This window comes from Plantibacter flavus (assembly GCF_002024505.1).
In the GTDB taxonomy this organism is placed as follows: domain Bacteria; phylum Actinomycetota; class Actinomycetes; order Actinomycetales; family Microbacteriaceae; genus Plantibacter; species Plantibacter flavus_A.
Map to the genome: position 1 here is coordinate 3,355,811 of NZ_CP019402.1, position 114,364 is coordinate 3,470,174.

The 114,364-nt window shown below is 70.0% G+C and carries 102 protein-coding genes and 1 pseudogene (2 of these 103 cut by a window edge); 36 read left to right on the forward strand and 67 right to left on the reverse strand.

Features of this window, described 5'->3' with window-relative positions:
• Positions 1-1,216, forward strand: the 3' portion of a protein-coding gene (locus tag BWO91_RS15390) for an HSP90 family protein (RefSeq protein ID WP_079003199.1). It extends 674 nt beyond the left edge of the window; the window shows 1,216 of its 1,890 coding nt (coding positions 675-1,890); its start codon lies off the left edge, out of view; the stop codon is at positions 1,214-1,216.
• The gene (locus BWO91_RS15395) at positions 1,213-4,095 is read left to right on the forward strand and encodes a hypothetical protein (protein ID WP_079003200.1); all 2,883 of its coding nucleotides are present in this window, start codon (positions 1,213-1,215) and stop codon (positions 4,093-4,095) included. Before BWO91_RS15390 ends, BWO91_RS15395 begins: the two co-directional genes overlap by 4 nt.
• Before the next feature lie 55 nt (positions 4,096-4,150).
• On the opposite strand, the gene BWO91_RS15400 is transcribed toward BWO91_RS15395, so the two are convergent.
• Positions 4,151-5,131 carry a cyclase family protein gene (locus BWO91_RS15400; protein WP_079003201.1) on the reverse strand — a complete coding sequence of 327 codons (981 nt, stop codon included), beginning with the start codon at positions 5,129-5,131 and terminating at the stop codon, positions 4,151-4,153.
• Between the two features lie 225 nt (positions 5,132-5,356).
• Here BWO91_RS15400 and BWO91_RS15405 point away from each other — a divergent pair, with 225 nt between their 5' ends.
• The 5 genes from BWO91_RS15405 (at position 5,357) to BWO91_RS15425 (ending at position 10,967) form a co-directional block, all read left to right on the forward strand.
• On the forward strand, positions 5,357-6,709 hold the full coding sequence (locus BWO91_RS15405) for an extracellular solute-binding protein (protein ID WP_079003202.1): 1,353 nt from the start codon (positions 5,357-5,359) through the stop codon (positions 6,707-6,709).
• Entirely contained in the window at positions 6,706-7,617 is a 912-nt protein-coding gene (locus BWO91_RS15410; RefSeq protein WP_079003203.1) for a carbohydrate ABC transporter permease, read from the forward strand. Before BWO91_RS15405 ends, BWO91_RS15410 begins: the two co-directional genes overlap by 4 nt.
• Complete coding sequence (locus tag BWO91_RS15415; RefSeq protein ID WP_079003204.1) at positions 7,614-8,492, forward strand: carbohydrate ABC transporter permease; 879 nt, start codon at positions 7,614-7,616, stop codon at positions 8,490-8,492. Before BWO91_RS15410 ends, BWO91_RS15415 begins: the two co-directional genes overlap by 4 nt.
• A complete protein-coding gene (locus tag BWO91_RS15420; protein WP_240555540.1) occupies positions 8,489-9,805 on the forward strand; it encodes an alpha-L-fucosidase in 1,317 nt (438 codons plus the stop codon). The genes BWO91_RS15415 and BWO91_RS15420 overlap by 4 nt, the downstream gene beginning before the upstream one ends.
• Positions 9,806-9,872: 67 nt before the next feature.
• Positions 9,873-10,967: a hypothetical protein gene (locus BWO91_RS15425; RefSeq protein WP_079003206.1), complete on the forward strand. Its 1,095-nt coding sequence runs from the start codon at positions 9,873-9,875 to the stop codon at positions 10,965-10,967.
• 20 nt (positions 10,968-10,987) lie between these two features.
• Here BWO91_RS15425 and BWO91_RS15430 read toward each other — a convergent pair whose 3' ends face one another.
• The 10 genes from BWO91_RS15430 to BWO91_RS15470 form a co-directional block, all read right to left on the reverse strand.
• A complete protein-coding gene (locus tag BWO91_RS15430; RefSeq protein WP_064294992.1) occupies positions 10,988-11,308 on the reverse strand; it encodes a hypothetical protein in 321 nt (106 codons plus the stop codon).
• 150 nt (positions 11,309-11,458) lie between these two features.
• The gene (gene araA / locus BWO91_RS15435; RefSeq protein WP_056014267.1) at positions 11,459-12,976 is read right to left on the reverse strand and encodes an L-arabinose isomerase; all 1,518 of its coding nucleotides are present in this window, start codon (positions 12,974-12,976) and stop codon (positions 11,459-11,461) included.
• 127 nt (positions 12,977-13,103) lie between these two features.
• Entirely contained in the window at positions 13,104-13,811 is a 708-nt protein-coding gene (locus tag BWO91_RS15440) for an L-ribulose-5-phosphate 4-epimerase (RefSeq protein ID WP_071258853.1), read from the reverse strand.
• The gene (gene araB, locus BWO91_RS15445) at positions 13,808-15,505 is read right to left on the reverse strand and encodes a ribulokinase (protein WP_430929551.1); all 1,698 of its coding nucleotides are present in this window, start codon (positions 15,503-15,505) and stop codon (positions 13,808-13,810) included. The genes BWO91_RS15440 and araB overlap by 4 nt, the downstream gene beginning before the upstream one ends.
• Before the next feature lie 426 nt (positions 15,506-15,931).
• A complete protein-coding gene (locus tag BWO91_RS15450; protein WP_079003209.1) occupies positions 15,932-17,470 on the reverse strand; it encodes a hypothetical protein in 1,539 nt (512 codons plus the stop codon).
• Positions 17,471-17,511: 41 nt separating this feature from the next.
• Entirely contained in the window at positions 17,512-18,765 is a 1,254-nt protein-coding gene (mmsB, locus tag BWO91_RS15455) for a multiple monosaccharide ABC transporter permease (protein ID WP_064294995.1), read from the reverse strand.
• A 32-nt stretch (positions 18,766-18,797) separates the two neighbouring features.
• Positions 18,798-20,306 (reverse strand): multiple monosaccharide ABC transporter ATP-binding protein, encoded by a 1,509-nt coding sequence (mmsA, locus tag BWO91_RS15460; protein WP_064295024.1) that lies wholly within the window; start codon positions 20,304-20,306, stop codon positions 18,798-18,800.
• Positions 20,307-20,443: 137 nt separating this feature from the next.
• A complete protein-coding gene (chvE, locus tag BWO91_RS15465; RefSeq protein ID WP_079003210.1) occupies positions 20,444-21,556 on the reverse strand; it encodes a multiple monosaccharide ABC transporter substrate-binding protein in 1,113 nt (370 codons plus the stop codon).
• Positions 21,557-21,663: 107 nt separating this feature from the next.
• Positions 21,664-21,804 (reverse strand): hypothetical protein, encoded by a 141-nt coding sequence (locus tag BWO91_RS19770; RefSeq protein ID WP_153303513.1) that lies wholly within the window; start codon positions 21,802-21,804, stop codon positions 21,664-21,666.
• 265 nt (positions 21,805-22,069) lie between these two features.
• Positions 22,070-23,089, reverse strand: coding sequence for a serine hydrolase domain-containing protein (locus BWO91_RS15470; protein WP_079003211.1), 1,020 nt, complete (start codon positions 23,087-23,089; stop codon positions 22,070-22,072).
• A gap of 137 nt (positions 23,090-23,226) precedes the next feature.
• Here BWO91_RS15470 and BWO91_RS15475 point away from each other — a divergent pair, with 137 nt between their 5' ends.
• The gene (locus tag BWO91_RS15475; RefSeq protein ID WP_064294998.1) at positions 23,227-24,246 is read left to right on the forward strand and encodes a LacI family DNA-binding transcriptional regulator; all 1,020 of its coding nucleotides are present in this window, start codon (positions 23,227-23,229) and stop codon (positions 24,244-24,246) included.
• Between the two features lie 227 nt (positions 24,247-24,473).
• Here the strand turns inward: BWO91_RS15475 and BWO91_RS15480 are convergent, their stop codons facing one another.
• Positions 24,474-25,670, reverse strand: a complete 1,197-nt coding sequence (locus BWO91_RS15480; protein ID WP_240555541.1) for an ROK family protein — start codon at positions 25,668-25,670, stop codon at positions 24,474-24,476.
• Between the two features lie 90 nt (positions 25,671-25,760).
• Here BWO91_RS15480 and BWO91_RS15485 point away from each other — a divergent pair, with 90 nt between their 5' ends.
• Positions 25,761-26,234 carry a GNAT family N-acetyltransferase gene (locus tag BWO91_RS15485; protein WP_079003213.1) on the forward strand — a complete coding sequence of 158 codons (474 nt, stop codon included), beginning with the start codon at positions 25,761-25,763 and terminating at the stop codon, positions 26,232-26,234.
• 80 nt (positions 26,235-26,314) lie between these two features.
• On the opposite strand, the gene BWO91_RS15490 is transcribed toward BWO91_RS15485, so the two are convergent.
• Entirely contained in the window at positions 26,315-26,926 is a 612-nt protein-coding gene (locus BWO91_RS15490) for a hypothetical protein (RefSeq protein ID WP_064295001.1), read from the reverse strand.
• A gap of 132 nt (positions 26,927-27,058) precedes the next feature.
• Between BWO91_RS15490 and BWO91_RS15495 the strand changes: the two genes are divergently transcribed.
• Positions 27,059-27,562, forward strand: coding sequence for a metallophosphoesterase family protein (locus BWO91_RS15495; protein ID WP_079003214.1), 504 nt, complete (start codon positions 27,059-27,061; stop codon positions 27,560-27,562).
• A gap of 6 nt (positions 27,563-27,568) precedes the next feature.
• On the opposite strand, the gene BWO91_RS15500 is transcribed toward BWO91_RS15495, so the two are convergent.
• The 8 genes from BWO91_RS15500 to BWO91_RS15535 form a co-directional block, all read right to left on the reverse strand.
• Positions 27,569-28,216 (reverse strand): hypothetical protein, encoded by a 648-nt coding sequence (locus tag BWO91_RS15500; protein ID WP_079003215.1) that lies wholly within the window; start codon positions 28,214-28,216, stop codon positions 27,569-27,571.
• 143 nt (positions 28,217-28,359) lie between these two features.
• Positions 28,360-29,493 (reverse strand): Gfo/Idh/MocA family protein, encoded by a 1,134-nt coding sequence (locus BWO91_RS15505; protein WP_240555542.1) that lies wholly within the window; start codon positions 29,491-29,493, stop codon positions 28,360-28,362.
• Positions 29,478-30,173, reverse strand: a complete 696-nt coding sequence (locus BWO91_RS15510; RefSeq protein ID WP_079003216.1) for a ThuA domain-containing protein — start codon at positions 30,171-30,173, stop codon at positions 29,478-29,480. The genes BWO91_RS15505 and BWO91_RS15510 overlap by 16 nt, the downstream gene beginning before the upstream one ends.
• Before the next feature lie 49 nt (positions 30,174-30,222).
• Positions 30,223-31,176, reverse strand: a complete 954-nt coding sequence (locus BWO91_RS15515) for a carbohydrate ABC transporter permease (RefSeq protein WP_079003217.1) — start codon at positions 31,174-31,176, stop codon at positions 30,223-30,225.
• A complete protein-coding gene (locus tag BWO91_RS15520; RefSeq protein ID WP_071258845.1) occupies positions 31,176-32,102 on the reverse strand; it encodes a carbohydrate ABC transporter permease in 927 nt (308 codons plus the stop codon). The genes BWO91_RS15515 and BWO91_RS15520 overlap by 1 nt, the downstream gene beginning before the upstream one ends.
• A gap of 7 nt (positions 32,103-32,109) precedes the next feature.
• A complete protein-coding gene (locus tag BWO91_RS15525; RefSeq protein ID WP_071258843.1) occupies positions 32,110-33,420 on the reverse strand; it encodes an extracellular solute-binding protein in 1,311 nt (436 codons plus the stop codon).
• Positions 33,421-33,470: 50 nt separating this feature from the next.
• Complete coding sequence (locus BWO91_RS15530; RefSeq protein WP_153303514.1) at positions 33,471-34,661, reverse strand: Gfo/Idh/MocA family protein; 1,191 nt, start codon at positions 34,659-34,661, stop codon at positions 33,471-33,473.
• 227 nt (positions 34,662-34,888) lie between these two features.
• Positions 34,889-35,935: a LacI family DNA-binding transcriptional regulator gene (locus BWO91_RS15535; RefSeq protein WP_205847538.1), complete on the reverse strand. Its 1,047-nt coding sequence runs from the start codon at positions 35,933-35,935 to the stop codon at positions 34,889-34,891.
• A 187-nt stretch (positions 35,936-36,122) separates the two neighbouring features.
• Between BWO91_RS15535 and xylA the strand changes: the two genes are divergently transcribed.
• The 3 genes and pseudogenes from xylA to BWO91_RS15550 all read left to right on the forward strand — a co-directional run bounded on the left by xylA (position 36,123) and on the right by BWO91_RS15550 (position 40,047).
• On the forward strand, positions 36,123-37,313 hold the full coding sequence (gene xylA / locus BWO91_RS15540; RefSeq protein WP_064295008.1) for a xylose isomerase: 1,191 nt from the start codon (positions 36,123-36,125) through the stop codon (positions 37,311-37,313).
• 130 nt (positions 37,314-37,443) lie between these two features.
• Positions 37,444-38,871: a xylulokinase gene (xylB, locus tag BWO91_RS15545; RefSeq protein WP_079003220.1), complete on the forward strand. Its 1,428-nt coding sequence runs from the start codon at positions 37,444-37,446 to the stop codon at positions 38,869-38,871.
• A gap of 133 nt (positions 38,872-39,004) precedes the next feature.
• Positions 39,005-40,047, forward strand: a pseudogene (locus tag BWO91_RS15550) (NADPH:quinone reductase).
• A gap of 25 nt (positions 40,048-40,072) precedes the next feature.
• Here the strand turns inward: BWO91_RS15550 and BWO91_RS15555 are convergent.
• Genes BWO91_RS15555 through BWO91_RS15570 form a run of 4 tightly spaced genes read right to left on the reverse strand, consistent with a single transcriptional unit; the run spans position 40,073 to position 45,426 of the window.
• Positions 40,073-41,185, reverse strand: coding sequence for a glycerate kinase (locus BWO91_RS15555; protein ID WP_079003221.1), 1,113 nt, complete (start codon positions 41,183-41,185; stop codon positions 40,073-40,075).
• Positions 41,186-41,189: 4 nt separating this feature from the next.
• Positions 41,190-42,242 carry a M24 family metallopeptidase gene (locus BWO91_RS15560; protein WP_079003222.1) on the reverse strand — a complete coding sequence of 351 codons (1,053 nt, stop codon included), beginning with the start codon at positions 42,240-42,242 and terminating at the stop codon, positions 41,190-41,192.
• Complete coding sequence (locus BWO91_RS15565) at positions 42,239-43,399, reverse strand: Gfo/Idh/MocA family protein (protein ID WP_079003223.1); 1,161 nt, start codon at positions 43,397-43,399, stop codon at positions 42,239-42,241. Before BWO91_RS15565 ends, BWO91_RS15560 begins: the two co-directional genes overlap by 4 nt.
• Positions 43,396-45,426 carry a DUF6807 family protein gene (locus tag BWO91_RS15570; protein WP_079003224.1) on the reverse strand — a complete coding sequence of 677 codons (2,031 nt, stop codon included), beginning with the start codon at positions 45,424-45,426 and terminating at the stop codon, positions 43,396-43,398. Before BWO91_RS15570 ends, BWO91_RS15565 begins: the two co-directional genes overlap by 4 nt.
• A gap of 126 nt (positions 45,427-45,552) precedes the next feature.
• On the opposite strand from BWO91_RS15570, the gene BWO91_RS15575 reads away from it, so the two are divergent.
• The 4 genes from BWO91_RS15575 (at position 45,553) to BWO91_RS15590 (ending at position 50,300) form a co-directional block, all read left to right on the forward strand.
• Positions 45,553-46,521, forward strand: coding sequence for an NAD-dependent epimerase/dehydratase family protein (locus BWO91_RS15575; protein ID WP_079003225.1), 969 nt, complete (start codon positions 45,553-45,555; stop codon positions 46,519-46,521).
• A 14-nt stretch (positions 46,522-46,535) separates the two neighbouring features.
• On the forward strand, positions 46,536-47,477 hold the full coding sequence (locus tag BWO91_RS15580; RefSeq protein WP_079003226.1) for a 5-dehydro-4-deoxyglucarate dehydratase: 942 nt from the start codon (positions 46,536-46,538) through the stop codon (positions 47,475-47,477).
• A gap of 2 nt (positions 47,478-47,479) precedes the next feature.
• Positions 47,480-48,574 carry a mandelate racemase/muconate lactonizing enzyme family protein gene (locus BWO91_RS15585; protein WP_079003227.1) on the forward strand — a complete coding sequence of 365 codons (1,095 nt, stop codon included), beginning with the start codon at positions 47,480-47,482 and terminating at the stop codon, positions 48,572-48,574.
• 73 nt (positions 48,575-48,647) lie between these two features.
• On the forward strand, positions 48,648-50,300 hold the full coding sequence (locus BWO91_RS15590; protein ID WP_079003228.1) for an aldehyde dehydrogenase (NADP(+)): 1,653 nt from the start codon (positions 48,648-48,650) through the stop codon (positions 50,298-50,300).
• Between the two features lie 504 nt (positions 50,301-50,804).
• On the opposite strand, the gene BWO91_RS15595 is transcribed toward BWO91_RS15590, so the two are convergent.
• From BWO91_RS15595 to BWO91_RS15620, 6 genes are all read right to left on the reverse strand, one after another.
• Positions 50,805-52,226: a dienelactone hydrolase family protein gene (locus BWO91_RS15595; protein ID WP_079003229.1), complete on the reverse strand. Its 1,422-nt coding sequence runs from the start codon at positions 52,224-52,226 to the stop codon at positions 50,805-50,807.
• Entirely contained in the window at positions 52,223-53,584 is a 1,362-nt protein-coding gene (locus BWO91_RS15600) for a Gfo/Idh/MocA family protein (protein WP_079003230.1), read from the reverse strand. The genes BWO91_RS15595 and BWO91_RS15600 overlap by 4 nt, the downstream gene beginning before the upstream one ends.
• A complete protein-coding gene (locus tag BWO91_RS15605) occupies positions 53,581-54,591 on the reverse strand; it encodes a PmoA family protein (protein ID WP_079003231.1) in 1,011 nt (336 codons plus the stop codon). Before BWO91_RS15605 ends, BWO91_RS15600 begins: the two co-directional genes overlap by 4 nt.
• Positions 54,592-54,685: 94 nt before the next feature.
• The gene (locus BWO91_RS15610) at positions 54,686-55,999 is read right to left on the reverse strand and encodes an ABC transporter substrate-binding protein (protein WP_079003232.1); all 1,314 of its coding nucleotides are present in this window, start codon (positions 55,997-55,999) and stop codon (positions 54,686-54,688) included.
• A 117-nt stretch (positions 56,000-56,116) separates the two neighbouring features.
• Positions 56,117-57,043 carry a carbohydrate ABC transporter permease gene (locus BWO91_RS15615; RefSeq protein ID WP_079003233.1) on the reverse strand — a complete coding sequence of 309 codons (927 nt, stop codon included), beginning with the start codon at positions 57,041-57,043 and terminating at the stop codon, positions 56,117-56,119.
• Positions 57,036-57,992 carry a carbohydrate ABC transporter permease gene (locus BWO91_RS15620; protein WP_064295713.1) on the reverse strand — a complete coding sequence of 319 codons (957 nt, stop codon included), beginning with the start codon at positions 57,990-57,992 and terminating at the stop codon, positions 57,036-57,038. Before BWO91_RS15620 ends, BWO91_RS15615 begins: the two co-directional genes overlap by 8 nt.
• A gap of 358 nt (positions 57,993-58,350) precedes the next feature.
• Between BWO91_RS15620 and BWO91_RS15625 the strand changes: the two genes are divergently transcribed.
• The 4 genes from BWO91_RS15625 to BWO91_RS15640 are packed head-to-tail and all read left to right on the forward strand — an operon-like array spanning position 58,351 to position 62,769.
• Positions 58,351-59,520 (forward strand): Gfo/Idh/MocA family protein, encoded by a 1,170-nt coding sequence (locus BWO91_RS15625; RefSeq protein WP_079004014.1) that lies wholly within the window; start codon positions 58,351-58,353, stop codon positions 59,518-59,520.
• Entirely contained in the window at positions 59,517-60,704 is a 1,188-nt protein-coding gene (locus BWO91_RS15630; RefSeq protein WP_071258808.1) for a dihydrodipicolinate synthase family protein, read from the forward strand. The genes BWO91_RS15625 and BWO91_RS15630 overlap by 4 nt, the downstream gene beginning before the upstream one ends.
• On the forward strand, positions 60,701-61,660 hold the full coding sequence (locus BWO91_RS15635; RefSeq protein ID WP_079003234.1) for a sugar phosphate isomerase/epimerase family protein: 960 nt from the start codon (positions 60,701-60,703) through the stop codon (positions 61,658-61,660). The genes BWO91_RS15630 and BWO91_RS15635 overlap by 4 nt, the downstream gene beginning before the upstream one ends.
• Positions 61,661-61,719: 59 nt before the next feature.
• Positions 61,720-62,769, forward strand: a complete 1,050-nt coding sequence (locus tag BWO91_RS15640) for a LacI family DNA-binding transcriptional regulator (protein WP_079003235.1) — start codon at positions 61,720-61,722, stop codon at positions 62,767-62,769.
• 299 nt (positions 62,770-63,068) lie between these two features.
• Here BWO91_RS15640 and BWO91_RS15645 read toward each other — a convergent pair whose 3' ends face one another.
• The 6 genes from BWO91_RS15645 to BWO91_RS15670 all read right to left on the reverse strand — a co-directional run bounded on the left by BWO91_RS15645 (position 63,069) and on the right by BWO91_RS15670 (position 69,665).
• Complete coding sequence (locus BWO91_RS15645) at positions 63,069-63,956, reverse strand: DarT ssDNA thymidine ADP-ribosyltransferase family protein (protein ID WP_079003236.1); 888 nt, start codon at positions 63,954-63,956, stop codon at positions 63,069-63,071.
• Between the two features lie 116 nt (positions 63,957-64,072).
• On the reverse strand, positions 64,073-64,639 hold the full coding sequence (locus BWO91_RS15650) for a DUF1648 domain-containing protein (protein ID WP_167620515.1): 567 nt from the start codon (positions 64,637-64,639) through the stop codon (positions 64,073-64,075).
• Positions 64,640-64,819: 180 nt separating this feature from the next.
• Positions 64,820-66,325 (reverse strand): MFS transporter, encoded by a 1,506-nt coding sequence (locus tag BWO91_RS15655; RefSeq protein WP_240555543.1) that lies wholly within the window; start codon positions 66,323-66,325, stop codon positions 64,820-64,822.
• A 161-nt stretch (positions 66,326-66,486) separates the two neighbouring features.
• Positions 66,487-67,665 carry a cystathionine gamma-synthase gene (locus BWO91_RS15660; protein WP_079003238.1) on the reverse strand — a complete coding sequence of 393 codons (1,179 nt, stop codon included), beginning with the start codon at positions 67,663-67,665 and terminating at the stop codon, positions 66,487-66,489.
• A 132-nt stretch (positions 67,666-67,797) separates the two neighbouring features.
• Complete coding sequence (locus BWO91_RS15665) at positions 67,798-69,162, reverse strand: cystathionine beta-synthase (protein WP_064295706.1); 1,365 nt, start codon at positions 69,160-69,162, stop codon at positions 67,798-67,800.
• A gap of 194 nt (positions 69,163-69,356) precedes the next feature.
• Positions 69,357-69,665 (reverse strand): hypothetical protein, encoded by a 309-nt coding sequence (locus BWO91_RS15670; RefSeq protein ID WP_153303515.1) that lies wholly within the window; start codon positions 69,663-69,665, stop codon positions 69,357-69,359.
• Positions 69,666-69,835: 170 nt separating this feature from the next.
• Between BWO91_RS15670 and BWO91_RS15675 the strand changes: the two genes are divergently transcribed.
• Positions 69,836-70,513, forward strand: coding sequence for a metal-dependent transcriptional regulator (locus BWO91_RS15675; RefSeq protein WP_079003240.1), 678 nt, complete (start codon positions 69,836-69,838; stop codon positions 70,511-70,513).
• A gap of 81 nt (positions 70,514-70,594) precedes the next feature.
• Here the strand turns inward: BWO91_RS15675 and BWO91_RS15680 are convergent, their stop codons facing one another.
• On the reverse strand, positions 70,595-71,839 hold the full coding sequence (locus BWO91_RS15680) for an Nramp family divalent metal transporter (protein WP_079003241.1): 1,245 nt from the start codon (positions 71,837-71,839) through the stop codon (positions 70,595-70,597).
• A gap of 174 nt (positions 71,840-72,013) precedes the next feature.
• On the opposite strand from BWO91_RS15680, the gene BWO91_RS15685 reads away from it, so the two are divergent.
• The 3 genes from BWO91_RS15685 to BWO91_RS15695 all read left to right on the forward strand — a co-directional run bounded on the left by BWO91_RS15685 (position 72,014) and on the right by BWO91_RS15695 (position 73,837).
• Positions 72,014-72,718 carry a DUF3105 domain-containing protein gene (locus BWO91_RS15685; RefSeq protein WP_071258792.1) on the forward strand — a complete coding sequence of 235 codons (705 nt, stop codon included), beginning with the start codon at positions 72,014-72,016 and terminating at the stop codon, positions 72,716-72,718.
• Positions 72,719-72,722: 4 nt separating this feature from the next.
• A complete protein-coding gene (locus BWO91_RS15690) occupies positions 72,723-73,511 on the forward strand; it encodes a DUF305 domain-containing protein (protein ID WP_205847539.1) in 789 nt (262 codons plus the stop codon).
• A 116-nt stretch (positions 73,512-73,627) separates the two neighbouring features.
• Positions 73,628-73,837: an antitoxin gene (locus BWO91_RS15695; protein ID WP_064295701.1), complete on the forward strand. Its 210-nt coding sequence runs from the start codon at positions 73,628-73,630 to the stop codon at positions 73,835-73,837.
• A 101-nt stretch (positions 73,838-73,938) separates the two neighbouring features.
• On the opposite strand, the gene BWO91_RS15700 is transcribed toward BWO91_RS15695, so the two are convergent.
• The 6 genes from BWO91_RS15700 to BWO91_RS15725 form a co-directional block, all read right to left on the reverse strand.
• Positions 73,939-74,448, reverse strand: coding sequence for a hypothetical protein (locus BWO91_RS15700; protein ID WP_071258790.1), 510 nt, complete (start codon positions 74,446-74,448; stop codon positions 73,939-73,941).
• 158 nt (positions 74,449-74,606) lie between these two features.
• On the reverse strand, positions 74,607-75,398 hold the full coding sequence (locus BWO91_RS15705; RefSeq protein ID WP_079003243.1) for an aquaporin: 792 nt from the start codon (positions 75,396-75,398) through the stop codon (positions 74,607-74,609).
• Positions 75,399-75,519: 121 nt separating this feature from the next.
• Entirely contained in the window at positions 75,520-76,134 is a 615-nt protein-coding gene (locus tag BWO91_RS15710) for a GntR family transcriptional regulator (RefSeq protein ID WP_167620516.1), read from the reverse strand.
• A gap of 86 nt (positions 76,135-76,220) precedes the next feature.
• Entirely contained in the window at positions 76,221-77,642 is a 1,422-nt protein-coding gene (locus BWO91_RS15715) for a mechanosensitive ion channel domain-containing protein (RefSeq protein ID WP_079003245.1), read from the reverse strand.
• A complete protein-coding gene (locus BWO91_RS15720; protein ID WP_079004016.1) occupies positions 77,639-79,705 on the reverse strand; it encodes an adenylate/guanylate cyclase domain-containing protein in 2,067 nt (688 codons plus the stop codon). Before BWO91_RS15720 ends, BWO91_RS15715 begins: the two co-directional genes overlap by 4 nt.
• A gap of 381 nt (positions 79,706-80,086) precedes the next feature.
• Positions 80,087-81,976 carry an ABC transporter ATP-binding protein gene (locus BWO91_RS15725; RefSeq protein WP_071259300.1) on the reverse strand — a complete coding sequence of 630 codons (1,890 nt, stop codon included), beginning with the start codon at positions 81,974-81,976 and terminating at the stop codon, positions 80,087-80,089.
• 496 nt (positions 81,977-82,472) lie between these two features.
• Here BWO91_RS15725 and BWO91_RS15730 point away from each other — a divergent pair, with 496 nt between their 5' ends.
• Positions 82,473-83,096 (forward strand): endonuclease domain-containing protein, encoded by a 624-nt coding sequence (locus tag BWO91_RS15730; protein WP_167620517.1) that lies wholly within the window; start codon positions 82,473-82,475, stop codon positions 83,094-83,096.
• Between the two features lie 343 nt (positions 83,097-83,439).
• Here the strand turns inward: BWO91_RS15730 and BWO91_RS15735 are convergent, their stop codons facing one another.
• The 3 genes from BWO91_RS15735 to BWO91_RS15745 form a co-directional block, all read right to left on the reverse strand.
• Positions 83,440-84,414 (reverse strand): carbohydrate ABC transporter permease, encoded by a 975-nt coding sequence (locus BWO91_RS15735; RefSeq protein ID WP_064294528.1) that lies wholly within the window; start codon positions 84,412-84,414, stop codon positions 83,440-83,442.
• Entirely contained in the window at positions 84,411-85,544 is a 1,134-nt protein-coding gene (locus BWO91_RS15740; protein ID WP_064294529.1) for a carbohydrate ABC transporter permease, read from the reverse strand. Before BWO91_RS15740 ends, BWO91_RS15735 begins: the two co-directional genes overlap by 4 nt.
• A gap of 130 nt (positions 85,545-85,674) precedes the next feature.
• On the reverse strand, positions 85,675-86,988 hold the full coding sequence (locus BWO91_RS15745) for an ABC transporter substrate-binding protein (protein WP_064294530.1): 1,314 nt from the start codon (positions 86,986-86,988) through the stop codon (positions 85,675-85,677).
• A gap of 298 nt (positions 86,989-87,286) precedes the next feature.
• Here BWO91_RS15745 and BWO91_RS15750 point away from each other — a divergent pair, with 298 nt between their 5' ends.
• A complete protein-coding gene (locus tag BWO91_RS15750) occupies positions 87,287-88,336 on the forward strand; it encodes a LacI family DNA-binding transcriptional regulator (RefSeq protein WP_071258778.1) in 1,050 nt (349 codons plus the stop codon).
• Between the two features lie 113 nt (positions 88,337-88,449).
• Here the strand turns inward: BWO91_RS15750 and BWO91_RS15755 are convergent, their stop codons facing one another.
• From BWO91_RS15755 to rplJ, 5 genes are all read right to left on the reverse strand, one after another.
• Positions 88,450-89,748 carry an MFS transporter gene (locus BWO91_RS15755; protein WP_079003247.1) on the reverse strand — a complete coding sequence of 433 codons (1,299 nt, stop codon included), beginning with the start codon at positions 89,746-89,748 and terminating at the stop codon, positions 88,450-88,452.
• The gene (locus BWO91_RS15760) at positions 89,745-90,206 is read right to left on the reverse strand and encodes a MarR family winged helix-turn-helix transcriptional regulator (RefSeq protein WP_064294532.1); all 462 of its coding nucleotides are present in this window, start codon (positions 90,204-90,206) and stop codon (positions 89,745-89,747) included. Before BWO91_RS15760 ends, BWO91_RS15755 begins: the two co-directional genes overlap by 4 nt.
• Positions 90,207-90,342: 136 nt before the next feature.
• Complete coding sequence (locus tag BWO91_RS19775) at positions 90,343-90,486, reverse strand: hypothetical protein (protein WP_153303516.1); 144 nt, start codon at positions 90,484-90,486, stop codon at positions 90,343-90,345.
• A 328-nt stretch (positions 90,487-90,814) separates the two neighbouring features.
• Positions 90,815-91,201, reverse strand: a complete 387-nt coding sequence (rplL, locus tag BWO91_RS15765; protein ID WP_064294533.1) for a 50S ribosomal protein L7/L12 — start codon at positions 91,199-91,201, stop codon at positions 90,815-90,817.
• A 78-nt stretch (positions 91,202-91,279) separates the two neighbouring features.
• Entirely contained in the window at positions 91,280-91,798 is a 519-nt protein-coding gene (gene rplJ / locus BWO91_RS15770; RefSeq protein ID WP_064294534.1) for a 50S ribosomal protein L10, read from the reverse strand.
• Positions 91,799-92,118: 320 nt separating this feature from the next.
• Here rplJ and BWO91_RS15775 point away from each other — a divergent pair, with 320 nt between their 5' ends.
• Positions 92,119-93,276 carry an AAA family ATPase gene (locus tag BWO91_RS15775; RefSeq protein ID WP_079003248.1) on the forward strand — a complete coding sequence of 386 codons (1,158 nt, stop codon included), beginning with the start codon at positions 92,119-92,121 and terminating at the stop codon, positions 93,274-93,276.
• Between the two features lie 24 nt (positions 93,277-93,300).
• Here the strand turns inward: BWO91_RS15775 and BWO91_RS15780 are convergent, their stop codons facing one another.
• From BWO91_RS15780 to BWO91_RS15795, 4 genes are all read right to left on the reverse strand, one after another.
• Entirely contained in the window at positions 93,301-93,711 is a 411-nt protein-coding gene (locus tag BWO91_RS15780; RefSeq protein ID WP_079003249.1) for a DUF5684 domain-containing protein, read from the reverse strand.
• Between the two features lie 101 nt (positions 93,712-93,812).
• Entirely contained in the window at positions 93,813-94,433 is a 621-nt protein-coding gene (locus tag BWO91_RS15785; protein WP_079003250.1) for a phosphoribosylanthranilate isomerase, read from the reverse strand.
• Between the two features lie 27 nt (positions 94,434-94,460).
• A complete protein-coding gene (locus tag BWO91_RS15790) occupies positions 94,461-96,056 on the reverse strand; it encodes a sensor histidine kinase (protein WP_240555545.1) in 1,596 nt (531 codons plus the stop codon).
• Positions 96,053-96,811, reverse strand: a complete 759-nt coding sequence (locus BWO91_RS15795) for a response regulator transcription factor (protein WP_079003251.1) — start codon at positions 96,809-96,811, stop codon at positions 96,053-96,055. The genes BWO91_RS15790 and BWO91_RS15795 overlap by 4 nt, the downstream gene beginning before the upstream one ends.
• A 235-nt stretch (positions 96,812-97,046) precedes the next feature.
• On the opposite strand from BWO91_RS15795, the gene BWO91_RS15800 reads away from it, so the two are divergent.
• From BWO91_RS15800 to BWO91_RS15815, 4 genes are all read left to right on the forward strand, one after another.
• On the forward strand, positions 97,047-98,570 hold the full coding sequence (locus tag BWO91_RS15800; RefSeq protein WP_071258766.1) for an ABC transporter permease: 1,524 nt from the start codon (positions 97,047-97,049) through the stop codon (positions 98,568-98,570).
• 90 nt (positions 98,571-98,660) lie between these two features.
• Positions 98,661-99,341: an ABC transporter ATP-binding protein gene (locus BWO91_RS15805; RefSeq protein ID WP_064294539.1), complete on the forward strand. Its 681-nt coding sequence runs from the start codon at positions 98,661-98,663 to the stop codon at positions 99,339-99,341.
• Between the two features lie 256 nt (positions 99,342-99,597).
• A complete protein-coding gene (locus BWO91_RS15810; RefSeq protein WP_079003252.1) occupies positions 99,598-101,355 on the forward strand; it encodes an MDR family MFS transporter in 1,758 nt (585 codons plus the stop codon).
• A gap of 17 nt (positions 101,356-101,372) precedes the next feature.
• Positions 101,373-101,864 carry a MarR family winged helix-turn-helix transcriptional regulator gene (locus BWO91_RS15815; RefSeq protein WP_158596512.1) on the forward strand — a complete coding sequence of 164 codons (492 nt, stop codon included), beginning with the start codon at positions 101,373-101,375 and terminating at the stop codon, positions 101,862-101,864.
• A 75-nt stretch (positions 101,865-101,939) separates the two neighbouring features.
• Here the strand turns inward: BWO91_RS15815 and BWO91_RS15820 are convergent, their stop codons facing one another.
• Complete coding sequence (locus BWO91_RS15820; protein WP_064294541.1) at positions 101,940-102,779, reverse strand: NAD-dependent epimerase/dehydratase family protein; 840 nt, start codon at positions 102,777-102,779, stop codon at positions 101,940-101,942.
• A 108-nt stretch (positions 102,780-102,887) separates the two neighbouring features.
• Between BWO91_RS15820 and BWO91_RS15825 the strand changes: the two genes are divergently transcribed.
• Positions 102,888-103,148, forward strand: coding sequence for a hypothetical protein (locus BWO91_RS15825; RefSeq protein WP_064294542.1), 261 nt, complete (start codon positions 102,888-102,890; stop codon positions 103,146-103,148).
• 46 nt (positions 103,149-103,194) lie between these two features.
• On the opposite strand, the gene BWO91_RS15830 is transcribed toward BWO91_RS15825, so the two are convergent.
• From BWO91_RS15830 to BWO91_RS15845, 4 genes are read right to left on the reverse strand one after another with little or no spacing between them, the layout of a single operon-like run.
• Positions 103,195-104,229, reverse strand: coding sequence for a sugar phosphate isomerase/epimerase family protein (locus BWO91_RS15830; RefSeq protein ID WP_064294543.1), 1,035 nt, complete (start codon positions 104,227-104,229; stop codon positions 103,195-103,197).
• Entirely contained in the window at positions 104,226-105,344 is a 1,119-nt protein-coding gene (locus tag BWO91_RS15835; protein ID WP_079004019.1) for a Gfo/Idh/MocA family protein, read from the reverse strand. Before BWO91_RS15835 ends, BWO91_RS15830 begins: the two co-directional genes overlap by 4 nt.
• On the reverse strand, positions 105,341-106,450 hold the full coding sequence (locus tag BWO91_RS15840; RefSeq protein ID WP_071258759.1) for a Gfo/Idh/MocA family protein: 1,110 nt from the start codon (positions 106,448-106,450) through the stop codon (positions 105,341-105,343). Before BWO91_RS15840 ends, BWO91_RS15835 begins: the two co-directional genes overlap by 4 nt.
• A complete protein-coding gene (locus tag BWO91_RS15845; protein WP_064294545.1) occupies positions 106,447-107,193 on the reverse strand; it encodes a sugar phosphate isomerase/epimerase family protein in 747 nt (248 codons plus the stop codon). Before BWO91_RS15845 ends, BWO91_RS15840 begins: the two co-directional genes overlap by 4 nt.
• A 154-nt stretch (positions 107,194-107,347) precedes the next feature.
• On the opposite strand from BWO91_RS15845, the gene BWO91_RS15850 reads away from it, so the two are divergent.
• Complete coding sequence (locus tag BWO91_RS15850) at positions 107,348-108,010, forward strand: YqaJ viral recombinase family protein (RefSeq protein ID WP_079003253.1); 663 nt, start codon at positions 107,348-107,350, stop codon at positions 108,008-108,010.
• A gap of 42 nt (positions 108,011-108,052) precedes the next feature.
• Positions 108,053-109,279, forward strand: coding sequence for an ROK family transcriptional regulator (locus BWO91_RS15855; protein WP_071258753.1), 1,227 nt, complete (start codon positions 108,053-108,055; stop codon positions 109,277-109,279).
• Here BWO91_RS15855 and BWO91_RS15860 read toward each other — a convergent pair.
• Entirely contained in the window at positions 109,246-110,019 is a 774-nt protein-coding gene (locus BWO91_RS15860; protein WP_167620518.1) for a DUF998 domain-containing protein, read from the reverse strand. The two genes, BWO91_RS15855 and BWO91_RS15860, sit on opposite strands and share 34 nt — an antisense overlap.
• Positions 110,016-110,645, reverse strand: a complete 630-nt coding sequence (locus BWO91_RS19960; RefSeq protein ID WP_064294549.1) for a Pr6Pr family membrane protein — start codon at positions 110,643-110,645, stop codon at positions 110,016-110,018. Before BWO91_RS19960 ends, BWO91_RS15860 begins: the two co-directional genes overlap by 4 nt.
• Before the next feature lie 301 nt (positions 110,646-110,946).
• Here BWO91_RS19960 and BWO91_RS15865 point away from each other — a divergent pair, with 301 nt between their 5' ends.
• On the forward strand, positions 110,947-111,903 hold the full coding sequence (locus BWO91_RS15865) for an NADP-dependent oxidoreductase (RefSeq protein ID WP_139205323.1): 957 nt from the start codon (positions 110,947-110,949) through the stop codon (positions 111,901-111,903).
• Positions 111,904-112,040: 137 nt separating this feature from the next.
• Here BWO91_RS15865 and BWO91_RS15870 read toward each other — a convergent pair whose 3' ends face one another.
• From BWO91_RS15870 to nusG, 4 genes are all read right to left on the reverse strand, one after another.
• Positions 112,041-112,598 carry a GNAT family N-acetyltransferase gene (locus tag BWO91_RS15870; RefSeq protein WP_079003255.1) on the reverse strand — a complete coding sequence of 186 codons (558 nt, stop codon included), beginning with the start codon at positions 112,596-112,598 and terminating at the stop codon, positions 112,041-112,043.
• A gap of 79 nt (positions 112,599-112,677) precedes the next feature.
• Positions 112,678-113,367, reverse strand: coding sequence for a 50S ribosomal protein L1 (gene rplA, locus BWO91_RS15875; RefSeq protein WP_064294552.1), 690 nt, complete (start codon positions 113,365-113,367; stop codon positions 112,678-112,680).
• Between the two features lie 114 nt (positions 113,368-113,481).
• Positions 113,482-113,913 carry a 50S ribosomal protein L11 gene (gene rplK / locus BWO91_RS15880; protein ID WP_056014074.1) on the reverse strand — a complete coding sequence of 144 codons (432 nt, stop codon included), beginning with the start codon at positions 113,911-113,913 and terminating at the stop codon, positions 113,482-113,484.
• A 93-nt stretch (positions 113,914-114,006) separates the two neighbouring features.
• Positions 114,007-114,364, reverse strand: partial view of a transcription termination/antitermination protein NusG gene (gene nusG / locus BWO91_RS15885; protein WP_064294553.1) — the end only. It continues 599 nt past the right edge of the window; the window shows 358 of its 957 coding nt (coding positions 600-957); its start codon lies off the right edge, out of view — the gene reads right to left on this strand; it ends in the stop codon at positions 114,007-114,009.

Sequence of the window (114,364 nt, forward strand, 5' to 3'; positions counted from 1 at the left end):
CAACGTCGACCCGGTGTTCCGGACGGCTGAGGCGACGACCCGCGAGGCGCTCCTGGCGTTCGGGGAGGACCTCCTCGGGACGCGCCCGTTCGACGCCGTCGAGATCGTGGTGCCCGGCACCGGCACCCGGGGCACCGCCTTCGTCCTCCCCTCACCGCCTCCGCCGGGCGCCCGGCAGGCGAGCCGCGTCTACCTCGGCGGCATGCTGCTGAGCGAACAGATCGACGACCTGCTGCCCGAGTGGGCGTTCTTCGTCCGCTGCATCGTCGACACGACGGGGCTCCGCCCGACGGCTTCGCGCGAGCAGCTCGTGCAGGACGACGCGTTGGAGTTCACCCGCGAGGCCATCGGAGCAACCCTGCGACGGTGGATCCTCGACCTCGCCCGTCAACGGCCGCACCGACTCCAGGAGTTCATCGGCGTCCACCAGCTCGGCATCAAGGCGATCGCCGCGCACGACGACGACCTCGCGAGCGCCGTGGTCCGGTGGCTCCCGATCGAGACCTCCGCCGGCACGACGACCATCGACGAACATCTGTCGCAGACGGGCGTCATCCGGTACACGGCATCCCGCGACGAGTTCCGTCAGATCGCCGCGGTCGTCGATCCGGCGTCACCGATCGTCAACGGCGGGTACGTGTACGACCAGGAGATCCTGGAGCGGCTGCCCCACCTGATCGACGGCGTTCGGGTCGAGCGGGTGACGGTGGCCGACGAGCTCGACAACCTCGAGCCGCCCCACCTGGACGACCTCGCCGCGACGACGGCACTCGAGGACCGCGCCAGTCGTGTGCTCGCCGAGGTGGAGTGCCGGGTCTCGGTCCGCCGGTACCGGCCGGACGACCTCGCCGCGCTGTACGTCGCCGACCCGTCCGTGCTCCGACGGCTCGAGCGGCACCGGGCCGCCTCGGTCGCGCCGGGTATCTGGTCGCAGGTCGTCGGGGCCGTCGACTCCTTCCTCGCCGACGCCGGCCCGGGAGGTGCTGAGGCCGACACCGCCGCCCGGCTCTGCCTCAACTGGAACGCGGCGCTCGTCCGCCACTTGGCGACCCTCGACGACGACCTCGTGTTCGAGCGCAGCATCCAACTGCTCTACGTACAGGCGCTCCTCGCCGGGCACCGCCCCCTCGAAGCACGCGACCGCCGCATGCTCGACGCAGCCATGACCGACCTGATCGGCCTCAGTGTCGGTCTCGACGACAAGGAACTCCGATGACCGACACCACCGCCACCCCCGTGAACGACATCGATCCCGACGCGAGCGTCCAGGACCTCCTCGAGGAGGCCGACACCCTGCCGTGTGGTCCCGCCGAGCGAGCCCTGCTCGACGAGGCGCTCCGGCGAGCCGAGGCCGCCGGCGACGAGGAGGCCGCGTACGCGACCCGCATGCGGTTGACCCAGTCGGCGCACATGACGGGCGACACCGACGCCATGTTCAGCTCCTTCGGCTGGTGCGTCGGCAAGCACGACGCAGACCCGGAGCGCTTCCCGATCACGGTCGACGGCTGCGACCTGCTGTTCCAGTACAAGTGGATGGCCGGCCGGCTGTCGACGAACCCGACCTTCTCGCTCGCGCAGATCGAGGCCATGCACGAGGACATGCGCGCGCGGTACGCGGCAGCGGGCGCCACGATGAGCGGCGTGGTGCAGTCGCAGTTCCACATCGCGACGGTGACCGGTCGCCTCGACGAGGCCGCCGCGTTCCTGGAACGCCGCTCGACCATCGAGGACGACCGGTACAGCCACTGCGAAGCGTGCGTGCGCAATGAGGACGCCTGGTTCTACCAGCTCCGCGGGCACGACGACGACGCGATCCGGATCTACGACGAGATGTTCGAGAACCGCATGAGCTGTGGCGAGGAACCGGAGACGAGCGAGGCACAGGCGCTCCTCCCCTACCTCCGCGCCGGCCGGTTCGACGACGCCAAGGCGGCGCACCAGCGCAGCTACCGGGTCGCCCGTTCCAACGCCGACGGATTCGGCATCATCGCCGACCACCTCGTGTTCTGCGCCGTCACGGGCAACGAGGCGCGCGGCCTGGCGATGCTCGAACGCCACCTGCCGACCCTCGTCAACGATCCCATCAACCTGTCCGGGCACGCCGACGGGCTCATCGCAGTCGGCGTCCTGCTGGATGCCGTCGCCCGAGCCGGTCACGGTGATCTGCCCGTCCGCGGTGCCGACGCCCCGGACCTCGCCCGGTACCTCGGCACCGAGTCGACCGACGCCGCCGACTGGACCGTCACCGCGGTCGCGGCGCGCGCCTGGGCGGCCGCCGAGCACCTGACCCGTGCCTTCGACGAACGCAACGGCAACGGCTTCCGTACCGAGCGACTCGAGGCCGCGCGGGCACTCGCGACCGAACACTGGGACGTCCCGCTGTCGGTCGAGGGGTTCGCAGCCCCGGTCGCCGAACCGGAACCGGCGACCACGGCCGCCGAGTGGCGTGAACGGACCTCCGCACTCCTGCAGAGCGCCGACCCACGCGGTGCGATCGTCGCCGCCGAGCAGGGCCTCGCGCTCCTCGCGGACGACGCGGATCCCGACGAGAACCTCCGCGCCGGGCTCCTGGGCGCGATCGCGCAGGCAGCGGTCATCGAGGGTGACGACGACCGCGCTGCGACGGCCTGGGCCGACCGCGGTGCGGCGCTCCGCGCGGCCGGACGCATCGCGGTCGCCGACGTCGAGGCCCGCTTCGGCGTGGCCCTCCTTGGCACGGCGACCGAGGACCGGCTCACCCTTCTGCTCGCCGAGCTCGACGACGCGCGTCTCGTCCCCGTCGACGCGGACCGGCTCATCCACACGCTCGTCGTCACCGCACGCCATGCGTTCGAGCTGGCGGGAGCGCAGACCGAGCAGGAGTCCGCGGAACGGTTCATGGGGATCGCCGACCGGCTCGCGGGTGAGGCCGTGCTCGCCGCCGCGGTCGACGACCCGGGCGAGGCAGGCCCACCGGCCCGCCTCCTGCACGCGCACCTCTTCGCCGTGACCGGCCGGATCGAGGAGGCGGCAGAGCTCCTCGACCCGCTCCTCGAGCCCGGGCAGCGGGCGTCGGTCCGCCTCCCGGCCTTGACGCTCCGCACCCGGATGCTCGGCGGGGCAGGGGCCTTCGTCGAGGGGGTCGCGCTCGCCGACGAGCTCGTCGCGCTCCAGACCCTCCTCGGCAACCGGCTCGGCATCATCCAGGCGTGCACCCTCTCCGCGGCCCTCCTGAGCGACGCCGACCGCGATCGCGAGGCCGCGGCTCGCATGCAGCTCGCGATCACCCACGCGAAGCGGGCGGAGTACGCCGACCTCGACTCGCTGACGCTCCAACTCGCGCGGTACCTCCAGTTCGCGGGCGATGCCGCCACGGCGCTCGAGCACTACGACGAGGTCTACCAAGCGAAGCGTGAGCACGCCGCGCCGGGTGAGCTCGCGGACCTGCTCGCCAACATGGGTGAGGCCGCGCGCATGATCGGTGAACACGGCATGGCGTACGGCGTGTGGCGCGCCGCGATCGACGACGCCGCGTCCGTCGGGAACGACCAAGTGGTCATCCGCACCGGCTTCGGGTTGAGCACGCTCCTCATCCAGTTCGAGGACGACGACGCGATCGAGGTCATCGACCAGGCACTCGCCGCCGCTCGGCGCCTGGGCGACCCGCAGCTCCTCATCCAGGCGCTCCAGCGCGCGGCGAGCGCACGGGCGGCCTTCAGCGACGACACCGGGCTGCCGCTCTACTCGGAGGCTCGTGACATCGCCTCGGCGCACGAGGCGGCGTGGCTCGTGGCCGACATCACCGATTCGGAGGCCCGCTCGCTCGGAGCGCTCGGACGCGCCGACGAAGCGACGGCGACGGCTCGGCTCGCCGCCGCGGGGTTCGTGGCCGCCGGTGACGAGAACGGGGCGGCGGTGGCCGAGGTGTTCGCGGCGAGGTCCCGGGTCGCCGTCGACGACCACGCCGGTGCCGTCGACCTGTTCCGTTCGGCTCGCGGACGCCTCCCTGCAGGCTCGCCCGACTGGACGACGGTCACGGCCGAGCTCGCGGACGCGTACGAGCGATTGGAGCAGCACACCGATGCGGCACTGCTCCGGGCCGAGATCGAGGAGTGATCGGGACCGTCCTCAGCGCGCCGACGGCACCGCGAGGACGGTCTTCGGACCGCGCCTAGGGCAGTCGCGCGAAGGCGCGGACGGGGAAGGTCGCGAAGTCCTCGACGAGCGGTGGCGTCGCGGTGAAGGCGGCGCCGCTCGCGGGGAGCTGCTCGAGCCCGGTGAGGTGCTCGACCACCTGGATCCCGGCTTCGAGGAGCAGCGAGTGGGCGGGGCGCGCGCCACCGGATCCCGGCTCGGTGTCGTCGATGTTGATGGAGTCGATGCCGACCAGCACCACGCCCTGCTCGACGAGGTACCGCACCCCGTCCTCGGCGAGGTAGGGAGCGTCCTTCGTGTAGGCCTCGGTCGCGAAGTGGCGGTCCCACCCGGTGTGCAGGAGGACGGCGGTCCCGCGCAGCTCGCGGTCGAGGAAGACGTTCGCACCGATGCCGCGTTCCGTTGAGTCCTGGAGGTGGAACACCTCGGCCGGGAGGTCGACGAGCTGCTCGAGCGTCAGGCTCGCGAGGTCGTCGCCGCCGGCGTAGCGGTGGTACGGGCTGTCGAGGTAGGTGCCGGTGTTGCCGACCATCTCGATGATGTCCATCGCGAACTCGGTGCCCTCGGCGTACTTCGGGCGAGAGTCCTCTCGGGTGAGGAACGGACGGATCACGGGCTCCGGCAACCCCGGGTAGGTGCGGAGGCCGGCACGGATCGGGTGGCTGAGTTCGACGAGCGCGCCCTCCGGACGGGGGCGCACGGCGTTCGCATGCGCTGCGCTGTCCGGGACCTCGAGCCCGGCCGCCGCAGCCGCCGCCAGGATCCCGCGGGAGCCCTTGTGCTGCTCGCGCACGATCTCCAGCTTGGTGATGCGGATCTCGCCGACCATCGCGAGACCGAGGTGCGTGACGAGCAGCCGACCGACCTCCTGCTGCTGCGCCTTCCCCTTCGCCTGCGCGATGGCGGGCGGCAGGTCGAGGCGGAAGTCCTCGACGGCGAGACCGCCGCCGTTCAGGAAGCTGACGGTGGCATCGAGGACGGCGCGTTGTTCGGTCATGCCCTCATTCTGACGGGTGCCGCGAACCCTGCCGAGGGATTCCCGGCCATGGGCCACCGATATCCGGCCACGACCGTGCGGTTCCGTCGACTGGACGGCTGAGTGCACTCCACAAGCAGCCCTCATGAGGCTTTTGTACACAGGGCTTGCATATCACATATCTCATGCCTATCCTCGATATGCAAGGACGGCTGACGAACCCGTCCGCGGACGAGGAGAGCCCCCATGAAGCACCAACGAACCCTGTCGATCGCCGCTGCAGCCGCCACGCTGGTCGCGCTCTCCGCGTGCACGGGCGACGCCGGGGGCGAGCGTGTCGGTCGCTGCACGATCGCCGACGAATTCGCCGCTGGCACGCCGGTCGACGCGACGCCGTCCGGCGAGATCACCTTCCAGACCACCGCGCTGAAGGCCTCGTTCTCCGAGTACTTCACCGAGCTCATCGAGGACTTCGAGGCCGCCTACCCCGGCACGACCGTCATCTGGGAGGACGACCCTGGCGACGGCAGCTTCGCCACTCGGCTCGTCGCGGACGCGCAGGCGTGCTCGCTGGCGGACGTCGTGAACATGCCGCTCGCCACTGCCGGCGGGCTCCGCGAACAGGGCTTCCTCGCCGACCTCGACGCCGCGTCACCGGGCATCGGCGCCGACTTCATCCCGAGCCTGTGGGACAGCCTGGTCCTCCCCGGTGACGACCACCACTACGTACTCCCCTGGTACTGGGGCCTCATCGGCCTCCAGACGTACAACACCGAGCTCATGCAGCGCGCCGGGCTCGACCCGGAGCAGCCGCCGACCACCTTCGAGGAACTCTTCGACGCGGCCGATCAGGTCGCCGAACGGTCGAACGGCGAGTTCAGTGCCTTCTCCGCGAGTCTCGGTCTGCGACTCCCGCTCGAGTGGCAGCTGCAGGAGGCCGAGGTCATCGCCGACGACGGTTCGGCGTTCGTCTTCGCCGACGATCCGGCCGTGCAGGAGTGGACCGAGCGCATGACGCGACTCGCGCTGGCCGGCGGCATCCCGAAGGACTCGATCGCGTCCGACGACGAGCCCACCGCCCTGTTCACCCAGGGCGCGACCGTCTGGGGCTCACCGAACGCCTCGTCGCTCCGGTACGTGCAGGAGGGCAACCCGGGCGTGTACGAGCACGTGGGCGTCTCGTCCCTCCTCGACCGCCGCGGCACGGCGATCGCCGAGGTGCAGACCATCGGTGTCCCGAGCACGAGCACCAACCCGGCCACCGCCATCGCGTTCGCGCGGTTCCTCCTCGCCGCCGAGCAGCAGAACCGCTTCATCAGCGACCCGCGCATCCAGAACTTTCCGAGCACCACCGAGTCGCTTGGCATCCCGAAGCTCACGGACATCACCGGCACCGCACCCATCGACGAGGCGAACCGTCTCGCCGTCGAGCTCGCCGACGAAGCGGAGATCGTCACCATCGTGCAGTGGAGCGACGCGGTCGCGAACGCGGTCAACGCCGAGCTCCAGCTGGCGCTCACCGGGAAGAAGGCGCCGCGTGAGGCGCTCCAGGCCGCCCAGGACGCGGCCAACCGGGTCATCGGAGCCGATGCTCGATGACGACCGCGATCCACCTCAACGGGGCGGCGCGCTACCGACCGCCCTGGGTGCCGCTGCTGTGGTGCGCACCCGCGCTGCTCATGATCACCATCTGGAGCGTCGGGCCCTTCGTCGGGACCATCGCGCTGTCGTTCACCGACACCTCCCCGCTCGGCATGGGTGGAGCCTTCGTCGGCCTCGACAACTACCGCTCGATCCTGCAGGATCCCGCGTTCTGGTCCGCGACCGGCAACAGCGTGCTGTACGCGGTCATCGCCGTCCCGTTGCTGGTCGTCCTCCCGTTGCTGCTCGCGCAGCTCGTCCACACCCGGCTCCCCGGGATGGGGTTCTTCCGCTCCGCCTACGCGGCTCCGATCGTGGCGTCCGTCGTCGCGGTCGGGCTGGTCTGGCAGAACCTCCTCGGTGAACAGGGGCCCGTGAACACGGTGCTCCAACGGGTCGGTCTCATCCAGCAGGCGGTGCCGTTCCTCTCCGAGGGGTCGCTCATCCTGCTCAGCGCCATCGCCCTCACGGTGTGGCGTGGGCTCGGGTGGTATCTGATCTTCTACCTGGCGGCGCTCTCCAACATCCCCCGTGAGCTGTACGAGGCGGCGGAACTCGACGGCGCCGGCCCGACACGACGGTTCCTCACCATCTCGGTGCCGGGCACCCGCCTCACGATGCTCCTCGTCGGGCTCCTCGCCGGCATCGGGTCGCTCCGCGTGTTCAGCGAGGTCTACCTGCTCGGCGGCGCCACCGGTGGCCCGGGAGGCGAAGCGCGGACACTCCCGTTCTTCATCCGCGACGCAGCGCTCGACCCGCTCACCGGCAACGCGGGCTACGGCGCGGCCGTGAGCGTGGCGCTCTTCACGCTCACCGCCGTGTTCGCCGTGCTGGCTCAGCGCTTCGGCGGGGAGCGGGACGCATGATCGCGCACATCGGGCAGCCACCCGCGCGACCACTCCTGCGGCGTCGGCGTCGGCGCTGGTCGAGGACGACACCGGTGCGGTACGCGCTCCTGCTCCTCGTGCTGCTCATCTCCGTCGGCCCGCTGCTGTGGCAGTTCCTGTCGTCGCTCAAGGGCTCAGGCGAAGCACTCTTCGGGCGCGACACCACCCTGTTCCCCCAGTCGCCGACGCTCGACGCCTACGTCACGATCTTCCGGCAGATCCCCATGGACGCCTACCTGACAAACAGCGCGATCGTCTGCGCGCTCACCATCGCCTCCCAGGTGGTGCTGCCGACCGCAGCCGGCTACATGCTCTCCCGACGCGGCTGGCGCGGGCGGCGGGTCACCTTCACCGTGCTGATCGTGTCGATGGTCGTGCCCTTCGAGTCGATCATGGTGTCGCTCTTCCTCCTGACCCAGGAGCTCGGCCTGCTCGACACCCTCGTCGGCGCATGGCTCCCCGGTGCTGTCTCCGCGATGAACGTCCTCATCATGCGGGCCGCGTTCACGGCGGTGCCCGACGAGATCGAGGACGCCGCCTTCCTCGACGGAGCCTCGGAGTGGCAGCGGTTCACCGCCCTCTTCCTGCCGTCGTCCATCGGCGCGATGCTCGTCGTCGTCGTCAACTCCTTCATCACCGCCTGGGACGACTTCCTCTGGCCGCTCCTCGTCCTGCGGAGCGAGTCGTCGTTCACCGTCTCGCTCGGACTCGCACGACTCTCGGCGTCGTCGTTCGGGTTCGACCCCAGGGTCGTGATGGCCGGATCCATCATCGCCGTCGTCCCGGTCCTCGTGGTGTTCATCGTGCTGCAACGATGGTTCCACCGAGGCGTCGCAGCAGGAGGAGTCAAGTGAGTCAACAGTCGCACCACCGCCAGCACCGTCCCGTCCCGACCGAGGGCCAGTTGCGCTGGCAACAGGACGGCTTCGGCGTGTTCTTCCACTTCGGCGTCAACACCTTCGCCGGCAAGGAGTGGAGCGACGGCACCCTGCCCGCCTCGAGCTTCGATCCGAGCGACCTCGATGTACGGCAGTGGGTGCGCGTGGCGGCCTCGATCGGCGCCCGATACGTCATCCTCACCGCGAAGCATCACGACGGGTTCTGCCTCTGGCCCACCTCGACGACCGACTACAGCGTCGCATCCTCTCCGTGGCGGGACGGCCACGGCGACATCGTGGCCGAGCTTGCAGCGGCCTGTCGCGAGGCGGGCCTCGGACTGGGGCTGTACCTCTCGCCGTGGGATCGCCACGCTCCCGAGTACGCCGACGAGGCGCGCTACGCCGAGGTGTACGCCCGGCAGCTCACCGAACTGTGCACGAACTACGGCGAGCTCGTCGAGCTGTGGTTCGACGGCGCCGGGTCCGAGGGGTACACCTACGACTGGCCCGGCATCACCGCCATCATCGAACGACTCCAGCCGCAGGCGATGGTGTTCAACATAGGCGCCCCGACGATCCGCTGGGTGGGTAACGAGAACGGTCTCGCCGAAGACCCGGTGCGGTACGTCGTCGACCACACCGACTTCAGCAACTACACGGTCGTCACCAGCCGGTTCGAGGAGGCCCTCTACCTGCCGCCCGAGTGCGACGTCTCGATCCGTCGCGGCTGGTTCTGGCACCCGGACGACGAGCCGAAGTCGGTCGAGCATCTGCTCGCGATCTTCTACCGGTCCGTCGGACTCGGAGCGAACCTGCTCCTCAATCTCCCACCAGACACTCGCGGGCTCCTCCCCGACGCCGATGTGGAACGCGTGACCGCCTGGGCCGCGGAGCGCGACCGACGCTTCGCACAGCCGATCCCGGGAACGCTGACCACCGACGGGTCGACGGTCACCGTCACGTTCGCGGAGCAGGTCACCATCGATCACCTCCGGCTACACGAGGACCTCGCAGCCGGACAGCTCGTCGACCGCCACGAGGTCCGGACAGCGGACGGCCGCACGCTCGTCGGAGCCGGTTCCGTCGGCGTCTCGAGGGTGCACGTGTTCGAACCGGTCACCACCGACCGGCTGACGATCGAGCTCGTCCCCGACGTCACCGACGAGGCGGGCCACCCCGAGGAAACGCCGAACCCGACGCTTCTGGCGGTCACCGCGTTCCACACTGGCACGAGCACCGTCCCCGAGCTGCCGGCCGGATACGAGGCCCCGACGGACGCCCCCGACTGAGCTGGCCGCGCCTGATTGGACCGCGCCTGATCGGGCCGCGCCTCGACGCGGAACTAGGCTGGAGGGCGTGCAGGCGCTTCCCGAACCACTCGACACGAGTGCGCTCACCCGGCCGCTTCCCCGCCGCGAGGTTCGAGAGCAGTGGCGAGCCTTCGTCGCCGAACAGCCCGACGCCCTCGACCGCATCGGGCGGGCGCGCCGGATCACGACCACGATCGGCACGGTGGGCGGACTGCTGAGCATCCCGCTCTTCACGCTGATCGGCGTCCTGGCGCTCGCACAACACGGCGCGGATGCTGCACGACTCGCCTTCGGATTGGGAACGCTCGCGCTGGCCATGGTCACCGTCGCCGTGATCCTCGTCCGGACGACGGTCAGGGTCTGGTCACGCAGGACCATGCGACGCACGCACCTCCGTCTCGTCGCCTTCGCCGAGGCGAACGGATTCGGCTACCTGGTCGGCCCCGTTGCGGCGCCGCGCGACATGCCCTGGCGGAACCGCGGTGCACTGAACCTTCACCGCGTCCTCCGAAGCCGCCAACCGCGCGGCATCGAGATCACGAATTACGAGATCACCGGAAACCGGAAGAACCTCGCGGCCCCCTTCGGCGGCTACTGCGCGCTCCGGATACCGATCGCCCTGCCACACCTGGTGCTCCGCGCGCAGGACGGCCGACGCCGCGGCATGAGCGCCGCGAGCGCCCCGGTGGGCACTCAGCGACTGGAGCTCGAGGGCGATTTCGACCGACACTTCCACCTCTACTGCCCGATCGGCTACGAGGCGGACGCGCTCTACCTGTTCACGCCCGACGTGATGGCGCGCCTCCTCGACCACGTGCGCGGCTTCGACGTCGAGATCGTCGACGACTGGCTCCTCCTCGTGACCACCGACGACCTCGTCACGACGAAGGTCGACGATTGGCAGGACATCGCCGCTGCTGTCGACGCCGTGGACGACCGTGTCGAGCGCTGGGCCCGGTGGCGCGAGACCCGGGGCGACCGACGGAGCACCGAGACGGTCGCACCGGCGCCCGACGCGATGGTCGGCCGCGTCAGCACTCGCGGCCGACGCCTCAAGCTCCGTATGAGTACCGACGACATCCTCATGTGGAGCGCGCTGGCGCTCTTCGCTGTCGGCGCCGTCGTCGGGCTCCTCCCCTAGCCCGTCCGGACGGGTACGGGTCAGTCGCCGTACTCGTCGAGGAAGGTGTCCGACTCCGCATCGAGCGCACATCCCTCGGCGGCGGCCTCGGCCGGGGTACGGTCGCCGGCGTCGACGATGCTGCTCGCCCGCTCCGCGATGCACCGTTCCATCGCCCGCTCGGCGGCCGCCGGGTCGGCGGCGGTGAACCCGCCCGTCGCTGCGACGATCGCGAGGACCGCTCCGACACCGGCGACGAGGACGGTCCCACCGATCGCGAGCTTCCATCCGAGCCTCGTCGGCTCGGCCGTCCTCTGGTCGCCCGGTTCGTGCTGCTCCGGCCGCGTGAACACATCCGTCATCGGTCGACCCCCGTCGTTCAGTGCGCCACCCCCGGCGCGTCGCCCCAGGCTAGCAAGCGCCGTCGTCGCACCGCACGATCGACGACAGCACGACGCGAGACGGCCTCCCGCTGGTGGGCAGGAGGCCGTCTCGGTCGGATCGTCCCGAGGCTAGAACCCCTGGGCCAGGCGGTAGTACGCGTTGTTCCAACGGACCTCGCGCTGGAAGTCGCGCGTGGTGGTCGACTCGTCGATCACGAGGAGCTCGGTCTTGGCGATCTCCGCGAAGTCGGCGAAGACCTCGACCCCGACGGCGGTCGACATGACGGTGTGGTGCGCGGCGCCGGCGGTGAGCCAGGCAGCGGCCGAGGTCGCGAAGTCCGGAGCCGGCTTCCACACGGCGCGCCCGACGGGCAGCTTCGGCAGGGCCTCGATGGGCTGGACGACCTCGACGACGTTCGCCGTCAGCCGGAAGCGGTCGCGCATGTCGCTCATCGCGACGACCACGGCGGGGCCGGAGTCGGCTGTGAAGACCAGACGCACCGGGTCCTCCTTGCCGCCGATGCCGAGCGGGTGCACCTCGAGGGTGGCACGAGCCGAGGAGAGCGTCGGGCTGACCTCGAGCATGTGCGCCCCGAGGATGAGCTCGTTGCCGGGCTCCATGTGGTACGTGTAGTCCTCCATGAGCGAGGCGCCACCGGGGAGGCCGGCGCCCATGACGGACGCGGCACGCACGAGGACGGCCGTCTTCCAGTCGCCCTCCGCGCCGAAGCCGTAGCCGTCGGCCATGAGGCGCTGGACGGCGAGGCCCGGCAACTGACGCAGCTCGCCGAGGTCCTCGAAGCTCGTCGTGAACGCGGCGAAGTCGCCGGCCTCGAGGAAGGAGCGCAGGCCCAGCTCGATCGCGGCGCCGTAGCGGAGCGACTCGTGCCGCTCGCCACCCTTCCGCAACTCGGGGACGACGTCGTACAGCTCCTCGTACTCGGCGACGAGCGCGTCGATGTCGGCGTCCGTCGACGCGTGCACGGCCTCGGCGAGCTCGTTGACGCTCCAGGTGTTGACCTGCACCCCGAAGCGCAGCTCGGCCTCGGTCTTGTCGCCCTCGGTGACGGCGACGTACCGCATGTTGTCGCCGAAGCGTGCGAGCTTGAGCTCGTGCGTGGCCGCCCAACCGGCGGCGGCGCGCTGCCAGGTGCCGACCTCACGCTGGACGCGCGGGTCGGAGACGTGGCCGACGACCGTCTTGCGGGCGACGCCGAGACGCGTCTGGATGTACCCGAACTCGCGGTCGCCGTGTGCCGCCTGGTTGAGGTTCATGAAGTCGAAGTCGATCTCCGACCACGGCAGCTCGACGTTCGCCTGCGTGTGGAGGTGCAGCAGCGGCTTCTGCAGCGCGTCGAGGCCGGCGATCCACATCTTGGCCGGGCTGAAGGTGTGCATCCAGGTGACGAGACCGATGACGCTGTCGTCGGCGTTCGCGTCGAGCATGGCGCGACGGATCGACTCGGAGTCCTTGAGGACGGGCTTCCACTCGATCCGCACGGGGACGTCGGCGGCGGCGCCGAGCTCGGCGGCGATGGCCTGGGACTGCTCGGCGACCTGACGGAGGGTCTCCTCGCCGTACAGGTTCTGGCTGCCGGTGAGGAACCAGACGGTGTAGTGGTCGAGCGTGGTGGTGGGCTTCGGCATGGGTGGGTCTGCTTTCTGAGTGGGTGGGCCCTTCGACAAGCTCAGGGACCGGAGTTCGGTGCGGCGGTCCCTGCCCTTCGACAGGCTCAGGGACCGGGAACGGCGCGGGGGCCGGAGATCGTTCTGATTAGAGCGCGCCCTGCGGCGCCTGGCCGTAGACGTTCTGGTATCGGTCGAACAGGGCGTCGATCGCCTCGGTCGGCATGGGCTTCGGCTCGCCGAGCTGACGCGAGATGTGCACGGTGCGGGCGACGTCCTCGACCATGACCGCGGCCTTCACGGCGTCGCGGGCGTCCTTCCCGATCGTGAACGGCCCGTGGTTCTGCATGAGTACGGCGCGCGACCGGTGACCGGTCAGCGTCTCGACGATGCCGCGTCCGATCGAGTCGTCGCCGATGATCGAGAACGGACCGATCGGGACCTCTCCGCCGAACTCGTCGGCCATCGCCGTGATGACGCACGGGATGGGCTCGGCGCGTGCCGCCCAGGCCACCGCGTAGGTGGAGTGGGTGTGGACGACGCCGCCGACCTCGGGCATATGCCGGTAGACGTATGCGTGCGCCGCGGTGTCGCTCGACGGCGACCGCTCAGCGCCGGGCGTGCCCGGGATGACGTTGCCGTCGAGGTCGCAGAGGATCATGTTCTCGGGTGCGAGGTCGTCGTAGTCGACGCCGGAGGGCTTGATCACGAAGAGGTCGGCTCCCGGCACCCGCCCGGAGACGTTGCCGCCGGTCCAGATGACGAGCCCGTACCGGACGAGCTCGCCGTGCAGCTTGGCGACGTCGGACCGGACGCGCGCGATCGCGACCTCGATCTCGGGCGAGTAGGTGTTCACGCGGTGGCTCCTTCGAGGGCGGTGGTCTCGGTGTCGGTCGACAGGCCGTCGACGCCGCCACCGAGGGCGGCGCGGCGGATGCGCTTCAGGCGCTTCATGACGTCGTTGGCGCCGCGACCGAAGTAGTCGTGCAGCGTCGCGTACTCCGCGTAGAGCAGGTCGTACGCGTCGGCCGCCGCCTCGTTCGGCGTGTAGACGGCGCGGTTCACCTTGCCCATCGCGGCGCTGGCCGCGGGGACGTCCGGGTAGGCTCCGGCGGCGACGGCGGCGTGGATGGCCGAGCCGAGCGCGGGCCCCTGGTCGCTCGCGGTGATCGAGATCGGCAGGCGGAGGATGTCGGAGTAGGTCTGCATGAGGAAGGGGTTCCGCTGCAGACCGCCGGCGACGATGAACTCGGTGACGGGGACGCCCGAGGCGTTGAACGTCTCGACGATCTTCCTGGTGCCGAAGGCCGTCGCCTCGAACAATGCGCGGTACACCTCCTCGGTGCGGGTGGTGAGCGTCAGGCCGAGGACGGTGCCGGAGAGCTCGTGGTCGACGAGGACCGAGCGGTTGCCGGAGTGCCAGTCGAGGGCGACGAGGCCGTGCGCGCCGACCGGCTGGTCCTGGATGAGGGAGGTGAGGTGTTCGTGGATGCTGACGCCGCGCGCCGCAGCCTCCTCGGTGTATCGGGCGGGGACCTGGTTCGCGACGTACCAGGCGAAGATGTCGCCGACGCCGGACTGTCCGGCCTCGTAGCCGTAGAGGCCGGCGATGATGCCGCCGTCGACGACGCCGCACATGCCCGGGACCTCGCGGAGGACGTCGCCGTTCATGACGTGGCAGGTGGAGGTGCCCATGATCGCGACCATCTGGCCGGGCGAGACGGCCTGCGCCGCGGGTGCCGCGACGTGCGCGTCGACGTTCCCGACCGCGACCGCGATGCCCTCGCGGAGACCGGTCCACGCAGCGGCCTCGGCCGAGAGGGTGCCGGCGGCGGCGCCCAGCTCACCGATCTCGTGCGCGACCTTGTCGTCGGCGAAGCGCTCGAAGGCGGGGTTGAGAGCCGCGAGGAACTCGTGGCTCGGGTAGGCGCCGTCCTGGTAGATGCCCTTGTAGCCGGCGGTGCAGGCGTTGCGGACGTAGGTGCCGGTGAGCTGCCAGATGATCCAGTCGGCCGCCTCGACCCAGTGGTCCATGCGCTCGTAGAGTTCGGGGTCCTCCTCGAGGAGCTGGAGGCCCTTGGCGAACTCCCACTCGCTCGAGATGAGCCCGCCGTATCGCGGCAGCCAGGACTCGCCCCGCTCGGCGGCGAGCTCGTTGATGCGGTCCGCCTGCGGCTGCGCGGAGTGGTGCTTCCACAGCTTCACGTAGGCGTGCGGGCGGTCGGCGTACTCGGGCAGCTCGTTGAGCGGCGTCCCGTCGGCGATGACGGGGACCATCGTGCAGGCGGTGAAGTCGGTGCCGATGCCGATGACGGCGGCGGGGTCGATCCCGGCGGCCTCGACGGCGCGCGGCACGGCGGACTGCATGACGGCGACGTAGTCGGCCGGCACCTGCAGCGCCCAGTCGGGCGGCAGCGCGGCGCCGGTGGAGGCGAGCTCCCGATCCATGACGGCGTGCGGGTAGTCGAGCACCGCCGACCCGAGTTCGGCGCCGTCGGACACGCGCACGACGACGGCTCGGCCGGACAGCGTGCCGAAGTCGACGCCGATCGTGTAGGTCTCGGCGTGCGTGGCTGTCGCCTGCTCGGGGGCGCTGGCGGCCGGGTTCTGCTCGGTGTTCACCGGTGGGACTCCTTCGTCGATCTGGTGCTCGGTTGATTCGCGATGCTGTGGTGAAGCGGGTGGGGGCGGCTGCTCGTTCGGGTGGATCAGGGCTGGGCCGCACTCGAGTGTACAACGTTGTATATTGCCGTGGCCATGCACAGGACGACGCGATCTCGACTCATGCGAGACCGCCCATCGTCTCGATGACGGCGCGTGCGTCGAGCGGCTCGGGATCCGCCGCGTCAGCAGCGCCGACGGTCCCCACGATCCGGCCCGCGCGGACGGCGACGACCCGGTCGCAGACGGCCGCGAGCGCCGCTGGGTCCTCGCTCGAGACGACGACCGCCCGGCCGGACGCCGCGAGCGATCGGATCAGGGCGCACCGCTCAGCCCGCCGGCGTCCGTCCTCGGAGCCGGGGCGCCCGTCGCACCGAACGGTTCGGCGAGCAGCACGGCGCGTGCCCCCGTGTCCGCGATGATCCGGAGCGACTCGGTGAACTGGTCGGCGTCCGGCCCGCGGTGCACGCCGGGGAGTGCGGCGACCAGGCCGCTCGGCACGGTGGTCGCCCGGTAGTCGCGGCGCGCGTCGGCAACACCGAGCCTGACCATCCTCGTGAGGGCGTCCGGGGAGACACTCGACGGCACTCCGCCGAGGAAGGAGAGGTCGAAGCGGATCGGATGCTCGGTCGTGTAGAGCACCCCCGCGGCGCGCGCCAGGTCCGTCGTCGAGACGTCGACCGCCGCACCGTCGAGCGCGACCGAACCGCGGGTCCGTGCACCGTACGATCGCCCGAAGATGCTCAGCAGCACCTCCCCGGCACCGGAGTCGGGCGGACCGAACAGCCCGAGCACCTCCCCCGGTGCACAGGCGAAAGAGAGGTCGTCGACGACGGTCCGCTCGGGGTCCGCCGGGTGGCTCGCGGTCCAGTGTTCGACGGCGAGGCCGGTGCCCGACACCCGATCCGTAGGAACCGTCACGGTGCCCGATGTCCACGAGCGGGCCCCGGCCGGACCTGCGGCGTCGAGGGCGAGCGCACCATCGGCCAAGGCTTCGAGCACCTCGCGTTCACCGCTGTCGGGAGTCAGTCGGATCGAGGGTGAGTGGGCACCGCCGACGGCCAGCACGGTCGCGGTCGATGCGACGCCCGCCAGCCCGGTGACGGCCCCGGTCGCGAGCAGGACGCCGGGTGCTGGGCCGGCGGTTCGAGGAACTCGGGCCACCTCGACCATCGCCTGCCGCCAGCGCTCGACCTCGTCCGCTCGAAGCGCGGGTCCGCTGTCGTCGATCACGATGAGCGAGGCCTCCGCGGCGACCGCCCTGGCCAGCTCCACGAGCCGACGCTCCACGACCGACAGGGCACCGGCGGGGTCCGCGGGTGACCGGTCGAGCCCGACGACACGCAGAGCGTGGTGGATCCGCGCGGCATCGCTCTGCGCCACGGACGTCCGGTCGGCGGACGGTCCTCGGAGGAGCCGCATGACCGTCTCCCGCAGGCCCGTGGCACGCTCGGAGCCGAGCAGCACGTTCTCGCCGATGGTCTGCGACCAGCTGATGGCCTGCCCGGCCGTCACGACGGCCACCCCGGAGGCGCTCGATGCGGCCCGGGACGACAACCGCGCCGGTCGACCGGCGACGAGCGCCGTCTCGGAACCGGACGACCCGGTCACGCCGCGCGGGGCGGGAGCCGTCCCGGACAACCGCGCGATCAGGTGCCGGAGCGCGGAGACCGGGCCGAGCACGGCGTGCACCGTGCTGAAGGGCACCTCCAGCAGCGGCGTGCCGTCCCGCAGGACGGCGAGCGCCGGCATGGCCGATGAGGACTCGGGCGGGGCGGTCGCCTCGCCCCCACGCACGGAGGCGAGGGCACCGGCCAGGTCGCCGGTGCTCTCGCCTCCGTGGTGGATGTCCATGCGTCGGATCGATCCGGGTTCCGCTGTCGCGGACCTCGGGATCAGCGTCCGCCGCTGCGGCGCTTGTTGTAGACGTCGAACGCGACGGCCAGCAGCAGCACGAGACCCTTGACGGCCTGCTGCCACTCGATGCCGAGGCCGATGATCGACATACCGTTGTTCAGCACACCGATGATGAGACCACCGATGATCGCGCCGCCGATGGTACCGACGCCACCCTGCACCGCGGCTCCACCGATGAAGGCGGCGGAGATAGCCTCGAGCTCGAAGCCGTCACCGGCCTTCGGACCGGCGAGGTTCAGGCGGGCCGTGAAGATGAGGCCGGCGAGCGCCGCGAGGAAGCCCATGTTGACGAACAGGAAGAAGTCGACCTTGCGGGTCTTGATGCCGGACAGCTCCGCGGCGTGACGGTTGCCGCCGATCGCGTAGATGTGGCGGCCGAAGACCGAGCGGTTCATGACGATGCCGTAGACGAGCACGAGGACGGCCAGCACGATGAGCGTGACCGGGATGCCCTTGTACGCGGCGAGGGCGTACACGAAGAAGCCGATGCCCGCGATGATGAGGACGAGCTTGGCGACGAACCACGGGAACGGCTCGGTCTCCTGGCCGTACTTCTGACGGCCGAGGCGCGTGCGGACCTGCTGCACGACGAGGCCGACGACGGCGATGACGCCGATCCCGAGCGTGAGCGGGTCGATCGGGAAGTCACCGAACACGTCGTTCAGGAAGCCGTTGCCGAGCGCGCGGTACTCCGCCGGGAAGGAACCGATGTTGGCGTTGCCGAGGACCACGAGCGCGAGGCCGCGGAAGATGAGCATGCCGGCGAGGGTCACGATGAACGCCGGGATCCCGACGTAGGCGATCCAGAAGCCCTGCCAGACACCGACGAGCGCGCCGATGGCGAGCGACAGGATGACGGCGATCCACCACGGCATCTGCATCTGCACGGCGAACACACCGGACACCGCACCGACGAAGGCCGCGACGGAACCGACCGACAGGTCGATGTGGCCGGCGATGATGACCATCACCATGCCGATCGCGAGGACGAGGATGTACCCGTTCTGCACGATCAGGTTGGAGATGTTCTGCGGCCGCAGCAGGATGCCGTCGGTGATGACGGCGAAGAACACGACGACGAGCAGGAGGGCGATGAAGATGCCGTTCTTGCCGAGGTCGCTGAGGATGTGGGTCAGCCAGCTCGTGAAGCGGTTGGTGGCCGGGTTGACGAGGCCGCCGGCGGCGGTGCCGTCGCCTGCCGGGACGGTGGGTTTGGTGTCCAGATCGGACATTGCGGTTCTCCTTCGATCCGTCCGCGCCCGCGTCAGCGGGGCTTCTCCATGGTCATGAGCTTGAGGAGCGCTTCGGGGTTCGCTTCCTCGATCGGCAGTTCGCCGGTGATGCGGCCCTCGCTGAGGGCGTAGATGCGGTCGCAGATGCCGATGAGCTCGGGGAGCTCGGAGGAGATGACGATGACGCCCTTCCCCTCGGCGGCGAGGCGGTTGATGATCGTGTAGATCTCGTACTTCGCGCCGACGTCGATCCCACGGGTGGGCTCATCGAGGATGAGGACGTCGGGGTCGGAGTAGATCCACTTCGAGAGGACGACCTTCTGCTGGTTGCCGCCCGAGAGCTTCCCGGTCTTCGCGAGCACGTTCGGAGCCTTGATGTTCATGCTCTTCCGGTACTCCTCGGCGACCTTGTACTCCTCGTTGTCGTTGACGAGTCCGCCGCGTTCGAGCTTCTTCAGCGAGGCCATCGAGATGTTCCGCTTGATGTCCTCGATGAGGTTGAGGCCGTAGTACTTGCGGTCCTCGGTGGCGTAGGCGAGGCCGTTGTCGATCGCCTCGGACACCGTGCGCGTGCGGATCTCGGTGCCGTTCTTGAACACCTTGCCGCTGATCCGGCTGCCGTACGACTGACCGAACAGGCTCATCGCGAACTCGGTGCGGCCGGCGCCCATGAGGCCGGCGATGCCGACGATCTCACCGGCGCGGACGTTGAGGTTGACGGCGTCCACCATCACGCGGGTCGGGTCCTGCGGGTGGTGGGCGGTCCAGTCCTCGACGCGCAGGATCTCCTCGCCGATGTTCGGCGTGTGGTCCGGGTAGCGGTGCTCGAGGTCGCGGCCGACCATGTCCTTGATGATGCGCTCTTCGGTGACGTCGTTCTTCACGATCGTCTCGATGGTCTTGCCGTCGCGGATGACCGTGACGGTGTCGGCGACCTTCTTGATCTCGTTGAGCTTGTGGCTGATGATGATCGACGTGATGCCCTGCTCCTTGAGGTGCAGGATCAGGTCGAGCAGGTGGTCGGAGTCCTCGTCGTTCAGCGCTGCGGTCGGCTCGTCGAGGATGAGGAGCTTCACGCGCTTCGAGAGGGCCTTCGCGATCTCGACGAGCTGCTGCTTGCCGACGCCGATCTCGAGGATCTTGGTCGTCGGGTTCTCCCGCAGGCCGACCCGGGCGAGCAGTGCTGCCGCCTCCTGGTTGGTGCGGTTCCAGTCGATGAGGCCGAGCGGCCCCTTCAGCTCGTTGTTGAGGAAGATGTTCTCCGCGATGGAGAGGTAGGGGCTGAGGGCCAGCTCCTGGTGGATGATGACGATGCCCTTGGACTCCGAGTCGCGGATGTCCTTGAACTCCATCGTCTCGCCCTCGAAGACGATGTCGCCCTCGTAGGTGCCGAACGGGTAGACGCCGGACAACACCTTCATGAGCGTCGACTTGCCGGCGCCGTTCTCACCGCAGATGGCGTGCACGGTACCGCGCTGCACATCGAGCGTGACGTTCGAGAGGGCCTTGACGCCGGGGAAGGTCTTGATGATGTTGCGCATCTCGAGGATGCTCGTGGTCTCGCCTGACACCGTGTCTCCTTACAGGTGATCGTCGTTGAACCGGGCCCTCCGACAGGCTCAGGGATCGGAAGTGATTCCGTTCCCTGAGCCTGTCGAAAGGGGTGTTGCAGGACTGACTAGCCCTTGATCTCGTCTTCGGTCCAGTACCCGGAGTCCACGAGGACCTCCTTGATGTTGTCCTTGACGACGATCTGCGACTCGAGGAGGAAGGACGGGACGACCTTCTTGCCGTTGTCGTAGTCCTCGGTGTTGTTGACCTCGGGCTTCTCACCGTTCAGCACGGCGACGGCCATCTTGACGGCCTCGGCAGCGAGCTGGCGGGTGTCCTTGAAGATGGTCGCGTACTGCTCGCCGGACTCGATGGCCTTGACCGAGTCGAGCTCGGCGTCCTGGCCGGAGATGACGGGCCAGCCGTCGCCCACCGAGTAGCCGGCGTCGGTCAGCGCCGAGATGATGCCTCGCGAGATGCCGTCGTAGGGCGACAGGACCGCGTTGACCTTGCTGCCGTCGGAGTAGGTCGACGTGAGGATGTTCTCCATGCGCTTCTGCGCGGTCTCACCGTCCCAGCGGAGCGTTGCAGCCTGCTCGAAGGAGGTCTGGCCGCTGGCGACCTTGAGGGTGCCCGCGTCGATGAACGGCTTCAGGGTGTCCTGAGCGCCGTCCCAGAAGAACGTGGCGTTGTTGTCGTCGGGCGAGCCGGCGAACATCTCGATGTTGAACGGACCGGCGGGTGCGCCCTCGGTGGGCTTGCCCTCGAGGTCGACGAGGCCGAGGCCGTTGAGGACCGAGTTGGCCTGCTGCACGCCGACCTTGTAGTTGTCGAACGACGCGTAGTAGTCGACGTTCTCGCTGTCGCGGATCAGGCGGTCGTAGGCGATGACGGGGATGTCGCCGTCCTTGGCCTCCTGCAGCACGCTCGTGAGCGTGGTGCCGTCGATCGAGGCGATGATCAGGACGGAGGCGCCCTTGGTGATCATGTTCTCGATCTGCGAGACCTGGGTCGGGATGTCGTCCTCGGCGTACTGCAGGTCGACCTTGAAGCCCTCCTTCTCCAGCTGCTCCTTGACGGCGTTGCCGTCCTGGATCCAGCGCTCGGAGCTCTTGGTGGGCATCGCGACGCCGACGAGCTTGCCGTCGCCTTCGCCGCCGCCCGATCCGCCGCTTGCACCGCCGGAGCAGCCGGCGAGCGACACGATCATCGTGCCTGCGGCCAGCGTGGCGAGGAGCATTCTCTTCTTCACTGTGTGGTTCCTTCCCTAGGGAGTTGCTTGGACGTCATTGTCATGCGCAGGTCTGTCGGCATCGATGTGTCCAGCTCATCGAGGCCGCTCGTCGGTTACGTGGCGTTCGCGGGTGCGGGTGCGGGCGCCTCGTCGTGGTGCCGGCGAGGGTGCAGGGAGAGGTGGCCGGCGGAGAGCCGGGCCGAGAGGGAGCTGTGGTCGGATCGATCGGTGCCGTGGATCGGGAGGCGGCTCATCGCCGACCTGCTCGCTCCATTGCGCTTCGTTCCCACGTCGACTTCCTCGTCACTCCGAATGTGACCGTTCACATTGTGTGTCACACGATAGCCCCAGACCTCCACCTGATGTCAAGTCGGGATGGGTCTCATTTTCATAACCGCCGATTGCCGGGGCATGGTCGCGCTCTCATCGTGCCCGTGCAAGCACGTGCCGGGGGCGCAGCTACGCCCCGATCGGCATGGCCGGAAACCGGGGATGTGCCCGGCAGATCCCAGTGGACGCCTAGAGTTCGGCGTCGATCGCGCGGATGACGTCCCAGGCGCCGTCCTCGGAGTTCGACAGCACGACGACGTCGATGGCGTCGGCGGCGGTCGGGCCGAAGTAGGTGCGCACGATGCCGCTCGCACCGGGGTTGACGCCGTCGAGGTACATCGATCGCACCTGGCCGTCCTCGTCGACGTCGAACTCGAAGCCGAAGCCGTAGGAGATCTCCTCGTCGACCTCGATCTGCGGGGAGGTGAACTCCTCGGTCAGCTCGGCGGTGAGGATCTTCGCGTCGCGGGCGGCGCGCAGGAAGGTGATGAGGTCGCCCGCGGTGGACTGTGCACCGGCGTCCGGGCCGCCGAGCGGTGGGAACGCCCCGGCGTTCGAGTGCCAGACGCCGTCGTCGTCGACGTCGCCCCCCTCGGCCAGGCCGGGCTCGCCCGTCCGGCGGTCGACGAAGCCCGAGTGGTCCATGCCGAGGAGCGCGAACACCTGCTGCTCGACGAGCTGGCGGTAGGGCAGCCCCGTCACCCCCTCGAGCGCGAGCCCGAGCAGCACGTAGCCCGCGTTGACGTAGTTCGCCTCCTCGCCGGGGGCCGCGAGCGGCTCCTTGTCGGCGAAGAGCGGCAGGAGGTCGGCGGTCTCGCGGATCGACGAGGGCGGGCGCTCCGCCCAGAGATCGTCGTAGCTCTCGCCGGCGGTCTCGTCGGCGTCGTCGGCGATGCCCGAGGTGTGGGTGAGCAGGTGGAGCAGCTGGACGTCGCGGCGGATGGTCGTGCCGTCGAGGTCGACGTACTCGTGGATCGACTCGTCGAGGTCGATGTGTCCGGCGTCCACCTGCTGGAGCACGGCGGCGGCGGTGAAGAGCTTCGTGATGGAGGCCGTGTCGAAGCGGGTGTCGAGCGTGATGGGCTCGTCGCGCTCCCTCGAGGCGAGGCCTCGGGCGGCCTCGAAGAGCGTCTCGTCACCGCGCTTGACGAGCACGACGCCCGAGAAGTCGGTGGCTTCGATGACGCGGGCGACGCTTTCGGTATCCATCCCCCAACGGTACCGTCGCGGACCCCTCCGTGGCTCCACGCGCCCTGGGGGACCCGATCCGTCGGGGGGGGGCTGACGCGTGTGCATAATGGGTGCAGCACGAAATGTGACCGTGCACATCGAGGTCCGAGGAATCCGTGAGCGACGACGCCGAACGGGGGCGAGCCCCCAATATCCGCGATGTCGCGCGCCTGGCCGGGGTCTCCCACCAGACGGTCTCACGGGTGCTCAACAACCATCCGAGCATCCGCGACTCCACCCGCGACCGGGTCCTCGCCGTCATGGACGAGGTCAACTACCGTCCGAACCGGGCCGCCAGGGCACTCGTGACGAGTCGGTCGCGGACCATCGGCGTGCTCGCGAGCCAGCGGTCGCAGTACGGTCCGGCGAGCATGATCCAGGCGATCGAGAACGCGAGCAAGGACGCCGGGTACCTCGTCAGCACGGCGAACCTGCCCGACGTCTCCGACGCGTCGATCGTCGCCGCCGTCGAGCATCTGCTCGCGCAGTCGGTCGACGGCATCGTGGTCATCGCACCGCAGGTCCGGGTGTTCCGGGCGATCGAGGAGCTGCAGGTACGGGTGCCGTTCATCGCGGTGCAGTCCGGCGGTGACCTCGACGACCACTCGATCGGCGTCGACCAGGTCGCCGGTGGACGCTTGGCGACGCGGCATCTCATCGAGCTCGGGCATCGGAACATCTACCATCTCGCCGGCCCGCAGGACTGGATCGAGGCGGAGGCGCGCATGCACGGCTTCCTCGCCGAGATGAGCGCGCAGGACGTGCCGACGACCGCACCGATCCTCGGTGACTGGACCGCCGACTTCGGCTATCGCGCCGGGATCGAACTCATGCGGGTGCGCGACTTCACCGCGATCTTCTCCTCGAACGACCAGATGGCGCTCGGTCTCATCCACGCGATCCGCGACGAGGGGTACGACGTGCCCCGGGACGTGTCGATCGTGGGGTTCGACGACATCCCGGAGGCACCGCACTTCTGGCCGCCGCTCACGACCGTCCGGCAGGACTTCGATGAGCTGGGGCGTCGCTGTGTCGCGCGGTTGCTCGGCAACCTCGAGGTCGACGCCGTCGGGTACCGCGGAACGATCGAGCCGGAGCTCATCGTGCGGAAGTCGACGGGTCGCCCGGCCTTCTGACCCTCGTGTCGTCGTGGTGTGTCGTGGTGGCGCCAGCGCGGTGCGCTGACGCGAGCGCGGGTCACACGCGTGAGCGCGCCCCTCCGGAGACCCGCGCTCGAGTCCACGCCCCGCGCCCACGCCTGTTCGGGTGACCTCGCGTCAGCGCACCGCGCTGACGCCGGGTGAGCACATCTCACGCCGGCGCACCGCGCTGGCCACCAGGCCGACAGCACCCAGGGCGACGATCACCAGGCGGCGGGGTCCGCGATGAGTCGATCGAACGCGAGTTCCGCGGCACCGATGAGCAGGAGGTCCTGGCCGAGTTCCGCGCGCACGATCGAGACGTCCTCGAACGGCGGGACGAGCGCCCGCTCGCGGACCGCATCGTGCAACTCCTCCGACGCCAGTTCGAGCACGATCCCGAGATGCCCACCGAGGACGACGAGTTCGGGGTCGAGGATGTTCACCGTCCCGGCGAGCGCCCGTCCGAGCGTCCTGGCCTGCCGGACGACCTCCTCCCGCATCGCCCCAGCCGGGTCGGCCGCGATGCCCTCGGCGAGCGCCGCTTCGAGGACCGCGTCGTCCCCGGCGGTGAGACCGGCGACGCGGAGGAGCTCGCTGCGTCGCACGGCGTCTTCGAGCGCATTGCCGGTGGTCGTCGCCGAGGTGTGGCCGAACTCCCCCGCATAGCCGCGCGCACCCCCGACCGGTCGGCCGCCGGCGATGATGCCACCACCGATACCGCTCGCGCCACCGTTCAGGTAGACGAGGTCGTCGATACCGCGGCCCGCCCCGAAGGTCCGCTCCGCCCGGGCGCCGAGACTCGCGTCGTTGGCCGCGAACACCGCACGACCGGTCGCGGCACGCAGCCGCTCGACCAAGGGCTCGTCGACCCACCCGAGGTGCGGTGCGAGCCGGACGACCCCGTCGGCGTCCCGGACGAGACCGGGGACCGCCAGCCCGATCCCACCGCCGCCGCGCGCCTCGTCAGGCAGGCGGTCGGCGAGTTCCGCGACCAGTTCCGCGATGATCGCCGTCGCCTCGGCCGCCGACGGTGTCGTGTCGACCTCGCGACGCACGCGCTCGAGGACCTCGCCGCCGAGTCGCACGGCCGCCACCGTGATCGCGTCGAGTTCCGGGTTCGCTGCGAAGGCGACGGCTCGCGGGCCGGCCGAGACGAGTGGCGACGGCCGGCCGACACCCTGCCCACCGACCGGGACGGACTCCGTGACGATACCGATCGAGGCGAGTTCCGTGACGAGCGCGGCGACCGTCGACCGGTTGAGCCCGGTCGTCCTCGTGAGCGCCGACCGCGACTGCACGCCGCCCTGATGCACGAGCTCGACGATCCGGCCGAGGTTGCGACGGCGCACCGAGTCGAGTCCGCTCCCCATGCCGGATCCGCCCGCTGGACCCGCCCCGACCGCTGTCGACTCGCTCACACGCACACCCTCTGCTCGATCCCTCCAGTGTCCCCTATCCGAGCACACGCCGGTTCACCCGCCTCCGGCCGCGGATGGTTGACTGGATGGATGCCCGCCGCCTGGACACTCCGCGCCGCCACCATCGACGACTCGACCTGGATGGCCGAATTGCGTGCCGTCGTCATGCGACCCGACCTCGAGCGCCTCGGTCGCTACGACGAGACCCGCGTGCGTCAGCGCTTCCTCGGCGGATATCGACCGGAACACACCTCGGTGATCGAGGTCGAGGGCATCACGGCCGGGCTGGTCGCCCTCCGCCCGGAACCCGACGAGCGGTGGCTGGAGCACTTCTATCTGGCGCCCGAACACCAGGGCGCGGGCCTCGGCACCGCGGTGCTCACGCGGCTCCTGGCCGACGACGGCGACCCGCGCCCGTTCCGCCTGAACGTCTTGCAGGGCAGCCCGGCCCGCCGCCTCTACGAGCGCCACGGCTTCACGCTCGAACGCGAGGACGAGGTCGACGTCTGGATGGTCCGCGGCGCGGGAGCAGGAGATCGGCACGGTGGCAGGACGTTCGGCTGAGTGACGTCCTGCCACCGCGCGGATCTCCTCCTGCGACGCCGGCACCGGCTAGCGGGTGAGCAGCGCGACGCCCGAGCAGCTCAGGCGGGCTGGCGGACCGTGGTGACGATGTCGACGAGGTGCGGGTCGGCCGGCGCGGAGCCGAAGCCGAAGCGCACGGGCGGGTCGAGTCGGGCGAGGGTGCCGAGGTCGGCACCGGACCAGCTCGCGGTGGCGGCGGTGATGCGGCGGGCGCCGGTCACGCCGTAGTACTCGCGTCGACCGTTGCCTGCGGAGCCCGCCGTCCGGGCGCCGGGTTGGAGCACGCGGGCGAGGGGGTCGATCGTCTGCAGCCAGACGGGGTTCACGGCCACGGGTTTGGGGACGACCCGGAGCGCACGACCGAGCGGAGAGCTCCCGCCGATGCGGAGGGTCGTGTCGAGCGGACCGCCCACGAAGCGGAGCCCCGTCGGTAGACGGGTCCAGCCGACGGTGCCGATCTCGACGTCGTCGAAGGTGTACGTGGAGGAGATGAAGTCGGCGATCTCCTGGGTCGGCGCGAGCAGCAGGCGTTTGCCGCGGGAGTCCTCGATCATCGCGTCGGCGAACGAGCCGAACGGCGAGGTGGACCAGAGCCCGAGGACGATGCGGACGCCACCCGTGGTGCCGTAGCCGGCGATCCTCCCGGAGAAACGAAGGTCGGTTGCGGGCATGGGATCACCCTAGTCGCCCCTCCTGCGGGAGTGTCCGTGAACGGGGGTCCACGGCCCGGCCCCCGTGCCGGTGGACAGGCGCGGGAGCACCACCCGGTTGACGAGGTCGGCGCGATCCGCTTCCGTGGGAACATGCCGACCTCGCTGCTCCTCCTCGCCGACACCCACCTGCCGAAGCGGGCGAAGGTCCTGCCGGACGCGGTCTGGGCCGCCGTCGACGCAGCAGACGTCGTCGTCCACGCGGGTGACTGGGTCGACGAGGCGACCCTCGACGCCCTCGAGACCCGGGCTGCCCGCCTCGTCGGTGTCTTCGGCAACAACGACGGCCCAGGTCTCCGCGCGCGCCTTCCCGAGGTCGCGCGCTTCGAACTCGACGGACTGCGGTTCGCCGTCGTCCATGAGACGGGGGCGGCGACCGGTCGCGAGCGACGGGCCGACGAGGCCTTCCCCGACACCGACGTCCTGGTCTTCGGACACAGCCACATCCCGTGGGACTCGGTCTCGCCCGCCGGCCTGCGTCTGCTCAACCCCGGGTCGCCGACGGACCGCCGTCGTCAACCGGAGTGCACGATGATGACCGCTCGGGTCGAAGACGGCGCGCTCAGGGACGTCCGGGTCGTCCCGGTCTCCCGCTGAGGCGGATCAGCCGCAGTACTCGCTGTCGATCTTCGCTTCGTCGCGGACCACGATGCCGTCGACGAGGTCGTCGGTCACGGAGAAGTTGATCCAGTGTCCGGCGTCGTCGGTGACGGCGTAGAAGACGGCGTACTTGCCCTGCTGCTCGGTGAGCGCCGGGTAGGCGGCCCGGAGTTCCTCGAGGGTGGATCCGACGCCGACGCCCTCAGCGGTCTTCGGTGAGGCGGCGACCGCCGCAGCCGCAGGCCCGCCCCACGCCTGCAGGACGATCTGGCCCACGACGCCGGTGCTCTGCGGATCGGGGAGCCAGACGGAGGGCAGCCCGTCGGCGGCGTAGGCGGTCACCCACGGGCACGCCTCCTGCGTCGCGACGGTGAAAGCGGTCATGAACGACGCCGTGCCTTCGATCGGTGCGCCGACCTCGATCGGGCCGAGCCCGGTGAACGACACGATCCAGGACGCGGGATCGGCGAGGTCGGGACCGGTGGGTGTCGGCGTCGGCGACGGTGTCGGCGTGGCCGTCGTGGTCACGGTCTCGGTCGGTGCGGGCGTCGATGCTCCCGCGCCGCCCGAGCATCCGGCCAACGCCAGCGCTGCTGCGATCGCCAGGGCGGTGACGACCGGACGTCGGTGTGCTCGTGTGAACGACATCATTCCCCCAAATGTGTGCTCGGATCAGCCCATCCTCGCACACCATCCGGTCCCCTCCCTTGCCCGCGAACTGTCACTCCGACACAGTTCCAGCCGTCCGGACCAGCGCCGAGTGACAGTTCGCGGGCAGGGGGAAGGGGAGGAACTCAGGCGACGGAGGCGGGCTGCAGCACCGGCGCCGGGCGGGGGACGGTGCTCGTCAGTTCCACGACGCGGTGCTCACGACCGGCGACGATGATCGCCTCCATGATCTCCAACACGTGGAACGCGAGGTCACCCGATGCCCGATGCGGTCGGTCCTGTTCGATCGCCTCGGCCAGGTCCGACAGGCCCACCCCGCGCCCGGCGTCGACGAAGCCGGCGCTGTCGGGGACGGCACGCCAGGTGCGGTCGTCGGCCGTCGCGATCTCCACCGGGTCCGAGAACCGGTTCGGGTCGGGCACGGCGACCGTCCCGCCCGTCCCGTAGACCTCGAAGAGCGGCGCGCGGCTCGCCCACACCTCGAACGAGACCGTCACGGTCGAGACCACCCCGTTCGCGTGCTCGAGGATCGCGGTGACGTGCGTGTCGACCTCCTCGTGCACCGGGATCGGCGTCCCGGCCAGCGCTCCGGTCGCGACCGACCGCTCACGATCCGACCGCGCGACCGCGCCCGACACCCGCACGACAGGACCGAAGAACGACACGAGGCTCGTCAGGTAGTACGGCCCCATGTCGAGGAGCGGTCCGCCACCCGGCTGGTAGTAGAACGCGGGGGCCGGGTGCCACAGCTCATGTCCCGGGGCGCTCCAGGCGACGGCTGCGGCGATCGGCCGACCGATGGCGCCGCTGTCGAGCACGGCGAGCGCCGTCTGGACCCCGGACCCGAGGACGGTGTCCGGCGCGCTGCCGACGCGGAGGCCCTTCGCCGCCGCGAGCTCGAGCACCGGTCGTGCCTCGGCGGTCGACAGCGCGAGCGGCTTCTCCCCGTAGACGTGCTTGCCGGCCTCGAGAGCCCGGAGCGCGACCTCGGCGTGCGCGGCCGGGATGGTGAGGTTCAGGACGACGTCGACCTCGGGGTCGGCGAGCAGCTCGTCGACGCTCGACGACCGCACGCCCTGTTCGGCGGCGACCTCCGCGGCGCGGGCGAGGTCGAGGTCCGCAACGACGACGAGCTCGAGGTTCGGCAGCTTCGGGAACTCGGCGAAGTACTGCTTCGAGATGTTGCCGACGCCGATGACGCCGACCCGGAGGACGGACCCTCCGGTGCTCTCCAATGGCCCGTTCAGCGCGCTGCCCACAGCAGGCCCCTTTCGATGATGGTGCGGACGTTCGGGTCTTCGACGATCTCGATGCGGTGGCCGGGCGCGGACACGAAGATCCTGCCCTTCCCCCACTGGCGGGTCCAGATGGCGGGCGCCGTGACGGGACGGTTCCACGCGTCCCAGGGCCGCACCTCCTGCGTCGTCGTCGCGAGGACGTCGTTGTACTCGTCGCTCAGCACCCAGTACTGCTCGGTGACGAGGTCGAAGTCCTCGATCCCCTCGGTGATGGGGTGCGTCCGGCCGTACTCGGTGATGTGGACGGTGTAGGGGATGTAGTTGTCGGACTGCTCCCCCGTCCGCTCGGCCGGGTCCTTGCCGGCGTGGTGCGCGAACTGGCCACCGATCATGTGGAGGTAGTCGGCGTTGTTGCGGTACGAGTCCGCGATCCCGCCGTGCCAACCGGCCATACCCGTCCCGTTCAGGACGGCGCGTTGCAGGCCGGCGAACTCCTCCGGCTCGATGGTGTTCATCGTGTTGATCTGCACGATGAGGTCGACCGTGTCGAGGTAGTCGGTGTCCGTGTAGACGGTGGTCCCGTCCTCGACGCGGACGGTGAACCCGCTCGCCTCCAGGAAGGGGATGAAGGCCGCGGTCGTCTCGACGGGCATGTGCCCGTCCCAGCCGCCTCGCACCACGAGCGCCTGCTTGTCAGTCATGTGTTCCTCTCAGGGGGTGGTTCGGTCTCCGGTCGACTCGCGACCGGCACTACTTGCTGAAGCCGGCGGTCATGCCACTGATCAACTGGCGTCGGCCGAACAGGTACAGGATGAAGATCGGCAGGGTCGACAGCACCACGGCGGCGAGCACGGCCGGCACGTTCACGCTGAACGAGCCCTGGAACGTCCACAGCGACAACGGCAGCACCCGGTTGCTCGGCGACTGCGTGAGCACGAGCGGGAACAGGAAGCCGTTCCACACGTTGAGCGCGTTGTAGAGCGCGACCGTGACGATCGCCGGCCGGGCGAGCGGGAGGACGAGCGAGACGAGGGTCCGCCAGCTCGACGCGCCGTCGACCGTCATCGACTCGAACAGCTCTTTGGGGATGTCGCGGATGAAGTTCGACAGGATGAGCACGGTCACGGGCACCGCGAAGCCGATCGACGGCAGGATCAGCGCCAGGAGGGTGTCGTAGAGTCCCGCCTTGCTGAGCATGTAGAACAGCGGGATGATCGTCGCCTGCAGCGGGATCGCGAGGCCGAGCAGGAAGAACGAGAACGCTCCCCGCGTGAACCGGGAGTTGGTGCGCACGATCGCGTACGCGGCCATGAGGCAGACGAACACGGTGACGGCGACGCTCGCGACGGTGATGACGACGCTGTTGCCGAGATAGAGGAAGAAGTCGCTCTGCAGGACGAGGGCGTAGCCGTCGAGGGTCGGGTCGGTGGGCGGGATGAGCTGGTTGCTCGAGAAGAACCCGGCCTGCGGGCGCACGCTCGTGATGACGATGTAGTAGATCGGCAGCACGATGATGAGCAGCCAGATCCATGCGCCGATCCCGCCGATGATGTTCGGCTTTCGGCGGGCACCGCGGGGGCGCCTGCCTCGCGTCTCGTGCTCGCCCGGGCGTCCGCGCTTGGACCCGGCGGTCGAGACGCTGACCGTGTCGAGGCTCCCGGTCGGGAGCGCACCGGGCTTCGTGAGTGGGTTGGTCGCTGACATCAGAGGCCCTCCTGCTGACTGTCCATCTTGGCGAAGCCGCTCAGTTTGGTGAGCAGCAGGGCGATGGCGAGACCGATGACGGCCAGGATGATCGCCATGACGCTCGCCTGCCCGAACTGGCTCGCGGAGAAGCCCGTCACGTACATGAGGATCGGGAGGATGCGGGTGCCCGCGCTCGGAACGCCGCCGGTGAGCACGAAGATCACGTCGAAGTAGGTGAGCGAACCGATGATCATGAGCGTGGACGACGTCACGAGCGTGTACCGCAGCTGCGGGAGCGTGATGTGGAAGAACTGCTTGACCGTCCCCGCACCGTCGATCTCGGCGGCCTCGTAGAGGGACGCCGGGATCTGCCGCACGCCACCCTGGAACAGGAGCGTGTGGAAGGGCACGAACTGCCACGCGATGATGAAGATCACGACGAAGAGCACGAGCTGCTGGTTGCCGAGCCAGTCCTGCTTGAGGAACGGGATGCCGAGCGACGCCGACAGGCCGAAGTTCGGGTCGAGGATCGCCTTGAACGCGATGGCCGTCGCCGCCGACGACAGCAGGAGTGGCAGGAAGAAGATCGCGCCGAGGACGGCCCGGTTGCGCTGCTTGCCGGCGGTCCAGGTCCCGAGCAGCAGGCTGATCGGTGTCTGGACGATCCAGGAGATCACGATGACCTTGAGGGTGAGGACGAGCGCGTCGATCGCGACCGGGTCGACGAGGACCGAGGCCCAGTTGTCGAGGCCGACCCACGCGGGGTCGGTGATCGCGTCCCAGCGGGTGAAGCTCAGGTACAGGGCGACGATGAGCGGGATGATCGCGAAGACGAGGAAGAAGCCCAGCGCCGGCGCGACCATCCAGCCACTGGGGCCGGTGCGGCGGCGCATCGCTGCCGCACCGGCCCCTCGGGCCCCGTTCAATGGACGGGTGACGGTCATCGGGAGATCACTGTCCGATCGTCTTGTTCATGTTGTCGGAGAACTCCTGCGGGGTGATCTGCAGGTTGAACAGCTGGTCGAGGTTCGTCAGCAGCGCGGTCGCCTGTGCCGGCGGGAGCGCCTGGTCCCACGACATCTGGAAGTTCTTGGCGTTCTTCGTCAGGTCGTAGACGGTCGTGCCGAAGTCGCCGCCGGCGTCCGCGATCTCGGAGTCGATGTCGGTGATGGGAGGCACCTGGCCGGCCTTCACCATGCGGTCGATGTAGCCCTTGTCGAACACACCCTCGGTGAGGTACTTCAGCGCGCTGGCCTTCTGCTCCTTCGTCGCCGAGGCGGAGATGGAGAAGTACCCGGACGGGTTGCCGACGATGTTCGACGGGTCGCCCTTGCCACCGGTGACGGCGGGGAAGGTCGTGTAACCGAGACCCTTCTCGGCGAACTCGGCCGCCTGCTGCTTGAAGGTCGTCATGACCCAGGCGCCCTGGAGCATCATCGCGGCCTTGCCCGTGTAGAGCAGGGCCACGTCGGCGTTGCTGTCGGCGGTGACCGAGGCGTAGCCGTCGACGAACGCGCCGGCCTTCACGAGCTCCTGGATCTTCTCGTTCGCCTCGATGATGCCGGGGTCGCTCCACGCGTCGGCCTCGCCGGCCATGATCTTGTTGAAGGCCTCGGGTCCGGCGACGCGGTCGACGAGGTACTCCTCCCACATGAGCGACGGCCACTTGGAGGCACCGGCGAGCGAGAACGGGGCCACGCCTGCGGCCTTGAGCTTGGGGATGGCGTCGACGATCTCGTCGAAGTTCGTCGGGACCTCGACCCCGGCGGCCTTCAGGACGTCCTTGTTGTAGTAGAACATGATCGGCGTGGTGGCGTTCATCGGCACCGCGTAGACCTTGTCGTCGATGACACCCTGGTTCCAGACGGACTCGAGGAACTTGCCCTTCGCGTCCGCGGTCTCCGAGGTGATGTCGGCGACCTTGCCGGCGTCCACATAGGAGTTCAGGGTGCCGCCCGCCCAGCTGTAGATGATGGTCGGGGCGCTGCCCGCGCCGACGGCCGTACGGATCTTGGTCTTGTAAGCGTCGTTCTGGAAGTAGGTCGCGGCGACCTGGCCGTCGGCGTTGGCGGCGTTCCACTCCTTGAGCGACGGGCCGAGGACGGTGTCCTCGTCGGTGCCGGTGAGGCCCCAGAGGGTGGCACTGCCGCTCGGGGCGCCGCCGCCGCTGGAGCAGGCGGTCGCGCCGAGCATGAGGGCCGAGACGCCGAGGGCGACTGCGGCCAGTCGGGTCCGGCGGCGGGATGAAGTACGAAGCGTCATTGCGTTCTCTCCTTGGTGGGTGCTGCTGCTGATGGTGCGATGTGGTCGGGTCAGTCGGTGGGTGTCCAGGCGCTGCCGTTCGCCGCACTCGACTCGACGGCACGCAGGACCCGCTGGACCTGCAGCCCGTCGGCGAAGGACGGCTCGGGATCGGTGCCGGCGGTGATGGCCTGGACGAGGTCGCGCACCTGGTGCGAGAACGGGTGCTCGTAGCCGATGCCGTGGCCGGTCGGCCACCAGGCGGCCATGTACGGGTGCTCCGGCTCGGTGACGACGATGCGCGTGAAGCCCTGCTTGCCGGCAGGAGCGGTGGCGTCGTACACCTCCAGCTCGTTCATCCGCTCGAGGTCGAAGGCGATGGCTCCGCGGGAGCCGCTCAGCTCGATGCGGAGCGCGTTCTTCCGGCCGGTCGCGTAGCGGGTGGCCTCGAAGGCACCGATCGCGCCGTCCGCGAGTCCGCCCGTGAGCTTCGCGGTGAACCAGGCGGCGTCGTCGACGGTGACCGCGCCGCGTTCCTCCGAGGCGGTCCCGCTCAGGCCGACGGTCTCACCGAGGAGCGGTCGCTCGGTGACGAAGGTGGCGAGCGTCCCGCTGACGGTGTCGAGTCGGGCGCCGGTCAGGTGCTGCACGAGGTCGATGGCGTGCGCGCCGATGTCACCGAGCGAGCCGGAGCCGGCCTGATCCTTGTCGAGGCGCCACGTCATCGGGCCCTCCGCGTCGCTCAGCCAGTCCTGGAGGTAGAGCGCGCGGATCTGGCGGACGTCGCCGAGCGCGCCCTCCGCGATGAGCTGGCGGGCGTAGCCGATGGCGGGCACACGACGGTAGCTGAAGCCGACCATGGAGCGGACGCCGCGGGCCCTCGCCGCCTCGGCCGCGGCGACCATCAGCTCCGCCTCCTCGACACTGTTGGCGAGCGGCTTCTCGCAGAGGACGTGCTTGCCGGCTTCGAGGGCGGCGATCGCGATCTCGACGTGCGACGAGCCGGGCGTGCAGACGTCGACGATGTCGATGGACGGGTCGGCGATGACGCTCCGCCAGTCGGTCGAGGCCGACTCCCAGCCGAACTTCACGCGGGCCGCTTCGAGTGCTTCGGCGTTGCGGCCGACGATCGTCGCCATGACCGGTTCCGCGTGGAGGTCGAAGAAGCGCGGTGCGGTGCGCCAGGCCTGCGAGTGTGCGGCTCCCATGAAGCCGTATCCGATCATCGCGACCCGGAGTTCCGGCCGTCCGCTTCCCGCCATGTGCAACGCTCCCGAGCTGCTCGCGCAGCTGCGGCCCCGGGGTTCCGGATCGCTTCGCTGCGGTGCCCTGAAGCTAGCCCCGCCGCCTGTTCCCCCGCAACTTCCCTATCCCGCATTGGAAACTTTTCGCACCCATCACCAGCCCGTCCACCCCCACCCTTACCCGCGAACTGTCACTCCGGCACAGTCCCGGCCGCCGGGACGAGCGGCGAGTGACAGTTCGCGGGCTAGGGGGTGGGCGGGGCAGCGGTCGAACCCCGGACGACGAGGGAGGTGGCGAGGTCGAGGCGGATGTTGTCGACCGTCTCGGACCGGAGCTTCAGTACCAGGCGGGTGGCCTCCTCGGCCATCTCGATGAGCGGCTGCCGGATGGTCGTGAGGGCTGGACCGACCCACTTGGCCGGCGGGACGTCGTCGTACCCGACGACCGACAGCTGCTCCGGGATCGAGATCCCGAGCGAGCGCGCCGCCTCGTAGACACCGAACGCCTGCATGTCGTTGCCGGCGAAGATCGCGGTCGGCCGGTCCTCGAGCTGCAGCAGTTCGAGCGCAAGGACGCGCCCCGCCTCCGGGATGAACTCACCGCGGCGCAGGATCGTCTCGTCGAGCGGGATCCCGGCCTCCTCGAGCGCGGACCGGTAGCCGGAGACCCGCGCCCGCGAGCACATGAGGTCCTGCGGGCCCGAGATCAAGCCGATCCTGCGGTGACCGAGCTCGATGAGGTGGCGCGTCGCGGCCATCCCACCGGACCAGTTCGTGGAGCCGATGGCGGCGACCTCCGGGCCCGGGTCCCCCGCCGGGTCGACCACGACGACCGGGATGTTGCGCGTGTGGAGCTGGCGCCGGTACGCCGGGTCGATGTCCGAGAACACGAGGATGACCCCGACGGGCTTCCGCGAGATGATGCTCTCGACCCAACCCTCGCCGGTCGAACGCCGAGCGCCCGTCTCGGTGAGGGTGACGCTCATGCCGTGCTGGCGCGCGACCTTCTCGACACCGCGGATGATCTCGAGCGACCACGAGCTGTCGATGTACTCGAAGACGAGCTCGATGAGCGAGCCCTGCTCGAGCTCGGCACCGCGGCGACTGTACCCGTGGCGGTCCAGCAGCCGTTCGACGATCTCCCGGGTGTCCGGCGACACCCCCGGCCGCCCGTTGAGCACCTTCGAGGCGGTCGACACCGACACGGAGGCCTCCCTGGCGATGCGCGACAGGGTCGCGCGCCCGCCACCGGCACCGGGTCCAGCGGTCTGCACCGCGAGGTCGTCGCTCATCCGAGTCCTCCGATCCCGCTCCGTCTGGCCGGGCGGCCGTCTCTCCAGCGAGAAGTTCTGCCCATGCTAACGAAATATTTCGCGACCTTCGACCGGTGACGCGAGGCCGACGATCTGCTACTCTCGGTTATAAGTTGTGGTTAACAACAAATCATCCACTCACCAACGACGTTGAAGGACTGCACGCATGAGCCTCACCCCCACCAAAGCCGATCGGTTCTCCTTCGGCCTCTGGACGATCGGCTACAACGGGACCGACCCGTTCGGCGGCCCCACCCGCCCCGACCTCGACGTGGTCGAGGCCGTCACCCGCCTGAACGACCTCGGCGCCTACGGCCTCACCTTCCACGACGACGACCTCTTCGCCTTCGGCTCGACCGACGCCGAACGCCAGAAGCAGATCGACCGCCTCAAGCAGGCCCTCGCCGACACCGGCGTCATCGTGCCGATGGTGACCACCAACCTGTTCAGCGCGCCCGTGTTCAAGGACGGCGGCTTCACCTCCAACGACCGCGCCGTCCGTCGCTTCGCCCTCCGCAAGGTGCTCCGCAACCTCGACCTCGCCGCCGAGCTCGGTGCCAAGACCTTCGTCATGTGGGGCGGCCGCGAGGGCGCCGAGTACGACTCCGCGAAGGACGTGCAGGCGGCCCTCGAGCGCTACCGCGAGGCCGTCAACTTCCTCGGCGACTACGTGACCGACAAGGGCTACGACATCCGCTTCGCGATCGAGCCGAAGCCCAACGAGCCCCGCGGCGACATCCTGCTCCCGACACTCGGCCACGCGATGGCGTTCATCGAGACCCTCGAGCGCCCGGAGCTCGTCGGCATCAACCCCGAGGTCGGCCACGAGCAGATGGCGGGCCTGAACTTCACGGCCGGTATCGCCCAGGCGCTCTATCAGGGCAAGCTCTACCACATCGACCTCAACGGCCAGCGGGGCATCAAGTACGACCAGGACCTCGTCTTCGGTCACGGCGACCTGCAGAACGCGTTCTCGCTCGTCGACCTCCTCGAGCACGGTGGCGTGAACGGCGGCCCCGCGTACGACGGCCCGCGTCACTTCGACTACAAGCCGAGCCGCACCGAGGACATCACCGGCGTGTGGGACTCCGCAGCCGCCAACATGCGCATGTACCTGCTGCTCAAGGAACGCGCCGAGGCGTTCCGCGCCGACCCCGAGGTGCAGGAGGCGCTGGCCGCCGCCCGCGTGCCCGAGCTGCGCGAGCCGACGCTCAACCCCGGCGAGACCGTCGAGCAGCTGCTCGCCGACCGCTCGTCGTACGAGGACTTCGACGCCGACGCCTACTTCGGCGGCAAGGGCTTCGGGTTCGTCCGCCTGCAGCAGCTGGCCGTCGACCACCTCATGGGCGCGCGCTGACCGACACCCGCGAACCTGGCGTTCCGTCTCCTGATCCGAGAGGATCGGGGGCGGAACGCCGTTCCGCGTTCCACCCCCACAGCAGACCCGGCGGTCACCCGACCGCCCACCACCGAGAACAGGGAGAGCGATGACGCTCGTCGCCGGCATCGATTCGTCCACCCAGAGCTGCAAGGTCGTCATCCGCGACGCCGAGACGGGAGCACTCGTCCGCGAAGGACGCGCGGCGCACCCCGCCGGCACCGAGGTCGACCCGGCCGCGTGGTGGCAGGCGCTGCAGGAGGCGGCCTCCGCCGCAGGCGGATTGGCAGATGTCGCCGCGGTGTCGGTCGCGGCCCAGCAGCACGGCATGGTCGCGCTCGACGTCGACGGACGCGTCATCCGTCCGGCACTCCTCTGGAACGACACCCGGAGCGCGCAGGCCGCGACGGACCTCATCACGGAGTTCGGCGCTGCGGAACTCGCCCAGCGGACCGGGTGCGTCCCCGTCGCCTCCTTCACGATCACGAAGCTGCGCTGGCTGCGCGACGCCGAACCCGCGAACGCCGCCGAGGTCGCCGCCGTCGCGCTCCCCCACGACTGGCTGAGCTGGCGTCTGCGCGGCTTCGGCCCAACCGACGAGAGCCCACTCGGCGCGGACCTCGCCGAACTGACGACCGACCGATCCGACGCCTCCGGCACCGGGTACTGGTCCCCCGCCGACGGCGAGTACGACCGCGAGCTGCTCATGGCAGCGCTCGGCCACGATGCGATCCTCCCGCGCGTGCTCGCGCCGGAGGAGTCGGCCGGGACCGGTGTCGACGGTGGCCTCATCGGGCCGGGCACCGTCATCGGGGCGGGCGCCGGTGACAACGCCGGAGCCGCCCTCGGGCTCGGGGCGACGGCCGGCGACGTCGTCGTGTCGATCGGGACGAGCGGGACGGTGTTCGCCGTGACGCCGGCCGTGGTCCGCGACAGCTCGGGCACCGTCGCCGGGTTCGCCTCGGCCGACGGCGCGTTCCTGCCGCTCATCGCGACGCTCAACGCCGCCCGGATCCTCGACGCGGTGGCCGCGCTACTCGGCGTCGACCACGCGGAACTCGGTCGACTCGCGCTCGAGGCCCCGGCCGGGGCGCGCGGTCTCGTGCTCCAGCCGTACTTCGAGGGTGAGCGCACCCCGAACCGGCCGGACGCCACGGCGACCCTCTTCGGCATGACCCTGGAGTCGACGACGCGGGAGGGGCTCGCCCGGGCGGCGATCGAGGGGCTGCTCTGCGGACTCGCCGACGGTCTCGACGCGGTGCTCGCGCAGGGTGTCACGGCGGAACGGGTCCTCCTCATCGGCGGAGCGGCGCAGAACCCGGCGGTGCAGGCGATCGCGCGCGAGGTCTTCGACGTGCCGGTCGTCGTGCCGGCACCCGGGGAGTACGTCGCCGACGGCGCAGCGGTGCAGGCGGCCTGGGCGCTCAGCGGGACCCGTCCGGTGTGGACTGCGGTGGGGGCCGGCGACGGTGCGGTTCAGGCGGTCGCCGCCGACGCGTCCGGGATCGCCCGGGAGCAGTACGCCGCCCGAGCCTGAGGCGGTTCCCGAGGCGACCTCCACCGGTCCCGGGGCCGACCTCCGCCGGTCACCGAGCCGACCCCCACCGGTCACTGAGCCTGTCGAAGTGCCACCACGGAATCTTCCGCGGGGCGGAGACGTTGGCGACGGTATGCGATCGATCGTCTACTCCACCAACGGTGACCCGTCCGTCCTCCACCTCGTCGAGCGCGAGCTCCCCGAGCCCGGCCCCGGCGAGGTCCGCGTCAAGCTCGCGTTCTCCGGGGTCAACCCGACCGACTGGAAGACCAGGCGCGGCGGCGGCCCCTCGGGTGGCATGCCCTTCCCCGAGGTCGTCCCGAACCTCGACGGTGCCGGCGTGATCGACGCGGTCGGCCCCGCTGCCGGCGACGCGGCGACCACGACCACCTTCGCCGTCGGCGACCGCGTCTGGGTGTACCTCGCTGCACACGAGAGCCCGCTGGGCACGGCCCAGGAGTTCACGGTCCAGCCCGCCTCCCGTGTGGTCCCCCTGCCCGACGCCGCGTCCTTCGAACTCGGCGCCAGCCTCGGTGTCCCCGCGATGACCGCGCACCGTGCACTCACCGTCGCGCAGGATGGCCCGACCCGCCTCGCCCCGGTGCCCTCGACGGCCGGACGGTCCTCGTCCAGGGTGGCGCCGGCGCCGTCGGCAACGCCGCGATCCAGCTCGCGCGCTGGGCGGGCGCGACGGTGATCAGCACCATCAGCAGCGACGAGAAGGCCCGCCTCGCGACCGCCGCGGGAGCGCACCACGTCGTGAACTACCGCGAGGGCGACACCGCCGCGGCGATCCGCGAGGTGGCGCCCGACGGCGTCGACCTCGTCGTGGAGGTCGCGATCGCGCAGAACCTCCCCCTCGACCAGGCGGTCCTCGCCCCGCGCGGCACGGTCGTCAGCTACGCGAACAACGGCGGTGACTCGATCACGCTCGACATCCGCCCGCACATGGGGCTCAACACGCGGCTCCAGTTCATGCTGCTCTACACGGTCGGCGACGCCGCACTCCACGCCGCCGCTGAGGACATCACCGCTGCGATCGAGGACGGCGCGCTCCACGTCGGCGAAGACCACGGTCTGGCGCTCACGGTGTTCCCGCTCGCCGAGACGGCTGCTGCCCACGCCGCCGTCGAGGACGACACGGTCGGGAAGGTCCTCATCGACGTCACCGCATGACGTGCGTCACCGCCGGGTGACGTGATCAGGGGCGGTACTGGGTGGCCAGTGCCGCCCCGGCCGCACGCAGGTGGACGAGCGGTTCGGCCATCGCCGCCTCGGCGCCGCCGGCCAGCTCCGTGAGCGAGGCCGCCGCGAGGAAGATCCCCTCCGTGGGCGCCTGGATCGCTCCGGCGACGAGCATGGTCCGGTCCGCCGCGAGCCCGGCGACCCAGGATGCGACCTTGCCGTCGGCCGTCTGGTCGTCGAAGCGGCCCTCGCCCGTGATCACGATCGACGCCGCGGCGGCCGCTTCCGTGAGGGCGATCGCCTCACCGACACCACCCGCGCCCGAGGTGGCGGTGGCTCCCCACACGAGGAGGCCGAAGCCCGCACCGCCCGCGGCACCGGCGCCGGGTTCGACCGCTGCCGCGTCAGCGAGGTCCTGGCCGAAGGCGTCCTGGGCTCGACGCGCGAACCGCGCGAGGTTCGCGTCGAGGACGGGGACGTCCGTGGCATCTGCCCCCTTCTGCGGTCCGAACACCGCTGCGGCACCGCGGTCGCCGAGCAGCGGGTTGGTCACGTCGCTGAGGATGACCGCACCGTCGGCCGGCAGCGCACGGAGGCCGGTGGTGTCGATCCGGTCCAGGGTCGCCAGCCCCGCATTGCCGTGCGCCGTCGAAGCGCCGTCGGCATCGATCAACCGGGCGCCCAGCGCGGACAGGAGTCCGGCTCCACCGTCCGTGCTGGAACTTCCGCCGATCGCGAGCAGCAGTCGTCGCGCACCGTGGTCGAGGGCGGCTGCGATGGCCTCGCCGAAGCCGACGGTGTGCGCTGCGAACGGCTGTAGGGGGTCGAGGAGGGTCAGCCCGCTCGTCTGCGCCAGTTCCACGACCGCGGAGCCGTCGGGCAACTCGAGCCATTCGGCGTCCACCGGGTCGCCGATCGGGCCGGTGACCGTGATCGGGTGCCGACGCGCTCCAGGCACGGCGGCCGCGAATGCGTCGAGCGTGCCCTCGCCGCCGTCGGCCATGGGAAGCGACTGCAGGAGGTCATCCGGCCGGACGGTCCGCCACCCGTCGGCGATCGCCTCGGCGACCTGCGCGGCGGTCGCCGTGCCCTTGAACGAGTCCGGTGCGATGACGATGTGCTGGGTCATGTCTTCAGCCTCCCATGGTGGACGGGATCTGGTGGGTCGAGGCCGAGCTCGTCGTCAGCACCTCGACACCGTCCGGCGTGACCACGACGGTGTCCTCGACCTTCACGCCGCGGGCGGTCGGGTTCCAGGCGAACGCCTGCCAGGGCTGGACGACGTCGCTCGCCTCAGGCGTGGCGCGCGGATCGCGTCCCGCGTAGCCGGCCGCACCGCCCTGATGGTGTTTCGTCCACTCCTCGACGTCGAAGCCCTGCTCGGCGTAAGCGGCACTCCCCGTCCGGAGGATGTCGGCGAGCGAGGCACCCGGCACGGTGGCGTCGAGATAGGCACGTTCGACGGCCCGGATGCGCTGCATGCCCGTGGCGAACGGCTCGGCCGGGGTGCCGCCCTCGTCGAACCACCGCGTGAGGTTCACGATGAGCCCGTCGCGGCGGCCGCAGGCGACGACCATGGCCCGGGAACCGAGTCGCCCCTCGGTCGGCAGCGGGTGCCGATGGGCGAGTCTGTCCTCCCCGGCGACGAGGAGGACGAGTGGGTCGATCCCGGCCGCGACGAGGCGCCCGGCGAGGTCCGCGGCGACCTCGCGTTCCGTCCAGTCAGGAGCGACCTCGTCGACGAGCGTCTCGAGCGCCGACGTCGTCGCTCGCCCGAGCGAACGGAACCGCGAGAGTTCGGCTGGGAGGAGCGACGCACGCGCCGCCCGAAGCTCGGCGGCGACGTCGGACTCCTGCAGCACCCCGTCCCCACTCGGCAGCACCGTGTCGATCGGCGTGTGCCACGGCACCGTCCGAACGCGGATGTCGGGCAGCTCCTCGGCCTGCAGCCGGTCCACCTCGTTGGAGGTCGCGACGAGCCACGCGTCGCCCGGCGAGACCACGACCGCGACGATCGGGTCGGCCGCGAGACTCACATGGACGCGCGAGCCGTCGAGGTACCAGCTGACCGCGGCGGCGGACCGCAGCACGATCGTGCCTGCTCCGCGGGCCTCCAGGAGCGACACGAGCCGGGCGTGCTTGCGCCGGCGGTCGTCCTCGTCCGGCCCGGGTCGCTCGTCGTTCATCGCCGGGCCCAATCGGCCCCGAGTTCGGCGAAGGTGCTGCCGGTGGCGGCCGCTTCGGCGACGAGCTCCTCGATTCTCGGGATCACCGGGCGGCGCTCGTCGCCCGTCCCGAGCCACTCGACGAGATCAGCGGGGATGGGGTGCGGCGCTGGGGCCGATCGGACCGCGTCGAGGACGGCGGTGAAGGCGGACGCGTCGGCCAGGGAGCTGACGAGTGCGGCGTCCTGACCCGCCCGGACCGCCTCGCGCGCGCGGAGGAGGTCGGGGAGCAGCTCGGTCCGGCCTGTGGTCCAGCGTCGCCGGGTGACGCCGTCGACGACCACCTCGACCTCGTCGCGCGTGTAGTGGAACCGGATCGAGCCGAGCTCCCCGTGCACCGTGACCACCGGGTCGGTCGTCGCCTGCGCGCACAGGGTGAGCGCCGCCGTCATGACCGGACCGCGCTGTGGGGTGATGCGGACGACCGAGGTGTCGTCGGCCTCGATGTCGTTGGCCCGGTACTGGTCGAGGTCGATGGTGGCGATCGCCGCGCGGTCGGTCGCACCGCCGAGCCGCAGCATGGTCTGGACCGCGTGAGCGAGGGGGTTGGTGACGACACCGTCCACGACGGGCACACCGTCGAGCGAGCGCCTGCCCGACCATGCGGCACGCGTCCAGTACCCGACGGTGCGGACCCAGGTGCCCCTCGCCTCGAGCGCTGTCACGGCCCCGATCTCCCCGCTGCCGACGATGACCGCGATCTCGCCGATCGCATGTGATCCGAGACTCTGGAACCCGACCTGCACGAGCCCGCCGGTCCGGGCGGCGGTGGCCTCCAACCGGTCGAGTTCGTCGTTCGAGGTCACCGGCGGCTTCTCGAGCAGGACGTCGGCGCCGTGCTCGAGCGCGGTGACGGCGAGATCCAGGTGCGTGTGGATCGGGGTCGAGAGGATGACCACGTCCACCCGCCCGGCGGCGAAGCACTCCTCGAGTGAACCGCGGAGCGGCGCGTCCCCGGTGGCGCGGTCCTCCTCGGTGAAGGTCCGGTCGACGAGGCCGACGAGGTGGATCGCGCCGGTCGCGGCGAGCGCCCTGGCTGCCGCCACGTGGCTGGCGCCATGGCCGTGGATCCCGACGACCACGACGGTCGGGGCGGTGGTGTGGTCGGTGCTGGTCATGCGTCACTCCCTGTGCTGCGCAGTTCGGTACTGCGCGGTTCGGTGCGGCGTTCCTCGGCGGTGAGGAGCGCGCGGTGGATGGCGTCCGCCTGCTCCGCGTCCAGGGCGCCGTCGACGACGACCGCCTCCAGACCGGTGACGAGCGGGGTGTCGGCGGTGATGGCGGTGCGGCTGGTGGCGGCGAGCGAGACCCCGACTCCCGGGTACTCGGCCGCACGGAGGAACCAGGGGAAGGCGTTCGCTGCGGGCTGCCGGAACAGGACGGTCGTGGGGCGTCGAGCCGGCGTCGGGGCGGACTCGGCCGCGTCACCCGTCTCCGGGTCGGCGCTCCCGTCGGCGTCGAGGACGAAGGCGACCCACGCCGCACGGGAGCCGTGCGCGGTCGACTCCCCTGGCCCCTCCGCGCTGAGGACGGACCGTCTGGCGTCCGCGGGCAGCCGCCAGAACCATCCGCCGTACCCGGCGCCCTCACGACCGTTCGTGGCCGGCGATCCGATCGTCACCGTCGATCCCGTCGTCTGCAGGACGCTGGAGACGGCGACGCGGAGCGCCGACCTCCCGCTCCCGACATCGGATCCGGGCAGGGCGAACGCCTCGACGACCGTGCTGCGCGACTCCCGCAGCTGCGTCGTCCCGTCGCGCCCGACCCAGTCGAGGGTCTGACGCAGCACACCGGCGTCCACCTCGGTCTCGGTGACGCGCTGGGCACCGTGGTTGTCGAGCATCGTCGACCCCTGCCCGGCGACGTAGGTGCGACCACCCCAGTACGAGACACCGTCGACGTCGGCGACGGCCATCGAGAGACCGACATGGTGGGGGTGGTCGTCGGGAGCGGACTCCGTGACGACGGTCCCGCCGAGCGAGGTGACGGGGTGCGCGAACGGTCGCGGGGCGTCGGTCGGTCCGAGGCCGCTGCCGTCGTGGAGGGCGAGGACCTCGCGGTCGCCGAGCCGGGCGGTCAGCTCCGGTGACGTGGGGTGCTGCTCGGTTCCGTGCCAGACCGGTGGACTCGCGGCCGGGCGCGCTGCGGTGCTCTCCCGGGCGACGAACCGCGGTCGGAAGACGAGCGGGTGTCCACCGTCCGCGCCGCCGATGGTGTCGCGCAGTCTGCTCCACGCCTCGGCACCGAGCTCGCGCCGCGGGACGGACACCGTGCTGAGCGCCGGCACCGCGAACGCCGCGAACGGGATGTCGTCGAAGCCGACCACACTGAGCGCCGAGGGGACGGACACACCGGCACCGCGGAGCGCCGAGACGAGCCCGAGTGCGACGAGGTCGTTGAAGGCGACGACGGCGGTCGCGTCGTGCTGCACCACCGTCTCGACGACCGCCGCGCCGTCCACCAGCGCAGAGCCGGCCGTCACGATGTCGACGGAAAGATCGCCGAGGTCCGAGCGGGCACGGGCGATACCGACCCGTCGGAGGCGATCGCCCTGGCTCGCGGCGGGCCCCGCGAGGTACAGGATGTGCCGGTGCCCGAGTGCGTGCAGCTCGGCGAGCACCTGCTCCATGCCGCTCGCGTAGTCGATGGACACCGATGGCACGGGCGAGTCGGCGAGCTCGCGGTTGACGAGCACGACCGGGTGCAGCTCCGCGAGGAGCGCTCGAAGCTCCGGCTCGGCCAGGCGGGGTGAGCAGAGGACGATCGCGTCGCAGCGACGACGGGCTTCGCGGGCCGCCGCCGCCTCGTCGGCCGGGTCCTCCTCGGTGTCGGTCACGAGGACGCGGTAGCCGTCGGCCGCCGCGGCCCGGGTGACCCCGCGCAGGATCTCCTGGAACATCGGGTTCTCGAGGTCGGGCACGACGACCCCGATGGTGTTCGTGCGGCCGAGCGACAGGCTTCGGGCCAGCATGCTCGGCCGATAACCGAGGGCGGCGACTGCGGCGAGGACGCGGTCGGCGATCGCCGCGTCGACGGTCGCCTTGCCGTTGAGCACGCGCGACACGGTGGCCTTCGAGACGCCCGCCTGCACGGCGACGTCCGAGATCGTCGGCGTCGGGCCAGCAGTGGGGAACCGGTTGCTCATACGTCCTCGTCCAACTCGTCACGGGTGGTGCCGTCGTCAATCATCCTATAGGCTCACCCCGAGAAACCGGTTTCTCGATCGGCCTGGTCGGCATGGTCGACCCGGATGTGGTCAGAGAGGACACCGATGCGCATCATCGTCACCGGCGGCGCAGGACGACTCGGGCGGAGCGTCGCGAGCGCCCTCGCCGAAGCAGGCCACGAGGTCGTCTCCGTCGATCGGACCGACCCCGGGCTCCCCGGCGTCGAGGGCCGGACCGCGGACCTCCTCGACCATGACGCCACCCATGAGCTCTTCGCCGCCCTGCGGCCCGACGCGGTCGTGCACCTGGCGGCGATCGCCGTGCCCTTCAGCGCGCCGGAGCACGTCATCCTGTCGACCAACCAGACGCTCGCCTTCACCGCCCTCACCGCGGGGATCGCCGCCGGAGCCACCCGGCTGCTGGCCGCGAGCAGCCCGACCGTCATCGGCTACGGCGCCCCGCACGGGTGGACGCCCGAGGCGCTCCCCATCACCGAGGAGCACCGGGTCGCCCCGTGGAACGCCTACGCGCTGTCGAAGGTCGCGATCGAGTCGACGGTCGCGATGCTCGCCCGAGCCCACGGCGACGCCGTCGTGACCGGCGCCTTCCGGCCGTGCTTCGTCGTCTCCCCGGAGGAGTGGGAGGGCGCACCGACGCAGCAGGGGCACACCATCGTCGACCGGCTCGCCGATCCCGCCCTCGCAGCCGTGTCCCTGTACAACTACGTGGACGCGCGCGACGCAGGTCGCTTCGTCGCCGCCTGGATCGATCGCGCGGAAGCCCGGCACTCCGGTGAGATCTACTTCGTCGGCGCCGACGACGCACTGGCCCTCGCGCCCCTGTCCACCCTGCTCCCCGCGCAGGTCCCGAGCACCGCCGGATTCGCCGACGGACTCGTCGACCGAGCCGCCGCCTTCAGCAGCGCGAAGGCCACCGCCCACCTCGGGTGGCGCCCGGAGCACGGCTGGCGATCGGTGCTCAGCCCCGCCGAGGCGGCCAGGCTCACCGATCTGCTCGCCGCCGACACCGGCCGGCCGGCCACCATTCCTGTTCCAGCCCCAGCCCCACGATGACGAGGACCTCCACCATGCCAGCACCGCTCGCCTTCGACGGCGTCCTGTACTTCCCGATCACCCCATTCGACGCCGCGGGCGAGGTCGACCTGGGGCTCCTCGGCACCCACCTCGAGTCGCGACTCGAACACCGCCCGGGAGGGGTGTTCCCCGCCTGCGGCACCGGCGAGCTGCACGCGATGTCGCCGTCGGAGGCCGCCCGCGTCGTCGGGCGGACCGTCGAGGTCGTCGACGGCGCCGTCCCGGTCATCGGTGGCGCCGGAGGAGGCGTGGCGACCGCGAAGGAACTCGCCGCGGCGGCCGAGGAGGCGGGAGCCGACGCGATCCTGCTCATGCCGCCGTACCTCGTCTCCGGGCCGGCGGCCGGACTGCAGGCGTACGTCGAGGACGTCCTCTCGGCGACGAGCCTCCCGGCGATCGTCTACCACCGGAACAACGCCCGGTACACGACGGCGACGATGCGCCACCTCGCGCGCAACCCGCAGGTCGTCGGCTTCAAGGACGGCGTCGGCGACGTCGCGGCCGCCCAGGACATCGTGCTGGCGGTGCACGAGGAGGGCCGCTCTGACTTCGCCTTCTTCAACGGCCTCCTCACCGCCGAGCTCACGCAGGCCGCCTACCGCGGCATCGGCATCCCGCTCTACTCCTCGGCCGTCTTCGCCATGCTGCCGGAGCTCGCGACGCTGTTCTACCGCGCGTACACCGAGCACGACGAGCCGCTCCGAGAACGCCTGCTGCGCGAGTTCTACCGTCCACTGGTGGCCCTCCGCGACGAGACCCCCGGCTTCGCCGTGTCGCTCATCAAGGCCGGCGTCCGGCTCGGCGGTCTGCCGGTCGGTTCCGTGCGATCGCCCTTCGTCGATCCGACCCCGGAGCAGACCGACCGCCTGGAGGCGCTGCTCGCGACCGGCGCCGACCTCGTCGCCGAGCACGCGACCCTCGCCGCAGGACGCTGACGATGCCGGGGATCGCCTCCATCACCACCTCGCTCGGCCGGTTCACCATGCCGCGCCCCTGGGTGCCCGAGGCGCCGTGGCTGCATCTCATCCGCGTGGACGTCGTCGACGACGAGGGGGCGACCGGCTCGGGCTTCACGTGGACACCGACGATCGGAGCGACGGCCGTCCGCGCGCTGCTCGACGACGACATCACGGCCGCCGCCCTCGGAGCGACGACCGACCCCGAAGCGCTCTGGCCCCGACTGTGGGCGCATCTGCACGAGGCCGGTGGTGGCGGGATCACCACGATCGCGATCGCCGGGCTCGACACCGCGCTCTGGGACCTCCGTGGGCGACGGGCCGGTCTCGGGCTCTCCGACCTCCTCGGCCGTCGACGCGACACGGTCCGGGCGTACGGCAGTGGCGTGAACCTCCACCTCGACGCCGCCTCGCTCGCCGCGCAGGTCGAGCGGTGGATCGCGGCGGGCTACGACGCCGTCAAGATCAAGGTCGGTAAGCCAGACCTCGCCGAGGACGTCGACCGTGTGACGATGGTGCGCGAACTGCTCGGACCGGACCGCCGGCTCATGATCGACGCGAACCAGCGCTGGGACGTCGACCGCGCGGTCTCGTCCCTGGAACGGCTCGGCGGCGTCGACCCGGCGTGGATCGAGGAGCCGCTGCGCTCCGACGACACCGCGGGGTACGAACGGCTGCGCCAGGCGACCGACATCCCGATCGCGCTGGGCGAGAACGTGCACACGATCCACCGGTTCCGCGACCTCGTCGACCGTGGCGTCGCCGACGTCCTGCAACCGAACGTCGTGCGCGTCGGCGGCATCACCCCCTTCCTCGCGATCGCCGCGCTCGTCGACGACGCCGGGCTGACGCTCGCCCCGCACCTGCTCCCCGACCTCTCCGGGCAGCTCGCCCTCGCCCTCCCGCAGGTCACCGAGGTCGAGGACGTCGAGGACGCGGGCTTCGTCGCGATCGGCGCCATCGACCCGCCCGGGCCGGTCACCATCGCGGAGGGCCTGGTGCAGGTCGAGCAGCGACCCGGCCTCGGATTCGTGATCCGCGACCGGATCGCCGAGAGCGCTCCCGTCGCGCACTGACCCCGTCCGCCGCCCGATCCGCCACTCGCCCGATCTCCACCAGCCGCATCCGCATCCCCGAGGAGTCATCACCATGCACGACACCGACCACAGCACCGGCACGATCGACCGCACCACCCCCGCCAGGTCGCGCACCGACGATTCGGACAGCGTCCGCGGACGTATCGACGACGCCGACGGCAGCGGCAACAGCAGCAGCGTGGGCCACGGCGGCGACACCGTCACGCCCGCAGGTCACACCGGCGACGCCGCGTCCGATGCGGGACGTGCCGCCGTTCCGACCCTCGACGAGGTCGCCGCGGCAGCAGGCGCGGCCTCCTCCGAGCTCGCATCCACTGTGCCCTCGACCCGCGCCGCCTGGCTCGAGGCCGTCGCCGACGCCCTCGACGGACGGGTCGACGAGCTCGTCGCACTCGCCGACGAGGAGTCCCACCTCGGGACCACGCGCCTCACGGGCGAGGTCGCGCGGACGACGGGCCAGCTGCGGCTGTTCGCCGCCGTCCTCCGCGACGGCGCATTCCTCGAGGTCGTCATCGACCACGCCGATACCTCCACCACCCCGCCCAAGCCGGAGCTGCGACGCATGCTCCGGCCGACGGGTCCGGTCGCGGTCTTCAGCGCGTCCAACTTCCCGTTCGCGTTCTCGGTCGCCGGTGGCGACACGGCATCAGCCCTGGCTGCCGGATGTCCGGTCATCGTGAAGGCGCACTCCGCCCACCCGCGGCTTTCGCGACTGACCGCGGCGATCGTCACCGAGGCGTTGCGCTCGGCCGGCGCCCCGGACGGCACGTTCGCGCTCGTCGAGGGTCGTGAGCAGGGCACCGCCCTCGTGCAGCACCCGGCGATCACCGCGGTCGGGTTCACCGGCTCACTCGCCGGCGGGCGCGCACTGTTCGACCTCGCGTCGCAGCGGCCGGCCCCGATCCCGTTCTACGGCGAGCTCGGCAGCACGAACCCGGTCGTCATCACCGAGGCCGCACTGCAGGGCGAGGCGGCAGGTGAACTCGCGCGCGGACTGGCGGCGTCGTTCACCCTCGGTGTGGGGCAGTTCTGCACGAACCCCGGTCTCGTGCTCGTGCCGAGCGGCAGCGGGTTCGCCGAGCTCGTCGCGCAAGCCGCGGCGGACACCGTCGCCGGGCGCATGCTGACGCCGGGCATCGCCGAGGCGTACGCCGCGGGCACCGCTCGCGCCGCCGGTCATCCCGGGGTGCGGACGCTCCTCGGCGACGGGACGGCGGCTGCGGATTCCGGCGTTCCGACCGTCCTCGCGACCACCGCCGTGACGGTCCTCGACGCGCCCGACGTCCTGCTCGAGGAGATCTTCGGGCCGGCGACGCTCGTCATCGAGGTCGTGGACGACGCCGAGCTGCACGCGGTCCTGGCCGAGGTCGGTGGCGCGCTCACGGCGACCGTGCACGCGGCGCCCGGTGAGGACATCGCCGGTCTCGTGTCGCGGCTCGAGCCGATCGCCGGGCGAGTGCTCTTCGGGGGCTGGCCGACGGGTGTCGCGGTCGGCTGGGCGCAGCACCACGGCGGACCGTGGCCGGCGACGACCTCGCTCCACACCTCGGTGGGCGCGTCGGCGGTGCGCCGCTTCCAGCGTCCGATCGTCTACCAGGACGCCCCCGAGCGCGTGCTCCCCGAAGCCCTGCACGAGGCGAACCCGCTCCGTCTCCCCCGCCGCGTCGACGGCGTCCCGGAGCTCCCCGCCGCAGCCCGCGCCTGACCGCCGTCCTGCCCGTCCCCGACTCAGGACTCCCCCGGCGCGCCGCCCCAGCCCAGCCCCGACACACCGGACATCTCCTGAGTTGGGGACGGGGCCACCACCCACACCCACCCACGTTCACAATTCAGGACGCACCCGGCGCGCCACCCCGGCCAGGCCCGTCCCACACCCCAACACGCCGCACCCGTCCTGAATTGCGAACACCGAAACCACCGTCCCCAACTCAGGACTCCCCCGGCGCGCCGCCCCAGCCCGGGCACGACACACCGGACATCTCCTGAGAAGGGGACACCCCACCACCCACACCCACCCACGTTCACAATTCAGGACACACCCGGCGCGCCACCCGCCCCAGCACCCGCCCCACACCCCAACACGCCGCACCCGTCCTGAATTGCGAACACCGCGACCACCGTCCCCAACTCAGGACTCCCCCGGCGCGCCGCCCCAGCCCAGCCCCGACACACCGGACATGTCCTGAGTTGGGGACGGGACCAGGGCCGGTCAGGCGAGGGCGGCGGCGAGCCAAGCGCGCAGCTCGGCCTGCATCGAGGCCGACCAGCTGTGCGGTTCGTCATGGAACGTGCCCGTGTAGGCCGAGCGCTCGCCACCGGACCGGTACCGCTCAGTGAGCATCGCGTGGGCATCACGCATGCCGGCCGGCTCGAAGAGCTCGTCGCGCTCGGCGTACTGGACGAGGAGCGGCAAACGGGGGCGCAGGGATGCGAGCTCCGGCCAGTCGCCGACCCGTGACAGGCCTGGCGACAGGAACGTCCACGAGTGCTGATCGGCATGCCCGTCGAGCACCCCGTCGAACGTCGACATCATCGCGACCACGCCGGCAGCGCGGATCCGGTCGTCCATGGCTGCGAGCAGAACGGCCCGGGCACCGCCGCCGGAGAGACCGAAGCACGAGACGGCTCCGGAACGGACCCCGGGCGCGGCCGCCAGCTGATCGAGCGCGATGAGGTCGTCGCGGAGCACGAGACCGGCGAGCGACGTGCCCAGGACGCCCAGCTCCTTCGCGAGCTGCGGCTCGTTGGCCCCCGCGAGAAGCTCGGACCGCTGCCCGGGCGACACCGCCGCGGGCTGCTCCCCGCGTTGCACCGACGCGAACCGACGACCGGCGAGCTGCAGGTCGACGGTCCGATGGAAGCGTTCGGCGACGGCCTCGTCCGGGTTCCGCCGTGATCCCCACCCGAACGCGTCGTGCACGAGCACGGCGAACCCGTCACGCGCGAGGTCGGACGCGACGGCGCGGCCCCCGTAGTAGCGGTCGCGGAACGCCTGCAACTCCTCCCGTGACACGGACGTCGTGGCAGGGACACCGTCGGGTCCGTCCGCGAGCTTCTCCCGTCCGACGCGCGTGAAGCCGCCGTGGTCGTGCAGCGCCAGCGCGCCCGGGAGCGGGCTCGTCTCGCCGGCCGGACGCAGGAGCCACGCCGACGTCGGCACACCGAACCCGGTCGACCAGCGGAGTTCGATCCCGTCGACGCCGTCGCGGGTCCAGCGGCCGAGCTCCTGGGGCGGCTCGGGCTGCACCGGTCGTGGGAGCACACCGAGGACCTCGGCGAGGCGCGTGCGCGTGGTGTCGAGTGATCCGTCTGCGGTACTGATGCCCCGGATCGACTCTCTGAACCGGGCGGCGAGCGCCCGCAGACCGGGGTCGCGGCCGGGTGGAGGTGCGAACGACCTGGCGCGCACGTCGACACCCTCGTCGGGCGAGGATGGGGCGGTCGTCGGGCGCACTTCGACAGGCTCAGTGACCGGAACGGGCTCGGTGACCGGGAGGGGTCCGGCGACCGGGACAGACTCAGCGGCCGGGACAGACTCAGCGATCTGGGCGGCCTCGGTCACCCGCTCAGCGGCCGGGATCGACCCGACGTCCGAGTCGGCGCCGGCGCCGGCATCCGGGCCGGAGCTCACGGCGCGATCGTCGCGACCGGACGCCCGGTCAGCAGTGACTCGTTCCCGGCGATGCCGACCGAGATCGCCCGCACGCCGTCGTCGTAGCCGGCGGGGCGTCCCAGTTCGTCCTCGGTGACGCGGTCGAACAGGTGCCGTAGCAGGAACGCGTCGCCGCCGCCGTGTCCGCCGACGCCCTCGGGAATCTCGATCTCGCGGGCCTCCTCCCAGTGGCGTTGCAGCACGAGGCGTTCTCCGCGCGAACGCACCGGAGCGACGGACGCGGCGCCGTCCGCGGTCTCGCCGTCGCCGCTCAGGCTCGGGTCGAGGACGACGCGCCCGTCGGCCCCCACGAGCACGGCGGCGCGCTCCACGACCTCGAGCTCGACCCTGCCCTCCGTCCCGTTGATGGAGACGCGGTACCCCTCCCACGGCGCGTGGGCGTTCAGGGAGTAGCTGAGCGAGGCGCCCCCGTCGTACTCGACGAGGACGGACAGGTTGTCCTCGATGTCGATCCCGGGCGAGAAGACGTCGCGGTCGCGCAGGTATCCGTCGTGCTGCTCGGCCCGCAGGTAGAGCGACTCGAGCCGCGGGTCGTCACGCAGGTCGAGGGCGAACGGGTCGTTCGGGCGATCGCGAGCCGCCGCCTCGGCGTCGTCCGGTACCGATCCACGTCCCGGACGCGCAGCGAGCCCGCGTTCGGCCGCGTTGGCATCGCCGTAGAAGCGGAGGCCGCCGGTGGCGTAGACGGAGGCCGGCCGAGCCCCGATCCACCAGTTGACGAGGTCGAAGTGGTGCGACGCCTTGTGGATGAGGAGGCCGCCGGAATGCTCCTTCTCACGGTGCCAGCGGCGGAAGTAGTCGGCGCCGTGCACGGTGTCGAGCACCCACTCGAAGTGCACACCCGTCACCCGTCCGATCCCACCGTCCTGCACGATGCGGCGCAGCTCCGAGTTCCGCGGACTGTAGCGGTAGTTGAAGGTCGTGACGACGTTCCGGCCGCTCTCGGCGACGGCCGCCGCGATGCGCTCGACGCCCTCGCGGTCGATGGTGAGCGGCTTCTCGACGACGACGTCGGCACCGGCGAGGAGCGCGCGGGAGACGATCTCGGCGTGCGTGAAGTCGGGGGTCGTCACGATCACCCGGTCGACGCGCTGCTCGGCGATCATCCGCTCGACGTCGTCCGGGCCGTATCGAGCCGGCAGCGGGACACCCTGCTCGGCGAGGACCCCCTCGTAGTGGTCGAGCCGACCGGGGTTGCTGTCGCTCCAGGCGACGAGCTCGGCGACGTCGGCGTGTGGGCCGACGATGGCGTCGAGGTACATCTGCGAGCGGTGTCCGGTGCCGATGAGGGCGTAGCGTTCGCGGGTCGTGGTCATTCGCGTGGATCCTTCCGGGTCGGTGCGGCGGGCGTTGCGATGGGCGCGCTGTCGTGGTGATCGGAACGGCCCGAACGCGAGCGTTCGAGTGCGTCGCGACCGGATGCGGCGAGCGCCACAGCCCGGCCGTCACCGGCTGCCCCGTCGGCGACGACGACGGCGTAGCGGAACTCGAGGGTCTCGTCGGCTCCGAACGGCAGCTCCTCGCTGAAGAAGGGGGCCGGGCAGAGTCCGGCGAACTCCTCGGTGCGCGCGAACCACTGCGGCGGGTGCGCGGGGTTCCGGACGTCGTCGACGATGACGATGCTCGACGCCACGGCCGTTCCGTCGTGGAGGCCGGTGAACCCCATCCACGCGTGGCGGGTGCCGCGCAGCTCCTCGCCGCCGCTCCCGTCGGGGGTGTGGAGGGTGCCGCCGGTGAAGGATCGTGGGCCGCGCCAGAAGAGCCCGCCGTAGCCGGCGTTCTCCCGACCCTTCGTCGTGGGCGACCCGATCGACAGGTCCCGGCCGGAGACGTTGCGCATCCGGGTCTCGAAGGTCAGCGTCCAGTCCCCGGCGGCCGGTCGCACCGTGAGCGCGCGTTCCTCGTCGACGACGTGCCGACCGTCCTCCGTGATCCAGGTGAGCGTGTGCGCGAACCGCACCTCGCCCGGGTCGGCACGGACGTCCGTGACCGCGACGTGCTCGGAGCGGCCGTTGTTCGCGAGTTGTTCGTAGGCGGTCCCGGTGAAGGTCGGGCCGCCCCAGAAGTTGTCGTCGCCGACGTGCGGGAGTGCCCACGCGATCCCGGTGTGCCAGACGTGGTCGTGCGGTCTGGCCAGCGTCACGAGCGCGCCACCTGCCGTGCGCACCGGGTGGAGGTACGGCTTCGGCGATTCGCGCTGGACCGTGTCCGGACGGTAGGTGTACCGCAGGATGTCGATCCCGTCGAGATGCACGGTGACGGCCGAACCGACCTCGTGCGTCAGCGCGAGACCGGTCGGACGGGTGCGGTGGTCGGTCGTCACGGGATCCCCTCGGATGAAGCGGTGGTGGAGCTGCCGGTCGACCGGCTCGGGGAACGGACGTCGTTCCCCGAGCCGGTCGAGGGCTGTGGCCGGGTCAGCCGGCGGCGACCGCGGCCTTGAGGTCCTTGATGAACCCCTCGGCGGCCTGATCGGGCGTGTTCTTCCCGAAGAGGACCTGCTCGGTGTACTGCTTCACGAGCGCCTCGATCGCGCTGCCACCGGCGGGCGTGACGGTCGGCGGCTCACCGATGTCGTCGGCGAGCCCGTCGAGGAACTCGACGACCGCCTGGTCGGTCTCTGCCAGCTTCGGCGTGATGTACTCGCGGATCTTCGTGTTGGCCGGGACGCCGCGCTCGGTGAGGAGCGAGTCGGCCGCGGTCTCGCTGTTGGCGAGGAAGTCGATGAACAGCGCCGCCTCGGCGGGGTGCTCGGTCCGGGCGGACGCCGACCAGTACATCGACGGCTTGTAGTACGCCGACTCGTCGGCCCCACCGTCGACGGTCGGGATCCGGAGGAGTTCGAGCGGCGAACCGCTCGCCTCGGTCAGGGCCGTCAGCTGGCTGTTCCACCAGGGGGCGAACGCCGCGGCGTTGGTCGCGGTGAAGGATTCGGCGAGCCCACCGGCCTGCTTCTCGACGATCGCGGACGCCGGCGGCGTCGCACCGTCGTTCACGAGCTCGAGCAGGTACGTCCACCAGGAGGCGAGCGTCTCCGGCTTGATGGACACCTCGCCCTTGTCGTTGTACAGCTCGTCGCCGTGCTGACGGGCCCAGTTGTTCAGGCCACCGTCCTCGAAGCCGAAGGGCTGGAAGCCGTAGACCGATCCGCCACCGGCTGCCGAGACCTGCTCGCTCAGCACGGTGAAGTCGTCCCAGGTCCAGGTCTCGTCGTCGGGCATCTCGATGCCGGCCGCGGCGAGCAGGTTCGGGTTCACGACGATGGAGTAGCTCGTGATCCCCGAGGGGATGCCGTAGAGCGAATCGTTGACCGTGCCGGACGTCAGCGTCTCCTTGGGGAAGTCTCCGAGGTCGAGGTGGTCGGTCACGGTGTTGAGGTCGAGGAGCGCGCCGCGGTCGCCGTAGGTGGCGATGTACTTCTCGTCCATCTGGATGATGTCGGGGGTGTCGTTCGCCGCCGTCTCGGTGGCGAGCTTGTCCCAGTACCCGGCCCAGTCCGTGAACTGCGGCTCGATGGTGATGTTCGGGTGTTCCTTCTCGAAGGCCGCGATGACCTCCTGCGTGGCCGCCGTGCGGGCGTCGTTGCCCCACCAGGTGAAGCGGAGGGTGACGGGCTCGTCGGACAGTTCGGTGGCGGCGTCGCCTCCGGCGCTGCAGCCGGCGAGGAGGAGGGCGGCGACGGCTCCCGTCGCGATGAAGCCGGCGGCTCTGCCGTGCTTGCTGATGCTCATGCTGTTCCCTTTCGAATCGATCGATCCGGATCCGATGCTGCTGGATCCGGTGGTGCTGGGTCTGGTGCTGGTGGTCTGGTGCGGGTGCTGCGGTGGTGCGGGTCGGTGGGTCGTGCCTCACTTGCCGCCGGTCGTCGCGATGCCCTTCAAGAGGAACCGCTGACCGAACAGGAAGACGAGGAAGATCGGCAGGAGCGAGACGACACTCATGGCGAACATCGGCCCCCACGAGGTGGACGATTGTGCGTCCATGAACGCCCGGAGTGCGAGCGGCACCGTGTACATCTCCGGTTTCGTCAGGTACAGGAGCTGACTGAAGAAGTCGTTCCAGGTCCAGATGAAGGTGAAGATGGCGGTCGTCGCGAGCGCCGGCACCATGAGCGGCAGGATGATGACCCCGAAGATGCGGGGGTGGCCGCAACCGTCGATGCGGGCCGCCTCGTCGAGTTCCTTCGGGATGCCGCGGATGAACTGCACCATGAGGAAGACGAAGAACGCGTCGGTCGCGAGGATCTTCGGCAGGATCAGCGGCAGGTAGGTGTTCACGAAGCCGAGCTGGGAGAACATGATGTACTGCGGCACGATGATGACGTGGATCGGCAGCATGAGCGTCATGAGCATCGCCGCGAACCACCAGCGCTTACCGCTGAACTTCAGCCGGGCGAAGGCGTAGGCGGCCATCGAGCAGGACACGAGGTTGCCGACGATGCAGCCGAGGACGATGAGCACGGAGTTCAGCAGGAAGACGTGGAACGGCTCCGAGAGGGTGTTCCAGCCCTCGCTGTAGTTGCTCACCTCGAAGCTGTCGAGGACGATGCCGGGGTTCCGGAAGATCTCCTCCGTCGGGCGGAGCGAGGAGACGACGAGCCAGATCACCGGGTAGAGCATGATGAAGCCGACGAGGATGAGGCCGATGTGCTTCAAGACCGACTTCCAGGGCGACCAGCCCCGAGCGCGGCGGTACTGGCGTTCGGCCTCCTTGGCCTCGCGACTGCGGTTCTTGCTGTCCGTCGTGATGGACCGTGTGGTCAGCGTGTCAGTCATCGTAGTTCACCCAGTATTTCGAGGCCCAGAAGTTGATCGCGGTGAAGACTCCGATGATGAGGAGCAGGAACCAGGCCATGGCCGAGGCGTAGCCCATGTCGAAGTTCGAGAAGCCGCGGTTGTAGAGGTACAGCGTGTAGAACAGCGTCGAGTCGGCCGGGCCGCCCGTTCCGCCCGACACGATGAAGGCCTGCGTGAAGGCCTGGAACGCGTGGATGATCTGCAGCACGAGGTTGAAGAAGATGATCGGGGTGAGCAGCGGCAGGGTGATCTTGGTGAAGCGCTGCCACTTCGTCGCGCCGTCCATCTGCGCCGCCTCGTGGTACATCACGGGGATCTGGCGGAGACCGGCGAGGAAGATCACCATCGGTGCGCCGAAGGTCCACACGTTGAGCGTGATGAGGGTCGAGAGGGCGGTCGAGGGGTCCGCGATCCAGCTGCGCCCCTCGATCCCGAAGATCGCGATGAACTGGTTCACGAGGCCTTCGCCGCCGAACACCTGCTTCCACAGCACCGCGATGGCGACGGAGGAGCCGAGGAGCGACGGCAGGTAGTACACGGACCGGTAGATCGCGAGGCCACGGAGACCGCGGTCGAGCAGGGCGGCCAGGGCCAGTGCCGCGGCGAGCTGGAGCGGCACCGAGACGAAGACGTACACGAAGGTGACGCCGAGCGAGTTGTGGAGCCGCTCGTCGCCCATCATGCGGATGAAGTTGTCGACGCCGATGAACTTCGGCGCCTGCAGCAGGTTGTACTTCGTGAAGGACAGCGCGAGCGAGGCGACCATCGGGCCGACGGTGATGACGGCGAGTCCGATGAGCCACGGGAGGAGGAACAGGTAGGCGGCCTTGTTGTCGCGGCGGTTGTCCTTCTTGATGAAGGCCTTCTCGGCCGCCGTCTGCGGGCGTTTGCCGGCGCTGAGCTTGCGGAGCTCGCCGAGCGCGCTCACCGAACACCCCTCGCGAGTGTCGTCCTGGGCGCTCCTGGAGTTGCACGGACCACGTCGGACCTCCTTGTCGATCGTCGTTGATGACTTCCCGGAAAGCGTTTCCCGGCTGAGCTGCATCAAGTTCTATCACGGCCTCATCGGACGATGCAACGATTCAATCCGCATCCGTGTTCGATCCGTGATCACCTGTGACCGAATCGGTTCGAACCCTTGCCTTGGCCCCGCACGCCGTTCTACAGTGACCCGGTAAACGCTTTCCGGACGAGTCGCGGCCGCCGGGACCGGAACACGAACCAGAGGGAGAGCCACCGTGTCAGAGCAGACCATCGGGATCATCGTCAACGGCGCCACCGGGCGCATGGGCTACCGGCAGCACCTCGTGCGGTCGCTGCTGGCCATCCAGGAGCAGGGCGGCGTGCAGCTGTCCGACGGCACGCGCCGCCAGATCGAGTTGATCCTCGTCGGCCGCAACCAGGCGACCCTGGACGAGCTCGCCACACGGCACGGCATCGAGCACACCTCGACCGACCTCGACGCGGTCCTCGCCGACCCCCGCTGGGACGTCTACGCCGACTTCCTCGTCACGAAGGCCCGCGCGACAGCGCTGCGCAAGGCGATCGCGGCCGGCAAGACCATCTACACGGAGAAGCCGACGGCGGAGTCCTTCGAGGAGGCGCTGGAACTCGCGCGCCTCGCCGCCGAGGCGGGCGTGAAGAACGGCGTCGTGCACGACAAGCTCTACCTGCCGGGGCTGCGCAAGCTCAAGCGCCTCATCGACTCGGGCTTCTTCGGTCGGATCCTCTCCGTCCGTGGCGAGTTCGGCTACTGGGTGTTCGAGGGCGACTGGCAGCCGGCGCAGCGCCCGAGCTGGAACTACCGGGCCGAGGACGGCGGCGGCATCGTCGTCGACATGTTCCCGCACTGGAGCTACGTGCTCGAGAACCTCTTCGGTCGGGTCGAGTCCGTGTACGCGAAGGCCACGACGCACATCCCCGAGCGCTTCGACGAGCGGGGCGAGGCCTACGCGGCCACCGCGGACGACGCCGCCTACGGGGTCTTCGAGCTCGAGGGCGGCGTGATCGCCCAGCTCAACTCCAGCTGGACGGTCCGCGTCGACCGCGACGAGCTCGTGCAGTTCCAGGTCGACGGCACGCATGGCTCCGCGGTGGCGGGCCTCTTCGGCTGCAAGGTGCAGCCGCGGAACGTCACCCCGAAGCCGGTGTGGAACCCCGACCTCGCCGACGACCACGACTACGCGGGCGACTGGCAGGACGTGCCGACGAACGACGTGTTCGAGAACGGGTTCAAGACGCAGTGGGAGGAGTTCCTGCGCCACGTCGTCGAGGACGGCCCCTACGAGTACGACCTGCTCGCCGGTGCGCGCGGCGTCCTGCTCGCCGAGCTCGGCCTCGAGAGCTCGCGCACCGGCCGCCGCCTCGACCTGCCCGAGGTGAGGCTCGGAGGCACGAGCGACACCCCCGGCGCGGACGAGGAGCTGGCGTCGCTCGAGGCCTCGGTCGCACGATGACGTCCGTCCCGCTGCTCTCGACCGACGGCACGGTCACCGCGCTGGAGCTCCGCGAGCCCGTCGTGGCCGAGCGCCCGACCACTCCCCTGACGAGCCGCACCGCCTACGCCGCCGCGCACGTCGTCCCGAAGCCTTGGGCGGAGAACGTGCCGGGTGCGCCGGCCGAGCTCGACTGGGACGCGACGCTCGCCTACCGCCACCATGTGTGGTCGTACGGCCTCGGCGTCGCGGACGCGATGGACACCGCCCAGCGGAACATGGGACTCGACACCACCGCCACGCGCGAGCTGATCACCCGGAGCGCCGCGGAGGCCGCCTCCGTCGGCGGTGCGCTCGTCGTCGGTGTCAACACCGACCACCTCAGCGACGAGACCGTCTCACTCGACGCGGTCGCCGACGCCTACCTCGGACAACTCGCGTTCGCCGAGGACGCGGGCGCCGGGACCGTGATCATGGCCAGCCGACACCTTGCGAGGGCCGCTCAGTCCGCCGACGACTACCGTCGCGTCTACGACCGGGTCCTGTCGGCGGCGCAGGCGCCCGTGGTCCTGCACTGGCTCGGCACGGCGTTCGACCCGAGCCTCGAGGGCTACTTCGGCGCAAGCGACGTCGCCGAAGCCTCGGACACCCTGCTGCGCATCATGACCGACCACGTCGACCACGTCGCCGGAGTCAAGATGAGTCTTCTCGACGCCGATGCGGAGATCGCCGTCCGGCGTCGCCTCCCGGCCGGCACGACGATGTTCACCGGGGACGACTTCAACTACGTCGATCTCATCGCCGGTGACGCCGTCGGACACTCCGACGCCCTGCTCGGGGCGTTCACCGCGATCGCCCCGGCCGCCTCCGCCGCGATCCAGGCGCTCGACGCCGGCGACCCGGCCGCCTACGAGCGGATCCTCCGACCGACCGAGGCCCTGTCGCGCCAGATCTTCGCCGCGCCGACCTACTACTACAAGACGGGTATCGCCTTCCTCAGTTGGTTGAACGGTCACCAGCCGGCGTTCTCGATGGTCGGCGGCCTGCACGCAGCCCGGAGCCTGCCGCACCTGTCGGAGATCGTGCGCCTCGCCGACGCGGCCGGCGCGCTCGAACACCCGGAACTCGCCGCCGAGCGCTGGACGGGCCTGCTGCGCACGGCCGGTGTCGTCGGCACGCTGACCGCTGCGGGAGGAACCCGATGAGCACCACCGCCCTTCGACAAGCTCAGGGACCGGCGGGACAGGGTCAGGGACCGGCGGGACAGACTCAGGGACCGGCGGGCGGCAGCACCACCCCGCACCCGCGGCTCTCGGTCAACCAGGCCACGATCAAGTACGCCACCCTCCCGGAGGCGGTCGCGGCCGTCACCGCGGCCGGCGTCACGAGCTTCGGCGCCTGGCGCGAGCCGGTGCAGGAGTACGGCGTCGCCGCCTCGGCGAGCCTCCTGACGGACAGCGGCCTGCGTGTCTCCAGCCTGTGCCGTGGTGGCTTCTTCACCATGCCCGAGGGGTCGGCTCGCCGGACGTCGATCGACGACAACCGGATCGCGATCGACGAGGCCGCCGCCCTCGGCGCTCCGGCCCTCGTCCTCGTGGTCGGCGGCCTCCCGGCCGGGTCCCGCGACCTCCTCGGCGCCCGCGAACTCGTCCGCGACGCGATCGGCGAGCTCACCGACCACGCCCTCGAGTCCGGCGTGCAGCTCGCCGTCGAGCCGTTGCATCCGATGTACGCCTCGGACCGCGCGGTCGTCTCGACCCTCGGTCAGGCCCTCGACATCGCCGAGCAGTTCGCTCCGGAGGCCGTCGGGGTGGTCGTCGACACCTTCCACATCTGGTGGGACCCGCAGGTGCTCGAGCAGATCGCCCGCGCTGGTGCGACCGGTCGGATCTCCAGCTACCAGGCGTGCGACTGGGCGACACCGCTCGCCGCGGACGTCCTCCTCTCCCGGCACTATCCGGGTGACGGCGTCGTCGACTTCGGCTCGCTCACCCGTGCCGTCGAGGCGGCGGGCTACACGGGTGACATCGAGGTCGAGCTCTTCAACCAGGACATCTGGGACAGCCCGTTCCAGCAGGTGGTCGATCGCACCGTCGACGCGTTCCGGGCGACGGTCGTCCCGCACCTCGACCACGACGACGACGCGATCCACCACGCCTGATCGCCGCGGCCGCCCTGTGGCAGAGTGTGTCTCAGCAGCCGCCAGTACGAAGGAGCGCCATGTCGGTCGACGAGCACCGGTCGACGCCGGTCCCACCGACGCTGCACGACGTCGCCCGTGAGGCGGGGGTCTCCCTCGCCACCGCGTCGCGCGCGCTCAACGGGAGCACGCGGACGGTCAACGAGACGTTCCGTCGGCGGGTCCTCGACGCCGCACTCCGGCTGAACTACACGCCGAACCTGTCGGCCCAGGCCGTCGCGAAGGGCCTGTCGTCGACGATCTCGCTGCTCGTCAGCGACATCGCCGACCCGTATTTCTCGTCCATCGCGGCCGGGGCCATCCGCGCGGCCGACGAGCAACGCATCGCCACGACCATGGCCGTCACGCACCGCGACCACGAGCGCGAACTCGAACTCGTGCGGGTGCTCCGCGGACAACGGCCACGCGCCATCATCCTGACGGGTAGTCGCTGGGACGTGGTCGCTTCGGAGCACCGACTGTCGGATGAGCTCGCGGCCTACGAGTCCACGGGCGGACGCGTCGTCCTCGTCTCGCAGCGGACGCTCCCGTTCGCAACGGTGCAGCTCGGCAACGCGACCGGTGCCCGCGAGCTCGCCCGGGAGCTCGTCGGTGCCGGGTACCGCCGCTTCGCCGTCATCGCCGGCGACGACCGCCTGCTCACCTCCCGGGAGCGCGTGAGCGGGTTCGCCGAGGGCTTGGCCGAACACGGCATCGCGATCCACCCGTCGAGGATCGTCCGGGCCGAGTTCACCCGCGACGGCGGGCGCCAGGGGGCCGCCGAGCTCCTGCAGCTGGGACTCGACGACGTCGACCTGATCTTCGCCGTCAACGACGTGATGGCGATCGGCGCGATGTCGGCGTTCCGCGCGGCCGGACTCCGACTTCCCGAGGACCTCGCGGTCGCCGGGTACGACGACATCGCCACCTCCCGCGACGTCACCCCCGCGCTCACCACGGTCGCCGTGCCGCTCGAGGCGGTCGGTGAGCACGCGGTGCGGCTGGCGCTGGACCCGGCGACGGACAGCTCGACGACGGAGCCCGTCGGCGCGACGGTCCTCCTCCGCGAGAGCACGCCCGCGCGCGCCTGACTCGCCAGTCCGTCTCCTCCCCCGGGGCGTTCACCGGGGCACAACTCCTGCAGCTCGCCCCGATCGGGGCGTGCAGCGTCCGACTCAGTGGCCCTGGGGCCATGCAGCAGGAGTTGCGGACAGCAGCACGCCCTGAGCCTGGTGTCCTCGGCAGGGGACACGTTCGCCTCCGCACAGCCGAGGTGCGCACTCGTTCCCGCGCACAACTCCTGCTGAGGGTGGCAAGGCCGCCTGACACCGCGCCGGCAGCCGGGTTCCGGTGCCGTCCAGCAGGAGTTGTGAACGCGGTGAGGCTTCGCCTAGTCGGCGACGTGCTCTTGGAACCAGGGGGTGTAGGCGGCGACCTTGGTGCGGTGGCCGGCGCCGGCGACGAGTCGCTTGACGTGCTCGCGGACGTTGACCGTCGCGACGCCGATCACGGTGACGCGGTCGAACGGGACGGCGTCGGCGACGAGCACCTCGGCGCGGCGGAGGGCCGCGGGGTCATCGTCGGTCGCGAAGCGCTGCACCATGCGGTCGGCGGTCATCGCGTTGGCGCCGATGCTCGTGAGCACGTGGGACGCGTCACCGTCGGCGACCACGACGCGTGCCCGGGAGGGTCGACCGGTGTCGGCGTCGAACTCGCCCGGGTGCACGGCTGCGCCGTCGATGGTGGTGACGAGCACCACGTAGTCGTTGACCGATGACGCGAGCGCCTCGGCGGACAGACGGACGTCGTGCTCACCCGCGCGGATGCCCGCCCAGAGGTCGGCGTCCGGGGTCAGGAAGAACGGGACGAAGTCGGCCGGCGTGAGGTCGTCGGTGCCGGCGAGGACCATCGTGCGTCTCGCTTCGCGGTGGCTCGCGGCGGCGATGTCGACGACCGGCCCGTCGGGGAGCGCCGGTGACGCCACCGGCAGGATGCTGCCGGCCTCGAGGATGCGCTCGAGGTTGCGGATGTGGGTGACGTGGTACAGCCGCTGCTCGCCGACGCGCACGACGGGCAGGGCGGCTGCCGCCTTCGTCACCGTCTTCGTGGTGGCGGCGGTCCGCACGCGGGTCGGCGCCGGCTCGCGGAGCGAGGGGGCGACCGTCGACCGACGGACCTTGGGAGCGGGTGGTTCAGCGACCGGCACCTCGCGGGGCGGCGGCGGGAAGCAGGTCGCGCAGAGGCCGTTGTCGAAACCGTGTTTGCATTCGTCGCTCAAGAGAGTCCTTCTGCAGTCCGGCTCCGAGACACGAGGAGCGGGTCACTGGGGGGACGAGCCGAGACGTACGCATCAAGGGTACGCGGCTTCGGCACCCCTCATGCACGCTGGCGCCGTCAAACGAGACCGCGCTGCGCCCGCAACACCCGGACGCACGAGACGGCGAGCGAGCCGAAGAACACCGCCATCAGCACCGGGAGCAGCCAGGGCGCCATCCACGCGGGCACGCCGAGCCAGGTGGTGAGCGCGACGACGGCGATGAATGCGGCGGTCGCGATCGTCAGATCCCCCAGCAGTCGCGCGCTGGCGTCCAACGTGGCGGCCCTCACCTCCGGACGAGGCGACAGTTGCGTGGACCACGTCGATGCAGCGGCCGGTGGGTGGGGGCCGTCCTCCGATCGGGTCGTTCCGGCGAGCGGCAGGCACGCGGCGATGATCCAGAAGACCGCCACGACCGCGGCGCCGATGATGACCGGCAGCAGGAACCCGCCGAGGCTCTTGGCCGCCCAGGTGTCCGGCTGGAGTTCGGCGTCGACGTGCACCGGCATCGGATCCGGTGCAGACGGATACACCGCCAGGCCGACGACCAGCGTCGCCGCGACGATGACGAGAGCGACGAGATGCGGCCAGACCGGCGTCCGGCGAACGGTTTGCTCCGGGCGAGTGGTCGTCGGGTCCTGCATGGCGCTCCTCGTCTGGGCGAGCGCCACCGATGACGCATGTCGTGACCCGCGGAATATCTGCATCAATCATACCCGGTGCGCGGCGCTCGAGCGCGAGTCCGCCGCCTGGACACTGCAGCGATGCGTGGGCGACGCTACCCCCCACGCACCGCAGCACTACCCAGGCGACGGTGTCTCGGCTCACCCGGTCACGCCTGGCTCCGCTGGTCGGCTCACCCGACGCGCGACGACGACCGCCGCGACACCGGCGACCAGCGCGATCGCGAAGCATCCGGCGAACGCGACCCCGCCGGGAGCGATCCAGCTCAGCCCGGCGAACGCCCCCGAGCCGTCGAGCGCCGTGAACGCCAGCCCGGTCGCCGCGAGCGCGAGGGCACCGCCGATCGCGTCGCCGATCGACATCGCCGCACTGTTGAAGCCCTGCGAGCGCTCGTCGGAGTAGGCGAGCGTCATCACGCTGAGTCGCGGGAACATGAGGCCCATCCCGCCACCACTCACCACCCAGGCGACGATCGGTACCACCGGCGGCAGGCCGACGAGGGCGGCGGACAGGGCGATCGCGACGGCGACCGCGACGAGTGACGACCCGATCTGCACGGCGTTCGCATTCGACAGCCGGTCCCCGAGGCGCCCCTGCAACCAGGACGACAGCGACCACGCGATCGCTCCACCGGTGAGCGCGAGTCCGGCGAGCGCCGGCGTGAGCCCGTGCTCGCGGGTCAGCAGGTAGGGCACGTACACCTCGGCGCCGAAGAACGCGGCGGAGGTCAGTCCGCGCACCAGGATGACCGTCGGGAGCCCTCGGCGCGCGGTGAGCGTGCCGAGCGGGATGAGTGGTCGGAGGGCGAGGATCGCGACGACCGCGCCGACGATCGGCAGCGCCCACGCGGTCCATCCCGAGAACTCCGTCGAGAGGTTGACCGCGAGGACCGCGGCCGCGACGAGCACCGCCCACCCGAGCCGACGCAGCTCCGCGCCCGTCCGCGCGACGGTGGCCGCCTCGCCACCGTCCTCCGCCGACTGCAGCTCGGCGGCCTGCCGCTCGGCGCGTTCGGTTGCGGACGCGCGCAGCATCCGGAGCGCCGGCAGGAGGAGGAGCGTCGCCACGACCACGAGCCCGACCACGCCGAGGAAGACCCAGTGCCAGCTGAACCGCTCGGCGACCACGCCGGCGAGGAACGGCCCGATCAGGGAGGGGACGACCCAGGCGGCCGCGAACCCTGCGAAGATCCGCGGGTGCAGGGCCGGTGGGTAGATGCGGGCGACGAGGACGTACAGGGCGACGGTCATCGCTCCCGAACCGAGGCTCTGGACGAGGCGTCCGGCGACGACGGCCCACATGGTGGTCGCGGTTCCGGCCAGGAGGAGTCCGACGAGGAACAGGACGACGGAGGCGAGCAGCGGCTGGACCGGACCGAGGCGGTCGGCGACCGAGCCCGCGGCGACCATGCCGATGACGCTGACGGCGAGCGGGCCGGCGAAGGCGAGCGCGTAGAGCTGCTCGCCGCCGAGCTCGCCACTCACGAGCGGCATGATCGTCGTGACGGCGAGGGACTCGAAGGCGCCGAGGAACACGAGCGCGCACGCACCGATGGTGACGAGGACGAACCGGCGGCTGAAGATCCCGCGGTCGCGGGGCGTCGGGTCGGCTCCGATCGCGGGCTCGGGGGTCGTCGCTGTGGTCACGAGTCCGAGCCTAGAACCTCAATGCGACTTGAGGTCAAGCGCTGACGAACCCCTGCCCGTTCACCATTCAGGACGTGCCCGGCGCGCCGTCGCCGATCGACGGGCTCGGGCGCAGGGCGCGCCGCAGCCGTCCTGAATTGCGAACGGGCCGGAACGGCCCGCTAGTGCTTGGCGCTCGCCTTCAGGACCTTCGCGAGCGCGCGGTCGAGGTCGGCGATGAGGTCGGCGACGTCCTCGATGCCGACCGACAGCCGGACGACGTTCTCGGGGACAGCCAGCTCCGTGCCCTTCACCGAGGCGTGCGTCATCTGCGCCGGCAGGCCGATGAGCGACTCGACGCCGCCGAGCGACTCGGCGAGTGCGAACAGCTTCGTCTTCTCGACCAGGCGCGTGGCTGCAGCCGGGCCACCGACGAGCGCGAGCGACAGCATGCCGCCGAAGCCGGACATCTGGCGGGCGGCGAGCTCGTGACCGGGGTGGCTCTCGAGGCCCGGGTAGTAGACGCGCTCGACGGCGGCGTGGCCGTCGAGGAACTCCGCGATCGCCTGCGCGTTCGCGCTGTGCTGACGCATGCGCACCGCGAGGGTCTTGATGCCACGCGTCGTGAGCCACGCGTCGAGCGGGGCCGAGACCGCGCCGGCGGCGAACTGGACGAAGCCGAGCTGCTCGGCGAGCTCGTCGTCGTTCATGATGATGGCGCCGCCGAGGACGTCGGAGTGTCCGCCGAGGTACTTGGTCGTCGAGTGCACGACGATGTCGGCCCCGAGCGAGAGCGGCTGCTGCAACGCCGGCGAGGCGAAGGTGTTGTCCACCACGGAGAGCACCTCGTGGCGGTGCGCGAGGGCCGCGAGGGCCGCGATGTCGCTGATCTTCATGAGCGGGTTGCTCGGCGTCTCGACCCACAGCAGCTTCGTGCGGCCCGGGATGATCGCCGCTTCGACGGCGGCGAGGTTGCCGAGGTCCACGACCGTGTGCTCGATCCCCCAGGCGCCGTGCACCCGGTTGATCAGCCGGTAGGTGCCGCCGTAGACGTCGTTCCCGATGACGATGTGGTCGCCGGGGCGGAGCGCCGTGCGGATGAGCGCGTCCTCGGCGGCGAGGCCGGAGGCGAAGGAGAAGCCGTGCTTCGCGCCTTCCAGGGCGGCGAGCTGCGTCTCGAGTGCCGTGCGGGTCGGGTTGGCGGAGCGGCTGTACTCGTAGCCGCCGCGGAGCCCACCCACGCCGTCCTGGACGAAGGTCGACGTCTGGTAGATCGGCGGGATGATCGCCCCGGTGGTGGGGTCGAACTCCTGTCCGGCGTGGATGCTGCGGGTGGCGAAGCCGTGGTCGTGCTTGCTCATGGGTGACTCTTTCGGTTCAGGATTCGGGGAGGTGTCGGGTGGGCGACCGGTCGGACTGGCCCGGTCACCGGGGTCGGGCGCGGTCGGGACATCGCCCCGACTCCGCCCACACGACCTGCATGCCGCCCACGCTCAACCCGCCAGGTAGGTGAGGAGGTCGTGCCGCGTGATGACGCCGATCGGCTTGCCGCCATCGGTGACGAGGAACGCCGGGGCGGAACCGAGCGCCGCGCGCGCCGCCGGGATGGACTCACCGAGGCCGATGAGCGGCAGCGGGTCGCCGACGAACGCGCTCGCGGCGTCGTTCATCTTGGCCGCGCCGCTGAAGACGGCGTCCATGAGGCTCGCCTCGTCGATCGCACCGACGACCTCGCCCATCACCACGGGCGGCTCGGCGCTCAGCACCGGGAGCTGGGAGACGCCGTACTCGGTCATGATGTCGACGACGTCGCGGACGGTGTCGCTCGGGTGCACGTGCACGAGGTCCGGCATCTCCGAGCCCTTGCCGCGGAGGATGTCGCCCACGGTGCGGTCGTCGGCGACCTCGCTGAAGCCGTAGGACTGCAGCCAGGAGTCGTTGAAGATCTTGCCGAGGTAGCCACGCCCGCCGTCGGGCAGGAGGACGACGACCACGGCCGACGCCGGGAGGTCGCGCGCCGCGACGAGGGCGGCCTGGACCGCCATGCCGCTGGAGCCGCCCACGAGCAGTCCCTCCTCGCGGGCAAGGCGACGCGTCATCGCGAACGACTCGGCGTCGGTGACGGCGATGATCTCGTCGGGGATGGAGGGGTCGTAGGCGGTCGGCCAGAAGTCCTCGCCGACGCCCTCGACGAGGTACGGGCGACCGGTGCCGCCGGAGTAGACCGAGCCCTCCGGGTCCGCACCGATGATGCGCACGCCGCCCTCGGAGACCTCCTTGAGGTACTTGCCCGTCCCGGAGATGGTGCCTCCGGTGCCGACGCCCGCGACGAAGTGGGTGATCTCGCCCTCGGTGTCGCGCCAGATCTCGGGACCGGTCGACTCGTAGTGGCTGCGCGGCCCGTTCGGGTTCGCGTACTGGTTGGGCTTGAACGCCCCCGGGATCTCGGCGGTGAGGCGGTCGGACACGCTGTAGTAGGAGTCGGGGCTGTCGGGAGCGACCGAGGTCGGCGTCACCACGATCTCCGCACCGTAGGCGGTGAGCACGTTCCGCTTGTCCTCGCCGACCTTGTCGGGCAGGACGAACACGCAGCGGTACCCGCGCTGCTGGGCGACGAGGGCGAGGCCGACTCCGGTGTTGCCGGAGGTCGGCTCGACGATCGTGCCGCCCGGCTTGAGGTCGCCCGACGCCTCGGCGGCGTCGATGATACGCGTGGCGATGCGGTCCTTCGAGGAGCCGCCCGGGTTGAGGTACTCCACCTTGACGAGCACGGTGGCCGCGATGCCCTCGGTGACCCGGTTGAGCTTGACGAGGGGCGTGTTCCCGATGAGATCGAGCACGGAGTCTGCGTAGTTCATGTCTGCAATCTGTTCCTGTGGTGCGTCACCGCACGACTCTCGCGTGCGTCACCGGATGGCTGGGGCGGCTGAGGCGGCATCCCGGCAGGGACGGTTCAGCGGGGACAGCAGGAACACGACAGGCGGAGACGCATGCAGACCACCCTACCCGGCGAGTGCAGGGAACGCAGCCGGATGACGGGGCCGATCCGGCGTCAGTGGATCACGACGAGTCGCTGCCGCGGACCGAGTGCCGAGACAGCCGAGACCACCAGCCGGACGGCGAGGGTCAGCACCATGAGGACACCGATGACCGTGAGCACGACCGCGGCGAGCAGCAGCACCGCGAGGAGCGCCGGGAGCCGGCGCAACACGAGCTCGACCGGGCGACGACGGGGTGTCCCGTCCGCCCCGGGTGCCTCCAGGTGGCCTTCGCCCGCCATCGCGGCGGCGACGAGTTCGAGCGTGGCACGCGCGCCGGATCCGAGCCGTGCGGTCGAGGTGCGCAGCGCCTGGGACATCACGTGGCCCTTCTCGTCGGATGGATCGGTGTTCGCGGGTGCGAGGACTCGACCGTAGCAGCCGGGTGCCCCGTTCGGGGGTGCCGGAGCCCATTCTGCCAGGCGGGCGTGAACACCCGGTGGCCTTCCGAAGGACGCATGATGGACGCGCACCTGCTCCCTAGACTGGAGGCATGACCGTCTCCGGCCTCTCCACCGTCTCCCAGGACTACCTCAAGACGATCTGGACGACCTCCGAGTGGGCCGACGAGTCGGCCACCGTCAAGCTGCTCGCGGATCGCATGGGCGTCCGTCCCGCGACCGCCTCCGACGCGGTGAAGCGACTCGCCGCCCAGGGACTCGTCGTGCACGAGCCCTACGGCAGCATCGAGCTCACCCCCGCCGGGCAGGCGCATGCGGTCGCGATGGTGCGGCGGCACCGACTCATCGAGACCTTCCTCGTCGAGATGCTCGGCTACGGCTGGGACGAGGTCCACGACGAGGCGGAGATCCTCGAGCACGCGGCGAGCGACACGATGATCGAACGCATCGACGCCGCGCTCGGCCACCCGATCCGCGATCCGCACGGCGACCCGATCCCCTCCGCCGACGGCACCCCGCACCGCCCGGACGCGGTCCGGTTGAACGAGGCTCCGTCCGACAGCCCGTTGACGGTGTGCCGCATCTCGGACGCCGACCCGGAGACCCTCCGACACCTGAGCAGCCTCGGCATCGTCCTCGACACCGAACTGAGCGTCGACGACCACCGTGCGTTCGCGGGCGAACTCGAACTCCGGCTCACCGCGACCGGCACGCGCCTCACGCTCGGCCGCCTCGCCGCCGATGCCGTCTGGGTGACGGTCGCCGCCTGATCGCCGGCAGCTCCTCTCGCCCGTCTTCAGGCGGATGAGCGCTCGTTCGCCCGTCTTCGGGCGGATGAACCGCCGGGCGGATCACCCGAAGAAGGTCAGCACGATGAGCGCGACGTTCAGCGAGACGATGAGTGCGACCACGACCCAGGCGAACACCCGGGTGGCGAGCTGGTCGACATGGACCCCCATGATCCGCCGGTCGCCCGTGTAGCGCACGAGCGGGATGAGCGCGAAGGGGATGCCGAGGCTGAGGAACACCTGGCTCAGCACGAGCGCGGTGGTCGGGTCGATACCCGCCGCCAGGATGACGAGCGCCGGGATGAGGGTGATCACCCGTCGGGCGAGCAACGGGATGCGCACCTTGAGGAGCCCGCCCATGATCGCCGCTCCCGCGTAGGCGCCCACCGAGGTCGAGGCGAGCCCGGAGGCGAGCAGCCCGATGGCGAAGATCACGCCGATGACGGGCCCGAGCGCGGCGGTGATCGCCGCGTGCGCGCCCTCGATCGAGTCCGTCCCGTCGACACCGCCGAGCGATGCGGCCGCGAGCAGCAGCATCGCGATGTTCACCGCTCCGGCGAGGACGAGTGCCGCCGCGACGTCCCAGCGGGTCGCCACGATGAGCCGACGGATGGCACCGTCACTCGTCTGGACGCCGTGCCGGTCCCTGCTGAGCGAGGAGTGGAGGTAGATCGCGTGCGGCATGACCGTCGCGCCGAGCATGCTCGCGGCGAGCAGGACCGTCGCCGTGCCCTCGAACCGTGGCACGATACCTCCGGCCGCGGCACCCCAGTCGACGGGACTGACGAACAGGCCGGCGAGGAATCCGACGGCGATGACGGCGAGGAGCGTCAGGATGGCGAACTCGAAGTGCCGCTGGCCGTACCAGTTCTGCACGGCGAGGAGCACGATCGAGAAGACCCCCACGATGACGCCGCCGAGCACGAGCGGGATCCCGAACAGCAGGTGGAGCGCCACGGCGCCGCCGATCACCTCGGCGAGGTCGGTCGCGGCGGCGACGAGCTCCGCCTGCGCCCAGTAGAGCCGACGCGGCCCGGTTCGCAGTCGTGAGCCGAGCAACTCGGGCAGGCTCTGCCCGGTGACGAGGCCGAGCTTGGCGGAGAGGTACTGGACGAGCACGGCCATCGCGTTCGCGGCGACGAGCACCCACACCAGCAGGTAGCCGTACTGGGCTCCCGCCGTGAGGTTCGCCGCGACGTTCCCGGGATCGACGTAGGCGATCGCCGCCACGAAGGCGGGTCCGAGCAGGAACAGGAGTCGCGGTCCGCGGGGCGCGCGGGTCGTCGGAGCAGCGAGGTCGGTGGTCACGTCGGCTATGTTAGCAACACCGAGCTACATTTGTTAGACGAGGCTAACTCTTGGTTTCACCCGCCGTCTGCTTGGATGAGGCTGAGAATCGACTGCACATCGTCAGGCGCCGGAACGGCCCCCGGAAGCACATCTGGTTCGATAGTTACGCATACAACTTTTCGAGAGGCCCCCGTGACCCCCGCAGCAGATCGCCCCAAGAACACCCCCGTCCCGCCCGCCGTCAAGCAGCAGAGCGTGAAGCAGGAGCGCGAAGCCCAGCGTCAGGCCAAGGTCGCGGCGTTCAAGCAGGCGCAGAAGCGGAAGAACCGCAACCGCCGCATCGGGATCTGGGCCGCTGTCGTCGGCGGCGTGGCCGTCATCGCCGTCCTCATCACGAGTGTCGTCCTCACCCTGCCCAAGAACGCCAGCTACCCCGGCGGCGGCACCGGCACCGGCCAGGACATCGCGGGCGTGCAACTGTTCCAGAACACCTCGGAGCACGTCGAGGGCACGGTCGACTACCCGCAGAACCCGCCGGCAGGTGGTCCGCACAACCAGTACTGGCTGAACTGCGGCGTCTACACCGAGGAGCAGACCAACGAGAACGCGGTCCACTCCCTCGAGCACGGTGCGATCTGGGTCACCTACGACCCGTCCCTCAGCGACGCGGAGCTCACGAAGCTCAAGGAGCTGCTCCCCACCACGTACGTCATCCTGTCGCCGAAGTCCGACCTCCCCTCCCCGATCGTGCTGAGCGGCTGGAACTCCCAGCTGCAGGTCAACAACGCGAGCGACGCGCGCATCGCCGACTTCTTCGAGGAGTTCTGGAAGAGCAACAACGTCCCGGAGCCCGGCGCGGCCTGCACGGGCGCGATCGACGGTCCCGGCAAGGTCTGATCCGTTGACCCCGGCGAGCACCCCCGACGCCCCGGCGACCGGTGAACCGGCCGACGGCGGTGTGACCGACGAGGAACTCGCCGCCTGGGAGGCGCAGGGCTCCCCCGACGGCTCCAGCCGGACCCGCGTCGTCATCGCCGCGATGACCGTCGTCGCGATCATGGTCGCTGCGGCGATCGGTTTCTCGGTCGGTCGGCTCAGTACGCTCGCCGACCCGACACCCACCACGACGAGCGCCGAGGCGGGCTTCTCGCGCGACATGCAGGTGCACCACAACCAGGGCGTGGAACTCGCCATGATCATCCGCGACCGGACGGACGCGGTCGACGTTCGCACCCTCGCGTACGACATCGCGACCACCCAGGCGCAGCAGTCCGGGCAGTTGTACGACTGGCTCGTCCAGTGGAACCTGCCGCAGGGCTCACGGCAGCCGGACATGACGTGGATGACGCTCCCCACGCTCTCGGGTGCGAGCGGACATGCGCACGGCGGCGACTCGGCGACCCCCGGGTCCACCCACACCCCGGGCGATCCGATGCCGGGCCTCGCCACACCCGCCCAGATCGACCAGCTGACGGCGGCGTCCGGGGTTCAGGCCGAGCGGGTGTTCCTGACCCTGATGATCGCCCATCACCGCGGCGCGGTCGAGATGGCCGAGGCGTTGCAGCCGCGGACCACGAACGCGACCGCGCTGGCCTTCACGCGCGCGGTGATCGCGAGCCAGCAGGCGGAGATCGAGCTCATGACCGGCATGCTCGACGACCGGGGCGGACCGGTCGACCTCGCCGGCTGACGCCCCGTCGACCGCCCGGACGACCTGCGGGCTCCGACAAGGGGCTAGCCAGAACACCGACTGACGGCGAAGAATGATCCCGACGCCCGAACGGGCCCGATGAACAGGAGCGACGGATGGCACTGGACGACATCACCAAGAAGGCTCAGGAATTCCTGAACGACAACAAGGTCAAGGACGCCCTGAAGAGCGAGCAGGCCGAGGACATCAGCGACAAGCTCCTCGGCACCGTGGCCGACGCGGCCAAGAAGGTCACCGGCGGCAAGTTCGACGGGCAGATCGACAGCGCTCGCGACGCCGCGGACAAGGCCGTCGGGAACGAGTAGTCCCTCAGGTCGAGACGCGTGACGGCCGGGTCCCGACGGGAGCCCGGCCGTTCGCGTCTGCAGCGGTCAGCGGTCAGCGGTCGATCGTCACTCCGTGCCGGTCAGCTGCCCTCGACGCCGCCGTCGACGGGGTTGCTCCGGAACCGGTCGAGCGCGATGGCCACGAGTTCCGGAGCGGACAGGTGCGTGTCCTGCATGAGGTCCGAGAGCACTTCTGACGCGCGCCCGCTGAGCGTCAGTTGCACGGTCGCGGAGCGGTCCTCATCGACACCGCTCAGCGCGCGACGACGTTCACCGAGGCTGAGGATGGCCGACCGCAGGTAGGTGCGGCTGGCGACGGTGTCGATCTCCCATCGGCCGGCGCGACGGTTCGCGACGACATTGCCACGACGGATGTTGGTCATGAGGGACGCGCGGCTCACATGGAGCCGGGCCGCGAGTTCCGCCGTCCGGACCGGACGCGGGAGGTCGTCGATGAAATCCTCGACCAGCGCCTCCCGGAGGAGCTCCCAGGCGACGTCCGGTGGGAGCGGCGCATCGGGCATGCTGCCGCCATCCTGCAGCGGACCCACCCACGCGGTCGTGGGGGCGTCGCGTTCGGTCATCGTCATCGCCCCTCCAAGGTTCCGGCGCTCGAACCTCAAGCATGCTCGGTGCCCGTGGAAAGCGCGTCCCCCAATGCGGGTTGCCCGCGTTCGCGGGGTGCCGGCCCGAAACGACGCACCCCGTCCAGCAAGAGCGGACGGGGTGCGGGCGATCCGGAGACGACTCAGCTGCGGTTCGCGACCGGTCGGGAACCCGCCGGGCGGGTCCCCTCGAACAGGATCCGGTAGCTGAATCCGGCGATCAGCGCGCCGATGATCGGGAACACGATGAACACCCAGACCTGCGCGAGCCAGTCGCCCCCGCCGAAGATGGCGGTCGCGATGGAGCGCGCCGGGTTGATCGAGCCGTTGTCGATCGGGATCGCGATCAACAGGAACAGCGTGAGGGCGCCGCCGATGGCGATCGGCGCGAAGCCAGCGGCGGCCCGGGTGTGCGTGACGCCCAGGATGACGTACAGGAAGAGGGCGGTGATGACGACCTCGATGACGATCGCCGAGACGAGTCCGAATCCGCCGGGCGAGAGCTCACCGAAGCCGTTCGAGACGAAGCCGCTTGCGACGGCCTTGTCGAGGAATCCTGCCGGGCCGCCGGCCGCGAGGCCGAAGACCGCCAGTGCGCCGAGGAACGCTCCGACGAGCTGCGCGAGGATGAACGTCCACGTCGCACGCCAGGGGAACCGACCGGCGGCGGCCAGCCCGAGCGTCACCGCCGGGTTGAAGTGCCCGCCGGAGACGGGGCCGAACGCGTAGGCGGCGATGGTCACCGAGAGGCCGAGGGCGATCGCCACCCCGAGGAAGCCGACGCCCAGGGGGTTCGACGTCTCTTCGCCGAAGAACGCGGAGAAGGTCGCCGTCCCGACGAGACCGAAGACGAGCAGGAAGGTGCCCGCGACCTCGGCGAGCAGCTGCGACGCGGTCGTCGGTTCGACGGAGGGTGGGACTTCCGGGGAGGACATCTGGACTCTTCTCGTTCGAGGTGACGACGTGGACGCGGTCGGCTCGCGGCCACCGCGTCACCAGCAGACTATTGCCAGGCGTCCCACCGGCGACAGCCCGCGGTCCGCATGTCGCCGTCCGTCAGTGCACCTCCAGGTCCTGGAGCGGGACCTGGAGCCGGAAGATGTGCTCGATCGCGAGCTCCGCGCCGACGGCGTCGCCCGAGGCGATCGCGGATCGGAGGTGCGGGTACCCGACGCGCAGATCCGACCAGTCGACCGTCTCAGCCGACCGCGTCGCCACGACGCGGTAGATCAGTGCGCCGATCACGTCCTTCGTCGCCGTGACGAGGACCGGGTTCTCGCAGTGTTTCAGGAACCGGTCCACGAGCCCCCAGACGCAGCGGCCGTGCGCGTCGGCGTCCTCCGCCGCCACGGTCGTCATGGTGTGCTCGACGAACGCGAGGAGCTCGGCCCGCTGCCCCGGGGTCAAGGTCGGGACGGTGACCCGGACGACGCCGCTGACGAGCGCCCCGAGGGTCTGCAGCACGGCTGTCCGATCCTCGGCGCGTGGCTGCGCGACACGGGTGTGCCGTTGCGGTGCCGTCTCGACCAGTCCGACGCGCTCGAGTTCCCGGAGTGCTGCGTGGACCGCCTCGCTCGGAGCGTCGAGCCACTCCCGGAGTTCCGCCTCGATGAGCAGTTCACCGGAGGCGAGCGTCCCGTCATAGATCGCGTTGCGGATCCGCTCGGTCACGGACTCACCTGCGGGAGACGGCCGCGACCCGGACGGTCCATCGGGGTTCGGCATCGGTTCCTCGTTCGGCTGGGGACGGCTGCTGGCTACCGGCCGATCGTACCGCGGACGATCCCCGCCTCGGCGAGCGCCGCCTGCGCCTGCCGATGCTTGTTGTCGATGGAGGCGCCGATCTCCTGCGCCAGCCGGGGCTTGCTCCGCACGAGCTGATCGATGGTGGACAGCGGCATCCGCAGGACCAGGGTCGTGCCGTCGGCGATCGCGGCGGCCATGGCGACCTCCCTCGTGAGCGCCGTCTGGCCGATGAAGTCGCCGACGCCGAGTCGTTGGAAGGTGATGAGCCCGTCCGTCGTCGGCACGGCGAGATGGACGCCGCCCTCGACGAGGAACCGCATCGCTCCGGGGATGGTTCCCGCCTGCTGGATGGTCTCCCCCGGCCCGTACCGTTCGAGCGTGCACGTCCGGGCGAGGTCGTCGTAGTCCTCCTCACGCGCGTGGAGCGTGGGGGCCAGTGCGGCGATGGCACTCCGCAAGCGCTCCGGCGTCGCGATCGGGTCGGAGCCGTCGCCGTCGAGCGCGAGACCACGGCGGCGCGAGGCGTACCAGAGCCAGGCGCGGAACAGGGCGACGGCGGCGTCGGCCGTGGACGGCCCGGACACGGGGAGGGTGACGGCGAACCGCGCGGCACCGAGGTAGGACGCGGACACCACGTCCCCTGGCTCGAGCATCGGAAGGCCCGAGCCGACCTCGCGGAGCAGCCGGAGCACGTCGTCCGGCGGGTCGTCGGTGGAGAAGGTCACTTCGACGCTCGCGGTGTAGGCGCCGACGGGCTGACTGAGGTTCGTGAACGACGACCCGGCGAGCGACGAGTTCGGCACGATCTGGATACCGTTGCCGGTGTCGAGGTGCACCGCACGCCAATTGACCTCGACCACGCGACCACGGACATTCCCGGTGTCCAACCAGTCCCCCAGTTTGAAGGGCTGCTCGAACAGCAGCAGCAGTCCGGAGATGACCCCGCCGACCGCGTTCTGGAGGGCGAGGCCGATCACGATCGAGGTGACGCCGAGCGCGGTGACCAGGCCGCCGATGTCGGCGCCCCACACCCACGAGAACAGGATGGCGAGTCCGATGAGGATCAGCGCGAGCCGAGCGAGGTCCACGAAGATCGACGGGATGCGGTCACGCCACGAGCCCTCCTCCGCGTTGGCGAAGAGCGCCACGTTGAACGCCGACAGGATGAGCAGGATCACGAGGAACCCGAGGACCGTTCCGACGATCCGGACCCAGATGAGGTCGTCCGCCCGCAGCGAAGCGAACACCAGGAGCGCGAACACCGCGCCGACCGGCACGACGTAGTTCCGCATGAGTCGTACCGGCTTGGCCGCGGCGTTCCCGCGCCGGGTCAGTGCGCCCAGCACCTCGGTGAGGACGATGAGGAGGACCGGGACACCGACCGCGAGCGCGATGGCCCAGGGGAACCACGCCTCCTGCCACACCTGCGTCATGACGTCGTCCCTGCCACGACCTGCCAGACGGCCTGCGGACCCCCGCGCGTCTCCACGGTGCCGGCGGCCTCGAAGGTGACGGTGTCCTGCATGCGGTCGCGCACCCGCTGGCTGACGAAGATCCCGGCCCGACCGGAGACCGACTGGACCTGGTTGGCGAGACTGACCGCGTCACCCCACATGTCGTAGGCGAGACTCGTGCGACCGACGAGGCCACTCGTCACGACACCCGTGTCCACGCCGATCCGGAGCGTCAGTTCGGCCTGGTGCTGGGCGTTGAAGCGTTCGACGATCGTCCGCATCTCCAGCGCGAAGTCGAGGGTCCTGCGGACGTTGTCGACGCGGGGCACGATGAGGCCGCAGCTCGCGAGGTAGCCCTCCCGCAGCGTCCGCACCTGCTCGATCCCGAGTCGTTCCGCCGCCTCGTCGAAGCTGCGGACGAGGGCGTTGAGCATCGACAGCTCGCGCTCCGGGTCGAGGCCTCGGGTGAGGTCGTCGAATCCGACGAGGTCCGCGAAGATGACCGACACGTCCTGGTGGACCTCGGAGATGGTCTCCTCGCCCTCCTTGTAGCGTTTCGCCACCGTCGCCGGCATGAGCGTCAGCAGGAGCTTCTCGTTCTCGGCGCGCTGCTCGTCGATGAGTTCCTGCTTCACCCGGAGGCTGCGACTCATGTCGTTGAAGGCCGCGCCCAGGTCGCCGAACTCGTCACGCCTGTTGACCGGTACCTCGACGCTGTAGTCACCGGCGGCCACGCGCCGCACCGCGCCGACGAGGGACCGCACCGGGCGTGCGAACACCTGCGCCAGCAACAGCGAGAGCAACGACACGACGACCACGATCGCCAGCACGGAGATGATGAGGTTGCGCGTGAAGTCGGTGACCGGCGCGAAGGCCTCCGACGCGTCGATCCGCGCGACGAGCACCCACTGGAGCCCGTCGATGTCGAGTGGTGTGTACGCCGTCAGGTTCTCCCCACCGAGGTAACCACGACCGATGAGCGTGCCGGTCTCCCCGGCGAGCGCCCGCTCCACGGACTGGGTTCGGGTCGGCTGGATCTCGATCGTGCCCTTGACGTCGACCGCGCGCTGCGCGTCCTGCGGTGGCGTGCCGGCCGCGACGGACTGCTTGAGATACGCCTTCGGGTCCTCGATGAGCAGTCGGGACGTCGAGCGCATCAGCTGATCGGGTCCGGCGAGGTAGGTCTCGCCGGTCTCGCCCAGGCCGTCCTGCTTCCATTCCCCGCCACTCGTCATGATCGAGTTGATCTGCTCGATGGGCACCTGCAGCGCCAGGACGCCGTCGATGCGGCCATCCTGCCCCACCGGTGAGAAGATCCACTGCGTGGGGACGTTGAGCGAGGGCTGGTACCGCTCGAAGTCGGTGATGCCCGTGTAGTCGACCGCGTTGGACCGCAGGGCCTTCGTGAACCCGTCGCCGAGGACGCCACCCTGGTACGGGCCCGTCAGCACGTTGGTCCCGAGGTCCGGTCCCTTGAACGCGCTGTAGACGACGTCACCCTCGTCGTCGATGAGGAGGGCGTCCTCGTAGCCGAACCGGTTGATGATCTCGCGGAAGTAGTCGTTGTAGGTCGCGTTGACGGCCGACCACGTGCTCCCGTCACCGGCGTCGTCGACCGTGATCGCCTGGTCGTAGTCGAGATCGGTGGGCGTGTAGACCGACTGCAGGTAGGTCTGGGCCGGGTTCGTCGGGATGAAGGCCTCTGGATCCGCCGTGTCGCCGGTCCGTTCGTTGAGCGCGGGGACGAAGGTGTCCGTGTAGAAACGGTCGACCTCCGCAGCTCGCGCCGGCTCGACCGGCTGCTCCTCGAGCTCCTGGAACGCGTCGTGGTACCGGTTCATCGCATCGACGACGGTCGTGCCACGGGTGTAGACGACGAGCGAGTCCGCCGTCTGGCGGTAGTAGTTGGTGATCTCGCGGGCACGCGACTCGCGCAACTCGGTCAGTCGCTCGAACGACGCCTGTCGGAGGGATTCACTGCCGGAGAGGTACCCGACGATGCCGGTCACCACCGACGCCCCCACGCTGACCAGCAGCAGCATCACCAGGAGTTTCGACTGGATGCTGAAGCCGGGGCGGCCGAAGCGACGACGCCCGAGCCTCCGGGACCGCGCGACCGAGGACGGCGCTGGAGGGATCGGAGGACCCGTCGTGGAGGCGTCCACGGGCGGAGTGCCGTCACCTGACGGGGGTCCGGATGGTGCGTTCACAGCTGCGGTCATCGACGAGTCCCCTACTCGATCCGGCGGTGCGCGGGCGTCCCCCTCCTTCGGGGGTCACGATGGCGCTCACTCTAGCCACACGTGTCACGCGCCCACAATGGCCGGACGGCGGTTCTTCGCTGGCCGGACATTGCCGGGCCGGACTGCCGTGCCCGCGGTCGACGTGTCCAGACGAGACGTCGCAGCGCCTGCCGTCTCGACTCAGGCGGTGACGGCCTGCTGCGCGTAGAGCGTCGCGTACACGCCGCCGGCGGCGAGCAGCTCCTGGTGGGTGCCACGCTCCACGATGCGCCCGCGATCGAGCACGAAGATGACGTCGGCGTGCACGACGGTCGACAGGCGGTGCGCGATCGATACCGTCGTGCGTCCGCGGGTCGCGTCGTCGAGGGCGACCTGGACGACCCGTTCGGAGATCGTGTCGAGGGCGCTCGTCGCCTCGTCGAGGATGAGCACCTCCGGGTCCTTCAGCAGCACGCGCGCGATGGCGATGCGCTGCTTCTCACCGCCGGACAAGCGGTAGCCGCGTTCCCCGACGAGCGTGTCGTAGCCGTCCTCGAACCGAGCGATCGTCTCGTGGATGTTCGCGGCGCGGCAGGCGGCCTCGAGCTCGTCGAGGGTCGCGTCGGGCTTCGCGTAGCGGAGGTTCTCGGCGATCGTCGCGTGGAAGAGGTAGGTCTCCTGGCTGACGATGCCGATGCGGGAGACGAGGGACTCCTGGGTGACGTCGCGGACGTCGGCGCCCGCCACCATGACCCGGCCGTCCGACACCTCTTGGAAGCGCGGGATGAGGTAGGAGATGGTCGTCTTGCCCGCTCCCGAGGGTCCGACGAACGCGGCGAACTGTCCGGGTTCGATCGTGAAGGAGACCCCGTCGAGGGTGGGGGTCGAGTCGTCCTGGGCGTCGGCGTAGCGGAAGGTGACGTCGTCGAAGCGGATCTGCGGTGCGACGCTCGGGAGCGGTGCGGCCCCGGGGCGGTCGGCGATCGCGGGCTTGAGGTCCAAGTACTCGAAGATCCGCGCGAAGAGGGCTCCGGAGGTCTGCAGGTCGAGGGCGACCCGCATGACGCCCATGAGCGGGAACAGCAGGCGGGCCTGGATGGTGGTGAAGGCGACGATCGAGCCGGCGGTGACGTCCGCGGCCCCACCGGTGATGAGCCAGCCGGCCACGAGGTAGACGATCGCGGGGATCGACGACAGGAAGATGTTCACCATCGCGAAGAACCACTGTCCGCTCATCGCCTGGCTGACCTGGAGGCGGATCTGGGTGCGGTTCTCGGCGCTGTAGCGCTCGACCTCGGTGTCCTGGCGGTTGAAGCTCTTCGCGAGGAGCACGCCGGAGACGCTCAGGGCCTCCTGCGTGATCGCGGTCATCTCCGACAACGACTCCTGCGTCTTCGTGGCGATCCGCGCCCGGACCTGACCGACGCGGCGCTGCGCGATCACGAGGATCGGCATGAGGATGAGGGCGACGATCGTCAGCTGCCAGTTGAGGATGAGCATGGCGACGAGCGCGGAGATGACCGTCACGGTGTTGCCGAGCACGCTCGAGACGGTGTTGGTGAGGACGTTCGCGACGCCACCGACGTCGTTCTGGAGGCGCGACTGGATGATGCCCGTCTTGGTGCGGGTGAAGAAGCTCAGCTCCATCGCCTGCAATTGCGAGAACAGCTTGATGCGCAGGGCGCCCATGACGCTGTTGCCGACGGTCGCCGTGAGGTAGGTCTGCCAGACGCCGAGCAGCGCCGCGATGATGAACAGCGCCACCATCGCGCCGACGATCTCCGCGAGGGCGACGAGGTTCGGGCTGCCACCGTCGGTCGGGAACAGGCCGACGTCGAACGCCTGCTTGACGAGCAGCGGTGGGAGCACCGCGAGGGCGGCACCGATGACGACGAGCACCATCGTGAGGATGATCTTGGCGCGGAAGGGCACGAACAGCGCGACGATGCGCTTGCCGAGGTTCGGGATCTTCGGCGCCTCGGCGTTGAGCGCCTTCTGCGCCGCCGTGTCGCCACCGCTGACGCGACTGCCCGCGCGGGGTCCGCCGCCCCCGGGTGCACCGCCGCGTGGCCCGCCCCGTCCGCCGTGCATGCTCATCCCGCCACCCTATCCCCGCCCACCGTCCTCCCCGCCCCTGTCCCCGTCCCGCGGTTCACAACTCAGGAGCGGCTCGGCGTTTCGCCTCCGTTCGTGTTCCTGCTGGCCGACACGCCGCCCCCGATCCTGAGTTGTGAACCGCCACGAGCATGCTCCACAACCGGTCGAACCGGTCACCAGTGCACATCGGCGCTGGCGGGCGTCGTCGCGACCGATGCGGCACGAGGACGCTGGAGCGATGATCGGACTCGCGACCGCCGTAGAGCACCTGGGACAGGTGGCGACTCGGCGTGAACTGATCGACCACGGTTTCACGGGGCGACAACTGACATTCGCGGTGGCGACAGGACTCCTCGTCCGACCACGCCGTGGCTGGTACGCGGCACCCGCCGCAGATCCCGCCTTGATCCGGGCCGTCCGGGTGGGCGGGCGACTGGGCTGCGTTTCAGCCGCGGAGCGTTACGGCTGGGCCGTTGCTCGGAGGGGTGAGGTGCATGTGAGCCTCGCCGAGAACGCCTCACGACTCCGCCATCCCGATGACCGGACGACCTACCCCAGTGGCGAGGAGTTCCGCGACCTGCAAGGTCTCGTTCTGCACTGGCACTCGCCCCTCTCCAGAGATGACCGACCGAAGCTCCTGACCTCGCCATACGAGACCACCCTGCAGATCGCAGCCTGCCAGCATCCCGACCTCGCCGTCGCCGCATTCGACTCCTTCATCAACGTCGATCCACGCGGCGCAGTGCATCTCGAGGACTGGCTGCGGGAACTCCCCCGCCGGTTCTTCGACGCCCTCCCCCGGCGAGAGAGCGGCTGCCACAGCTTCCTCGAGACCATCGGCCGGATCCGCCTCGAGCGTGCGGGCATCCGCGGAGTCCATCAGGTACTCATCGATGGGGTAGGGCGGGTCGACCTCGTCCTGGCGGGACGGATCGTGATCGAGTGGGACGGACGTGAGTTCCACGACACGCCAGATGCTCACGAGCACGACCGCTGGCGGGACGCGATGCTGGCGATCCGCGGGTACCGCGTCCTCCGATTCACCTACCGGATGGTCATGGACGACTGGTACGCCGTCGAAGGAGCCATTCGTTCGGCTCTCGCCGAATCGTGACCTCGACTGGTCGTTCGATGTGCCGTTGCTCTCGGTCCACAACTCAGGATGTCCACGGAGTGTCGCGCCGAGAACCCGGTCAGTCGGGCGGGGCACGCCGAGGCTCTCCTGAATTGTGAACACTGCCGTCGAACTCCCACATCGGTCTCCTTGTTCACAATTCAGGACGGATTCGGCGAGCCTGACTGAGTCTCCCGGCGGCAGGTCCGACACGCCGAGGCTCACCTGAACTGTGAACCAGACCAGACGACCCGCAGACGCACGGACGCCCCGGGAGCATGAGCTCCCGGGGCGTTCGCGCACCGACGACGCTGTCGATCGGAGGATCGAACCGCGTGTCGGGTCAGCCCTTCGTCGAACCGGCCAGGAGCCCGCGGACGAAGTAGCGCTGCAGGGCGAAGAACACCACGAGCGGGACGAGGATCGAGATGAACGCGCCGGCCGTGAGCAGGTGCCACTCGTTGCCTCGCGTACCCGTGATCTCCGCCAGCAGCTTCGTGATCGGCGCGACCTCGCCGTCCGCGAAGATGAGCGCGACCAGAAGGTCGTTCCACACCCACAGGAACTGGAAGATCGCGAACGACGCGATGGCGGGCATGGTCAGCGGCAGCACGATCCGGAAGAAGATCTGACCGTGACCGGCACCGTCCACGCGTGCCGCTTCGATGACCTCGGCAGGGATCTCCGCGACGAAGTTGTGCAGCAGGAAGATCGCCAGCGGCAGCGCGAACATGGTGTGCGCGATCCACACCTGGGCGAAGGTGCCGCTCGCGTCCAGTCCCTCGCCGACCTGCAGGCCGAAGATGTTCAGGCCGCGGGAGAAGGTCGACAGCAGTGGCACGAGCGCCATCTGGATCGGCACCACCTGCAGCGCGAATACGAGGATGAACAGGAAGTTCTTGCCGCGGAAGTCGATCCACGCGAACGCGTACGCCGCGAGGCTCGCCACCACCAGCGGGATCAGGGTCGCCGGGACCGCGATGGCGATCGAATTGACCCACGAGCCCGCGAGGTTGAGCGTCGAGTTGCCGGCCTGCAGCACCTGCACGTAGTTGTCGATGGTGACCTGGAAGTCGGAGAAGATCGTCCACCAACCGGTGGTCTTCACCTGCTGCTCAGGTCGGAACGAGGAGACGAACAGACCGAAGGTCGGGACCGTCCACAGCACCGCGATGATGACGGCCGCGATGGTCGCCCCGCGGCTGGTGAGCCGCTTCTTCGTCCGGCGGCTCGCGGCCTCGATGCCGCGTTCCCCCTGGGCGAGCTGTTCCTTGGTGGATTCGTCGATCGGTAGTTCGATCGGCTGCACAGCACTCATCGGATCTCCCTCTGCTTCTTGATCTGCCGTGCGTTGTAGATGACGATCGGCAGCACGAGGACGAACAGGACCACGGCGAACGCCGCACTCCGGCCGTTCTCGAAGTTCTTGAACTGGGTGTACATCTCGTTCGCGATGACCGAGGTGCCGTTGTTGCCGGCGGTCATCGTGCGGACGATGTCGAAGACCTTCAGCGAGGCGATCGAGATCGTCGTGACGACCACGACGAGCGAGGAGCGGATGCCGGGGACGATGACGTTGATGAAGCGCTGCCAGGCGTTGGTGCCGTCGAGCTCGGCGGCCTCGATCTGCTCGGTGGGGACACCCTTGATCGCGGCGGACAGGACGACCATCGCGAAACCGGTCTGGACCCAGATGAGCACGACGATGAGGAACAGCGTGTTCCACGGCTCGTTCTGCAGCCACTGCACCGGAGTGCCGCCGAACCACACGACGATCTGGTTGAGCAGACCGATCTGGGTCGCGTCGGCCTCGCGGTAGGCGTAGATGAAGCGCCAGATGATCGACGCACCGACGAAGGAGATCGCCATCGGCATGAAGACGAGGATCTTGAAGTACTTCTCACCGCGGGACTTGTCGATGAACACGGCGTAAGCGAGTCCGAAGGCCGTCGACAACGCCGGGACGAGCAGCACCCAGATGATCGTGTTGATGACGGTACGAATGGCGCTCGGCTGCGTGAACAGCCAGATGAAGTTGTTCAGGCCCACGAAGTTCTTGCCGGACGCCGACATGAATGCGGCGATCGTCGTGTTGATCGACGGCAGGATCAGGCCGATCAGCAGCAGCAGGAACGCCGGTGCGAGGAAGCCGACGAGCTGGACGAGGTACCCGACGCCCTTCTTCGAGCGGTAGTCGAGGAGGAAGAGCACGCCGCCAAGGACGGCGGCGACGGCCGCGGCCCAGAGGAACGAGCCGAAGAAGAGGACGACGACGACGGGCACCAGGACGCAGAACGCCAGACGGATGACCGTGTACAGGGTGCCCTTGCGTGGCGCGATGTCCACGAAGAAGAGGAGGAGGGCCACCACCGCACCGAAGGCGATGACGACGATCGGGATCTGGGCGAGCGGAGGCAGTCCGCCCAACCAGTTGAGGAAACCTGACATAGCTGGCCTTTCGAGTACGGCGTTGGACCCTGAGTGAACCCTAGGGGGTTCCACTGCCGAGGCGGAAGCGCCGGAGGGTGGTGATCACCCTCCGGCGCTCCCGCTCACGAGCAGCAGTTCCGGATATCGATTACTCGCTGGAGGGCCAGCCGGCTTCGATGTCCTTGAGGACCTGGTCGGTCTCGTCGCCGTTGATCCAGTTCACGAGGCCCTTCCAGAAGGTTCCGGCGCCGACGGCACCGGGCATCAGGTCGGAGGCGTCGAAGCGGAACGTGGTCTTCTCGTCCTGCAGGATCTCGATCGCCTGGCTGAGGATCGGGGTCGAGGCGTTCGCCGGGTCGAGGCCGTTGTTGGCGGAGATGACGCCGCCGAGCTTGACCCGCTTGTTCGCCCACTCAGGGCTCGAGAGGTACTCCTGGACCTTGACGGTGCTCTCATCGTCGCTGAACGCGCCGACGATCTCGCCACCACCGGTGACAGCGGTCTCGCCCTCCTTGATGCCGGGGGTCACGAAGGCCCACACGTCACCGTCGGGGGCGACGGTCGCGCCGGCGTCCTCGAGGAAGCCGGAGAAGAACGATGCCTGGTGGTGGAGGGCGCAGGCGCCGGAGGCGAGCGCCGGAGCGACGTCACCGAACTCGGTCGAGTTGATCGAGGACACGTCGCCGAAGCTCGCGTTCACGTACTCCGGGTTCTTGAGGATCTCGCCGACCGAGTCGAACGCTTCCTTGATCTTCGGGTCGGTGAACTTGACCTTGTTGGCCACCCAGTCGTCGTAGACGTCCGGGCCCTGCTGGCGCAGGACGAGGTCTTCGATCCAGTCGGTGCCGGGCCAGCCCGAGGCGTCGCCGGAGCCGAAGCCGGCGCACCACGGTGCGGAACCCGTCTTCTCCTGGATGGTCTTGGTCAGCGTGAGCAGCTCGTCCCAGGTCTTCGGGACCTCGACGCCCCACTCCTTGAACTTGGCCGGCTGGTACCAGACGAGGCCCTTGACGCTCGCCATGAGCGGAGCGCCGTAGACGGTGTCGTTGACGGTGCCGTAGGCGGCCCAGTCCTTCGACCAGTACTTCTCGATGTTCGCCTTGACGCTGTCGGGCGCGGGCTTCAGGTAGTCGCGCTTGGCGAGGTCGGCCAGGAGGCCGGGCTGCGGGAAGATCGCCAGGTCGGGCGGGTTACCACCCTGGGCGCGGATGCCGATCTGCGACTCGAACTCCTTGGAGGACTCGTACTTGATCGTGATGCCGCTCTCCTTCTCGAAGTCGGCCCAGCTCTCCTCGAGCAGCTTCGCCTCGGTGTCGGCGATCGTCCCGTAGATGGTGACGGTCTTGTCGTCGTCGCCACCGCCGCTGCTGCCCGATCCGCCTGAACAAGCGGTGAGCGCGACGCCCGCGACGGCCAGGACGGCCAGCGGCAGGGCCGTCCGGCGGGTCCGAATGAAACTCATCTGTGTCCTCCTCATTGAGTGCTGCAGGTTCGAACGTCTCCAGGGTCGAGCCGTTCCGATGATGCACTGGTGCGGAATCGGTCCGGATGCGGAACCGTTTCCATGCGCCAAAGTACTTCACCCGGCGACAGGATGCAAGCACGAGAACATAACGAAATAGACAGTGAGAGCGCTCCCACCAAAATCACGAGGCCGGGCGGATCCTTCGTGCTCCAGTTGTTATGGATCAGTTCCAGTCGGCAGTTCCAGGTCTGTTCCAGATTCGCTATGGTGGTGCTACCCAACGGAGGGAGTCGGCATGAGTGGTGCCATCAGCGATGTCGCGGCCCTCGCCGGCGTCTCGAAAGCGACGGCCTCGCGAGCGCTCACCGGGCGCGGATACGTGTCGGCCGAGACCCGGGAACGGGTCGTGCAGGCCGCAGCCACGATCGGGTACGTCGCCTCGCCCATCGCCGCGAGTCTGTCCACCGGACGCACGCTGGCCATCGGCGTCCTCACCTCGTTCCTCAACCGCTGGTACTTCGGGGAGGTCCTGGAAGGCGCCGAGGGCGCCCTCCGTGCGCGGGGCTACGACCTGACGCTCCACCATCTGCCGCCCGACTCCCCGGAGCGCGATCGCATCTTCGACGCCTACCTGACGAACAAGCGCTTCGACGGCATGATCTCGATCGGGATCGAGGCCTCGCAGGACGAGATCGCGCGACTGCTCGCCAATCCCCGTCCACTGGTGTCGATCGGCGGCAACATCCGTGGCGGTCACTCCATCAACATCGACGACCAGGCACTCGGCCGTGAGGCGACGGAACATCTCATCACCCTCGGGCACACGCGCATCGCCCACATCACCGGGCACGACGCGGAACTGCAGACGGACACCGTGCACGGGAGGCGCCTGGCCGGCTACCTCGCGGCGATGGAGGATGCCGGACTCACCTCAGCCGTGCACGTCCTGCCCGCCGTCCATTCGTTACCGGGCGGGTACGAGGCCGCGGCGCAGTTGCTGCGGGACGCGAGGATCCGGCCGACGGCGGTGTTCGCCTCGACGGACGAGGTGGCGATCGGCATCATCATCGCGGCACGTCGCCTCGGGATCACCGTTCCGGCGGAGCTGTCGGTCATCGGGATCGACGGGCACTCCTACGCGGAGATGTTCGCGCTCACCACCTTCGAGCAGGAGCCCCGCGCGCAGGGACGGCATGCCGTCGAGATCCTCCTCCAGGACCTGGAGGACGAGCAGCGCGCGCAGGCTCCGGACTCCGCGGACCCGGGCACAACGGTCTCCGAGGTGCGCTGGCCGACCCGCCTGGTGATCCGACAGACCACGACGCGCCCCGAGCCCGCGGACTAGACGACCCGGCTGCGGTCCCAGCGCGGTGCGCTGGCACGAGCGCGCCCCACCGACGTGAGCGCGGGCCCCCGGAGGGTCGCGCTCGCGTCGGTGGGGCGCGGTGATCGGTCGGATCAGCTCGCGTCGGCTGCGGTGATCGCGATGGCCTCGTCGAGCTCACTCTCCACCGGGCCGTCGACCCGGGCGAGGTGCTTGCGTCCGAGGACCACGATGAGGACCGCGACGATGAGCGAGCCGGCGGCCACATAGTAGGGCGCGGCGGGCGAGATGAGCTTCGCGATCTCCGCGGCGGCCGGTGGCGCGATGGCCCCACCGAGGAACCGGACCGACGAGTAGGCCGAGGATGCGACGTTGCTCGGCAGGTCCGTCGCCTCCATGACCGCCTCGGTCAGCACCGTGTTCATGACGCCGAGCAGCAGCCCACCGACGACGATGCAGACGATGAGGCCGACGGTGGACTGCACGAGGAGTCCGGCCGCGACGAGGTCGAGTGCCAGCAACGGCAGGACGAGCTTGATCACGGAGGTGCGACGCATCCGGGCCGTGAGCAGCGGTGCGACGAACACGCTCGTGATCGCCAGCGCGACACCCCACCCGAAGAAGGTGAACCCGAGACCCATCGCATCGAGGCCGAGCGGGAACGGCGAGTATGCGAGGAGCGTGAAGAAGCCGATGTTGTAGAACAGTGCGGCTGCCGCGAGGATGCCCAGCGACGGGATCGCCAGCGCCCTGAACGGTGCGGACAGCTTGAGCGGCGCGGGCTTCGGGCCCTCGGTCTTCAGCAGGGTGACGATCGCGATGAACCCGACGGCCATGAGCGTCGCGGTGCCGAAGAACGGCCACTTCCAGCCGATGCCGCCGAGGAGACCCCCGAGCAGCGGACCGATCGCGATGCCGAGTCCGAGGGCGGCCTCGTACAGGATGATCGCGTTGGCGCGTCCGCCCGCTGCGGCTCCGACGATGGTGGCGAGTGCCGTCGAGATGAAGAGCGCGTTGCCGAGGCCCCAGCCGGCCCGGAAGCCGATGACGGCACCGACGGAGTCGGAGAGGCCCGCGAGGAGCGCGAACAGGACGACGAGCGCGAGTCCGATGAGGAGCGTGCGCTTGGCACCGATCCGGCTCGACAGCCAGCTCGTGAACAGCATCGCCACGCCGGTGACGAGCAGGTAGCTCGTGAAGAGCATCTCGGCCTGGGTCGGCGTCGCCTGGAGGTCTTCGGCGATCGCGGGCAGGATCGGGTCGACGAGGCCGATGCCCATGAAGGCGATGACGCTCGCGAAAGCGACCGCCCAGACGGCCTTCGGCTGGTGCAGGATGCCGCCGAGGCCGGCACTGTGGCCTGCGGCGTGGCCGTGGCTCGACGCTGCGGGGGTGGGCACGGAGGACGTGTGTGCGCTGGTTTCGGCGCTCATGCCGTCAGCTCCGAGGCGACCTCGACGGCCACGCGGGCCTGGATGATCTCGACGGTCCTGGCGATCGCGGCGAGGTCGTCGTCCTCGAGGTCGGTGAAAGCCGGCTCCAGGGCGTCGGTGAGCTCGTCGCGCCAGGCGAGGAGGGCGGCCGTCCCCTTGGGGGCGATGGCGATGAGCCACGCGCGGTGGTCGTCGACGTCGGCGATCCGCTTGATCCAGTCGCGCTCGTCGAGGCTCTGCACGAGCTTGGTCATCGTGGGTTGGGACACCCGGCTCTGGCGGGCCAGTTCGCCGACCCGGACGGGGCCGACCGTGGTGAGCACGGAGAGCGTGCGCCAGACGGCGGGCGATTCGGAGGATCCGGTGGCCTGGGCGGCAAGGCGGGTGAGCCGGTGCGATGCCGTGATGAGGTCGCCGAGGATGGTGTGCAGGGGTGAATGCGTACGGTTCTCGGTCATGATGTGACCAGTATACATAGCTTGGCTATACACATCCACCCGACCCGTCCCCAACGCAGGAGTTCGTCGGCGTGGCGGGCCTCGGTGGCGCGGCACGCCGAGACACTCCTGAGTTGGGGCCGGGGGGCAGGTCGGGTCAGCGCATCCAGGTGGTGAAGGACTGGCTGACCCGTGGATCGGGCGGGTGGGCGTCGCTCGCCCGTTCCGACTCGGTGAAAGCGGATGCGAGCTGGGCTCGGATCCAGGTGATGGTTGCACGCCAGCGTGCATGGGTGTTCATGGTGGTGGGTTCTCCCGATTCGGGCACCGCACCGACAGCCCCCACTCACCGGGAGCGGAACGACGACGCGGATGCCTGCGTGAACCGTCGACGAACGTCGTCGACGGGGTGCAGAGCATCCGCGTGCATGGAGGGGCGCGACGAATCGCAGGCCCCCCGGTTAACCGACGGAGGGCACCGCTCCCGAACGAATCGGGGGCGATGCCCTCCGATCACGGATGTCTCTGCCGAGTGCACACAGCACTCGTCTCAGGAAGATCCGCGATCGTCAGCGGCGACCGACCGGAGTCGGTCGCCAGCCCAGTGGTTGTCCCCCGCAGGGGACCGACTACTTGAGCGTGACGGTGGCGCCGGCAGCCTCGAGGGCTTCCTTCGCCTTGTCAGCGGCTTCCTTGTTGGCGCCTTCGAGGACGGCAGCCGGAGCGCCGTCGACGAGAGCCTTGGCCTCGCCGAGGCCGAGCGAGGTGAGCTCGCGGACCGTCTTGATGACCTGGATCTTCTTGTCGCCAGCAGCCTCGAGGATGACGTCGAAGTCGGACTTCTCCTCGACCTCTTCAGCAGCAGCGCCGCCGGCAGCAGCCGGGCCGGCAACGGCGACGGGAGCAGCAGCGGTGACCTCGAAGGTCTCCTCGAACAGCTTGACGAACTCGCTGAGCTCGATGAGCGTGAGCTCCTTGAACGCGTTGATCAGTTCTTCGTTTGACAGCTTTGCCATGATTGTTCTCCTTGTTTCATGCCCTGCAACCGCATCACGCGGCGCACAGGTACGGGGTTGATGGTTCGCGGAACCGAATTACTCGGCCGCGGACTCCTGCTTCTCGCGCAGCGCCTCGACCGTGCGAACGGCCTTCGAGAGCGGTGCGTTGAAGAGGTAGGCAGCTCCGAACAGCGAGGCCTTGACGGCGCCGGCGAGCTTCGCCAGCAGCACTTCACGGGACTCGAGGTCGGCGAGCTTGCGCACCTCGTCAGCGGTCAGCGGGTTACCGTCGAAGTAACCGCCCTTGACCACGAGGAGAGGGTTTGCCTTGGCGAAGTCACGAAGAGCCTTCGCGACGGTGACCGGGTCACCGTGCACGAATGCGATCGCGGACGGACCGGCGAGCTCGTCGTCGAACGACGAGATGCCGGCGTTGTTCGCCGCGATCTTGGTCAGCGTGTTCTTCACCACGGCGTAGGTTGCGTCCGCACTGATGCTCTTGCGCAGGGTCTTGAGCTGAGCAACAGTGAGGCCGCGGTACTCGGTCAGCAGAACGGCGGTCGAGCTCTGGAACTTCTCCGTGAGTTCGGCAACCGAGGCTTCCTTGTTCGCCATGGCCACTCCTTTTCGAATCTTGAATGCATGCAGCGGAGGCCGCACACACCAACCGCCGGACCGGTGAAGGATTCGGGCATGAAAAAAGCTCCGGCGCAAGCGCACGGAGCTGGGGAGAGGCGAGCCTCGATCAGATCTTCATACACCTGCGCTGGACGTCTCGTCATGAGAACCTTCGACTGTCTCGTTTGCACGCGACAGTGACCGGCGGTCTTTGGTTTCCACAACCATAACACACCCCCGACCCCGCTCCGACAGGCGTGCTCCGGGCGCTCACGACCGCCCGCCCGGATGTCCGAGGCGACCGGCACCATGGAGCCATGATCCAGACGCTCGCCATCTCCGGCTACCGGTCCATCCGAGACACCGTGCTGCCGCTGCACGGCCTCGACGTCGTGACCGGCGCGAACGGCACCGGCAAGTCCAACCTCTACCGGGCACTCCGGCTCCTCGCGAGTGCGGGCGACGGCGATGTCGTCGGATCACTCGCCCGCGACGGCGGGCTCTCCTCGACGCTCTGGGCCGGCCCCGAACACGTGAGTCACGCCATGGTCGACGGCTCCGTCCCGGTCCAGGGCACGCGCCGCTCGGGGCCGATCAGCCTGCGACTCGGGTTCGCGACCGACACGCTGGGGTATCTCATCGACCTCGGGATCCCGCAGCCGTCCACGACCCTGTTCGGCCGCGACCCCGAGATCAAGCGGGAGCAGATCTTCGCCGGCGCACTGGCCAAACCGAGCAGCCTGCTCGTCGACCGGCACGGTCCGGCGGTCCGGGTCCGCGACGGGTCGTGGCGTCCGATCGGTCGAACGCTCGGCACCTCGGAGAGCATCCTCACCGAGTTCTCGGACGCCGACGCGACGCCCGAGGTCCTCCGCGTGCGCGGCCAGGTGCGCGGCTGGCGGTTCTACGACCAGTTCCGGACCGACCGCGAGGCCCCGGCACGTGCGCCGCAGGTCGGCACGCGGACGCCCGTGCTCGGACACGACGGTGCCGACCTCGCCGCCGCGGTAGAGACGATCATCGAGTCCGGCGCCCGGGACCGCCTCGACGCCGCCGTCGACGACGCGTTCCCCGGCAGCGTGCTGCGTGTGCGTGCCGACGACGGGGTGTTCCGGCTGGAGCTCGAACAGCCCGGCATGCTCCGTCCGCTCTCGGCCGGCGAGCTGTCCGACGGCACGCTCCGCTACCTGTTGCTCGTCGCGGCACTCCTGACCCCTCGCCCGCCCGAGCTCATGGTGCTGAACGAGCCGGAGACGAGCCTGCACGGCGACCTCCTCCCGCAGCTCGCTCGGCTCATCACCGCGGCGAGCGCCGACACGCAACTCGTGGTCGTGTCCCACGCCCGCCCACTCATCGCGGCCATGCTCGAAGCCGGCGAGGTGCACGAGCACCGGCTGGTGAAGCGACTCGGCGAGACGACCGTCGAGGATCAGGGCCTGCTGTCGACGCCCCCGTGGACCTGGCCGTCGCGGTGAGCGTCAGGCCCCGGTGACCGCCGGCTAGGCGCGGTCGACCTGCTTGCCCAGGTAGCGGTCCGAGCCGTAGCTGAGGATGAAGAAGCCGATCAGCTGGAACAGGATGAGCCCGAAGATCCGGAACACGGTGCCCTTGTCGAACTGCTTGCCGATGTGCCAACCGACGATCCAGCCGAACACGATGTTCACGAGCGGGATGAAGTAGAGGATGGTCGCCGCGCCCGTGAAGCCGGCGAGTTTGACGACGACGTACCAGTTGTAGATCGGGATGATCGCGGTCCAGCCGGAGCGGCCCGACTTCTCGAACATGCCCCACACGGAGGCGACGAACAGGGCGTAGCCGATGATGCCGCCGAAGACGTTGGCGGGGGCGTTCATGAACTCGATGGCGGCCCGACCGTTGTCGTCCGCGGCGAGCAGGATGGTGTCGAACACGGTGGTGGCGCTCCTTGTCGTCGTCGCGGTCGGCCGACCGCCTCATCCGACGAATGTAGCGTGCGGGTCACACCGCGGACCAGCGGGTGTCCCGCTGACGCTCAGACCGCCCGGGCGGTGCGGGCGGCGTGCACGAACGACCGGATGAGCTCCGGTGATTTCACCCCGCGCGAGGACTCGACCCCGCTGGACACGTCGACCCCCCAGGGGCGGAGCTCGGCGACGAGGCCCTGGACGTTCTCCGGCGTGAGCCCTCCGGCGAGGATCCAGGTGCGGGTGGGTGGGTTCGCCACCAGGGCGATCGTGTCGAAGGTCTTCCCGGCTCCCGGGTCCGGTGCGTCGAGCAGCAGCAGCTCTTCGGCGTAGGCGGCGCGCTCGGCGGCGTTCTCGGAGGCGTAGCGCACCGCCGAGGTCGCCCGGAGCGTCCGCCACCCCATGGCCTGCAGCTCGTGGAACGCCTCGGGTGGTTCGTCGCCGTGGAGCTGGACGGCCTGCACCCCCGCAGCACCGGCGATCCGTGAGACCTCCTCGACCGACTGGCGCCGGAAGACGCCGACCGTCAGCACCGACTCTGGGACGTCGGCGAGCAGCGAGGCGACCCGTTCGGGCTCGACGGTCCGGGGCGACCCCGGCGCGAACACGAAGCCGATCGCGTCGACTCCGGCGTCCACCGCCGCAGCGACGTCGGACGCCTCGGACAGACCGCACACCTTCACCCACATGGGGACCACGCTACCCGGCCGCACGGATCACTCCGCCGACGGGACGAGGACGTCCGGGGTGGCGACGGCGGGTAGCTCGACGCGGAACACCGTCCGTCCTGGTGCGCTCTCGCATCGTACGGTGCCGTGGTGCGCGGTCACGACGGCGTGCACGATCGCGAGCCCGAGGCCGGTGCTCCCCGTGGCGCGTGAGCGGGAGTCGTCACCGCGGACGAAGCGCTCGAAGAGGTTGGGTTGCAGCGCAGGGTCGATGCCGGGACCGTCGTCCGACACGGTCAGCACGGCGATCTCGCCCGCAGGACCGCTCGCGACCGCCAGCCCCGTCCGCACGGTCGTCCCGGCGGGCGTGTGGGTCCGCGCGTTCGCCAGCAGGTTGACGATCACCTGTTGCAGCCGGGACGCGTCTCCCGTGACGAGGACGGGCTCCTCGGGGAAGTCCAGTTCGAACACGTGGTCCGGCCCGGCGACATGGGCGTCGCCGACGGTGTGGATGACGAGTTCGGTGAGGTCGACGGGGCGCTTCGCGAGTTCGCGTCCCTCGTCCAACCGCGCCAGCAGCAGCAGGTCCTCGACGATCGTGGTCATGCGACCGGCCTCGGAGCGGATCCGGCCGAGGGAGTGGGTGACGTCCTCCGGCAGCGCGTCCGACTTCCGCGCGGCGAGTTCCGAGTATCCGGCGATGGAAGCCAGCGGGGTCCGGAGCTCGTGGCTCGCGTCCGAGACGAACCGGCGCACCTTGTTCTCGCTCGCCTGCCGGGCGTTCAGTGCGGACGAGACGTGCCCGAGCATGCGGTTGATCGCCGATCCGACGCGTCCGACCTCGGTGCGCGGGTCGGTGTCCGACTCCGGTACCCGGACGGCGAGCGCCACCTCACCGCGGTCGAGGGGAAGCTCGGCGACGACCGCGGCCGTCGCGACGACGCGGTCGAGCGGGCGGAGCGAGTACCGCACGATCGCGAACGCCGCCAGTCCGGCGAGCAGCAGGACCACGACGCTCATGATCGCGATGAGGGTGACGAGCTGCATGACCGTCGACGCGACCTCGGCGAGCGGAAGCCCGATGATCCTCGTCGCGCCGCTCGCGTCGGTGACGGCGACGACGCGGTAGTCGCCGAGGTGCTCCCCGAGGTTGATGGTCGACGGTCGGTCACCGGCCGACACCGTGAGGATCATGGCGTCCTGGCTCTCGGTGCACGGGACCGTGCTGCCGTCGGCGCTGAGGTATCCGGCGTTGACGATGGTGCCGTCGACGACGATCGCCCCGAGTGCGCCGGGCCCGAGGCCCGGAGCGCCGATGAAGGCGGGCGGCTCACGCGTGCCCGAACCACCGCCGTAGCCGTCCGGGATGCCGGAGTCCGGCAGGGATTCCGGTGCGGGGAGCTGGCCGTTGCGGCCGTAGTCGACGATCCGCTCGGCGGCCTTCGTGAGCTGGTTGTCGACGCCCTCGGTGAGGAGGCCGCTCACCGCGACCGCGCTCGCGACGCCGACGATGGCGCTGCCGAGGGCGAGGAGGCCGACGACGACGACCATGAGGCGTCGACGGAGCGTCCACGGAGCGCGTTTGCGGCGGGTGGAGTCGACGGTCGTCGCTGTCGGGTCGGTGACGGGAGGTCTCGTGGTCACGAACCGACCGTCGGGATCTTCAACATGTAGCCGGCACCGCGCACGGTGTGGATCATGGGCTCGCGCCCGGCGTCGATCTTCTTGCGGAGATAGGAGATGTAGATCTCGACGACGCTCGCACGACCGCCGAAGTCGTAGCTCCACACCCGGTCGAGGATCTGGGCCTTGCTCAGCACCCGGCGCGGGTTCCGCATGAGGAACCGCAGCAGCTCGAACTCGGTCGCGGTGAGCTCGATGGGTTCGCCGTCGCGCGTCACCTCGTGGCTGTCCTCGTTGAGCACGAGGTCGCCGACCACGATGTCCGGGCCGGACTCGTCGGCGGCCAGCAGGGTCGACCGGCGGATGAGCCCGCGCAGCCGCGCGACGACCTCTTCGAGACTGAAGGGCTTCGTCACGTAGTCGTCGCCGCCGGCGGTGAGGCCGGCGATGCGATCGTCGAGCGAGTCCTTGGCGGTGAGGAACAGGACGGGGACGTCGCTCCCCGAGGTCCGCAGGCGGTTCAGCACCTGCAGTCCGTCCAGGTCGGGCAGCATGATGTCGAGCACGATGGCGTCCGGTCGGAAGTCGCGGGCGATCGTGAGGGCTTCACGGCCGTCGGCGGCGGTCCGGATCTCCCAGCCCTCGTAGCGCAGGGCCATCTGCAGGAGGTCCGTGAGCGTCGCCTCGTCGTCGACGACGAGCACACGGACGGCGGTGCCGTCGGCCCGTTTGAGTGCGCTTCGCGCGGCACCGGGCGCCTGGGTCGGGATGTTCACGCGTTCAGTATTCGCCTCCGCCCTATGAGCTGTCTATGAACCGGCCAGACGGATGCTGTGCCCTCCCCGAGCCGCCGGAGCGCCCGCAGCGGCCTGGGCCGATTCATAGCGTCACCGAGGCGCAGGCCAAGTGAGCCTCCGTAGCGTCCGGTCCAAGTCATCCGCGACGTGCGGATCGTCGGCGTCGCGCAACGGGGACGCCGGCACGTGCACCAGAGCAGAAGGAAACGCAGACATGTTCGGAACCTATCTCCGGCGGGAACTCGTCGGTCGCCGCAAACAGACCATCATCATCGCCATCGGGATGGCGCTCGCCATCGCCCTCGTGATCATCGTCAACTCGGTCGCCGCCGGCGTGAAGACGGCGCAGGCGTCGGTGCTGGAATCCGTCTACGGGGTCGGAACGGACATCACGGTGAGTCAGGCGGCCGAGGCGCCGACGGACGGCGGCGGCCCCGGCCAGAACTTCGACTTCGGCTCGGGCGACGGGTCGACGAGTGACGGGACGACGACCGTCAACCAGTCGCGGTTGGAAGCCGCGCGTGGCACGTCGACCTTCGACGCGACGTCCCTCGGCACGGTCACCGACGTCGCCAACGTCGAGGCCGCCGCAGCCACCCTGTCGCTCACGAACACGACCTTCACGGGCGAGCTGCCCGACTTCTCGCAGGCACAGGGATCCGACGGGGCGGCAGGCGTCCCGGGCGGTGACGCGAGCGGCGCGACCCCGCCGCAGGGTGGTCCGGACGGCGCAGGCGGGAGTTCCTTCGGCGTCGACTCCTTCACGGTCCTCGGTCTCGACCCCTCGGGCGACGCCGTGGGTCCGCTCTCGGCCGTCACCCTCAGCGACGGTCGCTCGCTCGCAGCCGACGACGCGGGCACGGACGTCGCCGTCCTCGACGCCTCCTACGCCACCGAGGCGGGGATCGCCACCGGCGACACGATCGACATCGCGGGCACCACGTTCAGCGTGGTCGGCACGGTGACCGCCTCCGGGGCCGATTCGACGACCGCATCGAACGTCTACATCCCCCTCGACGTCGCGCAGTCCCTCGCCGGGCTCGACGGCCAGGTCAGCGACGTGTACGTGCAGGCCGCCTCGTCGACCGACATCACGCAGGTGCAGACGGACATCGAGGCGGCACTGCCCGACGCGACCGTGAGCACCCAGGAGGACCTCGCGTCCACCGTGTCCGGCTCGCTCGCCTCGGCGTCGACGCTGGTGTCGAACCTCGGCACCTGGCTGTCGCTCATCGTGCTCGCCGCCGCGTTCCTCATCGCGATCCTCTTCACGATCTCCGGCGTCACGCGCCGGACCCGCGAGTTCGGCACGCTCAAGGCGATCGGCTGGAGCGACCGGCGCATCGTCGGCCAGGTCGCGGGTGAGTCCGTCGTCCAGTCGCTCATCGGCGGCGCCGTCGGTGTCGCGGTCGGCCTCATCGGCATCCTCGTGGTGAACCTCGTCGCTCCGACCCTCAGTGCAGCGGCGACGACCTCCGCCGGCGGCGGACTCGGCGGCCCCGGCGGTGCCGCGGGCATGCCGTCGGATGCGGCGGCGGGAGCGGCCGGTGGGTTCGGCGGTGCCCCGGGCGCTGCGGCCGCGACCACCACCGACATCGTCCTCCAGGCTCCCGTGACCGCGTGGATTATCGTCATCGCCGTCGGGATCGCCATCCTCGGCGGGCTGCTCGCCGGTGCGATCGGCGGGTGGCGCGCCTCACGACTGCGCCCGGCCGAGGCACTCCGCTCCGTCGCCTAGGCGACGCACCAGACGCCGCCGGGTGGCCGTCTCCCCCGCGACCACCCGGCGGTCCGACTTCTCACTCCGACCAGCAGAACGAAGGACCCCATGTACACGATCACCGGCCTCACCAAGCAGTACCGCCAGGCGAAGCGCTCCGTCACGGCGCTCGACGGCGTCGACCTCGAGATCCCCGATGGACAGCTCGTCGCCATCCAGGGCCCGACCGGCGGCGGCAAGTCGACGCTCCTCCAGATGCTCGGCGCACTGGACCGACCGACCGCCGGCAGCATCTCCCTCGCCGGCGACGACCTCTCGACGCTCAGCGAGACGAAGCTCGGCAGGATCCGCGCCACGGAGATCGGCTTCGTGTTCCAAGGATTCAACCTCATCCCGACGCTCACAGCACAGGAGAACGTCGAGATGGCCCTGGTCCCGATCGGCACCCCGCGGGCCGAACGCGAGACCAGGGCTCGCGCGGCGCTCGCGTCCGTCGGACTCGCCGAGCGGGGTTCACACCTCCCCGCCGAGCTGTCCGGTGGGCAGCAGCAGCGGGTCGCGATCGCCCGTGCGCTCGTCAAGGAGCCTGAGGTGCTGCTCGCCGACGAACCGACCGGCAACCTCGACGAGGAGACCCGCGACGAGATCATGGACCTCCTCGAGGGCCTGTGGCGGGACCGCGGGCTCACCGTCGTGGTGGTGACGCACGACACCGCGGTCGCCAAGCGCGCCGAGCGTCGTCTGCACATCGCGAACGGGAAGCTCAAGGACGTCACGACTCGGCGCTGACCGGCGCCTCGGCAGGCTCGGGGAGCGGCTCCCATCCGCTCCCCGAGCCGCCCACCCCGGTCCCTGAGCCACCCCCGCCCCGGTCCCTGAGCCTGTCGAATTGCCACGGGAATACGCCGTCACCGTGATTGGTTGACACTGATCAACTACTTCTCATATAGTTGACGCATATCAACTAGCTGACGTCATCACGATCGCGGAGCCCATGTCACACACCACCTCAACACCCGCCACGCCCGCTCGCGCGGACAACGGCATGACGCATCGCCAGGTGCTCGAGGCCCTCTCCGGCCTCCTCCTCGGCATGTTCGTGTCGATCCTCGCCGGCACCGTCGTCTCGACCTCCCTCCCCCGGATCATCTCCGACCTGAACGGCGACCAGACGGCCTTCACCTGGGTCGTCACGGCCACCCTCCTCGCCACCACCGTCTCGACGCCCATCTGGGGCAAGTTCGCCGACCTCTTCAACCGCAAGCTGCTCATCCAGCTGGCGCTCGGGATCTTCGTCCTCGGCTCGGCGCTCGCGGGCTTCTCGCAGGACACCGGCACGCTCATCGGCTTCCGCGTCCTGCAGGGCCTCGGCGCCGGTGGTCTCACGGCGCTCAGCCAGATCATCATGGCCGACATCATCAGCCCGCGTGAGCGTGGCCGGTACATGGGCCTCTTCGGTGCGGTCATGGCGGTCGGCACGGTCGGCGGCCCGCTCTTCGGCGGCCTCCTCACCGACTCGCTCGGCTGGCGCTGGAACTTCTTCGTCGGCGTCCCCTTCGCGATCGCCGCGATCTTCCTCCTGCAGCGCACGCTCCACCTCCCGAAGCGGAACGTCGGCAAGGTCAAGATCGACTACCTGGGCGCCGCCCTCATCGCCGGCGGCGTCTCGCTGCTGCTCATCTGGGTCACCCTGGCCGGGACGCAGTTCGAGTGGGCGAGCTTCACGACGCTCGTCATGGTGGGCATCTCCGTCCTCCTGCTCGCCGCGGCGGTCATCGTCGAGATCAAGGTCGACGAGCCGATCATCCCGATGTCGCTGTTCAAGAACCGCACCTTCACCCTCGCGGTCGTCGCGAGCATCTCGGTGGGTGTGGCGATGTTCGGCACCTCGGTGTTCCTCAGCCAGTACATGCAGCTGGCGCGTGGAGCGACGCCGACGGAGTCGGGCCTGCTGACGCTCCCGATGATCGGCGGCCTCCTGATCGCCTCCATCGTGGTCGGGCAGTTCATCTCCCGCTTCGGCCACTGGAAGCCGTACCTCATCGTCGGCTCGATCCTCCTCACCGCCGGCCTGTTCCTCATGAGCACGATCCACTACGACACGAACTACCTGCTCGTCTCGGTGTTCATGTTCATCCTGGGCGCCGGCGTCGGCATGGTGATGCAGAACCTCGTGCTCGTGGTCCAGAACGACGTCCTGCCGCAGCAGCTGGGTACGGCGAGCGCGGGTGTCGCGTTCTTCCGCAGCCTCGGCGGCACGATCGGCGTCTCGGTCATGGGCTCCGTGCTCGCGACGAAGGTCACCGACATGCTGGCCGACCGCCAGGCCGACCTGCAGGCGGCCATCGTCGCCCTCGGCGCACCCGGCGCCAAGATCGCCGAGACGCTCTCGAGCGGCACGATCCCGAAGGTGAGCACGCTGCCCGAGTCGGTGCGGACCATCATCGAATCCGTCTACGGTGACGCGGTGGCCGACATCTTCCTCGTCGCCGCACCACTCGCGATCCTGACGATCATCGCCGTGATCTTCCTCCCGAACAAGAAGCTCGGGTCGAAGAACGCCGTGCAGCGCATGGCCGAGCAGCGTTCCGGGGAGCCCGCCCTCGTCGGCGCGGCCACCGGGTCCGTCACGACGGCCACCGGGTCCACGTCGACCCAGTCATTCGCGACCGGTGCGCTCGACGTGGCCGAGGCCATGATCGGTGGCGAGGCGGACACCCGACTCGAGCGAGGACGGGACGAGACCGCCGACACCGACGGCGGCACGGAGACCGAGGCACACAGCCCCCGCCACGGCCGCTAGTCCGTACAATGCGAACGATGTCCATCGATCACGACGCCCAGGCCGGGCCGGCCGCTGCCGACGACGCAGCGGCCGGCACCGCGCACGACCTCGCGATCGGTGCCGTGGAGGAGCAGTTCGCGCTCCTCGTCAACCGCATCCGCAACGGTATCCGCGACCGCGCCGAGCGGATCTCCCCCGGACTCCAGCCGGCCGGCTACAAGTTGCTCAGCATGGTCTCGCGCTCCGGAGCGATCCGCGCCGGTGCCCTGGCCGAGATGCTCGCGACGGACAAGAGCGCGGTGAGCCGTCTCATCCACCAACTGGAGACGCTCGGCCTCGTCACGAGGACGCCGGACCCCGAGGACGGCCGTGCGAGCCTCGTCGTCGCGACCGCCGAGGGCGAGCGCCGGATGGAGTCGACACGGGCCAACGACCAGGCGATGCTCTACCAGCAGCTCTCGTCCTGGGACGAGGCCGAGGTGCGGCGGCTCGCCGAACTCCTCGCGAAGCTCAACGGCGCCCTCTGAAGTCCCTTTCTCAGGAGTCCGCCGGAGCGCCGGGCTCGCGAGCAAGCGACGCGCCGAGGAACTCCTGAGAACGGGTCAGCGCCAGCTGTGCTTCGGGTCGTACCCGAGGACCTCGCGGGCGTGGTCGATCGAGAGCAGGGTGCCGTTGCCGGCGATGTCGCCGGTGACGGGGACGTCCGGGAAGACCTCTGCGACGAGCTCGACGTTGTCGCGCGACATGACCGTGTCGGCAGCCGCGATGATGAACCGGTCGAATCCCGTGGCCTGGTGCTCGAGCGCGAGTCGCACGGCCTGCGCGCCGTCGCGGCCGTCGATGTAGCCCCAGAGGTTCCACTTGCGGAGGGTGGCGTCGGCGTCGAACGAGGGGAACGCCGCGTAGTCGGCCTCGTCCATCACGTTGGAGAACCGGAGGGCGATGATCTTGAGCTCGGGGTGCCACCGCGTGAGCTCGATCGCCAGCTGCTCCTCGAGGTGCTTCGACAGCGAGTACGTCGACTCGGGTCGTGCGGCGTAGGCCTCGTCGACGGGGATGTACGGGGGCGGGGTGTCGAACGGCAGCCCGAGCACGGTCTCGCTCGACGCCGTGACGATGTTCGTGATGCCGGCCTTGATGGCGGCGTTGAACACGTTGTAGGTGCTGAGGATGTTGTTCTGGAAGGTCGCGGTGTTCGTCGAGAGCCCCGGCGCAGGGATGGCGCTCAGGTGGACGACCGCGTCGAACCCGTTCGGCGCCTGCTCGTCGACACCGGTGAGGGCGTCGAACACCTGGCCCGCGTCACGCAGGTCGATGCGGACGAAGCCGTCACCGCGCTCTCCCGCCTGGTCGAGGTTGATCACCAGGTGACCGTGTTCCCGAAGATGGCCGACCACTGTTCGCCCGAGCTTGCCCGAGCCTCCCGTCACTGCGATTCTCATGACGCCATCCTGGTCCATCCGACGAGGAATGGGTGGGCGATTGACAACTCACCCAGGAACCGGCGGTCGCGGTGGAATGGCGGACCGTCGGCTCGCGTTGGAGGAGATGTGAAGCTCACCCTGTACACCTCCGCGTTCTGCGCCCCCTGCATGCAGGCTCGCGCCGTCCTGGCCGAGGTCCCGGCACTCGTGGCCGGAGCCGTCGTCGAGGAGCGCGACGTCGCCTTCCGTTCGGCGGAGGCGGAGGCCGACGGCATCCGTTCCACCCCGACGGTCATCATCACGGCCGACGACGGCACCGAGGTGTTCCGCGCGACCGGGGCACCCACGCTCAACCAGGTGCTCGTGGCGGCGGCGAAGGCGTTGTAGCCCTTCGACAGGCTCAGGGACCGGGGAAGCGACTCAGGGACCGGGGCTACTGGGTGCTGAACGCCGCGTCGAAGGATTGCTCGGGCAACTTCCAGAGCAGGTTCCGGATGTACCCGACGGCCTCCTCGGCTCCGTGCAGGCGGTCCATGCCGGCGTCCTCCCACTCGATGGAGATCGGCCCGGCGTAGCCGATGCTCGAGAGGGCACGGAAGGCGTCCTCCCACGGCACGTCGCCGTGACCGGTCGACACGAAGTCCCAGCCGCGTCGCGGGTCGCCCCAGGGCAGGTGCGAGCCGACGATGCCGGCGTGACCGGTGGCCGGCCGGATCCGGGTGTCCTTGCAGTCGACGTGGTAGATCCGGTTCGCGAACTCGACGATGAACCCCACCGGGTCGACGCCCTGCCACATCATGTGCGACGGGTCCCAGTTGAAACCGAACGCCGGGCGGTGGTCGATCGCCTCGAGGGTGCGGACACTCGTCCAGTAGTCGTATGCGATCTCGGACGGGTGCACCTCGTGGGCGAAGCGGACCCCTTCGGCGTCGAAGACGTCGAGGATCGGGTTCCAGCGGGTGGCGAAGTCCTCGTACCCGGCGTCGATGACGGAGGCCGGTACCGGCGGGAACATCGCGGAGTACTGCCAGATCTTCGACCCGGTGAAGCCGACGACCGTGTCGACGCCCAGCTTGCGGGCGACCCGCGCGGAGCGCTTCATGTCCTCGGCCGCGCGCTGACGTACCCCCTCCGCGTCGCCGTCGCCCCAGGTGTAGTCGCGGACGATCGCCTGGTGGCGGAAGTCGATCGGGTCGTCGCACACGGCCTGGCCGGTGAGGTGGTTCGAGATCGCGAAGACCTCGAGACCGTGCCGGTCGAGGATGTCGAGGCGGGACTGCAGGTAGGCGTCGTCCTCATCCGCGCGCTTCAGGTCGAGGTGGTCGCCCGAGGCCGCGATCTCGAGGCCGTCATAGCCCCAGGAGGCGGCGAGGCGGGCGACCTCCTCGAAGGGGAGGTCCGCCCATTGTCCGGTGAACAGGGTCACCGGGAGGCGGCTCGCGTACTGCTTGTCGGTGGTGTCGGTCATGCGTTGATCCTCTGCTCGTCGTCGGTGGAGGTGGCGATCGCTTCCCAGCGACCGGTGTCGGCCGCGTCCAGAACGGCCTCGGTGATGCGCGCGGTTCGGAGTCCGTCCGCGAAGACGGGCAGACCGTCCGGCGACTGTCCGGCCATCGCCGCGTAGCTGTCGGCCACGAAGGCGTTGAAGGCGTCCTGGTAGCCCATCGGGTGCCCCGAGGGGACGATGGACAGGCGTGCGGCGTCCGGGTGCAACTGGTCGGCGTCGCGAGGCAGCACCTGCGTCCCCGACCGACGGCCGAGCCAGAGCGTCTCCGGCGCTTCCTGGTCGAAACCGATGATGAGTTCCGTCCCGGCGACCTCGAGGTGCAGACGGTTCTTCCGACCGGGCGCGACCTGCGAGACGAGCAGCGTGCCGATGGCGCCGCCCTCGAGCCGGATGACGACCGCGGCCGCGTCCTCGGTCGTGACCTCCGGGGTGTTCGCGCGTTCGGCGAAGAAGGTGCGGACCGTCGAACTCAGCTCGGTGATGTGCGCGCCGGTGATGAACTCCAGGAGGTCGACGAGGTGGGAACCGATGTCGGCGAAGGCGCGCGAACGGCCCCCGGCCGCCGAGTCGACCCGCCAGTTGTCGTCGGCCTGCGCGAGCAACCAGTCCTGGAGGTACGACCCGCTGATCGTGAGCAGGGTCCCGAGGTCGCCCGCGGCGACACGCGCGCGGGCCTCCCGGACGAGCGGGTGGAAGCGGTAGACGAACGGCACCGTGCCGACGACACCGGCCTCGGCTGCGGCGCTGACGAGACGCTCGGCGGTCGCGGCGTCGGTCGCGAGGGGTTTCTCACAGACGACGTGCTTGCCGGCCGCGATGGCCGCGAGTGCCTGCTCGGCGTGGAGCGCGTTCGGCGTGCACACGTGCACCACGTCGACCGAGGGGTCGGCCAGCAGCTCGTCGAGCGAGCCGTACCCGCGCTCGAACCCGAGGTTCGCGGCGACCTCCCGCGAGCGCTCGGGCGTCGAGGCGACGACACCGACCAGCCGGGCACCCGCCGCGCGGGCCGCCCGGCTGTGGACGGTGGCCATGAAGCCACCGCCCACCACCGCGATACCGGGACCGGCCACGGTCATGCTCCGAAGGTGCCGTCCGCCGGCGTCCACGACTCGGGGAGCGCGGGAGCGAGCTCCACGGTGCTGACGACGTCGACCGAGGTGCGGCTCAGGCCCGACTCGGCCGTCGAGACCATGACGTCGAGCACGTGGTAGGCGAGCTCACCGGAGGCACGCTCGGGACGACCGGCGCGGATCGCCTGCGCGAGCTCGACCACACCGGTTCCGCGGCCCTGCGTCGGACCGGTCGACGGGATCGACTCGGGTTCCTCGCCACCGCCGTAGACGAGCAGGTCACCCTCGAAGGTGTTCGGGTCGGGGACGACGAGCGTGCCGGTCGAGCCGGCGACCTCGAACTGCGTGCGACCGAGCTTGGAGTCGAAGCTGAAGACGCTCTGCGCGAGCTGGCCGCTCTCGAACTCGAAGAGGGCGCTCACGTGCGTCGGCACCGTCACGTCGAACGACTCACCCGCGCGCGGGCCGGATCCGATCGTCCGCTGCGGGAAGGCCTGTGAGGCCAGAGCGGTGACGCGGGCGATCGGCCCGAACAGCTGCACGAGCGCCGTGATGTAGTACGGGCCGATGTCGAAGAGCGGACCGGCGCCGTCCTGGAACAGGAAGTCGGGGTTCGGGTGCCACGACTCCGGGCCGGGGCTCTGCATGAGGGTCAGCGCGGTGAGGGGCTGGCCGATGCCACCGGCCTCGACGAGTCGGCGGGCGGACTGGATGCCGGCGCCGAGGAAGGTGTCCGGTGCCGTGGCGACGCGGAGCCCCTTCTCCTTCGCGGCGGCCAGCAGGGCCTGCCCGCTCTCACGGTCGAGCGCGAAGGGCTTCTCGCTCCACACGTGCTTGCCGGCGTCGAGGATCTGCATGGCGACCTCGACGTGGACCTTCGGGATGGTCAGGTTGACGACGATCTCGATCTCGGGGTCGGCCAGGAGTTCGGCGACCGAGCCGTGGCCGGGCACCCCGTACTTCTCGGCCTGCGTCTTCGCCCGCTCGAGGTCGAGGTCCGCGACGAACCGGACGTCGAGGTCGGGGAAGGTCACCAGGTTGCCGAGGTACTGGTCGCTGATGACGCCGGCGCCGATGAGTCCGACACCGACCGTTCCGGTGCTGTTGCTCATGCCTGGACTCCGTTCGTGGTGAGGTAGGTGAAGCTCTGCTCGAGCCCCTGGAAGATGTCGCCGTCGAACGCGTCGAACTCGACGACGCGCAGGGCCTGCGGTGCCGCGGCGAGGATGTCGAGCACCGGGACGACCCCGGCACCCGCGGGCAGCTGCTTCAGCGTGTCGCGGGAGGCGTCACCGTCCTTGACGTGGATGAAGCGCACGCGATCACCGATCGCGCCGAGGACGTCGACCGCGCGGCGTCCACCGACCTCGACCCAGTAGGTGTCGACCTCGAACACGACGGCCGGGTCGGTGAGTGCGGCGAGGTGCTCGAGCGGGCTGGTGCCCGCGACGTCGCCCTCGAGCTCCCACCAGTGGTTGTGGTAGCCCACCTGGACCCCGTGACCGGCGGCGACCGCCGCCGCGGCGTTCAGCTCGTCGGCGATCGACGCGACCGTCTCTGCCGTGGCGAAGCGCTCTTCGGCGATGGCGGGGTCGATGAGGACCTGTACGCCCTGCTCAGCAGCGGCGCCGAAGGCCGCCGACAGGTCGATGCCCTCGGCGATGACCTTGCCGTGCGCGCTCGGGGTGGCGAGGCCGGCATCGTGGATGTCCTGCAGGCTGACGCCGGGACCGAAGCCGAACGGCTCGGCCTGACGGAAGCCGATCTCGGTCAGGCGCTGCAGCGCTGCGGCACGATCCGCGGTGAGCGGCTCCCGTACCGAGTAGAGCTGGACAGAGAGTTGGGAAGTCGACACGATGCTCCTCAATGATGATGGTGTCAGGCAGCCGCTGCTGCGAGATCCAGGCTAACCACACTTCTGTCGGTGGTCAAACAAAAGTCTCCCACCGGTCGCCACTCCCCCGGCGACGAATACCGCAGGAGTCGGAAGCGTGGGGGACAATGGAGAGGTGAACTCAGCTCTGCTCTCCCGGATCGTCGCTGATTCCAGCGACCGCATCTCGTGGCTGCGGGCTCGTTCGCGCGGGATCACCGCGACCGACGTCGCCACCCTCTCGACCCCGGCCTCGATCCAGCGGGCGGCCGACGCGAAGCTCGGCGGGACGGGCTTCTCCGGCAACGCCTTCACCGACCACGGGCGCGCCCGCGAGCCCGAGATCGCCCGGTGGGTCGCCGCGACGCACGGGATCAACCCCTCGTCGGCGCTGTTCCGGGCCGAGGTCGAACACCGCCACCTCGCCACCCCCGACGGCATCGCCGTGACCGAGCGCGGGGCCGTCGTGCTCGCGGAGATCAAGACCACGACGAAGTCCTGGCGCTCGATCCCCCGCAACTACCTGCGTCAGGTGTGGTGGCAGCAGTACGTGATCGGCGCGGAGCGGACACTCGTGGTCTGGGAGGAGCACAAGGACTTCGTCCCCGTCGACGACGAACCGCTCTGTCGATGGGTCGAGCGCGACGACGCCGAGATCGCGAAGCTGGTCGGCCTCGCGAACGCACTCATCGACGAGCTGTACCACCGCACCAATCCGGCCGCCCGGCGCCCGGTCCTCCCGGAGCCCGCGCCCGTCGCTCGGCCGCTCCGGGAACCCCTGGTGAGCCTCGACTTCTGACGACAAGTCGACAGAAGTCGACCGAGGTGGTTGACTGTGGCCATGACCGAGCCGCTACGCCCCTCCCCCGGAGCACCGGGCGCCGGCGACCTCTTCCAACTCTTCCGCGGCGGTGAGGCACGCACGAAGTCGGAGTTGTGCGCCCTGACCGGCCTGGCCCGCTCCACCGTCTCCCTCCGGATCGACGCCCTCGTGGCCGCTGACCTGCTCCGTCCCGCTGGAGAGGCAGCCTCCTCGGGTGGCCGCCCGCCCGCACGGATCGCGTTCAACCCGCTCGCGCGCGTCGTCGTCGCCGTCGACTTGGGGGCGACGCACGGGACGGTGGCCGTCACCGACCTGGCCGGAGCGATCCTCGCGACGAGCCGCGCGGAGCTGCAGATCGCCGCAGGACCCGAGCCCGTCCTCGACTGGGTCGTCGAAGCGGCGTCGGCCCTGCTGGCCGCTCCGCAGACGTGGGCCACACCCCAGCCGGTCGCTCCCCCGGTCATCGGGATCGGGATCGGCCTGCCGGGACCGGTCGAGCACTCCACCGGACGGCCGACCAACCCGCCGATCATGCCGGGCTGGGACCGCTTCGACGTCCCCGCCTACATCCGCCGGACCCTCGACGTCCCGGTCCTCGTCGACAACGACGTCAACGTCCTCGCCCTCGGGGAGCACGCGATCTCCTGGCCGGACACCGACGACCTCGTCTACGTGAAGGTGTCCACGGGGATCGGTGCCGGCATCATCGCGGGTGGCGAACTGCAGCGCGGCGCACTCGGTGCGGCCGGCGACATCGGGCATGTGCAGGTCCCCGTCGGACGGGACTCCCCGCGCGCAGCCGACGACGACCGCGACCTCGAGGCCATCGCGAGCGGGCCGGCGATCGCCACCGAGCTCCGCGCCCACGGGATCGACGCCATGAGCAGTCGCGACGTCGCAGCGCTCATCCGCGCGGGCGACCGGACGGCCATCGAGACCACCCGGCAGGCCGGCCGGGAGATCGGTGAGGTGCTCAGTGTCGTGGTGAACCTCCTGAACCCCTCGGTGATCGTGCTCGGTGGGACGATGACGCGTGCCGGCGAACATCTCCTCACCGGCGTCCGCGAAGTGGTCTACCGTCGGTCGATGCCGCTCGCCACCGGGCACCTCGGCATCGTCACCTCGACGGCCGGCGAGGAGGCCGGGGTCTTGGGAGCGGCGATCATGGTGCTGCGCGACGCCCTGTCCGCACCCGCGATCGACGCGATGACTCAGCCTCGGGCGCTCGACGCCGCATCGACCTGACGCGCGTCCTCCACTGTGGAACCAGGGCGTCCGTCGTCGTCCGCCTTCCCGACGGCGAGCACCTCCGCCAGGCCGTATCCGACGAGCCAGAACAGGGCGATCGTCATCGCCGCGAACTCCAACCAGCTCCCGACCTGCTGCCCCACCTCGGCGAGCGAGAGGAGGCCGCCGAGCCCCGCGATCACCGCGACGGCTGACCCCGCGAACCAGGACAGCCGCCGGACGGCGCGCAACCGCGATCCGAGGGCCGACCCGATCATCGCCAGGCAGGCGAGCGCGAAGCCCAGCACCGCGAAGGAGATGTGCACCGCGTCCTGGAGCGTGAACAGCGGGTTCGACGGGATCGGGCACTCGTAGGTACAGGTCACCCGGGACGCCACGAGGAAGCACAGGCTCGACAGTCCGACGAGCAGCCAGGGGACGAGCAGCAGTCCGACCCTCGTGCGGCGCTGACCGGGCTCGCGGGACGGGAGGACTCGCTGCAGCGCTCCGGCGATGCTGAGACCACCGATCGCGACCATGAGCAGTGCCGCGTTGAAGACCGGAGCCGTCACCTCGCCGGTGGCGCCGAGGCCGCTCACGTAGCTGTTCTTACCGAGACTGAGACGCGCGGCCCAGATCATGACCGTGGCGACCACGACGAGCACGCCACCGATGATCGCGAACGCGAGGGCGACGGACCGGCGACGGCGGACCGCCGAGGAGCGAGGGACCCGCTGGTCCGATGTGGCTCCCGTCATCCGCGGATGAGCCTCGTCCGGCTCAACGCGATGACGGCGCAGCCCATCAGGCCGATGAACCCGGCGATGGCGATCATGTAGACGACGACGGCTCCCCAGCCGCCGGGCTGAGCCGGGTTGAGGAACGGGTACGGGTACCAGCCGACGATCGATCCGCGGATCATCGTGTAGACGGTCCAGACGAGCGGGAACGCGATGATCGCCCACACCTGACGCCATTCCAGGCGGGACTTGCCGGGCGTCACGATCCAGACGAGCACCAGGTAGATCGGTGCGATGAGGTGCAGCACCTCGTTCGACCAGCCGAGGGTGTGCCCCTGGTCGAGGGCGATGCCGCGGAGCAGCAGATTGTAGACGACGCCGGTGGTCGCCATGTAGGTCACGACGCAGCCGAGGACGAGGTTGTACCAGGCCGGATCGCGTCGCAGCCGGAAGCAGTACCCGGCGCCGACCAACAGGACGATCGCACTCAGCGCGTTCGACAGGATCGTGAAGTAGCTGAAGAAGTTGACGAAGAAGTCGTCGGGCGCATCACCGAAGGACAGGGTGTAGACGAACTGGCCGACGATGGCGGCGATGATCACCCCACCCGCGATGATCCTGATGACTCCGAACAGTGCGCGCATTGCGCCACTGTATCGGAAGCACGCTCCCGACGATCGGGCGACAGCCGGGCAGCCGTGTCCCCCGAAGAGAGGGAATCGTTTCCAGCCAATTGACACCCCCGTAACAGCGCCGACTCATTCGACGGGTTTGATGAGAACAGAGCCGGACCACGCACCGGAGCGAGACTCGTCGCCGAGCCGACCTCCGCCGGGTGGAGCTTTCGGGGGATGAACGACGAAGGAGTACTCGATGCGTCAAGGAGTCGGACACTCCTGGTCTCTGGCGACAACCGCGGACGCGGTGAAGCCGGCACCGGAGACCATGCGAGCCGCGGTGATCGACGCCGTCGGCAGCCCTGAGGTCCTCCGGATGGAGACCGTACCGACACCGCGTCCGGTCATGGCGGAGTTCCTCGTGAAGGTCGTCGCGGCCGGCGTGAACCCGGTCGACGCCAAGACCCGCGCGGGCCGGGGCGTCTCCTCGGCCATCACGACGATGCCGGCCGTCCTCGGGTACGACTTCAGCGGCATCGTGGTCGAGTCGCCCTTCGCTGCGGCCGGCCTCCTGCCCGGCGACGAGGTCTACGGCATGACGAGTTTCCCGCGGACGGGCGGCAGCTATGCCGAGTACGTCACGGTGTCCTCCCTGAGCCTGACGCGGAAGCCGACGACCCTGTCGCACGTCGAGGCAGCCGGGGTCCCCCTCGCCGCACTGACCGCGTGGGGCATGGTCGTCGACGTCGCGAAGGCGCACGAGGGGCAGCGCATCCTCGTCCACGCCGGGAGCGGCGGTGTCGGGCACTTCGCCGTGCAGTTCGCCACCTACTTCGGCGCGCGGGTGATCGCCACCGGCTCCGGTCGGAATGTCGGTTGGCTGCGCGAACTCGGCGCCCATCAGGCGGTCGACCACGAGTTGCACCGGTTCGAGGACGTCGTCGACCAGGTCGACGTCGTGATCGACCTCGTGGGCAACACCGTGGAGGACACGGGGTCGCGATCCCTGCGGGTCCTCCGCCCGGGCGGGCTCATCATCAATGCGCCGACCGGTTCCTGGCCGACACTCGAGGAGGAGGCCCGGGCCGCGGGCGTCCGCGCGACGCGGTTCACCGTGGCACCCGACGGCGCCACACTCGACACCATCAGCAGGCTGCTGGAGTCCGGGGACGTCCGGGTGTTCGTCGACCAGGTGTTCGACCTCGACGCCGTCCGGCAGGCCCACGTGCTCCTCGAGGGCGGGCACTCACGCGGCAAGATCGTCCTCAAGGTCGCCGACGGCTAGGCTGCCGCCCTTCGACCAGCTCAGGGACCGGTTGGGGGCGCTCAGGGAGCGGTTGGGGGCGCTCAGGGAGCGGCGACAGGACCCCGCCCTTCGACGAGCGCAGGGACCGGAGAACCGGTCAATGAGCCCCACCCCGGTCACTGAGCCTGTCGAAGTGCGCTCCCGAAGACCTGCTCCATGACGAAGTCGTCGTGCCGTTCGGGTCCGACGAGGAAGGTCTTCGTCCCCACGACCGTGAACCCGCTCTTGTCGTAGAACCGGATCGCCCTGGCGTTCTGCTGGTTCACCCCGAGCCACACCGACGTCACCTCTCGGGACCGGGCGTCGTCGAGGGTCGCCTCCATGAGCGTGCGCGCTCCGCCGGCACCGTGGCTCGCGGGGAGCACGTACAGCTTGCTGAGTTCCGCCGTCGGGCGGTGCGCGACCGCAGCGAGCACGTCGGCGTCCACCGGATCGCCGAAGACGAGCATCGTGTAGCCGATGGCCGTGCCGTCATCGTCATCGACGAGGAGCCGGAGCGCGCGTCCGGAATCGGCCAGGTAGCCGGTGAACCGGTCGAAGGTGAAGTGCTCGGCGATGAACGCGTCGATGTGCTCCTGCGCGGTGCCGGGCGGGCAGGCGAGGGCGAAGGTCGCTGCGGCGAGCGTGGCGAGGGTGGCGGCGTCATCGGCCGTGGCGGTGCGGGTGGAGACCATCCCTGCATCGTACGACGCCACCCCGTCGTACGACGAAGGCCCGGTCGCGTGACGCGACCGGGCCTTCGTGCTGGTGAGACTAGATGGAGTTGACGTCCAGCGGGATGCCGGGGCCGAACGTGGTCGACACGGCGCCCTTCTGGATGTAACGGCCCTTCGAGGAGGACGGCTTGAGGCGGAGGATCTCCTCGAGCGCGGCGTTGATGTTCTCCTCGAGCTGCGAAGCGTCGAACGAGGCCTTGCCGACGACGAAGTGCACGTTGGAGTGCTTGTCGACGCGGAACTCGATCTTGCCGCCCTTGATGTCGGACACGGCCTTGGCCACGTCCGGCGTCACGGTGCCGGTCTTGGGGTTCGGCATGAGGCCACGGGGACCGAGGACCTTACCGAGACGACCGACCTTGCCCATGAGCTCCGGGGTGGAGACCGCGGAGTCGAACGAGGTGTAGCCCTCGGCGACCTTCGCGATGAGCTCGTCGCCGCCGACCTCGTCAGCACCGGCCGCGATCGCGGCTTCTGCTGCCGGGCCCGTCGCGAAGACGATGACGCGGGCGGTCTTGCCCGTGCCGTGCGGGAGGATGACCGTGCCGCGGACCATCTGGTCAGCCTTGCGCGGGTCGACACCGAGCTTGAGGGCGACCTCGACGGTGCTGTTGAACTTGGCGGAACCGGTCTCCTTGGCGAGGGCGACGGCCTCGTTCGGGGTGTAGTACTTGTCAGCCTCGATCTTCTCGGCTGCGGCCCGGTAGGCCTTCGACTTCTGTGCCATGTGCGTTCTCCTATGAGAAATGTGGTCATCTGCGCCTGGCCGGCGCTGCCACGAGTGAAAAAGTGAGACGTGCGCGGTTCCGCCTGGTGGCGTCCCCGAAGCGGGTCGAGAGGGTTAGCCCTCGACCGTGATGCCCATGGAGCGGGCGGTGCCGGCGATGATCTTCGCGGCTGCGTCGATGTCGTTCGAGTTCAGGTCGGGAGCCTTCTGCTCGGCGATCTGACGGACCTGCTCCTTGGTGAGCTTCGCGACCTTGACGGTGTGCGGGGTACCGGAGCCCTTGGCGACGCCGGCGGCCTTCTTGATGAGCTCCGCTGCGGGCGGGGTCTTCAGGATGAAGGTGAACGAACGGTCCTCGTAGACGGTGATCTCGACGGGGATGACGTTACCGCGCTGCGACTCGGTGGCCGCGTTGTACGCCTTGCAGAACTCCATGATGTTGACGCCGTGCTGACCAAGGGCGGGGCCGATGGGGGGAGCAGGGTTTGCGGCGCCGGCCTGGATCTGCAGCTTGATGAGACCCGTGACCTTCTTCTTCGGTGCCATGTTTCTTCCTTCTTCTGGGGTTCGAGCGCCATCGGATGATGTGCGCTCTCCCGCGCGCCCGTCGGGCGGCGGTGGACTGTGGAGCCGTGTGGCTTAGAGCTTGGTGACCTGGTCGAAGCTGAGCTCGACCGGCGTCTCGCGCTCGAAGAGGGAGACGAGCACCGTGAGCTTGCCGCTCTCGGGCTTGATCTCGCTGATGGAGCCGGGGAGACCCGCGAACGAGCCTTCCTTGATCGTGATGGTCTCGCCGATCTCGAAGTCGACCTCGGCGGGGATGACACGCTGCTGCGTGGCGCTGCCCTTGGTGCCGGAGCCCTTGACGGGCGCGGTCTCCTTGACCTCGACGAGCGACTTCAACATGTTGAAGGACTCCTCGAAGCGGAGCGGCGTGGGGTTGTGCGCATTGCCGACGAAGCCGGTCACGCCAGGCGTGTGGCGGACGACCGACCAG

Bases quoted from the DNA above. Each gene is read 5' to 3' on its own strand.
- BWO91_RS15395 (WP_079003200.1), top strand. From the start codon at position 1,213: ATGACCGACACCACCGCCACCCCCGTGAACGACATCGATCCCGACGCG.
- BWO91_RS15400 (WP_079003201.1), bottom strand. From the start codon at position 5,131: ATGACCGAACAACGCGCCGTCCTCGATGCCACCGTCAGCTTCCTGAAC.
- BWO91_RS15405 (WP_079003202.1), top strand. From the start codon at position 5,357: ATGAAGCACCAACGAACCCTGTCGATCGCCGCTGCAGCCGCCACGCTG.
- BWO91_RS15410 (WP_079003203.1), top strand. From the start codon at position 6,706: ATGACGACCGCGATCCACCTCAACGGGGCGGCGCGCTACCGACCGCCC.
- BWO91_RS15415 (WP_079003204.1), top strand. From the start codon at position 7,614: ATGATCGCGCACATCGGGCAGCCACCCGCGCGACCACTCCTGCGGCGT.
- BWO91_RS15430 (WP_064294992.1), bottom strand. From the start codon at position 11,308: ATGACGGATGTGTTCACGCGGCCGGAGCAGCACGAACCGGGCGACCAG.
- araA (WP_056014267.1), bottom strand. From the start codon at position 12,976: ATGCCGAAGCCCACCACCACGCTCGACCACTACACCGTCTGGTTCCTC.
- BWO91_RS15450 (WP_079003209.1), bottom strand. From the start codon at position 17,470: ATGGACATCCACCACGGAGGCGAGAGCACCGGCGACCTGGCCGGTGCC.
- mmsB (WP_064294995.1), bottom strand. From the start codon at position 18,765: ATGTCCGATCTGGACACCAAACCCACCGTCCCGGCAGGCGACGGCACC.
- mmsA (WP_064295024.1), bottom strand. From the start codon at position 20,306: ATGCGCAACATCATCAAGACCTTCCCCGGCGTCAAGGCCCTCTCGAAC.
- chvE (WP_079003210.1), bottom strand. From the start codon at position 21,556: ATGCTCCTCGCCACGCTGGCCGCAGGCACGATGATCGTGTCGCTCGCC.
- BWO91_RS19770 (WP_153303513.1), bottom strand. From the start codon at position 21,804: ATGAGCCGCCTCCCGATCCACGGCACCGATCGATCCGACCACAGCTCC.
- BWO91_RS15470 (WP_079003211.1), bottom strand. From the start codon at position 23,089: ATGGATACCGAAAGCGTCGCCCGCGTCATCGAAGCCACCGACTTCTCG.
- BWO91_RS15485 (WP_079003213.1), top strand. From the start codon at position 25,761: ATGCCCGCCGCCTGGACACTCCGCGCCGCCACCATCGACGACTCGACC.
- BWO91_RS15490 (WP_064295001.1), bottom strand. From the start codon at position 26,926: ATGCCCGCAACCGACCTTCGTTTCTCCGGGAGGATCGCCGGCTACGGC.
- BWO91_RS15495 (WP_079003214.1), top strand. From the start codon at position 27,059: ATGCCGACCTCGCTGCTCCTCCTCGCCGACACCCACCTGCCGAAGCGG.
- BWO91_RS15500 (WP_079003215.1), bottom strand. From the start codon at position 28,216: ATGATGTCGTTCACACGAGCACACCGACGTCCGGTCGTCACCGCCCTG.
- BWO91_RS15510 (WP_079003216.1), bottom strand. From the start codon at position 30,173: ATGACTGACAAGCAGGCGCTCGTGGTGCGAGGCGGCTGGGACGGGCAC.
- BWO91_RS15515 (WP_079003217.1), bottom strand. From the start codon at position 31,176: ATGTCAGCGACCAACCCACTCACGAAGCCCGGTGCGCTCCCGACCGGG.
- BWO91_RS15520 (WP_071258845.1), bottom strand. From the start codon at position 32,102: ATGACCGTCACCCGTCCATTGAACGGGGCCCGAGGGGCCGGTGCGGCA.
- BWO91_RS15525 (WP_071258843.1), bottom strand. From the start codon at position 33,420: ATGACGCTTCGTACTTCATCCCGCCGCCGGACCCGACTGGCCGCAGTC.
- BWO91_RS15530 (WP_153303514.1), bottom strand. From the start codon at position 34,661: ATGGCGGGAAGCGGACGGCCGGAACTCCGGGTCGCGATGATCGGATAC.
- BWO91_RS15535 (WP_205847538.1), bottom strand. From the start codon at position 35,935: ATGAGCGACGACCTCGCGGTGCAGACCGCTGGACCCGGTGCCGGTGGC.
- xylA (WP_064295008.1), top strand. From the start codon at position 36,123: ATGAGCCTCACCCCCACCAAAGCCGATCGGTTCTCCTTCGGCCTCTGG.
- xylB (WP_079003220.1), top strand. From the start codon at position 37,444: ATGACGCTCGTCGCCGGCATCGATTCGTCCACCCAGAGCTGCAAGGTC.
- BWO91_RS15555 (WP_079003221.1), bottom strand. From the start codon at position 41,185: ATGACCCAGCACATCGTCATCGCACCGGACTCGTTCAAGGGCACGGCG.
- BWO91_RS15560 (WP_079003222.1), bottom strand. From the start codon at position 42,242: ATGAACGACGAGCGACCCGGGCCGGACGAGGACGACCGCCGGCGCAAG.
- BWO91_RS15565 (WP_079003223.1), bottom strand. From the start codon at position 43,399: ATGACCAGCACCGACCACACCACCGCCCCGACCGTCGTGGTCGTCGGG.
- BWO91_RS15570 (WP_079003224.1), bottom strand. From the start codon at position 45,426: ATGAGCAACCGGTTCCCCACTGCTGGCCCGACGCCGACGATCTCGGAC.
- BWO91_RS15575 (WP_079003225.1), top strand. From the start codon at position 45,553: ATGCGCATCATCGTCACCGGCGGCGCAGGACGACTCGGGCGGAGCGTC.
- BWO91_RS15580 (WP_079003226.1), top strand. From the start codon at position 46,536: ATGCCAGCACCGCTCGCCTTCGACGGCGTCCTGTACTTCCCGATCACC.
- BWO91_RS15585 (WP_079003227.1), top strand. From the start codon at position 47,480: ATGCCGGGGATCGCCTCCATCACCACCTCGCTCGGCCGGTTCACCATG.
- BWO91_RS15590 (WP_079003228.1), top strand. From the start codon at position 48,648: ATGCACGACACCGACCACAGCACCGGCACGATCGACCGCACCACCCCC.
- BWO91_RS15600 (WP_079003230.1), bottom strand. From the start codon at position 53,584: ATGACCACGACCCGCGAACGCTACGCCCTCATCGGCACCGGACACCGC.
- BWO91_RS15610 (WP_079003232.1), bottom strand. From the start codon at position 55,999: ATGAGCATCAGCAAGCACGGCAGAGCCGCCGGCTTCATCGCGACGGGA.
- BWO91_RS15615 (WP_079003233.1), bottom strand. From the start codon at position 57,043: ATGACTGACACGCTGACCACACGGTCCATCACGACGGACAGCAAGAAC.
- BWO91_RS15625 (WP_079004014.1), top strand. From the start codon at position 58,351: ATGGGCTACCGGCAGCACCTCGTGCGGTCGCTGCTGGCCATCCAGGAG.
- BWO91_RS15630 (WP_071258808.1), top strand. From the start codon at position 59,517: ATGACGTCCGTCCCGCTGCTCTCGACCGACGGCACGGTCACCGCGCTG.
- BWO91_RS15635 (WP_079003234.1), top strand. From the start codon at position 60,701: ATGAGCACCACCGCCCTTCGACAAGCTCAGGGACCGGCGGGACAGGGT.
- BWO91_RS15640 (WP_079003235.1), top strand. From the start codon at position 61,720: ATGTCGGTCGACGAGCACCGGTCGACGCCGGTCCCACCGACGCTGCAC.
- BWO91_RS15650 (WP_167620515.1), bottom strand. From the start codon at position 64,639: ATGCAGGACCCGACGACCACTCGCCCGGAGCAAACCGTTCGCCGGACG.
- BWO91_RS15660 (WP_079003238.1), bottom strand. From the start codon at position 67,665: ATGAGCAAGCACGACCACGGCTTCGCCACCCGCAGCATCCACGCCGGA.
- BWO91_RS15665 (WP_064295706.1), bottom strand. From the start codon at position 69,162: ATGAACTACGCAGACTCCGTGCTCGATCTCATCGGGAACACGCCCCTC.
- BWO91_RS15675 (WP_079003240.1), top strand. From the start codon at position 69,836: ATGACCGTCTCCGGCCTCTCCACCGTCTCCCAGGACTACCTCAAGACG.
- BWO91_RS15695 (WP_064295701.1), top strand. From the start codon at position 73,628: ATGGCACTGGACGACATCACCAAGAAGGCTCAGGAATTCCTGAACGAC.
- BWO91_RS15700 (WP_071258790.1), bottom strand. From the start codon at position 74,448: ATGACGATGACCGAACGCGACGCCCCCACGACCGCGTGGGTGGGTCCG.
- BWO91_RS15705 (WP_079003243.1), bottom strand. From the start codon at position 75,398: ATGTCCTCCCCGGAAGTCCCACCCTCCGTCGAACCGACGACCGCGTCG.
- BWO91_RS15715 (WP_079003245.1), bottom strand. From the start codon at position 77,642: ATGACGCAGGTGTGGCAGGAGGCGTGGTTCCCCTGGGCCATCGCGCTC.
- BWO91_RS15720 (WP_079004016.1), bottom strand. From the start codon at position 79,705: ATGCTGCTGCTGGTCAGCGTGGGGGCGTCGGTGGTGACCGGCATCGTC.
- BWO91_RS15725 (WP_071259300.1), bottom strand. From the start codon at position 81,976: ATGCACGGCGGACGGGGCGGGCCACGCGGCGGTGCACCCGGGGGCGGC.
- BWO91_RS15735 (WP_064294528.1), bottom strand. From the start codon at position 84,414: ATGAGTGCTGTGCAGCCGATCGAACTACCGATCGACGAATCCACCAAG.
- BWO91_RS15740 (WP_064294529.1), bottom strand. From the start codon at position 85,544: ATGTCAGGTTTCCTCAACTGGTTGGGCGGACTGCCTCCGCTCGCCCAG.
- BWO91_RS15745 (WP_064294530.1), bottom strand. From the start codon at position 86,988: ATGAGTTTCATTCGGACCCGCCGGACGGCCCTGCCGCTGGCCGTCCTG.
- BWO91_RS15750 (WP_071258778.1), top strand. From the start codon at position 87,287: ATGAGTGGTGCCATCAGCGATGTCGCGGCCCTCGCCGGCGTCTCGAAA.
- BWO91_RS15755 (WP_079003247.1), bottom strand. From the start codon at position 89,748: ATGAGCGCCGAAACCAGCGCACACACGTCCTCCGTGCCCACCCCCGCA.
- BWO91_RS15760 (WP_064294532.1), bottom strand. From the start codon at position 90,206: ATGACCGAGAACCGTACGCATTCACCCCTGCACACCATCCTCGGCGAC.
- BWO91_RS19775 (WP_153303516.1), bottom strand. From the start codon at position 90,486: ATGAACACCCATGCACGCTGGCGTGCAACCATCACCTGGATCCGAGCC.
- rplL (WP_064294533.1), bottom strand. From the start codon at position 91,201: ATGGCAAAGCTGTCAAACGAAGAACTGATCAACGCGTTCAAGGAGCTC.
- rplJ (WP_064294534.1), bottom strand. From the start codon at position 91,798: ATGGCGAACAAGGAAGCCTCGGTTGCCGAACTCACGGAGAAGTTCCAG.
- BWO91_RS15775 (WP_079003248.1), top strand. From the start codon at position 92,119: ATGATCCAGACGCTCGCCATCTCCGGCTACCGGTCCATCCGAGACACC.
- BWO91_RS15785 (WP_079003250.1), bottom strand. From the start codon at position 94,433: ATGTGGGTGAAGGTGTGCGGTCTGTCCGAGGCGTCCGACGTCGCTGCG.
- BWO91_RS15800 (WP_071258766.1), top strand. From the start codon at position 97,047: ATGTTCGGAACCTATCTCCGGCGGGAACTCGTCGGTCGCCGCAAACAG.
- BWO91_RS15805 (WP_064294539.1), top strand. From the start codon at position 98,661: ATGTACACGATCACCGGCCTCACCAAGCAGTACCGCCAGGCGAAGCGC.
- BWO91_RS15810 (WP_079003252.1), top strand. From the start codon at position 99,598: ATGACGCATCGCCAGGTGCTCGAGGCCCTCTCCGGCCTCCTCCTCGGC.
- BWO91_RS15815 (WP_158596512.1), top strand. From the start codon at position 101,373: ATGTCCATCGATCACGACGCCCAGGCCGGGCCGGCCGCTGCCGACGAC.
- BWO91_RS15820 (WP_064294541.1), bottom strand. From the start codon at position 102,779: ATGAGAATCGCAGTGACGGGAGGCTCGGGCAAGCTCGGGCGAACAGTG.
- BWO91_RS15830 (WP_064294543.1), bottom strand. From the start codon at position 104,229: ATGACCGACACCACCGACAAGCAGTACGCGAGCCGCCTCCCGGTGACC.
- BWO91_RS15835 (WP_079004019.1), bottom strand. From the start codon at position 105,344: ATGACCGTGGCCGGTCCCGGTATCGCGGTGGTGGGCGGTGGCTTCATG.
- BWO91_RS15840 (WP_071258759.1), bottom strand. From the start codon at position 106,450: ATGAGCAACAGCACCGGAACGGTCGGTGTCGGACTCATCGGCGCCGGC.
- BWO91_RS15855 (WP_071258753.1), top strand. From the start codon at position 108,053: ATGACCGAGCCGCTACGCCCCTCCCCCGGAGCACCGGGCGCCGGCGAC.
- BWO91_RS15860 (WP_167620518.1), bottom strand. From the start codon at position 110,019: ATGACGGGAGCCACATCGGACCAGCGGGTCCCTCGCTCCTCGGCGGTC.
- BWO91_RS19960 (WP_064294549.1), bottom strand. From the start codon at position 110,645: ATGCGCGCACTGTTCGGAGTCATCAGGATCATCGCGGGTGGGGTGATC.
- BWO91_RS15865 (WP_139205323.1), top strand. From the start codon at position 110,947: ATGCGAGCCGCGGTGATCGACGCCGTCGGCAGCCCTGAGGTCCTCCGG.
- BWO91_RS15870 (WP_079003255.1), bottom strand. From the start codon at position 112,598: ATGGTCTCCACCCGCACCGCCACGGCCGATGACGCCGCCACCCTCGCC.
- rplA (WP_064294552.1), bottom strand. From the start codon at position 113,367: ATGGCACAGAAGTCGAAGGCCTACCGGGCCGCAGCCGAGAAGATCGAG.
- rplK (WP_056014074.1), bottom strand. From the start codon at position 113,913: ATGGCACCGAAGAAGAAGGTCACGGGTCTCATCAAGCTGCAGATCCAG.